Raw genomic sequence first — 112533 nt, forward strand, 5'->3', positions numbered from 1 at the left:
TCATGGGTGATGTTCTCGATGCGCCAGCTGGTGGCGCCGAGCGCAAAGACATCCCCGACGCGGGACTCGTAGACCATTTCCTCGTCGAGCTCGCCCACGCGTTTGGGCGCCTTGTCATCCTCGGACCCTGCGAGAAATACCCCGAATAGGCCCCGGTCCGGGATGGTTCCGCCCGAAATTACCGCAAGCCGTTGCGCACCGGGGCGGGCGGTGAGGGTACCGGCGTCGCGGTCCCAGATGAGCCTGGGCTTGAGCGTGGCGAACTCATCGGAGGGGTACTTGCCCGAGAGCATATCCAAGGTCGCCAGGTATACGCTGCGCGGAAGCTTCTGGTAGGGAGCCGCCCGGCGGACGGTATCGAACCAGGCCTCGACGCTCAGCTCGTCCATCGCCACCGCTGCCAGGGTTTGCTGGGCGAGCACATCCAGCGGGTTGGCGGGGATGACCATCTTCTCGATGGCGCCCGCTCGCATCCGCGTGACCACCAAGGCGGTGGAGAGCAGGTCCGCGCGGTGCTTCGGGAAGAAAATGCCTTTGGACACCGAACCGACCTGGTGCCCTGCGCGGCCTACCCGCTGCAGCCCGGAAGACACCGAATTGGGGGACTCCACCTGGATGACCAGGTCAACGAGTCCCATATCGATACCGAGTTCCAAGGAGCTGGTGGCGACGACCGCGCGCAGGCGGCCGAGCTTCAAATCCTCTTCGATTTGGGCGCGGGAATCCTTGGAGACCGAACCATGGTGCGCCCGGGCCAAAAGCGGTGCCTGCGGGTCGCTGGGCGCGCTGGATCCGGCTTGGGCCATCATCGCCGCCGGGCTGGAGCTTGCGGTATTCTCGGCGGCGAAGCCTTCGCGTTCGGCGTAGATTTCGTTCAGCCGCCCGGTGAGCCTTTCGGCCAGCCGACGCGAGTTGGCGAAGATGATCGTCGAGTGGTTTGCCAAGACCAGGTCCACCAGCTGGTTTTCCACATGCGGCCAGATGCTTGCGCCGGCCGTTGGCGAAGAACCGGGGCCCAAATCGTGGGCGCCCGCCGCCGAGGGCAGATCGGTCATATCCTCTACCGGGACCCGCACCGCCAGTTCCCATTTTTTGGTGGAAATGGGACGCACAATATTTGCCGGGGCCGAACCGGCCAGGAAGCGGGCTACCTCTTCGGCAGGTTCCACGGTGGCCGACAACCCAATGCGTTGGGCTGGGGTGGGCAGCAGGGCATCGAGACGTTCAAGGGACAACGCCAGATGGGTGCCGCGTTTGGAACTGGCGATGGCGTGGACCTCATCGATGATGATGGTGTGCACCGTGGCCAGGGTTTGCCTCGCCTGGCTGGTCAACATGAGGTACAGGGATTCGGGCGTGGTGATCAGGATATCCGGCGGGTTCTTCAGTAGCTGACGGCGCACATTGGGGGGAGTGTCTCCCGAGCGCACGCCCACCGAAACCGAGGGCTGGGAGATCCCAAGCTGATGGGCGGTGGCGCGGATTCCGGCTAGTGGGGAGCGCAGGTTTCGTTCGACGTCCACGCCCAGCGCCTTCAGCGGGGAAATGTAGAGCACCTTGGTGCCACTGCCCGAGCCTTGGGACTTCTCCGGCTCGAGACCCGGAAGGGCGGGCTTGGGAATCTCGGCCTGATGGAGCCGGTCCAGCGCCCAGAGGAAGGCTGCGAGGGTTTTGCCCGAACCGGTGGGAGCGATCACCAGCGTATGGTGCCCGCTGGAGATTGAATCCCAGGCGCCTTGCTGGGCCGCGGTTGGCTCGGTGAACACGTCAGTGAACCACTGGCGGGTCGCGGCACCGAACCGGGAAAGAATCTCACTCATATCTTCGATCTTAGGGGTGCGAACCGACCAAGCGAGGCCTTGCGGCATCCAAAGCCGAACTGAATTGCGCTGCTGCCAGGGGCGCTATTCGCTCTGTCTGCCCCATAGCGTGACGCACATGCTCAGCTTCGACAAATTAGGTTGCGTTTCTTCGCTGTTGGGAGAAGTAACAAAGCAGGACCGAAGAAACTTCGGTTCCACTTCAGGACGTGGCGCCACGTCCTGAATCAGTAGGGCAGGCATTTATCTCTCGTTTACCGATGATGCTAAGCAACTCAGCACCGTCTCTAGGCTCAACTTATCTCTGTGGTGTCCGGTTCGTTCTGAAAATTTCGACACCCCTACTTAAGTATGATTTACAAGTATTTCGGCATTGACTATGCTCAATATAGCAAATCGTCAGGAGTAAGCAGGTCTTCTGTTCGGTGAGCTTTCCCTTCGAGGGCACGGTACCCCTCGGTTTAGGCTACAGGCAACGCAGGAGAAAAATGCTGAAATTTTTTGGACTAACCAAGGATGACGCAGATGATGGAACATTGCCCATCTGGCAGGGTGCAAACAAGAAAAAACGGGTAATCTACTTTTCAGTTTCCCTAGTTCTGGCGATAGCTGTCTTTTTTGTAACGTCATGGTTGCTCGCAGACGTGCAACCAAAAGACTTCACCAAATATATCCCCGGCATGTTTGCAACGGGACTGCTCTTGTTTTCTACCGTGGTATCTGAACGCTCACTGCTGCGTGCTAAAGAAGGGCCCACGCGAAACGAAGACGAGCAGTAAATAGATAAGGCAACGTCCTTTTGTTTATATTTTGGAGAATGTGTGTCGATGTTTAAAAAGCGCGTTGTGATGCTTTGCTCGGGGGTTCTCGTAGGAACTCTTCTAGTAGCAGCACCAAGCAGTGCTCTTGCGGCTGAAAGCCCTACCGTACCTTCAGTGGCTGTCGGGCAGCCCAAGTCGGTGGCGCTCGATCTGACTTCAAACCGGTTCGAAGATTGCCCTACGACAAATATTGAGGCCCCGAAAGCTAGCAAGCTCGGCGATAATCTAGGTCCCGGAATCACGGAAGAATTTGATACGGCAACACTCGTGGTTATCAACAAGTCGCGGATCGCCGCGGGCGAACCGGCTTTCGGAGTAAATGTCAAAGCTATGCGTTATTTCGATTCTGGACGGATCGCAACCCTGAGCGCTAAAGGCACGATCATTGAGGAAGTCTCTCCTGCCTATTCCAATACTCAAAACCTTGTTTCTTCCACAATTGCCCAACCAGCCGGTTGGCTTCATCCTGAAGTCAAGCGAATAATCACCGCCTGTCTGGGTGTTGGCTCGCATGGTGCTGCAACTTTTGAGCTGTTCCTTCAAGAACTAGCTACTCCTAAAAACGCTGCAAAGTTCGTCATTCGTCGCCTTGGCGTGTTGGGAGCGATCAGCTGTGCCGGCGGCATTATTTGGGAATACCTATAAACGACTTAGGGTAAAAATATCTTCCCCACCACTGAACAAAAGCCTGGAACACCTATGCTCATGGTGCTCCGGGCTTTTGCCTTGACTGCCGTAAGTACAGCATTAGTCCTCAGGCAAACCGCCCTGGACAGCTCGCGAAAAGAGCTGTCGTGCCGCTGGAGCCGGTCCAGCGCCCAGAGGAAGGCTGCGAGGGTCTCGCCAGAACCGGGAAAGAATCTCACTCATATCTTCGATCCTAGGGGTGCGAACCGACTAAGCGAGGCCTTGCGGCACCCAAAGCCGAACTGAATTGCGCTGCTGCCAGGGGCGCTATTCGCTCTGCCGTCCTCTGCTGCCCGGCCCGGCGGTTGACCTGACCCCCAGTCGCAAAAGCGGCTTGCTATGCCAACTCGTTTTGGCCCTGGCCATCGAATGTGAGGCTCGCGTCGAGCCGCTTCGAGCGGTCGAATCCAATCGAATATTTGAACGTTAAAGAATGCGGTAGGGTGAGCTTTGGTCGGTTTTTCGCGTTGCCGACCACCGATTCCGGCCAAAAATCGGTGATTCTTGGCACAATCGAGTGCCCGGAATGAGAGCTGAATCGCTCCACCTTGTAGTGCCCATCACCCTTCTGACCCCATGTTTCGGCACTTTAACTGGCGTCCTGCCTCCAGCCCCGGCAGCAGGCAGGCAAATTGGCGGTTCGAATTAGTTCCCTAGAATTTTCTCTGGCCGAGAAATTGCTGCTGATCAAGCGCAAGGGCCGAACCGAGTGAAAGAGGCAGCTCCGTAAAGCCGAACTGACCGAACGTATCCGCGACCCCGCGGCCAAGCTGAGCGAAGGAACGAGATGACCTTGAATGAAGCCGGACCCTGGTCCGGGCGCGATGACGGTCCCGGGGTGCAGAACGCACGCTGGCACAACACCATCAAGCCGTGGCGGCCAGGCGCGGGAGCCGGTGCCACGCTGCTGGGTTTCGCCAGCGACGAGGGCGTGCGCCGCAACAAGGGCCGCACCGGGGCCAAGGCCGGCCCCGCGGCGCTGCGCGCGGCGTTGTCTTCCATCGCTCTTCAGGAGCCGGCCAACCTCTTCGACGCCGGTGACGTGATGGTTGAAGGCCAAGAGCTAGAAGCGGGCCAGGAAGAATTCGCGAACGCGCTAGCCGGCCTGCTGCGCGACGGCCAATTCACCGTGGGGCTGGGCGGCGGACACGAGATCACCTTCGCCTCTTATGCAGGCATCGCCAAAGCGCTGGGTACCGCCGGTCCGTGGAGCCTGGGCTGCCTGAATATCGACGCGCACTTCGATTTGCGCGTCGCGCAGGCGGCTACCTCGGGCACCGGGTTTGCGCAGATCGCCGCGGCCGAGGCGGCCGCGGGCCGTCCATTCCGCTACGCAGCGGTGGGCATTTCCGAGGCGTCCAACACCAAGCTGCTCTTCGACCGTGCGCAGGACCTCGGCGTGCAGGTGCTGCTCGACACCGAATGCCACCTGGGCAATCTCGATGCGGTGCGGGAATTTGTTGCCGGCTTCGCCGGCTCGGTGGATCACCTGTACCTGACCATCGATCTGGACGCCTTGCCCGCGTCGGTGGCGCCGGGGGTGAGCGCGCCGGCCGGCTACGGCATTGGCCTGGAGGTGGTGCGTGCCATCGTGCTGGCGGCAGCGGCCAGCGGCAAGCTGCTTCACGCAGACATCGCCGAATTGAATCCCGACTTCGACATCGACCAGCGCACCGCCCGCACCGGTGCCCGCCTGGTCCACGACCTCATCATGAGCAAAGGGTAAAAGCTATATGGATATACAACTTGACCTGGTGCAGACTTCGGCCCTGGCGATGATCTTGCTGGCCGGTGGCGAATGGGCCCGGCGCAGGATTGGCTTCCTGCAGCGCTTCTGCATCCCGGCCCCCGTGGTGGGCGGCTTCTTGTTCGCGCTGCTGGTGCTGGCGCTGCGTCAGACCGACGTCGCGCAGATCCAGCTCGATACCACGCTGCAGACTCCTGCCATGGTCGCGTTCTTCACGACCATCGGCCTGGCCGGTTCGCTGGCCACCATCAAAAGGGGCGGCAAGCTGCTGCTCATCTACTTGGTGGCCTGCTGGTCCCTGGCGATCATGCAGAACGTGATCGGGATGGGGATGGCCAAAGCCGTCGGTATCGAGCCGATGCTCGGCATCATGGCCGGGGCGGTAGGCCTCGAGGGCGGGCACGGCAACGCCGCGGCCTTCGGCCCGACCGCCGAGGCCATGGGTTTCGAGGGTGCGACCACGGTGGCGATTGCCTCGGCAACCTTCGGCCTGGTGGCCGGCAGCATGCTCGGCGGCATGACCGCTAACTTCCTGGTGGCTCGGCATAACGTGCAGATCCCCGAGAAGGCCGGGCTGCTGGGCAAGATGGCAGTTGCCGGGACCGTAGCCAAGAACATGGTGACCGGCGCCAATGCGGCCGGAGGCAAGGACGGCGCGGCTGCGGTAGCCACCGACCGGCGGACCGGGGACGCCAACGCCGAGGGCGAAGGACTCCAATACAACCGGCTGCTGACCGTCTTGGTGGTCATTGCCGCGCTCATGGTTGCCGGCACGGTGCTCGGCGGCTGGCTTTCGGAGATCACCGGCCTGACCCTGCCCGCGTACGTGGGGGCGATGATCGTTGCGGTGATCTTCCGCAACGTCAATGACAAGCTGGGCTGGTTCAAGATCAGCGACGAAGCGGTCGAGCTGATCGCAAAGTTCACCCTCGGTTTCTTCCTGACCCTGGCGATGATGAGCCTGAAGATGTGGGAGCTCGCCTCGCTGGCCGGCCCGCTGGTTCTCATCCTGGTGGTGCAGGTGCTGTTCATTCTGGCGTTCGCCGTATTGGTGGTCTTCCGGATGCTCGGCAAGGACTACGACGCGGCCACCATGGTCGCCGGCTTCATCGGCCACGGCATGGGCGCCGCACCCAACGCGCTGGCCAATATGGATGCCTTCAACTCCAAGTTCGGAGTCCGCTCCGAGCGGGCGTTCCTGATCGTCCCGCTGGCCGGCGCCGTGCTGATCGACATGGTGGCGCTGCCATGGATCGTGTGGTGCATGAACCTGGTCGGCTAGCCGAGCCAGGGGAGCCAACCCGCCGGCCACCGGCCGGCGGGTTGCTGTCTTTGCGCCTCGAAAAATCTATCTCTGTTGCCGGTTTCGTTCGGCCTTGCCGGATGGACTGCTGGCCACCTGGATTCTCAAGGCAACGGTTGGGGCTGCGCCAGCTTGGGGTGTTCCAACTCCAGGTCCTGTGCGCTAGCACCGGTCTACACGTGGTGGTATTTGCCTCCGGCGAGGATGTCCTGGGCGCGGTAGAGCTGTTCGGTGAGGATCAGCCGCACCAGCTGGTGGGGGAAGACCAGCTTGGACAGCGACCAGGCGAAGTTCGCGCGCTGGTGGACCGAGGCGTCCACCCCGTAGGCTCCGCCGATGATGATGACGACATTGCGCGAGGAATCGATCGGAGCGCGAAGGGTGTCCGCCAGCGTGGGGGAGTCCACGTTCTTGCCGCGTTCGTCCAGGAGCACCACAAAGTCATCCGCGGAGATCTTCGCCAAGATCCGTGCCGATTCCTCGGTGCGTGCCGCGTCGTTCTCGCGCGATGAATGGTTGAGCAGCTGCCAGGACAAATCGAAGGGCTTCTTCAGGCGTTTTGCGTAGCGGGAGATTCCCTCCTCCACCCAGGACTCGTGCTTCTTGCCAATGGCTAAAACCTTGATCGTCATGTGACTATTCTTCCGCATGAGCCGGCATCGCCGGTGCACCCGGCTGGCCACTACGATGGAAGTCATGAGATCTTCCTGGTACTTCCGTCAAGGTCAACGGCCCCGCGGCACGCAGATCCTGTGGATCATCTTTGGTCTCGTGGTTGCCATGTTCTACTTCACCCGCCGCGTGCTGGTCTCGCTGCATGTGGGCGGCTGGGCCAAAGACCTGGATGAGCCGGCATACCGCTGGGTCTTGGAGCATCAGGTCCCCGCGTGGCAATCCCTCGCCGACCTGCTGTACTTCTGGGGTTCCACCCCGGGAATGACGCTGATCATGCTGGTGCTGACCGGGTTGCTGTGCTGGTTCACGCGCAGCGTTTGGCCGTTGGCGGCGGTCGCATTCACGGCGCTGGTCTCGGTGTTGCTGACGGTGCTGCTGAAGGCGAATCTTCGGGTGCCGCGTCCGCAAGGGATCCCCGGCGGACCTGCGCCGCCCGAATCGTTCTCGTTTCCCAGCGGGCATACGCTGAACGCGATGGCGCTGATCGGCATCGCCAGTTACCTGGCCATCGTCTACGGACTGCGCCGCTACGCCTATCTGATCGCGACCCTGGCCGGACTGTTTATCCTCGCCATGGGTGCCTCGCGCATCTACCTTGGACATCATTGGGTCTCGGACGTGGTGGTGGGGCTGCTCATCGGGGCCGCCTGGGCCGCGGTGGTAGCGATCCTGCATTTCTACTTCGTGCCCCGGCGGCCGGTGGCTAGCCGCCCATCACGCGGATCGGCGAACCCTTAGCCCAGGCGCGGATGTTCTCCACCGAGTCACGGTAGAACATTTCGAACTGTTCGGCGGTCACGTAGCCGATATGCGGGGTGGCTATCAGCCCGCGCGTGCGGGTGAGCTGGTCAAGCACCGGCAACGGTTCCACGTCGAATACGTCCACGGCCGCCAGCCGCAGCAGCTGGTTTTCCAAGGCGGAGATCAGTGCCGGGGTTTGCACGATGCGGCTGCGCGAGGTGTTCACCAAGATCGCTTCGGGCTTCATCCAGGACAGCTGCTTGGCGGAGATGGCCCCGGTGCTGCGCGCGGAGAGCTTCAAGTGGACGGTGAGCACGTCGCTGGTGGCGAAGAGCTCGGCCTCGGAGACCAGCTCGACGCCCACTTCGGTGGCCCGGGCCTTGGTCAGGTTCTGGCTGTAGGCGATCACCCGCATGCCAAAGGCCAGGCCGACCTTGGCCACCCGCGAGCCGAGATTTCCCAAGCCATACACGCCCAGGGTTTTCCCGGCCAGCCCGATGCCGAAGGTCGACTGCCAGGGCGCGGATTCGGTGCGCGGCGAGTCGGTGGAGAACAGTTCCACGTCGAGCCGGCGGGCGGCGGCGAGAATCAGCGCCCAGGTGTGTTCCACGGCGTCGGTCGGAACGTACCCGGTATGGGTAACGAGCACATCGTGCGCCGCGGCAGCGTCCAGGTCGATCGATCCATTGCGCCGGCCGGTGGAAACCAGCAGCTTCAGGTTGGGCAGCCGCTGGAAGCTGGCTTCGCTGAAGGGTGTGCGCTCGCGCATCGCCACGATGGCATCAAAGGGTTCCAGCGCCGCGCAGACGGCGCTGTCCTCGTGGCCGAGGTGCTCGTTGAAGACGGTCAATTCGGCGTTCAGCTCGGCCGCGAGCTCGTCGAAATCCGCGAAGTCGCGAGCCGCGTTCTGGTAGTCGTCCAAGATAGCAATGCGCATGCCTTCATCATATGCGTGGGCGGGCTTTGGCGCCGCAGCTTTGAGCCAATGAGTCGGCTGCGCGGGACCGGCGGGGCAGGCGAAGGCACAAAGAAGGTGGCGCCCGCATTGGAGTATGCGGACGCCACCAGCAGCTGCTGCAGATTACTCGGTGACCTCGAAGGAGAGCTCCTCGGTGAAGGAGCGGCCGTGGACATCGGTAGCGGTGACCGTGGCGGTGTGTGCTCCCACCGTCAAATCCGTGGGCAGCTCAAGACGCCACAAGTGGTTAGTCTTCTCGGCCAGCCCGCCACCGTGGACGAACTGTTCGGCGATGGCCACCGGATCGGAGTATTCGGCGCCCACCAGTGGTCGTTCCCCCGCCATCTGCTGGGTGCGGGTGGCCAGCGAAGCTTCTTCGCCATCCAGGGTGACCTCCACGCTCGATCCGGTGCTGCCCATCCAGAAGTTCGTGGTCAGCCAGGTCTCTGCGGAGAGCTCGGCTTGGCTCACGGACAGCGGATTTGCAAGTGGGTCCACCGTGCCGCGTGGCTGGTCGACATTTTGTGCGTACCATTCGCGGTAGGCCGGGGTGTTCAGTCCCAGCGCCATCTGCTTGGTCTCGTCGCCGCCGGTGACGGTGAAGCGTTCGGTAATGGCATCATTCTTGATATCGAGGGTCAGCACGCCCGGCGGGGTGCCGTCACGCTGGATGGAAGTGGGGTAGCCGCTGTCGGTGACTCGGCCCGCGTACCACTGCCCGGAGACCGCAGGGACCGTCAGGTGGGTGAAGGGCAGTCCCTCCGCCCCAACCTCGTCACGCCATCCGTCCAACAGATCCCCGGCACGCAGGTTCTCGGACATGTGCGTGTGCCCGCCCAGCGACACGACTTCGCGGCCCTTAAGGATCTCGTAGATTTCCTTGACCTGCTTGGTGGTGTGCGAATCGCTGTAGAAGAATTCCAGGAGCGGGCTGTGCCCGGCCAGCACGATGGCCTTGTTCTTGGGAACTTTGGCGATATCCGCGCGCAGCCATTGAAGCTGCCGCTCGCCCAGGTCATAGGTGTAGTCGCTCTTCTTGGCGGGAACTTTCGTGGGGTACGCGATGGTGCTCAGCGCGACCACGTGCGTCTTGCCAGCGTCATAGGAGTAGTACTCCGGGCCGAACTGGGCGCGGTAGCTGTCGAATTCGTGCTCGCCGTCCAGGGCGTCAAAGTCCATGTCGTGGTTGCCTGGAAGGAAGCGCGCTGGCCCGTTGAGCATGGAGGTCAGCTCTCGGGTCTGCGCGAACAAGGACAGGTCATCTCCGACCAAGTCGCCAATGAACAGCGCCCCGCATCCGGTGTAATCGTTGCGCTCGGCCAGATCGGTGAAGACGCCGCTGCGGGCGAATTCAACTTCTTCCTGATCATAGGTCTGCACGTCCGCGCCGATGAGGCAGCTCTGCTCCGGGGATTGGGTGGCGGAGCTGCGCGTCAGTGGGAAGTTGACGGCTTGCGGCAGCGGGCCTGTGGGCTCGATTCCGCCGTATTTCAACTCCGGCGAACCTTCCGGAAGGTGGGTGTAGGAGAACTGGGCGACGTTGTGTTCATCAACCGGCACCTGGTAGCCGCGTGGTTGGGTGACGAACATGGTCATGTTCTCGAAGGACGGCAACTCGTAGCGTCCCTGGCCGTCTGTGGTGGTCACCTCTCGTCCATTGGAGACGGTGACCCCTGGCCTGCCCGGCTCGTTGGAGTCATGCTTGGAGTTTTGGTTGCTGTCCTCGAACACCACGCCATCGATGGTTTTCGGGGTTTCAGCCTGGTCTTGGGTGGAGGCGGGAATCGCTTCGACGGTGCCGCGGTAGGCGCTGGATTCCCAAGTGGCGCTGGATGTATTAGCCGGCTCCGGAATGGGGGACGAATTCGCTGCGGTAAGGGCAACTGAGGTTGCAACGACGACGAGAGCGCCTGCGGTGAGTCGTACGGGTGTGATGCGATTGGTTTTGCCGGGTCGAGCGAATGATTTCACGAACGTTCCTCCGGGGTGGTGGCAATCTGCCGGACCTTTGACCGGCCAGAGCCAACGCTGCCAGCCGGAGGTAAATAGCAACCCCTGCTGAGGTAATCTCGAATAATCGATCTCGTTAAAACTAACTCGGTGTCTTGGGCTTATTTAACGTCCCTATGCGTCGAATGCTAGGAGTCAGAAGTGGATTTAGCGCATATATTGCCGGCCGGGCGGCGCGGGCGGCGCCTGCTGTGGGAATTTGCGCTGGCCGGCGAAGAGCAGCTGCTGCCCGCATTTGATGAGCATCCGTTGCACTCGGGAATGTTCCATGCCGCTTATCAGGTGGAAGCATGCCGCGGTGATTCCGTGGTCATGTTCGGGCCGGGAGCCGAGGTGGGACGCGGGATCAAAGTCGGTGCGGAAGAGCTTGCCGAACTCTTGAATGGCACCGAGCTTGTTGCGGTGACCGACATGCTCCTGAAGGGGGCGCTGGAGCGCTCCGTCGATGCTGCCAGATACTGGCAGGAGCCGGATGGCGAAGACACGCTGTTGGCCTCGCCGGTGCTCGCGGAGCCGCTGCAACGAATTGCTGGACACATTGCGGACTCCGGCAAGGCGCAATGGTGGTGTGCGCCCGTTGATCTGCGCTCACAGTTTCACGTGGAATTTGATCAACTCGATCCCAGCGCTTCGGTGACACTCGCCGAACGCAGCGTGGCCGACGAGCTCGAACGCTGGAAGGAACGACTGATCCTGACCGAGGAGCGTTTCGCCGCCGAAAAGCCGACACCGGTCAGCGCAAACCTCAGTGGCGAATGGTGGTCCAAGCCCAGCATGAACCTTGTGGCCACCAGCGCAATCTTCGCCGACAAACAGCCGCTGGGCTTGAGCTGCGTCGAAGACGGTTTCGGCTGGGAGCAAGCGGTAACCCGAGCGGCGAGCGTGCCGCCCTCGGTGCGGATCCTGGAGATCTCTTCTGCCGCAGATTGGGTTCGGTTGTGCCGCAAATATGGCATCGAGGTCACCGCCGGCAAACGCAATGACTGGTATCGAACCACCGGCCGCGACGGCTCCTGGGTGATGCCCGACTGGTCGCTGGTCGCGCAGCATTATGACTGCGTGCATCTGAGCGTGGCCGGATATCTCGCCCTTGCCGGCGAATGCCTTGAAGTAGATGAAAATTTCGCCAGCACGATCGCCGGATGGGACCCGGATAAGACCTTTTGGCTCACCGATGAGATCAGATTCTATTCGGAACCCATGAATTGGAGCTGCCTGGATGCAAACAGCGAGGCGCGTCGTTGGGTTTGCACGACGGGACAAGAGGGTTCATGAGCAGGTCACGGGCGCAGCTGAACGGCCGGAAATCTGGTGCAATGGAAGCTATGACTGAAGCGAAATCCGAAAACCTGGCTGCTGCTACCGAGATCCTGCTGCAATTGCGCTGGTCGGATCAGGACGCATTGGGGCATGTGAACAATGCCCGCATCATCACGCTGATGGAAGAGGCACGCATCCGCTGGACACGCGAAGACGGCAAAACCGGCCGCTTCGAATTCGGCACGGTAGTCGCCTCGATCCAGGTCGACTACCTGCGCCCGCTCTATTACCAGCCGGAAATGCTGATCCGCATGGGGATTACCCGCATCGGGACCAAATCCTTCAGCGTGCGCGGGATCGGCTACCAGGATGGGCATCCGGTCTTCGACTCGACAACGGTGATGGTCCCCTTGGCCGCGGATGGCAAGTCCTCAAGGGCCCTGAGCGAATTCGAACGAAGCTGGCTTGAACGTTCAGTGATAGAAGCGCGCGCCTGAGTCATCGATAATTGCATAGACCGGCCTATTTGTCTCACGTGCTTTCTATGATGGGTAGAACGGCACCATCAATTCAGGCCGTTGGACAGCTGGAAGAAGTGAGTCGAAAACGTGGATTACTACGCCGTCCAAGGATTGCGCGAGAACCATCCCGGGTGGGCGCTGCTGCGCGCTGACCATGCGCCGCTGGTTGTCGCGTTCTTCGCCGCGGCTTTCATTGAACCGAATCGCCGCAACATTCCACGGCGGGAACTAATCGATGCTCTTGACGACGTGCTGTTTACGGTTCGTGAGGGACTGGGAGAAGGAAGTTTCCCACGCGCCGCAACGGAGTACCTTGATAACTGGGCCGCTCCGGAGAAAGCTTGGCTTCGAAAGTTCTATATTGCCGGTCAGGACGACCCGATCTTCGACCTGACGCCTACCACCGAGGACGCGGTGCGTTGGGTTCAGGCGCTGCAAGGCAGAGAATTCGTCGCCACGCAATCGAGGCTGACCGGGATATTTTCCCTGCTCAAGACCCTCGTTCGCGGTTCAGAAACCGACCCTGAGGTCCGTCTGGCACAACTACGCGCCGAGCGTCTGGCGATCGATGTGAAGATCGAAGCGGTCGCTGCCGGTGATATGCCGGTAATGTCTGCTCCGGAAGCCCTAGACCACTACCAGCAATTGCGTGCTCAAGCCCAGGATCTGCTCTCTGACTTCCGCGAAGTCGAACAAAACTTCCGTGACCTAGACCGCCAAGTGCGTGAACGAATTTCCACCTGGGAAGGCACCCAAGGCGAGTTGCTGGATGCGATCTTCACGAATCAAGAAGATATCTCCGGATCGTTGCAGGGACGAACCTTCCAGGGTTTTTGGGATTACCTGATGTCGCCAGCGCAACGTTCTGAATTGAACGAGCTACTGGAACAGGCAACACAAATCCCTGCACTGCAGCGGATCGAAGGATTGGGCGAGATCCTGCATCTTCAACGCGACTGGTTGCCTGCCGTAGAACAGACCCAAGGCACGGTGCGTCGGCTGTCTCAGCAGATGCGCCGGCTGCTAGATGACAAGGTGTTTTTGGAGAACAAACGCATCATGCAGCTGATCCGAAGCATCGAGTCGAATGCGTTGGTACTGCGCAACGAACCACCTAGCGGAACCATCGCCGAAATCCCTACCCAACAAATTGAGGTAGTCCTGCCCTTTGAGCGGCCCCTGTATAAGCCAGGGACTCAAGTAATAATCAATGACGAGGTAGAACTTTCCGAAGATAGCGAAGTCGATTCGAGCGCGCTTTTCGAGCAGTTTTATGTGGATCGCAGCGAACTTCAATCGAATATCGATGAGGCCTTGTCGCAGGACTCGCAAGCGAGTTTGGAAGAGATACTTCAGTTGCATCCCTTAGAAAAAGGATTGGCGGAGATCGTCACTTATTTCCAGATCGCGGCAGAGTCCAAATGGGCGAATATTGATGCGTCGCGGACCCAGACGCTGAGCTGGACGACAAATTCCGGTGCGCTGCGTGAAGCCACTGTGGAGCACATTACATTTGTGAGGGCTGACTAGAGATGACCGAAGCATTGCCATTCGATACCGACGCAGCAGTAACAGCAACCGCGGCCGCTCTGCCCACCGATTCGCTCTCCCTGGTGGTCACTCATCTGCTTAAAGGCGTGATCTACCGCGAATCAGATGAAAAGTTGTGGCAAGAGCTAGGGGAGAACATCAGCTCGGCGCGGGATTACGTGGCGGTGCTTGGCCTAGAGCTATTCCATGATGATATCGAAGGCTACGCATTCTTGCGTTCGAAAGCCGCAGAAGACTCCAAGCTGCCACGATTGGTAGCTCGCAGGCAATTGACCTTTCACGTCTCCTTGCTGCTCGCGCTGCTGCGGGTGAGGCTGGCCGAATTCGACCAGCAGACCGCCGAAACTCGTCTGGTTATGACGCGCGAACAGATCGCTGAGCTGGTCTCGGTATTTATGCCCGAAACCAGCAATGAGGTCAGGATGTTCGATCAACTGAACGCCAGCATCAAGAAGGTGGCCGAGATGGGCTTCCTGCGTAAGCTTCGCGGCAGCAATGACAGCTTTGAGGTTGCGCGGATCATAAAGGCATTCGTCGATGCTCAATGGCTCGGGGAACTCGATGCACGCCTAGCTGATTACCGCACCGCCTTGGAGGAGAAATAATGGCATCGAAAAACACCTCGGATTTGCAAGACTCGCTCTTCATCTCCCTACCCGATGTTGCCGCGGTGAAACCAGAGCCAACCAAGTCGACCGAGCCCTTGCCCAAGGCGAACGGCCCACGCGTTGAACAGACCGAGACCTTGGAATTCGAAGGACATGACCCCGGTTTTCGATTGCGCCGGCTGGAGATCCTGAATTGGGGAACCTTCGATGGGGCGGTGCGTCGCTTTATTCTGGACGGTGAAAACAGTTTGCTGACCGGAGACATCGGCTCGGGCAAATCAACCGTCGTAGACGCGATCACGACTCTGCTGTTACCGGCTCATCGGATTGATTTTAATAAGGCCGCCGGGGCCCAGAAAAAAGAACGCAGTCTCATGTCCTACGTGCGTGGCTTCCATAAGTCAGAACGCGGTGGAGGAGACGCTTCAAAACCTGTAGCTTTGCGTAAACCTGGCAGCTACACCGTGGTACTGGGCATCTTCGGCAACGCCGAGATGGACAAGACTGTTAGCCTGGCGCTCACCTTATGGGCCACGCAAGAAGCCGGGCAACCTAACCGTTTCTATTCCCTTTCCGAGTCGGAGCAGTCAATCACCGGGAACTTCGCCGACTTCGATGGTGACCCGCTGAAACTCAAACGACGGTTGCGCGGCGACGGCGTGACGGTCTTTGACACCTTCGACAGTTATGAATCGGCGTTTAAGCGACAGTTCGGCATTTCTGGTTCCCAAGCCATGGAACTGTTCCACCGCACGGTGTCAATGAAGCAGGTTGAGAACATCACCAGCTTCGTGCGCACAAATATGCTCGACGACGATGACGTGGCTGGTCGGTTGAAGAACCTGATCCTGCATTTTGATGATCTGAAGAAGGCCCACGATGCGGTGCGCCGGGCCAATGATCAGATCGACATGCTTGTTCCGATTCGGGAACATGCTCAACGGCACCGGCAATTATCCGCAAAAGAATCCACGTACCGCTCGGTGCGCGAGGAACTGACCCCGTGGTTCATGTCCAGACAGCTAGAACTAAGCCTGGAACACCAAGCGGAGCTGGAACGCACCGCGACCAGGCTTCGTCGGGATTCTGCTGCCAAGAAAGCCGGGGTTTTCAAAGCGCAGGAACAACTAGCTGTGATTCGCGAGGACATCAGAGTCCACGGCGGTGGCCGGCTGGCAACCATCGACAGCGAAATCCACGCGGCTACCGTTCGTCAAGAGTCCCAAAAGGCCAAAGCCGAATCCTATGCAAGCTCGGCTGCCCTGCTGGCGCTGCAGCCCGTCCGAGACCAGGTGGATTTCGATGCGAACGTGGCCGATTTGCCTGAAGTTACCGTGCGATTGGAGCGGGAGGCTGCGGTACTCAATGACGGCCACGGAAGGCTGCTGGCGTTAATTGCGGAAGCCAAAGCCGAAGAACAGTCGCTGCACGAGGAACTCGCGTCCCTGCAGGCGCGAACGAACCTGCTTCCGCGCGAACAGCTTGAAATCCGCCGGCGACTTTGTGAGGCGACTGGGCTGGAGGAGACGAATCTGCCGTATATCGGTGAACTCTTGCGTGTGCGTCCCGGCGAACAGCTCTGGGAAGGCGCCGCCGAGTTGGCGCTGCGCGGGTTTGCACTGTCATTGCTGGTGCCCCAGCAGCATTATGCTGCGGTATCCGTTTGGGTAGACCGCAACAACCTTCGCGGGCGATTGGTCTACCGCAAGGTCGATTCGCAACCGATGCAAGCTGTGGAGCAACGTGCCGGAACGTTGGCGTCCAAGATTGAAATCAAGGTAGGGACGCAGTTCCGCCCATACCTGGCGGCACAGCTGAACACACGTTTCGACCACCACTGTTGTGAATCCCTGGATGAATTTCGTCGCCATGCCAAAGCCGTCACACCCAACGGCCAGTTAAAAACCGGTGGAGGGAGACACGAAAAAGATGACCGCCCTGCGCGCCGGGATCGACGGAACTTCGTGCTCGGCTGGGATAACCACGAGAAAACCACCACGATCCGGCGGCTCGTGGATGAGGCGGTAGCCAAACGGCAGGGAGTCGAACAGCGGATTGCTGTGGTGTTGCGGGAGCTTGGAAAACTTGGAGCGGCGCAGCGCGCGGTTGGCACGGTGGAGGCGGTTAAAACTTTCGCCGAAATCGGCTGGCAGCTCACCGCCAGGGAAATCGACAGATTGGTGGCGGAGCACAGGCAGCTGTCTTCGGCCAATGACCAACTCGCATTGCTGGCCGAGAAAGAGTCCGAACTGGTGCTTGAGCTGAAAAAGCTGCAGGATCAGGCCGAACAGTTTGGCATTCGAATTGGTAAGAACGAGCAAGGTCGCGAGGATATCGCTGGGACCATCAGCTCATGCGCGAAATCCTTGGAGCTGCGTCCGGTAACCACCGGTGAACAGGTACTGGCCGAGCTCGGGCGGCTTACGGGTGAGGCGTTGGGCGAGGCGGAACTGAGCTACAAGAACGTCCCGGGAATCGAAAGCTCGGTGAATAAACAGCTCACCGGACGCATTGACAACCTGAACAAGCAGGTCATTAGGGCCGGGGAAAGAACCCTGAACTTGATGGGTGCTTTTCGGGCCAAGTACAAGGAAGAGTGCACCGAATTCGACGAGGCGCTGGAGGCTGCGGACGAGTTCATCGCGCTGCTTGAACGACTGCAGAAAGATGACTTGCCACGTTTCGCGAGCAAGTTCAAGGAAGCGCTGAACCAGAATACGATCAACGAGATTGTCGCGTTCAACGCCTTCCTCGATGCTCGGAAGACAGACATTACCGGCCGTATCGATCAGATTAATGAATCGTTGGCGCAGATCGAGTACGACCCGGCCCGGCACATTCAGCTCGAGCATCACCAGAGTTCGGACCAGGAGATTCGCGAATTCGTTGTCGACTTGCGGGCTTGCTCCGAAGGAGCATTGGGGGAAAGCGAGCAATACTCTGAGCTGAAATTCGCCCAGGTTTCCAAGCTGGTGGAGCGTTTCCGTGGACGTGACGGGCTTACCAGCCTAGATCAGCGCTGGACCGAGAAGGTCACCGATGTTCGCAACTGGTTTACCTTCAGTGCCTCCGAAAGGTGGAGCGAGACCAACGAAGAATTTGAGCATTTCACTGATTCGGGTGGAAAGTCAGGAGGTCAGAAAGAGAAACTGGCCTACACCATCCTTGCAGCGGCGCTGGCTTTCCAATTCGGACTGGGCGGACGAAAGAGCGGGGGAACCGAAACCAAACGGAACTTCCGATTTGTCGTAATCGACGAGGCCTTCGGTAGAGGCTCGGACGCTTCGGCGCACTATGGCCTTCAGCTGTTCAAACGGCTGAAGTTGCAGTTGCTGATCGTCACCCCGTTGCAGAAGATTCACGTGATCGAGCCGTTCGTGGCGCATGTCGGATTCGTGGACAATCCTTCGGGACAGGCTTCGCAGCTGCGGAACATGACTATCGCAGAGTACCGGGCCGAGAAGGAACGCCGTGGCAACTAAGGAATCCGGGTGGACCACAGTTTCTAGCTTGCGGGCGGCGTCACTGAAAACCTGGGAGCGCGGACAGCTGCTGTGCGAGCTGCTGGAGCCAACGGGAGTTTATCCGCGCCGCAGGCCTTTGAAATCGCCAAATGCCGGGGAGTTGAGGCAGCGATTTGGCGAGGCGAAGAATTGGGTGAGCGAACTTCACCGGGCAGCTTCCCACTACCGCATCGAGTCCAAGAGCATCGGACACCAAAGCATTGGTGCCAACGATGTACCTCAGGCGGCTTGGTTCGATACCGTGCACCAGGAGATCGCATTCCTGGGTAAGGGGCGGGAAGCTGCGGCATTCACGCATTTAGCCTCGGCACTGTTGGGGAATGAACCGCAACTACGGCCCTGGGTGCTTGCGCGTCCCTTCCGGCTCGCGGCGTTGGGCTCCGAGTCACTAGCCGTGGCAAAGGTGGCCCGATGGCTGGTGGAGAACCGCGAACCGGGAATCTACCTGCGACAACTTGCACTTGCCGGAGTGCACACAAAGTTTATAGAAAAGCATCTGCGCGAGATCGACGAGATGGAGGCGGTGCTCAGCGGCACGGTAACTCCCCGCAGTTCCACAATAAAGTCCTTCAAATTGCGTCACGGGTTCAAGCTGGAACCGGACACCCTGCGTATTCGGGGGTTGGCCGAAACATTGGGCGCACCGGGCGGCGCCGAAGACCTTGAAATGACGGTCCAAGCCTTTGCCTCGATGTCACTTGCGGTGCGTACGGTTCTCGTGACCGAAAACCGGACCAATTTCCTGGCCATGCCGCTGATGCCGGAGAGTCTGGTCGTTTTCGGCGCAGGCTACGGGCTGGATGGACTGGCCGCAGCCGACTGGGTGAATGCCTGTGAGCTTGTGTATTGGGGAGACTTGGACACCCACGGTTTCGCAATTCTGAATCAATTGCGCTCGCACCACGGCCACGTTCGCAGTGTGATGATGGACCGGGAAACGCTGGAAGCGCACCGCGAATTCTGGGGCACCGAAGGCAAACCGTCCAAGGCGCGGCTGGATCATCTCACTGCGGCAGAGGCCTCGCTCCTGGCAAGCCTCCGCTCGGATGCCGACAGCACGCAGTTGAGGTTGGAGCAGGAACAGATTAATTGGGGATATGCGGTGGAGAAAATTGCCAGCGCCTGCGGCTGGGACCTGCCCTGCGTGATCGAATAGCAGCCGCGGCTACCGCACCCTTGCGGGAACGTTGCAAATGAGGCTTGGCACCAACGGAATGAACGTTGATGCCAAGCCGTTCACTATCGACTACTCGTTCGCGTATTCGTCCAGCACCTTCTTGCCGATTTTGAACGCGACGTTCGCTGCAGGCACCGAGCAGTAGATTGCGCACTGCAGGAAGACTTCCTTGATTTCTTCGGCGGTCATGCCGTTGCGCAGGGCGGCATGCACATGCATTTCCAGCTCTTCCCAGTAGCCGCCGGCGATCATGGCGGTCAGGGTGATGGCGCTGCGCGTGGTGCGCGGCAGTCCGTCACGCGTCCAGATGGTGCCCCAGGCGTAGCGGGTGATCATTTCCTGGAATTCGTCGGTGAACTCGTTCGAGTTATTGGTGGAGCGATCTACGTGTTCGCTTCCGAGTACCTCGCGGCGCACCACCATGCCCGCATCATAGGAATCTCCGGGCTGACGCTGGGAATCTGACATGTCTCTGGCAACCTTTCTTAGTTGGCGGTGAAGAAATCAACCAGCAGGGCCGCGGTTTCTTCAGGCGCTTCGGCCGGTGCCAGATGCGCGGCGGAATCAATGACCGCTGCGGTTCCCTGCGGAGCGTTTTCGGCAATGAATTCTGCATCCGCCGGCGGGCAGACCTGGTCCTGGGCGCCGTTGATGGCGAGGATCGGGTCGGTCGTTGCCGCAAGGCGTTCGCGCACGTCGAATCCTGCCAGCGCGCCACAGACATGGGCGTAGGCGAAACGATCTGCGTCCTGCAGATTGTGCAGGAGGTCGGTGGAGATGACCGGTTGTTTTTCGATGAACCCCGGGGCGAACCAGCGCTGCGCGGAACCGGCAATCATGGTGGGGGTGCCTGCCTTCGCAACGAGCTCTGCTCGTTCGGTCCAGCCCTCAGGGGTTCCGATCTTAGCCGCGGCGCAGATGGAAGAGAGCCCGTCGAAGGTACCCGGGTAGTCAACCGCCAGTTGCAAGGCCGTTGCTCCGCCAACCGAAACGCCGGCGTAGTACAGCTTGCTGTCTTCGGAGATGACCGAATCGGCGCGCAGCGCATCGATCATGGTGATCACCCCGGTGGCCAGCTCGCCCAGGGAGAACTCTTCGGTGGATGGCTTGCTCGCGCCGTGGCCGGGAAGGTCCCAGGCAACGATCTGGAAGTGATCCATCAGTGCGGGAACCGCAGGTCCCCACAGGTGCAGGGAGGAAGTACCCAGCGAGGGACCAACAACCAGCGTTGGCAGGTTCTTGTCGGTGTGCAGCAGAGACGGGGTTAAGTGTGGGACTGCCATAATTCCTTTCGTGCCGAGTAATCGGCGAGAACGGTTGTAGTGAAACGATCCGCGGCACCGAGGTAGCCCGCCGGATCCAGTAATTCGGAAAGTTCTTCATCGGTTAGATCGTGTGAGGAGATCTCTAATCTCAACAGCTCACGCAGGCTGATCTGATCGGTCAGCGATCGCAGGACCAAGGCCTGAATGGCTGGTTTGCCGCCGCTGACAAGCGGGGCGAGGACCATGGCGAGGCGTTCGGAGAGAATCGCATCGCCGCCCAGCTTCAGGTTGCGCTCCATCGCGGGTGCGTTGACCGTGAGCCCGGTGGCGAGCGCGGCGGCATGGTGAGCCGCACCGGAGGCCAGCCGCAACAGTTCGCGCAGGGCGCTCCATTCGGAGTGCCAGCCGCCATCGGGGCGTTCATCCACCGCGCTGCCGGCGGCGGCAAACAGGGTGGCGGCGAGCCCCGGGGCGCTGATCGCGGCATTGCGCAGCAAGACCGAACGCACCGGATTCTGCTTTTGCGGCATCGCCGAGGAACCGCCCTTGCCAGCTTCGCGCGGTTCGGACAGCTCACCGATTTCCGGGCGGGATGCGGTGAGCACATCCGCGCCAAAACTTCCCAGTGCCGCGATGCAGGCGGCCAAGGCCGAGCCTGCCTGCACGATGGGCAGGCGGTTGGTATGCCATGGTGTCCCCGCATCGGCAAGTCCCAGGACCTCGGCCAGCTTGGTGCTCAGCTCTGCGGAGCCGGTGTTCAGCTCCGGGCGGTCACCGAGGAACTGCTCCAGCGAGGCGAGGGTGCCCACGGCGCCACCCCATTGAAGGGATAGCTGGCTTTCGGTGTGGGACAGCTGCTGCTCAGCGCTGAGCACTGCGGACAACCAGCTGGCCGCCTTCCAGCCGAAGGTGGTTGGCAGCGCGTGCTGCGTCAGCGAGCGTGCAATGCACAGCGTCCCGCGGTGCTCTTCGGCCAGCGCGGCCAGGCCGCGCGCGGTACTGCGCAGGTCGGCGAGGGTGGAGCGCAGGGTGCGCGAGAGGACGAGCATCAGCGCGGAATCGATAATGTCCTGGCTGGTGGCTCCCCGGTGCAGCGCGGTGCCAGCGCTCTTCGGCGCGTTGTCCTCGGTGAGCCGTTCGCGCATCATGCCCAGCAGCGGGATGAGCGCATTGGCGCCATCCGGGGTCTTCGCGGCAAGCAGCTTCAGGTCATAGCGGGCCACCCGGGCGGCATTGGCTACGGCGTGCGCGTCTTCGGGGGTGCACAGGCCTGCATCTGCCTGAACCCTGGCCCAGCCGGCCTCCACATCGAGCATCGCCTGGACAAAGGCCACGTCGCTGGCGGTGGCTGCCGCCGGAGTTCCGGCCCATGCGGGGGAGAGCACCCCGTAATCCACGGTGTCCATAGGGTCCCTCAATTCATTATCCATGTGGTTCAAATGTTAGTGCCCGGCAACGGGCAAATCCCCGTCGGCGCACCTGCACCGAATTTCTACGGTTGCAGGTGCGCTCCAACGGGGCCGTGCGGCGGGGCTTAACTCCCGCGTGGGTAGGAGAGGAACACCGTTTCCAGATCTCCTTGCAGGCGAATATCAAAGCGTAACGAACCATCTTCTTCGCGGGTTGCGATCAGCGTTCGGCGCTGTTCGTCATCCAACGCGGCGAGCAACGGATCGCTGGCCAGCGCCGCGGTGTCCTCGGGCAGGTAGATGCGGGTGAACAACCGGTTCAGCAGGCCGCGGGCGAAAACGGTGAGCATGATGAACGGCGCCTTGCCCTCCTCGGTGGCACCCGGGTTCAGCGTGGTGAAGGTGTAGTGCCCGACGTTGTCCACCGCCGTGCGGCCCCACCCGGTGAAGGTGTAGCCGTCACGGACCAGCGAGCCGTCCTTGGAGACCACGTTGCCGTGCTCGTCGGCCTGCCAGATTTCCAGCAGAGCGTCCGGGATCACCTCGCCCTTGCCGTCGGTGATGACCCCATGCAAGCGGACGGAGTTCGGGTTGGCCTGGTTGACCAGCTCGTTGTCCTTGTCGAAGGGCATCGCGTAGCCGTAGAACGGGCCGATGGTCTGTCCCGGGGTGGGGGCCAGCTTCAGCGCCGGGGCCTGGGTGTTTGCTGCCTGAGGCATTTAGTTCTCTCCCTCTTCATCTTCCATCCAGGTCCGGTTGGACCCGGTGAGCACGATGTCCCAGTTGTAGCCGGTGGCCCATTCGTGGCTGGTGATCGAGTGGTCGTAGCTGGCGACCAGGCGGTCGCGGGCCTCGGCGTCGGTGATCGCCTGGTAGATCGGGTCAAGCGAGAAGAGCGGGTCGCCCGGGAAGTACATCTGGGTGATCATGCGCTGGGTGAAATCGGTGCCGAAGAGCGAGAAGTGGATGTGCGCCGGACGCCAGGCGTTGTGGTGGTTCTTCCACGGGTAGGGTGCCGGCTTGATGGTGGTGAAGGAGTACTCGCCGTTGGGGCCGGTGATGGCGCGGCCCACGCCGGTAAAGTTCGGGTCGATCGGAGCCGGGTGCTGGTCGCGCTTGTGGATGTAGCGTCCGGCGGCGTTGGCTTGCCAGATTTCCACGAGCTGCCCGGCGACCGGGCGGCCGTCGCCGTCGAGCACGCGCCCGGCGACCACGATGCGCTCGCCGATCGGCTCGCCGTTGTGCTGGATGGTCAGATCCGATTCCAGGGCGTGCACGTCGCGCTCGCCGAAGGCGGGGGAGTGCAGCTCGATGGTTTCGGGATCCACGTGGTGCAGGTTCTTCGTGGGGTGGCGTAGCAGCGAGGAGCGGTAGGGCGCGAAGTCGATGCGCGGCTGCGTCTCGGCTTTCTTGCCCTCGACCACCGACTGGCGGTAGGCCGCGTGGATGTCGGTGATTTCCTGGCTGATGGATTCTTGCGAGAGCGTCGTGGCTGCGGGGTCCAGCACGTGCGAATCGTTGAACGTCTCGTTAGCTGTGGTTTCGGTGCTCACTGCGTGCTCCTTTCGAAGGGGGCGTACGGGTGTGGTGGAGAAAAGGCTGGGGTGAAGGCTAGGCGTGCGGCCAGCCGGTATAGGACTCGGCCAGGTACTGCATGCCATAGCGTGAGGAGGTCACGGTATCCAGCTCGCCGAGGGCGCGCCGGGCCATGAACGGATCGGCACCAACGGGGGTGTGCAGCATCGAGGTCATCCAGTAGGAGAAATTCTGTGCCTTCCAGACCCGCTTGAGGGCCAGCTCCGAATAGCCGCCCAGCAGCTTGTCGCTGCCGCTGGAGAAGTAGGAATCCAGCGCTTCGAAGAGCACCTTCACATCGGCAAAGGCGAGGTTCAGGCCCTTGGCCCCGGTGGGCGGAACGGTGTGCCCGGCATCGCCGATCAGGAACATCCGGCCGTGAGAGAGCGGCTCGCGCACAAAGGAGCGGAAGCCGAGCACGGTCTTATCGAAGATTTCCCCGGTCTGCAACTGGAAGTTGTCCGGGCCAGCAACGCGGCGCTGCAGTTCGGACCAGATCCGGTCATCGCTCCAGGCGTTCACGTCTTCATTCGGGTCGCATTGGAAATACATGCGCTGCACGGTGTCGCTGCGCTGGGAGATCAGCGCGAAGCCGTGCGGGGAGTTCGCGTAGATCAATTCCGGTGAGGACTTTGGCGCCTTGGCGAGGATGCCGAACCAGGCGAAGGGGTAGGCGACCTTAAAATCCTTGCGCAGAGTTTCCGGCATCTGGCGGCGTGCGAAGGACCGTGACCCGTCGGCCCCGACGAGCACCTCGGCGTGCACCTCGAAGAGGCTGCCCTCCGCGTCGGTGAAGCGGAACTTCGGGGTGGAGGTCTCCATGTCCAGGATCTCGGTGACCTCGCAGGAATAGCGCACATCCCCGGCATCGCGCTGGCGGGCCGCGGCGAGATCCACGAAGACCTCGTTCTGCGCGTAGAGGGTGACCGTCGCGTCGACCAGATCGCGGAAGTCCAGCGGGTGCGATTCGCCGTTGAAACGCAGGTCGATGCCGGCGTGTTCATCGCCTTCGGTGAGCACGCGGCCCTCAACACCGGAGTCGGTGAGCATCTTGACCGCCTGGGCTTCGAGGATGCCGGCGCGGTGGGTGTTGCGGATCGTCTCGTGGTCGCGCATTTCCACGACGAGGTTGTCGATGCCCGACTTCGAAAGTAGGTGCGAGAGCATCAGGCCTGCGGGGCCGCCGCCGATAATGCCGACCTTGGTCTTGATGATCCGTGGACTCTGAACCATGGGAACCTGCCTATCTGTGCGGGACCATCCGCATCGAATTTCGGCGGCGTTGCCGGAATTCCTGCGCGCGGTCGAGGAGGTGGAACTTCCTCAAGGATGCGGTGGAGTCCATCGGGCCGGCACTCGATGTCTCATTGAACGAGAAAACTTGCTCTTTGGTTACGCCTGCTCATTTCGAGATTGCCACGAACGGCTTTGCGCCTCGGTCGGACTGTCGGGCCGCCAATAGCGCGCAACGCCGAGCTGGCTTAGGGTGGGGTCGTAGAAACCCGGGTTGGCGGTGCGTGTATTCGCCAACTTCGGTCCGCGAATTATTCTGTCCCCGGCCCCAAGGCGCGGGAAATGCCACGGGCCGCGGTCCGCAGCGCCATGACGGCCGAAGGCAGCAGATCGGAACCCCGCGGAACCACCACGGACAGCACGGCCAGCGCGTGGCCATGGCTATCGAGGATCGGTGCGGCGGCGCCGGTGGACTCCGGGTCGATGAACCCGTCGAAGGTCGCGAACCCATTGCGCCGGATCTCCGCCAGCTCGTGGCGCAGCTTCGGGTGCCGGGAGAGCATGGCCTCTGCATGGCGTTCGAGATAGCCCTCCAGTACGCTCGCGGGGGAGTAGGCCAGCAATGCCATGCCCATGGAGGTCAGATGCACCGGCATCCGCCCGGCCACATTGGCCTGGTTGACCACGGAGCCGGGTCGGGAGAGCCGCTCGATAACCAATACGTCATCCTCGTGCAGCACCGCCAATTGAGTATTCTGGCCCACCAGCTGGTTGATGTCCTCCATGAAGGGCAGGGCCGCTTGGCGCAGGGTCAGCGTGGAAGCGCTGCGGTTGGCCAGCTCCCAGAGCCGCAGTCCCAGGCGCACCTGGCCATCAGGCTCGCGGGCCAGCAGGCCGTGGGCGATCATGCTTTCCAGCAACCGGTAGGTGGTTGCCCTGGGCACGTCCGCCCGGCGGGCCAGCGCATTGACCGTCAGCGTTGGATTTTGCGTGTCAAAGGAATCCAGGATCCGCACCAAGCGGTCCAACATTGAATCCCCGCTGGGCGAATTGGCCATGGCTCTACTCTATTCCAGCAGAATCGCTGAACCCGATTGCTTGGTGTTCCAGCTCGTTGATCAAGCATTCTCCCTGAATTTCCGGTGAACTAACTGTTCACTATTCATTCATCGATTTTAATCATTTAGGGGGATAGATTCTTTTCATTGAGAGAATCGACAGCGATAGCAGGGGAATGATGGGTCAGAAAAATGCACAGACCGTAGTGGCGCTCGCGATGGTCGGGGCACTAGCTCTGAGTGGTTGCGATAGTGCATCAAGCGATACCGAAGCCCAATCCTCGGCTGAATTGTCGAAGCAGCCAACTTCTGAGTCATCGACTATCCCAGCTGATCACCTGGAATCGCCCCCTGCGCAGCCGGCGAAGCCAGTAAAGCCTGCTGCGCTTGCTGAGAATACCGACAAGGGGTTGGGGGCGGCAGCCAACTACTGGGTTGAGTTGCGGAACTACGCTGTTGCAACTGGAGACACCGAGCCCTTCAGGGAATTCTCTGCTCAGGATTGCATTCTTTGCGAGAAGCTAGCTGTCCAGATCGATGATGCCTATGCTTCGGGTGGTCGCATCGAAGGCGGTGAATTCTCTGTTGTAGAAGTTTCAGGTGTTACGGACCAATTCGGCGAAGAAGACGGGGCCGAGCAAGTCTCCATGGCGATTCTCAAATTGGAGCGAGCCGCCGGCGAAGTGATTGACTCTGATGGCAAAACAACAAAAAGGATTGAACCAGTCTCATGCGATGAAGTCGATTCGAACTGGGACGAGGTTGCCTACGATCAAGACGGAGAATTCATCGGATCCATCTGCAGTTTGGTTGCTTCGAATCCGGAATTCGTCGATTCAACTGGCTGGCAGCCGTTGGATGTGATGGTCAACGCGCAGTGAAAGTCTTGGATCCCACGGAGCCCTAATCGCCTCGCTCGATTAGGGCATTTTTGCCACGTACCGGCAGTTTTGCAAAGTGAAGAAGCCTTGAAGCTACGCTCGCCAACTGCTAAAGTTCATACTACGAACAGAAGTTCACAATGTGAACAATACGCAGCGATGGAGCAGTGGATACATGCAGCAGGCCTACCTATACGACGCAATCCGTACCCCGTTCGGCAAAATCGGCGGAGCCCTTTCCTCCCACCGTCCGGACGACCTCGCGGCGCACGTAGTGCGCGAGCTGGTAGCCCGTGCTCCCAAGCTGGATGTTGCAGACATCGACGAGTCGATCTTCGGCAATGCCAACGGCGCCGGCGAGGAAAACCGCAACGTGGCCCGCATGGCCACCCTGCTCGCCGGGCTGCCAACCTCGCTGCCGGGCACCACGATGAACCGCCTGTGCGGCTCCTCGCTGGATGCCTCCATCGCGGCCTCCCGCCAGATCGCTACCGGCGACGCGGACCTGGTACTGCTCGGCGGAGTCGAATCGATGAGCCGCGCCCCATGGGTGCTGCCGAAGACCGAGCGCCCCTTCCCGATGAGCAATCTCGAGCTGGCGAACACTACCCTGGGCTGGCGCCTGGTCAACCCGGCCATGCCGGGACAATGGACCGTCTCGCTGGGCGAGGCCACCGAGCAGCTGCGCGAAAAGCACAGCATCACCCGCGAGGATCAGGACGAATTCTCCGCACTTTCGCACCAGCAGGCGGCAGCGGCCTGGGACGCGGGCAAGTACGACAATCTGGTCGTTTCGGTGCCGCCGGCGAACAAGCGCGGCACCGAGTTCACCCGGGATGAAACCATCCGCGCGGATTCCACCGCCGAAACCCTGGCCAAGCTGCGCACCGTCTTCCGCACCGGCGAGAACGCCACGGTCACCGCCGGCAACGCCTCGCCGATGAACGACGGCGCCTCGGCTGCCTTCATCGGCTCGGCGCGTGGCGGCGAGCTGCTCGGCGCCGCCCCGCTGGCCCGCATCGTGTCCAACGGCGCCTCCGCGCTGGATCCGCAGTTCTTCGGCTTCGCACCGGTCGAGGCCGCGAACAAGGCCCTGTCCAAGGCCGGGCTGAAATGGTCGGATATCGCCGCCGTCGAGCTGAACGAAGCCTTCGCGGCGCAGTCCCTTGCCTGCATCCGCGCCTGGGATATCGACCCGGCCATCGTCAATGCCTGGGGCGGCGCCATCTCCATCGGCCACCCATTGGGCGCCTCGGGCCTGCGCATCCTGGGCACCGTGGCCCGCCGCCTGGCGGAATCCGGTGAGCGCTACGGCGTGGCAGCGATTTGCATCGGTGTCGGCCAGGGCCTGGCGGTAGTCGTCGAGAACGAAAACGCAACCAAGTAGTTCCGCTGCTTGGGTCTGGAAACTTCGAGAAAGGCAGAATTATGGCACCACGTATTGCCACCTCGGCGGCCGACGCCGTCGCCGAAATTAAGGACGGCTCAACCGTCCTGATCGGCGGCTTCGGCAACGCCGGCCAGCCGATGGAACTGATCGACGCGCTAATGGAGTGCGGCGCCAAGGAGCTGACCGTGGTCAACAACAACGCGGGCCAGGCCGATGCCGGGCTCGCGCTGCTGATCAAGGAACGCCGAGTCAAGAAGATCATCTGTTCCTTCCCGCGCCAGTCCGACTCCTGGCACTTCGACGAGGCCTACCGGGCCGGCGAGATCGAGCTCGAACTCGTTCCGCAGGGCAACCTGGCCGAGCGCATCCGCGCCGCAGGCGCCGGGATCGGCGGCTTCTTCACCCCGACCGGCTACGGCACGCTGCTGGCCGAAGGCAAGGAAACCCGCGTCATCGACGGCAAGGGCTATGTCCTGGAAACCCCGATCAACGCGGATTTCGCATTGATCAAGGCGCTGAAGGCCGACACGCTGGGCAACCTGGTGTACCGCAAGACCGCCCGGAACTTCGGCCCAATCATGGCCACCGCGGCCAAGCAGGCAATCGTGCAGGTGGACGAGGTTGTCCAAGCTGGCAGCCTTGACCCGGAGAACGTCATCACCCCGGGCATCTACGTGGATACCGTCGTGGCACTTGGAGGAACTAAGTAATGAGCAACTACTCCAGCACCGAAGAAAAACTGAGCCGGGACGAAATGGCCCAGCGCGTCGCCGCAGACATTCCTGCCGGTGCCTACGTCAACCTCGGCATCGGCCAGCCGACCAACGTATCCAACTTCCTGACCGGTGAACAGGGAGTTACCCTGCACACCGAAAACGGAATGCTGGGCATGGGGCCGGTGGCCACCGGAGAGGACGTCGACGAGGACCTGATCAACGCCGGCAAGATCCCGGTGACCGAACTTCCCGGGGCCTCCTTCTTCCACCATGCCGATTCCTTCGCCATGATGCGCGGCGGGCACCTGGATGTCTGCGTACTCGGAGCTTTCCAGGTATCCGGTGCCGGAGACCTGGCCAATTGGCACACCGGGGCAGAAGGCGCGATTCCTGCCGTCGGCGGAGCCATGGATCTGGCCATCGGCGCGAAGCAGACCTGGGTGATGATGAGCCTGTTCACCAAGACCGGTGAATCAAAACTTGTCGAAGCGCTGTCCTACCCGGTGACCGGATTGGGCTGCGTCTCGCGGATCTACACCGAGGTGGCGATCTTCGAACTGCGCGATTCAAAGGTCTTCGTGCGCTCCAGCCATGGACTCAGCTTCGAGGAACTGCAGGCCAAGGTGCCGGTAGAACTAACCAAGGCCTAGAACACAGTAGATTAGTGGGGGTGCTTCCGAATGATTTCGGGGCACCCCCAATTTTCATAACCCGCGCGCCGCACGGTAAGGCGCGTGCAAGGAGCACGGTGAGCGAGCAGGCAGCAAATAGTACGTCGGTCCAGTCCTTAGCGCGGGGTCTCCAGGTGATCAGCAGCTTCGACGCTGAGCATCCGTCGATGACCCTCTCCGAGGTCGCGGTGCGCACTTCGCTATCGCGCGCCACCGCACGCCGCTTTCTGCTGACCCTGCAAGATCTGGGCTACGTCCGTTCTGACGGCAAGCATTTCGAACTGACCTCCAAGGTTTTGCAGCTTGGCTACGCCTACCTTTCCAGTGCCACGTTGCCGCAGCTGATCGAGCCGGTATTGGAAGAGCTCTCCGCAACGGTCCATGAGTCGGCTTCGGCCTCGGTATTGGACGGAACCGAAATCGTCTACATTGCCCGCGTGCATACCCGCTCGATCATGCGAGTCGGGATCTCGGTGGGCACTCGGTTCCCCGCGGTGAATACCTCGATGGGCCGGGTCCTCCTGGCCTACCAGCCCGAAACGGTGCGCGAATCAGTGCTGGCTGCCGGGGTTCATGCGACCACCGGGCTGGGCATCGGCAGCGCGGATCAGTTGCGCGTGGAGCTGGAGCGGATCCGCGCGCAGGGGTTCGCCGTGGTGGACCAGGAGCTGGAAATCGGGTTGCGCTCGGTGGCGGTCCCGGTTTTCACTTCGGAGGCAAGCGTGGCGGCCGCGATGAATGTGTCGATGAGCGTGCACCCCAAATCGGCGTTGAGCGCCGAACAGGCGGCGGAAGCCGTCCTTCCCGAATTGCTGAGGGCCGCCGAGCAGGTGCGCGAAGCCCTGGCCGCGAGCCGCTGAGCAGCTACAGCTCGCGCGCATCGCGCCGGATCGGGTGGTGCTCGGGAACCTGTACCAGCACGATGCGGGTCCCGTCGGGATCCTGGATCCAGCCTTCGATGAGCCCCCATGGCTCTGTGAGCGCTTCGCGGAGGATGGGCACTCCCTGGCCAGCCAGCCGCTCCAGCTGGGCCTCCACATCGCGGACCTGGATCCACAACACCAGGGAGGAGGCGGTCGCCGGGTCGCGTTGGCCGGAGACCTCCAGCAGTCCGTTGCCGAGGAAAAACACCTCGCCGCGGTGCTCGGGCGGGCCGAATTCGCGGGACACCGCCAACTGCAGCACGTCGCGGTAGAAGCTCTGGGTTTCGGCCAGGTTCACGGGCCGCAGCAGCACTCGGCTTGAAAGGATTTCCATGGGCACCAATCTATCCGGCGGCCGCTGTGCAGCCTAGCGCCGCGGAGGCGCAGATCTCCGGTGGAGAATATGGAGGCTGACAAAATATTTGTTGTAACTTCAACTAAAACCTGTAATGTTGTCATAGCGGAGTCCGTTGCCGCGACTAAGCGGCCACGGAAACCCAGCCATCGCCGGGCCCGGCCCGGACGTAAATCACGAGGAGTTGATCCGCCATGACCGACCTACTGAGCGACATCCGTTCGGCAGACTGGAACCGCACCGCCGAACCCGGCGCGGTAATCCTGTTCTTGCACGGCTTCGGCTCCAACGAAAACGATCTGAGCTCGCTGGCGGAGCCGCTCGGGTTCAAGCTGCCTTGGGCATCGCTTCGCGCTCCGCTGGAACTCGGCAACGGCGGCGCCGCTTGGTTCCAGATCACCACCCCGGGAGTGCCCGACGCGGCTCCCGTCGAGGCGGCCACCGCAGCCATCTGGGCTTGGATCGATGAAAACGTCGATGCCGGCACGAAGGTCATCCCGATCGGGTTCTCGCAGGGCGGTCTGATGGCCAGCCAGCTGCTGCGCACCCGTCCGGAGCGCGTAGTTGCCACCACGATCCTCGGCGGATTTGTGCTCGGCGGCGAACAGCCGGCCGATGCCCGGCTCGCCGCTCAGCGTCCGGCAGTGTTCTGGGGCCGCGGCACCGAGGACCGGGTGATCGCCCCGGTGGCGATCGCGCGCACCACCGACTTCCTGCCCCAGCACTCGTCGCTGACCGAGCGCACCTACCCGGGCCTGGCCCACGGGATCAACATCGAGGAACTGGACGACGTGCGCAGCCACGTCACCGAGGCGCTGGCCGCCTTGCCAGCCGCCAAGGGCTGAGCCCGCCGGCGCCTTTCACGATCGGGACCTTCGATTTCGGTGAACCGGCCAGCGGCGCCCAAAGCCAGTTGCCGGAGCGCTACGGCGAATACTCTGAAGAGAAGCTGGATCTGCTGCTGCGGATAGGTGCGGAAGAACCCGGACATCTGGATCGTGAATCCTTTTAAGCTATGAGGCATCCCTTTTTTCTGGCCCGGAGTAGGGCTTGGTGGGCTGTCGCCGGGGCAAGCGCTGAGCTGAATCGGGCCGCTGGCCACGGATGTTCTGCCGGCGGTGCGCGCAGCGCCGAAGCAGTAGCCTTGGCGGGCACGGGTAATCTTGGTTCATGGCCACGGTAGAACGAACGTTGATTGAAATCCGCGAGGCAATCGCGAAACTGCATCGCGCCGCGGCACACGACCAGGATCCGCAGCGCGCCCATGCGGCGCACTGGCTCGATGGACTCTTTGAAAACGTTGAATCCCGTGCGCAATTGCGCGAGGCGGCCAGGCAGGCCCTGGAGCTCTATCGTGGCGGAATGGGATCTTTCCAAGACGTGGGTACCGCGGTCATGGCCGAGGCCGTGGACGGACTGCGCCGTGCGCTTAGCGCAGCCCGCTCGTGGTTGCTGCGGGACTAATCGCGGCTCGTTGAGCCCGCCGGAAGAATGAGGCAAATTTACCGGCAGCGCATTGGCGCGACGGCCGAACGCCGCGGCAAACCCCGACAACTCGAAACCGCCTAGGGTCCGGTCCGTTCGGGTCTCCTGTCGGTGGGTGAAGTGCGAATCGGATTGCCAGTTCCGCGCATTTGATGACTGCGCCGCAACGTTGAACGCTCAACACAGAAAATGCAGTCCCAAGGGAAAGCCCGTGGGACTGCATTGGCAGGGTGTGAAAGAGCTTAGGCGGTTACGGCCAAAGCATCGATTTCCACGAGCATAACCTCGTGCGGCAGGTCGACAAACACCGTGGTGCGGCTCGGAAGCTGGCCGCTTGGGACGTTCTCCTTGATGAACTCGCCGTACACCTCGTTCATGGCGGCAAAGTCATCGCGCGTGGTCAGGTAAACACGGAACATGATGACATCCTCTACTGAGGAACCGCCAGCTTCCAAGATGGCCTTGACGTTTTCCAAGGTACGCCGAGTCTGTCCCTTGACATCGCCGGCGGCGATGTATTCGTTGCTCACCGGATCCATTGGGCCTTGGCCGGATACCTGAAACATGCCACCTTTCTTGATTCCTTGGCTGAAGGTATGCGCCGGGGCAGGGGCGTTGTCAGTCCGGACGATTTCCTTATTCATAAGGTTTTCCTTTCGGTTGGGATGAAGCCGAGGTCGGCGGAAATCGCCTCGGCAACGGATTTGATCTCTGGCACTAGGGCCAGCAGCTCTTCCTGGCTCAGCAATACCACCGGTACCGAGCATGAGACGGCGGCCACGACATGGCTGCTAGCGTCCCGGATTGGCACGGCGACGCAGTGCACAAATTCTTCATGCTCTCGGTTGTCGAAAGCGAAGCCCTGTCGTTCGACGGTATCCAAGGCCGTCAGAAAATCTTCGGCGTTGCTTAACGTGTGCTTTGTGTAGCGGTGGTAATTCAGCGACTCGGCAATGTGCTGACGTCGTTCTACGGGCAGCTCCGAGAGCAGCACCTTGGCCACCGCGGTGGCATGCAGCGACGCGGTCAAGCCGATGCGGGAATACATGCGTACCGAGTGCCGGGACTCCAGCTTGTCGATGTACACCACCTCGGGGCCTTCGAAAGCGGCCAGGTGGATGGTCTGTCCCGTTAGCCGGTTTAGTGCGGTCAGATGCGGATGGGCTACCTGAACGATATTTCGCTGTTCCAGGGCGAGTGAGGATAGTTCAAAGAGCTTGGACCCCAATTGGTACTTGCCTTGGTCGTTGCGCACCACGAAGCGGCATTCTTCCAAGGTGTGCAACTGGCGCATGATTGTAGTCTTGTGCACTTGGCTATCGGCCGCGATGTCGTCCAAGCTTTGCGGTTCAGTGGCGATAAGGTTCAGTAGCCCTAGCGCGCGCTTGAGTGTGGCGCTCACGATATTCCTTTACGGTAGATCTGTTCACCGAAAACACTAATGCCTTCAGCTGAAAGGACTGTACCGCTCCACTGGGATTCCTGAAGCTGCAGCAGGTGCGAAATCACCTCTGCCGGGGGGAGATCGCCGCGGTCAGCGCGCACCGTGAGGGTGCAGGCTGCCGCAAGGTGGCCGCGGCGCAAGGCCCGGTGTGTGGTGAGTCCAGCCAGCAGGCCGGAGAGGAAGCCGGCCGCAAAGGAATCTCCTGCCCCGACGGGCTCGATTACATCAACTTGTAAGGAAGGCACTTCAAAGCGTCCTTCCGGGGTCAGCGCGATAGCGCTGGTGGATTCATTTTTCAGTACCAGGATCGAAGGATCTGGTAGCAGCTGGCGAATGCGTTGTTCATCGCTGGTGCCGAAGGCCAGTTCGGCTTCGTCCAGCCCCACCATGACGACATCGGCCTTATTGGCCAACTTCTGCAGCAGCGAGGCATCGCGGCCCTGCCACAGCTGAGACCTCCAATTGACATCGAAGCAGATCCGGGCTTGGCGTGGTGCGGAGCAGAGCTCGAGCATCATCTCAGCACAGGAGTCCGAGAGCGCTGCGGTAATTCCGGAGAGGTGGATCAACTTCACGGCGCGCAGTGCAGTCGCCCGGCACGGGTGGCGGAGGAAGGCGCGATCCATGGCGCTCGCTGCCGAACCGGCGCGGTAGTACAGGACCTTGGCGGGGGATCGATCGTGTGCCGGAGCCTTGACATAGAGCCCCGTGGGACGACGATCGTCAGACTCAACGAGGGAAGTGTCCACGCCCCCGGCGTTTAGTTCTTCGGTGATTCGCGACCCGAAATCATCGGCCCCCACCCGTGATACCCAGGAAACATCTACACCCATGGCTGCCAAGCCGAGCGCCACGTTGGATTCGGCCCCGCCCATGGCCAAAGCCATCTCGTGGGCGTGATGCAAGGCTGAGCCGTTGGCCGGAGTCACCATCGCCATGGTTTCTCCGAGGCAAATCACATCGCTCATGCGCTACTTCCTTATGGGTTGAGGGTTTATCGGTGATCGACGCCGGGTGGTGAGTCAAGTCTCGATAAAGCATTGACGGGATCACGGGATCAATGCTAAACATATCCAGGCAACATTTGCAATCATGATTGCGATATACGCAATGAAGGGGTTTTAGTAATGGTTTCATCCAGCAACGAGCAGATCGACGTCCAGCACGTCGCTGAGCTGTCCGCGGAAACCCTCGATTGGCGGCATCAGGCGATCCCGGCGGCTTTCCACGGCCGTACCGTCGACGAATTCCTGGCTGCGGAGCCACATCTGGGCAACCTGCAGACCCCGGTGCTGACCCTCGACGAGGCGGCCATGGCGCATAACCTCCAGTTGCTGGCCAGCTGGTGCAAACGGCACTCGGTGCTGTTGGCACCCCATGGCAAAACCACCATGGCCCCGGCACTGTGGAAACGCCAGCTCGAGTTGGGCGCCTGGGGCTTGACCTTGGCCAATGCCCACCAATTGCGCACCGCCCGGGCCTTCGGCGTGCAGCGGATCATGATCGCAAATTCAGTCACCGATCCACAGGCCATCGCGTATCTAGCGGCCGAAACCGCCAAGGGCGCGCAGATCATTTCCTGGGTCGACTCGGTGCGGACGGTCCGGCTGCTGGAGCGTGAATTGGCCACAACGCCGCAGATTGTCCTTCCAGTAATCGTCGAGCTCGGCGCCCTGAATGGACGCACCGGCGCACGTGCCAACACCGAAGCGCTGGAGATCGCACGATCCGTTGCCGCCTCGCCGCAATTGGCGTTGGCTGGCGTAGGCGGCTACGAAGGCTCACTGGCGCATACCACCGACGAAGTAGCACTCGGTGCCGTGCGTGGTTACCTGCGCCGAGTCGGAGAATTGCACCGATCCGCGCTGGATGAAAAGCTCTACGGCACGGACGAGGTGATCATCACCGCCGGCGGCAGTGCCTATTTCGACGAGGTTGCCTCCGAATTGTCCGAACTGAGCCAAGAAGCTACCGATCAGGTCCCCGCGGTGCAGGTGGTGCTGCGATCGGGTGCCTATGTGATTCACGACGACGGCTTCTACCGGATGATCTCCCCATTGGGGCGACAGGATCCAGAAGCTCCCGAAGCCCTGCGTTCGGCCATGCATGCCTGGGTCCGAGTGGTGTCCCAACCTGAGCCGGGCCTGGCCATCCTGGACGCCGGTAAGCGTGACCTTCCCTTTGACGAGGGATTGCCCGTGCCACAGGCAGTCGGCACCGGGTTAGGCAGAGAGATGACAGCACTGGAATCGGCGGCAATCACTGCGGTCAACGACCAGCATGCTTTCCTCAGCTTTGACCCGTCGCTGAAGATCAACCCCGGGGATGTAGTCCGTCTGGGACTCTCCCACCCGTGTACGGCACTGGATAAATGGACCCTGCTGCCGGTGCTCGATACGGCTGCCAACAGCAACCCGCGCATCGTTGATGCCGTGCGCACCTTTTTCTAAGGAACACCAATGAGCGAACCGACACTTTTCAGCAATGCCACGATCGTGGACGGCACCGGGGCACCGCGCTACCGTGCCGACGTCCTGATCTCCGAAGGCATCATCAAACGCATTGCCTCGGCCGGCGCCCTGGCGGCTTCCGCGGAAATACGCCAAGTAGACGCCGAATCGCTGGTGCTTAGCCCCGGATTTATCGACATGCACGCGCACTCGGACCTCTACCTGTTGACCGCCCCGGAGCATCTGCCCAAGATTACCCAGGGAGTGACCACCGAGGTGCTTGGCCAAGACGGGATCTCCTATGCGCCGGTCAATGACGAGATCCTTCCGCAGATCCGCGAAAAGATTGCCGGATGGAACGGTAACCCGCAGGATTTCGATTTCTCCTGGCGCAGCGTAGCCCAATACCTCGATCGGCTGGATGCCGAAGACGCGCAAGGCCAGCGCATCGCCACCAACGCCGCCTATCTGATCCCCCAGGGCACCGTGCGCGCGTTGGTTATGGGATTCGGGGACCAGCGCGCCGACGGCGCTCAGATCACCGCCATGCGACAGGTCATTGCCGAAGGCATGGAGCAGGGGGCGGTGGGTCTTTCCAGCGGCCTGACCTATACACCGGGCATGTATGCGAGCACCGCCGAGCTCGGAGAACTGTGCGCCGAGGTAGCCGCACACGGCGGATTCTACGCCCCGCACCACCGCTCCTACGGAAAGGGTGCGCTGGATGCCTATGCGGAGATGATCGAGCTTTCGCGATCCTCCGGATGCGCACTTCACTTGGCACACGCCACGATGAATTTCGCAGAAAATAAGGGTAAGGCGCCAGCCTTGCTCGAACTCATCGACCAGGCCTTGTCCGAAGGGGCAGATATCAGCCTCGACACCTATCCTTATCTGCCAGGCTCCACCACGCTCTCCGCAGTTCTGCCCAGCTGGTCCTCGGCCGGATCCGTGGATGACACCCTAGCGCGTCTAGCAGATCCGCAAGACCGGGCCCGCATCCGCCAGGCCTTGGAAGTCACCGGATCAGATGGCTGCCACGGAGTCGTGGCCGAGTGGGAGACCCTGGAAATTTCATCGGTGCAGAACCCAGCGCTTGCCGACTATGTGGGGCGAACTATCCAGGACATCGCCGCCACAGAACGCCGCGAACCCTTCGAGGTCTTTTGCACGATCCTCACCGAGGATCGGCTGGGGGCAGGCATCCTGCAGCATGTGGGCCACGAGGAGAACGTGCGAGCCATTATGACCCACCGCGTGCACACCGGCGGATCGGACGGGTTGCTGCACGGCGCCAAGCCGCATCCGCGGGCCTGGGGCACCTTCCCGCAATACCTAGGACGGTACTCCCGCGAACTCGGGGTGATGTCGCTGGAGGAAACCGTGCACCACCTCACCGGGCGGCCAGCGCAGCGGCTGAAGCTGGTAAAACGTGGCGAGATCCGCGAAGGCTACGCGGCGGACTTGGTGCTTTTTGACCCGCAGACCGTTGCTGCTGGATCGACTTTTGACAATCCTAAGCAACCCGCCATTGGCATCCAGGCCGTCTATGTCAACGGTGTGGCCGCACTACGCGACGGCCGGCCCACCGGAGCACGGGCCGGACGCGCCCTGCGTCGCACTACAGAAGGAACGCAAGCGTTATGACAACTACTTTGAACCAGCTGCTAGCAGCAGACAAGACCCTTGCAGTGGTGCGCGCGGAGCGCATCTCGGACGCTGCGGAACTAGCGGGGGCACTGGCTCGCGGAGGAATCCGCACCATGGAATTGACGTTCACCACCCCGAATGTACTGGAGCACATCCGCCGTGTGGCAGATACCGCACAGGAGCACGGGGTCATGATTGGCGTGGGAACGGTGCTCAGCGCCGCACAGGCAGAGGCCGCGTTGGATGCCGGGGCCCAGTTCCTGGTCACCCCGGGGCTACGCACCGAGGTCGCCGCGGTAGCTCGAGAACGCCAAGTGCCCTTCAGCCTTGGAGCGCTCACTCCCACCGAAGTTGCCCAGGCTGTTGATCTAGGTAGCGAAATCGTGAAGATTTTCCCAGCTCGTCATGTGGGGCCGGGATATCTCAAGGATCTGCTGGGTCCCTTCCCAGAGTTGAAATTGCTGCCATCTGGCGGCATCAACGAGCAGAATGCGGCGGATTTCTTAGCCGCCGGGGCGCTAGCGGTATGCTGCGGAACCTCCGTCGTGCATCCAACGTTAGTAGCCGAAGGCGCATGGGAGCAGATCACCCAACGCGCACAAAAATTTACCTCTTCACTCGGATAATTAATAGCTTAGAAACGAGGTGGCACCGTGGCCACATTCCTTGAATGGCTCAGACACGATACACTCGGCCTGCTGTTGCTGGCCGCTGCTGGCATCGCCCTGCTGCTAACCCTGATCATCAAGTCCAAAATTGAACCTTTTATTGCCCTGGTGGCTACCGGTGTGCTCGTCGCCCTTGTCGGCGGAGTCTCCCTGACAGATCTAGTCGGAACCCCGGTCAAAGCCTCAGACGCCTTGATCGAAAAGGGCTTCGCCGGCATTCTGGGCCACATCACCCTGATTATCGGTCTGGGTACCGTGTTGGGCGCCATCCTTGAACACTCTGGCGGCGCGCAAGTTCTGCTGGACAGGCTGATCAAGGTTTTCGGCGAGAAGGGGACGCCTGTGGCCATGGGCGTTACCGGTTTCCTATTGGGTATTCCGGTATTTTTCGACATCGGTATTTTCGTCTTGGCGCCATTGGTCTACGTTGCCGCGGTTCGCGGGGGACGTTCGCTCGCGCTGTACGCCTTGCCGCTTCTGGCAGGCTTGTCCGTGACGCATGCCTTCCTGCCGCCGCATCCGGGTCCGGTGGCAGCCGCCGGGTTCTTTGGCGTCTCCCTAGGCTGGATCATTGTTATGGGGCTGGCTTGTGGTATCCCGGCATGGTTTGCTTCAGGCATCATGTGGGGACGCTGGATCGGTGCTCGCGTGCATGTTGAGGTGCCAGGTGAGCACGTGCGCAATACCAAGGAAGGATCTCAGCTGCAGGCACCTGGAATTGGCAGTGTTTCCTTAGCCATTGGCCTGCCGATGGTGCTAATCCTGTGCGCAACCTTCGGCAATGTTCTACTGCCGGAAGGGTGGCTGAAAGACCTGCTGATCTTCACCGGAAATCCAGCTATCGCACTGACAATCGCGGTGTTGCTAGCCATGTGGATTCTTGGTACCCGGCGGGGGATGACCCGTGCGGAACTTTCAAAGGTCACCGGCGAGTCGCTGCGCCCGGTAGGCATGATCCTGCTCGTGGTGGGTGCTGGCGCGTTCTTCGGTGCGGTATTGGCCGCCACTGGCGTGGGGCAAGCCGTAGCCGGTTCGCTGTCACAAGCAGGCCTACCGCTGATATTGTCGGCCTACGTAATTTCCTGCGGTATGCGCATCGCGCAGGGTTCTGCCACCGTGGCTATCGTGACAACGAGCGGCATCCTTGCCCCGACTATGGCATCCGGTGATTTCAGCCAACCCCAGCTGGCGCTGATCGTCATTGCGATTTCTTCCGGTTCCATCATTGCCAGCCATGTCAACGACGGTGGCTTCTGGATTATTGCCAAGTACTTCAACATGTCGGTCAAGGACACTTTGAAAACCTGGACGGTGCTGGAGACAGTTCTGTCGGTGGTTGGTTTCGCCGTGGCCGCGACACTATTTGCGATCGTGTCTTAGCTAGGGAAGCGGACTTTGATTTGCCCCGGAGCCATGAGGGTTCCGGGGCAAATTTTATGTGTAGCTTCAAACCATGAATTACGACGGGGTGACGTCGACGTACCAGTGTTCTACCAACTCCGGCGCATGATCACCGGTTGGACCAGTGGATGCCTCCGGAACTTCGAAGAGCCCTTCGCCGGAGGCCCGTCCAAGAATCAAATTTCCGCAACCGTGCTAGGCATCGGGTGCTGAGCCGAACCTAAGATGTGGCCAATTCGCCTAAGGCAACTGCACTGCTGCAGCAGCTAGGCGATCCGGTTGAAACGCGGCCCGCGATAGCCCTCGCGCTCTACCACTTCCTCGAACATTGACAGCGGTCGGGCCCAAAAGCTGTAGTCATCGTAGAGCTTGCGATAGAACACCAGCGATTCCTCGGTTTCACTGTGCCTGCCCACGGCCAGCACCTCGTAGCGCTGCCCCTTAAAATGTTCGTAAATGCCGGCTTCAACGCTCAACGGGTGGCCTTTCCTGCCAGTAGGTGCAAATTAGCGCGGACCATGTTCGCGAGCACCGCTGCGCTGGTCCAAGAGGTGATTCAAAATAGGGTCCAGCACGGCCAGACCATCGGCCACGCCACCGGTGGATCCGGGCAGGGTCAGCACAAAACTGTTCCCGGCGAACCCGGCGACGCCACGGGTCATGATCGCCATCGGGGTCATCGCTTCGCCGCGCCGGCGGATGGCCTCGATGATCCCGGGTAGCTGCACATCCAGCAGCGGGGCAACCATCTCCGGTGACTGATCATCCGGGGAAACTCCGGTTCCTCCGGTGACCACCACCACGCGGGCTCCGGCGGCAAGCTGCTCTTCCACGGCAACGCGCACCGGCAGCCCATCGGCGGCCACCAGCGGCTGGGCGGCAGCAAAGCCGCGTTCGACGAGCCACCGGGCAATGACCGGGCCCGTCTTGTCCGTGGCGGTTCCGGCCGCGCAGCTGGTCGAGGCAACAATGACCGCGGCTCGGTCACCGGGGACTTTACCGCTCATTGTCACGAGTCCAGTCCCCGCTCTTTCCGCCGGACTTGGACAGCACCTTGATGCCGGTGACTTCGGCGTGCTTGTCTACCGCCTTGGTCATGTCATACAGGGTCAAGGCCGCGACGCTGGCAGCGGTTAGTGCTTCCATTTCCACCCCGGTGACCCCCTTGGTGGTGACCTGTGCGGTGATGCGCACGGTGTCTGCCTCGGCCGCAAAGTCCACCGATACCTTGGAGATCGGCAACGGGTGGCACAGCGGCACCAGTTCCCAGGTGCGCTTTGCCGCCATGATGCCTGCCACGCGGGCGGTGCCCAGCGCCTCGCCTTTGGGCAGGTTGCCGCTCATCAGCTGCTCGATGACATCGGGGCGGGTAACGAACAGCGCCTCGGCCGTGGCCACCCGCTTGGTGACGGTCTTGTCGCTGACATCCACCATGTGGGACGTGCCATCGGCGCGCAGGTGGGTGAGGCGTTGGTTCTCAGACATTAAAGCTCCAGGTTTCAATTTCTGCGCCGGCGGGCAAATGGGTAAGCCCCACCGGTAGATGGACTAGCGCATCGGCTCGGGCAAGATCATGGATCAGGTGCGAGCCCGGAGCGAGCACGGTGACCTGCCCATCTGCCAGCATCGCGCGGCGCACCTGATGTTTGGACTCGGGGGAGCTGACCTCATGGGCAAGCACTCCGCGCGTTGCCCGCGGCTGTGGAAGCGCTGCGAAGGCGCGCAGCAACGGGGCGAGGAAGAGCTCGGCGGAAAGCAGCGCGCTGACCGGGTTCCCGGGGAAGCAGAGTACCGGGGTACGCGAACCATCTGGGTTTTCCAAGCTCGCATGTCCCTGAGGCCCACCGGGTTGCATCGCCACATGGTGGAAGTCGCCGCCCAGGGGTTCGAGCACCTGGCGAACTACTTCGAATGCCCCGGCACTGATCCCGCCAACGGTGAGCAGCAAGTCAGCCTGCGCGGCATGCTTCAAGAGATGTTCTGAGAAAGCCTGCGGATCATCGGGCAAACGTGCCACCGAGACCTCGGCACCGTAGCCCCGCAAGAGGGCGGCGAGCATCGGGCTATTGGCATCCGGGATGCGAGCCGCCGCGACCTCGGAACCGGGGGCGGCCAGCTCGTCGCCGGTGGTGCACAGCAGCACCTGTGGTCGAGCTTGCACCGAAACTCGATGCACGCCGCTGGCCGCCAGCGCGCCTATCAAGGTGGGGGTCAGCAACTCGCCGGACTCGGCCACGACCGCGCCGCCGGCCAGTTGTTCGCCGGCCTCGCGGATGAAACGCCCCGCGCCGCTCGGCCGTGTAAAGGTGGCCGTGCCGCTCGGCGTGCCGGCTCCTGCCCGAACCAGCACAGGGAAAGCTGCTGAAACCGTCTCCTCGATGGGAACCACGGTGTCTGCCCCATAGGGGATGGGAGCGCCGGTCATCACCGGGATGACGGTACCGGGTTCAAGCTTCAAACGCGGGTCGCCGGCCGCGGCGGTGAAACCGAGCGGGAAGGTCAGCGGGGATTGACTACTGGCCGCGGCGAGCTGCTGCGAGTGAAGGGCGTAGCCGTCCATCTGCGAATTGGTAAAGGCGGGGATCGGCAGGGTGGCGGTCATTTGCGCGGCGGTGACCCGACCGGCGAGCGCAGGGTGGCCGACGCTCAAGAGTTCCGGCGCTTCGCCGCGAAGGCGCTGCAGCATTGGCGCCAGCAGATCGCGCACATGGACGCGGTGGGATTCGAGAGTGCAACTCATGAAGGGTGGTTACCCGCCGGCGAAGGGTGGAAGCACATCAACGGTCAGCGGTTTGCCGTCTGTTTCATCCCCGGCGGTGCGCAGCGCACCGGTATCGCGGCGGACCGTGCCGTTGACCAAGAAACTTCCGGCGTTGAGCACTTTTGCCATCTCTTGGCCGTACTTTTCCTGGAGTCCGGCGCGTAATTCCGCGAGCGTTGTCACGGTTGGCCAATGCTCCTCTTCGGTGCCGGCGGCCTGGGCGGCGGCGGCGAAGTAACGGATCAGGATCGAGGTCATATCTCCATGCTATCTTGTGCGTAGCGGGCAGGTAAGTCGATAAACGCGTAGGATCCCAGTATGAATCAAAGCGTATCTCCGGGTGGTGCCACGCCTCCTGCCGCGGTGCAGGTGGGCGCGGAACTCAACGACGAACAGCGCGCTCGTGCCCAACGGCAGCTCTCATTGCCCGGCTTCGGTATTGAATCCCAGTGCAGGCTCGCCCACGCGCGGGTTTTGGTCATCGGCGCCGGTGGACTCGGGTGCGCGAGCGTGCCGTATCTGGTCGGGGCCGGGGTGGGGACCATCGGGCTGGTTGATGATGATGTGGTCGAACTTTCGAATCTGCATCGGCAGGTTGCGCACACCACGGCGAACCTCGGCGTGGCCAAGACCTCGTCTTTGGCGCAGGCGGCCAGGGCGCTGGACCCGAGCATTACGGTTGTTGAACACAACCTGCGGTTGACCGCCGAGAACGCCTTGGAGATCTTTGCCGGCTATGACCTGGTAGTTGATGGGAGCGATAATTTCCCCACCCGCTATCTGGTTAATGATGCGGCTCAGCTCAGCGGGATTCCGTTGATCTGGGGATCCATCCTCGCCCATCATGGGCAAGTCAGCGTGGCTTGGCATGAGTACGGCCCGGGCTACCGGGATCTGTTCCCGAGTCCGCCGGAACCGGGCACCGTGGTGAACTGTGCCGTCGGCGGGGTGCTGCCGGGGCTCTGCGGAACGGTTGGTTCCTTGTTGGCCACCGAAACCTTGAAGGTGATCACCGGACTAGGCGATCTGCTCATTGGCCGGGTGCTGATCTATGACGCGCTCGCCGGCCGCACCAGGGAAATCGCCTACGGCCGTGACCCGCAAGGAAATCCGGTGAGCGAATTGATCGACTACGAACTGTTCTGTGCCGGAGCGGAACCGCAACCCGAGGCGATCTCGGCCTCCGAGCTCGCGGGAATGATGCGTTCCGGTGATGCCCCGCGCTTGCTTGATGTGCGGACCTTGGCAGAACGCGAACAGCTGCGCATCGCCGGATCCCAGTTTGTGCCGTTGGATGAGCTTGAAGCGGCTTCCCAAGCGGAGCAGGCATTGCTCCTGCCCGGTAGCGGCGAGCTGATTGTCTATTGCGCCCGTGACCCCCGATCCATCCGTGCCGCACAGCTATTAGCCAAGCGCGGGGTGCCGGTGCGCTACCTTTCAGGTGGTATTCACGAGTTCGCCCCGCTTGCCCCGGAATTCACCGCGACGGATGCCGCGAAGGCATCAACAGACAGCTTGAAGGAGAACTCATGACCGAGTTGAACAATTCACTAGCCCGCATCAGCACTGAGGCCATCGATGAGTCCGCGGTTCGAGCGGCGGTGGACGGTCCGGACGCCGGAGCGGTGGTGATGTTCCATGGCATCGTACGCAACCATGACGGCGGCGAAAAGGTCCTGGGACTGGACTACTCAAGCCACCCGCAGGCCGAAGAGTTTCTGGCCAAGATCCTGGCCGAAGAGCAGGAACGCTCCGGGGTGCGTATGGCGGCGGTGCACCGCGTGGGGGAACTGAAAATTGGCGACGCCGCCTTGGTCGCGGCGTCCGCCGCCGCGCACCGTGGTGAGGCCTTCGCCGCCATCGAGGCTTTGGTTGAGCGCATCAAGCACGAGGTGCCGATCTGGAAGCGTCAGCATTTCGAAGCGGGAACCAGTCAATGGGTGGGTCTCTAAGCACGGAGACATCAGCCACCCGTTTCAGTCTTCTCGGCGCGGCTGAGGTGGCAGCAAAGCTAGATCTGCAGCCAAATTCGAGGGATATTCTCTTAGACCGGTGGTTTTCTGGCTTGGCGCACAGCGACAACAACCCACAAGGAAGCAAGCGCCAGCATCGCACCGCCTGGCCAAACCGTGCCGGTCGCCAACTGCCAAACACCCACGAGCAGGAAAAGCGCCGCGAGCACCGAGGCAGTTGTGGGTGAAACCGTGGATTTCTTCATGTCGCCAATTTCCGCTAAGTCCTAGATCCAGAGAGCTTCGAAAACGCCTGATTTTGCCACTCCCAGCAAACCGCCAGCGGCAGCAGCCAGTCACATGATATCTCTAGCTGCGGCGCATTTCCGTGTCCGGGTCAGCCACCGCCGCGGGTGTCGGCGCGGCCCGGCAATACGGGGTTTCCGCCATCGAGCCAGAGCCTGAAAACATATGCGCCAGCTCGCCGCACAGTGATAACCGTTCGAGAGTTGTAATTTGTACGGCACCGCCGGCGAGATGGCCGCACCTCGGCTTAGCGCCACGCGGCCGCAGGCCGTGCCGGCATCCTCGGACGAGCAACTGTGATGGATCGTGAAGTCGGCGCGGAAATAACTCGTGACGCGCGCGACATCGGCGGTAGCATGGCAAAGTACCGTTTTTGAAGGAGCCGAGCATGCAACTACGCCCAACGCTGGCGTTAGCCGGACTTCTTGTTCTGGCATTAAGCTCATGCGCAGCTAATGGCGGGATGGAAAACGCCGCACAGCCGCAGACCCAAATCAACATTTCGGCAGCAACCTCATTGCATGAGCCCTTCGAACAGTTGGCTCAGGAATTCCGGGAGCAGCACCCCGAAATTCTGCTCTCCGACATTAGCTACGACGGCTCCTCAACGCTTGCGACGCAGATCCTCGCCGGAGCGCCAACAGATGTTTTTGCCTCCGCAGATGAACCCAACATGGACGCGGTCCAAGAAGCCGGCTTGGCGACCACCGCGAGCATCTTCGCTACCAACACGCTGGTGATTGCCGTTCCCCATGGGAACCCGGGCAATATCAATGAGCTGGCGGACCTGGCAAAAGGCACCACGGTGCTCTGCGCTCCCGAAGTGCCTTGTGGCTCCGCGGCCAAGAAATTGCTAGATCTTGCCGGCGTGCAGGTTGAAGCTGCAAGCCTGGAACAGAACGTAGGCACCGTACTGGTCAAGGTTGCCACCGGGGAAGCTGACGCGGGGCTGGTATACCGCACGGAAATTGCCAATGAGCCGACCGTGGAAAGCATTATTCCTCCCGACGCTCACAAGGTCGTCAACTCGTATCCCATCTCGGTAGTCGACAATGCCAGCGATGACGAACAGGAAGTTGCCAAGCGCGAGGCTGCCGAAGTGTTCGTGGACTATGTCCTGAGCGAGCATGGTCAACAGGTGATGAGCGAATACGGCTTCGGAAGCCCGTCGACCTCCGCACAGCTGAAGACCGAGCAGAAATGACCGCCCAAGTAGATGTCGGCACCCGGGCGCCGAGCCTGGTATTGCTGCCCGCCGTATTGGCTGTGGCCTTGCTCGTATTGCCCCTGATGGCATTGCTGACGCAGGCCTCCTGGAGCACCTTGTGGGCGGATGTGACCAGCCCCCAGGCCTTGCAGGCCCTTGGCCTGTCGCTGCGCACCGGGCTGCTGGCTACGGTGCTGTGCACGCTGCTCGGAGTGCCACTGGCACTGCTCATTGCCCGCAGCTCCCCGCACGTTGCGCAGGTTCTCCGTGCATTGGTGGCGGTGCCCCTAGTGCTCCCGCCTATGGTCGGCGGAGTCGCGCTGCTGTTGCTCTTCGGCCGGACTAGCGGCATTGGACAGCTGCTGGAACAGCTCTGGGGGTTCACTCTCCCGTTTTCCACCGCCGCGGTGGTGATGGCGCAAATGTTTGTCGGACTGCCTTTTCTGGTGCTCACCGTCGAAGGGACCCTGCGTACCAGCGGCGCAGCCTATGAGCAGACCGCGGCCACGCTTGGTGCCGGACGCTGGATGGTGCTGACCCGAATTAGCCTGCCCTTGGCCGCACCGGGGTTGCTCGCCGGGATGATCCTCTGCTTCGCCAGGGCTCTGGGCGAGTTTGGGGCTACCGCGCTTTTCGCAGGCAATGCGCCGGGACGCACCCAGACCATGCCACTGGCAATCTATACGGCTTTTAATGGGGCAGGCGCCGGACGAGAATCAGCTGTGGCGCTTTCGTTGTTGTTGCTCGCGGCCGCGGTACTGGTCCTGGTTTGCCTGCGGGCGTGGCGTCCGGGGGCGTTGAAATGACCACCGGGCTTCAGGCAGCAATCCGTGTGACGCGACCAAGCTTCGAAATCGACGTGCAACTGGATCTTGAACCCCGGAAGATCCTCGCGTTGATGGGCCCCAACGGAGCTGGCAAGTCCACGATTGTGCATGCAATAGCTGGAATTCAGCACCTTACAGCCGGGCAGATTTCCCTGAACGGTACGGTGCTCTCCGGTCCCGGTGTGCACCTGCCGCCACACCGCCGAGCGATCGGACTGCTCGGGCAGCAGCCCAGGCTCTTCCCGCATTTTGACGCCGCGGAGAATATCGCCTTCGCTGCCCGCGCGGCTGGCCTAAGCAAACGCGCCGCCCAGCAGGTGGCGCACGACTGGCTTGAACGCTTGGGGCTCATGGCATTCGCGACGCAACGACCCGCCGCGCTTTCCGGTGGACAGCAGCAGCGTGTCGCGCTGGCTCGTGCCTTGGCCGCAGGACCGAAATTGCTGCTGGTTGATGAGCCGTTCTCCGCACTTGATGTCCAAGCGGCGGTGGAGATGCGCGAGCTGGTCCGTGAAGAACTCTCCCGTACCGGAACCACTGCGGTTGTCGTCTCGCATTCGGGGGCGGATGCGCTGGCCCTGGCAGAGCGATTATTGGTAATCGAACGCGGCGTGGTCGTTCAACAGGGGCATACGCGGCAAGTGCTTGCGGAACCCGCTACGGAGTTTGTGCGGGCCGTGGCCAATAGCGTTCCGGCGGGCTACGAGAGCGAACCGGAGAAGAGATGTTCCCCTTAGCCATGAAGCCAATGATTGCTTCGTCTGGCACCTTTCGAATATTTCTTGTTTCCGGGACTCAACAACTTTTGAAGGCAATGAAGGATGAGGAGCGATGGGGATAAGCCCTGCAGAACATCTGGCGTGGATTCTTGACCGAGTCACTCCGGTAGCCACCAGCACGGTTGGCCTAGCCGAGGCGCGCGGAACGGTGCTTGCCGAGGATGTGTTCGCCGCTCACCCGCTGCCGCTGTGGGAGAACTCGGCCATGGACGGCTACGCGGTGCGCAGCTGCGATACGTCGAACGCTAGCGAGCAGCAGCCGATAGCGTTGAGCGTTGTGGGCGAAGTAGCCGCGGGAAGTTCCTGGGATGCGCCGCTGGAGCCGGGCCAGGCGGTGCGCATTATGACCGGTGCTCCCATCCCCACCCGCGCCGACGCGGTAGTGCGCGTCGAATCGACCATTGGCGATCAAGGCGAGAGCACCTGGGCCGATGACCTCGTGCGCGTATTCAAACCGGTTCAGCCCGGCCAAGAGATCCGCGCCCGGGGAGAAGACCTGGCCCGAGGCGCATTGGTGGCCCGCGCCGGAGACCAGCTGACCGCGGTGCGCCTATCGGCATTGGCCGCGGCCGGAATAGCCAAGGTGCTGGTTCGGCGAGCGCCGCGTGTTGCGGTGCTGGTCACCGGTGCCGAACTGCGGCCCCTCGGTGCTCAGCTGACTCGCGGTCAGATCCCGGAATCAAACTCCTTGCTCATTGGCGGGCTGCTGGCCGAGGCGGGCATCATCGAGGTCAGCGTGCAGCATTGCCCCGATGAGGTAGCCGAGGTGAGCGAAAGGCTGGCCGAACTGGGTTCGAGCTACGACGTCATCGTGAGCACCGGCGGGGTGGGCCCGGGCACACGGGACGTGATGCGGTTGGCGCTGGCAGATGAGGCAGAAGTTCGTGCCGTGAGGTTGGATGCCCGTCCCGGACAGCCGCAATGCACCGGGCGTTTGGCCGCCGGTGCGTTTGTCTTCGCGCTGCCGGGCAATCCGGTCAGCGCGGCGGTCGGCTTTGAACTGTTCGTAATCCCGGCGCTGCGTGCCATGCAGGGCCACGAGACATCCGAGCGTCCGAGATTGACCGCTACCGCCGGGATTGGATGGCGTGGATTCACCGGGAAGCTGCAAGTGCTCCCGGTTGAATTTGAATACGGGCAGTCTTTGCGCTGCTATCCGGTGGTGCACTCCAAGCGGGTGTCGCATTCCGTCGGTGGTTTCGGCGCTGCCCAAGGGTACGCCTTGGTCGAACCTGAACGCGGGGACATCGCCGAAGGCGACAGCGTGCAAGTAATACGGATGCTTCCATGATGGCCGCCGACGCTTTGATTCTTGCCGGTGGCCGTGGGTCCCGGCTCGGTGGCCTGGATAAGGCCGAACTGCTCCTTGGCGGGCAGCGGCTGGTGGATCGCGTGGTGCGCGCTTGCCGGGAAGCGGTCAATGGCCAGGTGATCGTTGTGGGTCCCGAATCCGCTGGAACCCAAGCGGACGTGGTGCTGCGCGAAGAACCGGCATTCGCCGGACCGTTAGCCGCAGTTGCGGTGGGGCTTCGCGCGGTGACGGCTGACTGGGTAGTGGTTCTGTCTTGCGACCTGGAATATCCGGCCGCGGTCTGCGAGGCGCTTTCCGCGGCCATCGATGCTTCTGGGACGGATGGCGTGGTGCTGGTAGACGACAACGAGCGGACCCAGTGGCTTGCGGGTTGCTACCGCACCGAGCCGTTGCGCGAAGCCTGCGAGGCGCTGGGCGATGGCGTCGTCAATGCACCGGTCAGGCGGGCCTTCAACAACCTTCGGCTGAGCAGGGCCAATATTTCGGTGGAGAAATCGGCGGATATTGATACCCCCGAAGCCCTGGAAGAAGCCCGCCTGCGGCAAAAGGATTCAAGTAAATCGACGAAGCCAACTAAGTCTTAGCGAGCAAAGGAAAATAATCATGGCACAGCATCTCCCACCCGAGGCACTCATTCCGTGGCTGGAGGCCGCGGCCGAGGAACTCGGCTTGGACGCCAACGAGGTATCTATAGGCACGCTGCTCGACGTGGCCAAACACGTTGCCCACGACGTCGCAAGGCCAGCGGCCCCATTGAGCACTTTTCTCTTGGGCTTGGCTCTTGGCCGCGCGGAACCGGGCACCGAGCTGTCGGCGCTCGCCGAGAAGCTCAACGCACGGGCCGCGCGCTGGGCGGCCGAGCAGGAATAATCCCGCGTTGCTGGAGTTCCATCGCGTGCCTCAGCTCAACGCGTTGTAGCCACCCAATGGCAAGGTAGGCATCACCGGCTTCAGCGGACTAAGCATTGCCGTGTACCGCCTCCGGGCGCACAATCGGGAGATGACTAAATATCTGATCTCGTTTCCGAGCCGGGCCATGGTGGTTGCGGACGAAGAGTTGCCGCGTGTCGCCGCCGATGCCCGTGCGGTGATTTCCGAGGCCAAAGCGGCAGGCGTCTATGTCTTCGGTGGTGGCATCGAGGAACGCGTCGATCCGGTACTGGTATCGGCAGATGGTTCGGTGAGTGACGAAATCTATTCGGGCTCGGAGCTCAAAGGCGGATTTACCGTGCTGGAGGTGCCCACCCGCGCGGAAGCGCTGGGTTGGGCTCGAAAGATCGCGGTGGCCTGCCGGTGTGCGCAAGAGCTGCGCGAATTCGCCTATGACTCGGCGAGCTAGCCCCGCACCACTGTAGACTCGTGACTTATGGCAATCGGCGCGACAATACAAACTTTCGAAGTCCAACTGGCTGATGTGGATCGCGGTGTTTACGAAGATCTCTCATTGCGTGTGGCACAGCAAGCCTCGGAGACCGACGCCTATCTGGTGACCCGGGTTCTCGCCTACTGCCTCGAAGCGGAGGAAGGCATTGCATTTTCTGCCGGAGGGGTATCCACAGGGGAGGAACCGGCGGTGCTGGTCAAGGACCTCACCGGAAGCATCTTGGCCTGGATTGAGGTAGGCGCCCCGGATGCCCAGCGCCTTCACCAAGGCAGCAAACGCGCGGAGCGTGCCGCCATGTACACGCACCGCGAACCGGCGAAGCTATTGGCCTCGTGGAAGGGCAAGACCATCTACCAAGCCGATGAAATTGTTGTCCGTTCCTTTGACCCGGGCTTCATCGATTTGGCGGCCAAGGCCCTCACCAGACGCAACACCATGTCGGTTTCGGTGACCGAGGGGCAGATCTATCTCGAACTCAACGGCAGCAATTTTGAGACGCAAATTCACGAGCATCACATCGAGTAGCGACCGCAGAAGGTAAAGCACGCCTCCAGCGTAAATATCATTCTTGACCGAATGAATTGGCCTGCAAAGGCATCCGGCATGGCAATCGAACTCCAGCCCAATCCAAAGACCGATTGCCTCCGTTTTATAGAATATTAGCCCGCGGATTCAAGAGGAAGAGGCTATGGCCGTGCGACCTCGATCGCTATATCGCGGGCCCCTCATCTTCCATATCTTTGACTCTGGTTTTCCTTTTTTACGCCCCGGACCCCGTGGCGAGGTTTGCCGACCATGAGTCCAGCAGTGAGCGCAGTTGCTCCGGCTGCACATCGCTGACCTTCGCCTCGCTCATCGCAAGCCCGAAGGCAGCCCAAGGCAAGTTGGCGTTCTCGGTGCGCACCATGGCGCTGTGTTCATCGAGCGGCCGGATCTCGAACCACCGGCCGATGCGCGGTGCCAGCTCCTCGGCGCTGGCATGCACTCGCGCGCTGATCTGTTGCTGTCCGGATCCGCGCAGCCCTTCGCGGACAAACTGGGCTGCATCGCCGCCGGGAATCTCCCGCGGCGCAAAGCGCAGTGCCCGCGCCACGGCGTTCTCGGCTCGATCCACCCGAAAGCTGCGCCAATCCGCGCGATCCAGGTCATAGGCCACCAGATAGTAGCGGTTGCCCACATTGACCAGTTTGGCCGGTTCCACCCGCCTTGAACTGGCGATTCCCTTAGCGTCGCGGTAGTCGAAGGCCACCCGTTCGCGGTCGCGGCATCCCTGGGCGAACACCACCAGCACCTGGGGGTCCACCGGTTCTGGAACAGAGTGCTGCGAGTTCAGTGGGACGGTGCTGGCAGCCAATGCCTGGGCCCGCTGCCGTAACCTGGCCGGCAGCACCGGGACGACCTTGGACAGGGCGCGCAATGCGGCTTCGGCTACCGCGGAAGAACCGCCATGCACGGTAGATTGCAGGCCAATGACTAGCGCCACGGCTTCCTCATCGTCGAGTACCAACGGGGGCAGGGCAGCGCCGGAAGCCAGCTGGTAGCCGCCACCCACCCCGCGGTCAGCCTGCACCGGGTAGCCGAGGTCGCGCAGCCGGTCGATATCCCGGCGCACGGTGCGCAAACTGACTTCCAGTCGCTCGGCCAACTCGTCGCCGGACCAGTAGCGGTGGGTCTGCAACAAGGAGATTAAACGCAAGAATCTGGTGCTGGTACTCATGTAACCAGTCTGCCTTGATTTAGGACAAAAACTGACACTTATTGCTTTTACGCTTGTAGATATCAGCTGGAAATACCGGCTGAAGCCGATGCCAGGAGGCAACAATGAGCACCATGGCCACCACCGAAACCACCCTGAGCGGGGAACGCGCCGACCTATTCCAGGCGTTGGCCAACGCCCGGCACTTCCTGCGCTTCACCGTCCGCGGACTCAGTGATTCACAGGCTGCACAGCGCACCACGGACAGCGAACTGACCCCGGGCGGCCTAATCAAACATGTGACCGCAGTGGAAAAGCAGTGGCAGGAATTCATCGTCAAGGGCCGGGCCGCCATGGCCTGGGACGGGGCAGACTTCAGCAAGATGCCACCCGAAGCAATGGAAGCTTTCCAGAACGAATTCCGCATGTCGCCCGATGAGAGCTTGGATGAGCTGCTGGAAAACTATGCGCGGGTCGCAGCCCGCACCGATGACCTGCTGGCAGAGGTAGACATGGACACCGTCCACGAATTGCCCCAGGCGCCATGGTTTGTCGATACCCATTGGACGGTGCGCCGCACATTGCTGCACATCATCGCAGAAACCACCCAACATGCCGGGCATGCCGACATCATCCGCGAATCCTTGGACGGACAAAAAACAATGGGCTAACCGCCGAAGCCGTTTGCGTCCCGACATTGGCGGCAAAGAAGGATGGGTTCATCGGGTTGATCTGCGAACGTGCATTGCAAGCAACCTTAGAGAGTTCCGCATTACCCAGCCTCGAATGTTGCCTTGCCAGCCTTCGCGAACTAGCTACTGGCAAAGAAAAACCCCGAGAATTCAATGATTCTCGGGGTTTTCGCTGGCGGTGACGGTGGGATTTGAACCCACGGTACGGGGTTACCGTACACAACATTTCGAGTGTTGCACCTTCGGCCGCTCGGACACGTCACCAGACCTGATAACTCTATAACGAACCTTTCGAGAACACCAAAACGAACGAGGCGAAAAGCGCGGTTAGTGGCTCGAAACACATATGCGTGCTTGGTCAGCCGCGTTTGGATCGGAAGAACTCGCGCAGCAGGTCCGCGCACTCTTTTTCCTTGACCCGTGGGTATACCTCGACCCAGTGGTTCAATCGGGGTTCGCGGACGATGTCGAAGACCGAGCCGCAGGCTCCGGCCTTCTCATCCCATGCGCCAAACACCAGCCGGGGGATGCGCGAAAGCACGATGGCTCCGGCGCACATGGCGCAGGGCTCGAGCGTGACGACCAGCGTGCAGTCTTCTAATCGCCATCCGTCGGCGTTGCCGTCTGCCTGTAGTTTTTTGACTGCGTTGCGGATGGCCACGACTTCGGCGTGAGCCGTCGGGTCAAAGTTTGCTTCGCGCTCGTTGCGTCCGGTAGCCAGCGGCTTGCCTTCGGGGGAGATGATGACCGCCCCGATCGGGACATCATCGGTGTCCAATGCGGCTCGGGCCTCTGCGAGGGCGAGGTCCATCCAAGTCTCGTGTTCGTGCGCCATAGTGCCTTTACCTTACGTGTTTTAGCGTCGTCGGCGCATGCGCTTGGGGACTAGCTCTCCTCAAAACACCGATAGGCCCTGGCCGTGGGGACCGCAATCCCGCTGATTCCTGTTTAGTTGGGCACATCAAGGAGTTTTTCCGCCGGAATTTCGCGCTTTTATCTCGTTTGCTTCATTGGTGGGCTGATAGATTTCTACTTATGCGCGTACAGGTAGTCGACCACCCATTGGTGGCACATAAGGTTTCAGTTCTTCGAGACAAAGATACTCCGTCCCCGATCTTCCGCCAGCTGACCGACGAACTGGTCACCCTGCTGGCCTACGAAGCAACCCGCGAGGTGCGCACCGAAGAAGTCGAGGTAGTCACCCCGGTAGCCACCACCACCGGAATCACCTTCGCCAAGCCAACCCCTTTGGTGGTGCCGATCCTGCGTGCGGGCCTGGGCATGCTTGAAGGCATGACCCGACTGGTGCCCACCGCCGAGGTCGGCTTCCTGGGCATGGCTCGCAACGAAGAGACCCTGGACATCATCACCTACGCCGACCGCGTGCCGAACGACCTGTCCGGTCGCCAGGTTTTCGTGCTGGATCCGATGCTGGCCACCGGCGGCACCCTGGCCGAGGCGATCAAGTTCATCTTCGAGCGCGGCGCCGAATCGGTGACCTGCATCTGCCTGATCGCGGCCCCGGAAGGCGTGGAGCGCTTGAAGGAAATTCATGGTGCCGACGAGCGCGTTCACATCGTGCTAGCCGCGATGGACGAACGACTGGACGAGAAGTCCTACATCATCCCCGGGCTCGGAGATGCCGGCGACCGTCTGTACGGCGTCACCCCACCGATCGTCTAGGCGCTCGTCGCTTAGCCTGCGGTTTCGCCGCTGGCGGGCTTTTCGCCCGCCAGCGGCAAGCGCACCTCGAAGAGCGTATGGCCGGGCTCTGAAGTCACCGAAATGGTGCCCCGGTGTGCTTCGACAATGCTCTTGGCAATGGGCAGCCCGAGTCCGGTAGTACCGTCCATTCCGGAGCGGGCCTTGTCGGCGCGGGTGAATCTTTCGAAGACCTTGGGCAGGAACTCCTCGGAGATCCCCTCTCCGGTGTCCTGCACCTGCAGCACCGCCTCGCCGCTTTCGAGATCTTGCCCCACGCTGACGGTTACGGAGTTGCCGGCCGAGGTGTGCTTGCGTGCATTGGCCAGCAAGTTGGTAATCACTCGGCGCAGGGAGGACGAATCGGCATTGACTGTGGTCCCCGGTGCCTGGCAGGCGAATTCCCAGAGATGGTCATCCGCGGTGGCCTTGAAATCTTCGGTGATATCTGAAGTTAATGCACATAGATCCAGCGGCTTCATGGTGAACGAGGTCTCCTCGTCCAGCCGGGCCAAGAGCAGCAGATTTTCCACCAGTGAACCCATGCGATTGCTTTGCTGCAGTACTCGATCCACCGAGCGCCTGCCATCGGGGGAGAAATGCTCGGTTGCCGACAGCAATTCGGTGTAGCCGCGAATTGCCGATAGTGGAGTGCGCAACTCATGCGAAGCATCCGCCACGAATTGACGCATCTGGTCCTGAGATTTTTCACGTGCGGTCAGCGCGGTAGATACGTTGTCTAGCATGGCGTTCAGGGCGCGTCCCACATTGCCAACTTCGGTGCCTGGAACGGCATCCTCGGAAGCGACTCGCTGGGTCAGCTCGACCTTGCCCGATTCAAGTTCTTCGGCGGCTACCGAGGAAGCCACCGCCGCGACGCGTTTGAGCGGGGCGAAGGAACGGCTAATGAGCCAGGTTCCCACCAGACCGGTGCCGATCACCAGGCTGATCGCGATGAACAGCGTCAGCCACGCCATTTCGAGCAGCGTTTGATCCGTGGAATCCAGCGGCAAGCCAACAATCAGCACGCCTCCGGAGCCAGGATCTGGAACCGCCGAGAGCAGATAGTCGCCCACGGACAACGAGCGGCGTACGGGTTCTGCATTGACCTCGATGGTCACCAGGTGGATGGCGTCATCCTGGGAGAGCATGACTCGTTCGCCATGCTGGTCAAGCACGTCTCCGGAGAAAACATAGCGATCCACGAAGCGCGCGGTGAGGGTGCCCGCGGCCTGTCCGGGCGCATAGAGGCGTTGATCCGGACGGGCTAGACCCACCGAGTAGCTACTGGCTCGTTCCACCGAGGCCTTGAGCTGTTCGTCCAGCTGGTCCATGAGCGTCTGGCGCATGCCGGCATTGTAGAGCAGCCCGAGCAAGACGCAGACTGCGGTCAGCGAGCCCAGGAGGATCATCAGCAGTTTGCGCTGCAGCGCGAGTGGTGAACTTGGCCTGAGGCCGGTGGGAAATGAACTCATGCAGCGGGCTTGAGGACGTAGCCCACACCACGCACCGTGTGGATCATTGATTCGGCGTCGACATCGATCTTTTTGCGCAGGTAAGAGATGTAGAGCTCCACAATATTTGCTTGGCCGTCGAAGTCGTAATGCCAGACGTTATCGAGGATTTGCGACTTGGAGACCACCCGGCGGGCGTTGTTCATCAGGTAGCTGAGCAGATCAAACTCTGTTGCGGTCAACGAGATCGAGCGTCCGGCGCGGGAGACGTCGTGTGAATCCAGATTCAGCACCAGATCGCCAACTACGAGTTCTGCGGAGTCCGCGGTAGAGGCACCGGAGCGTTCAACTAGACGGTGCAGGCGAATGAGTACTTCTTCAAGGCTGAACGGTTTCGCCACGTAATCATCGGCGCCGGCGCCCAAACCTTCGATCCGGTCCTCGACCGCATCCTTCGCGGTGAGAAATAGTACGGGGACTTCTGGCAGATAACTGCGAACCTTGCGCAGTACCTCGGGGCCGTCAAAGCCTGGGAGCATCCAGTCCAGAACCAGAACATCCGGGGAGAGCGAGCGCGCGGTGGCTACGGCTTCCGGTCCGTCGTGGGCCATCGTTGCTTCCCAGCCAAGCATGCGAGTACCCATGGCCACCAGTTCCGCCAATGATGGTTCATCATCGACGACTAGGACCTTGATGGGTGTGCCATCTGGATGGGTCAGCCGGGGTAATTGCGCGGGAGAAAAACGTGAATCGCTCATGTTAACCAGCTTCTCCTATTGTCATTGGGCTACTTTATGATTCAGCTGTGCAACAGCTATGTCTGTATGTCGAGTTTATGCGGGAATATTCCGTTCGGGTAGCGGTTAATTTGGTCAAATGCCGCAATGCACGAATGTTTGACCTATGGACTACCCATGAACCTGAATGAATATTCATGACTGTGAATGGTATGGTCATTCTGCATATTTTGGCGGTTGACATTGATCATTCCGATTAGTTAAGCGCTTAGATACCCGATAATTGCCCAAAGTGTCCTCCATCACTTTTGGACAGATCTGTCTCACATGCTGAACAGTGGTGACCTTTGTTACTTGCAAGTTTCGAATGTTACGGGGAATACTTGGTGTGTGAGTACGGCGCAGATCAACAACAGCAATCAGGGTAGAGGCCCTGAGGGTACGCTTGCGTGCTGTTGTCGAATGCTCGGCGTCGGTGAAATTGGATCGATCGGCTGAAGTAATAAGCGATTGAGTCCAAGTGCACCGACGGGAAACCCAACTGCTGTTCGTGAAAGAAGGTCGCGGGCGGCGCAAGCAAAACCCGAAGCATTAACGCCAAATCACTTGGCCTTCGCACGAAAAGGAAGTCATCATGTCGGCTGGATCCGGATACGTACACGTTTCAATTCGCAACGCTCAGAATCGAGCGGCGGCGGCACAGCGCGCCGCTGCTGGTAGCGGAAGCTATGCTCCGGCCGGCTATCGCCCGCTGCGTGCGGTCAACAACGTTCATGAAACGCGTGAACCGATGACTCAAACTATCGCCACACCAGTGCAGTCCTCTGGCACGCCTAGCGCGGACACCAGCGCTCGTGGTTTCGTGCTGTATGTCGGTTTGGATGAAGCTGCTGCCCAGGCTCAGGGAACCTCGCTGGGAAAGCTGGCAACCCAGGTTCGCGCATTCCTGGCGACCTTGTCACCGCAGGCGCAGACCCATGCCGCAGTAGCGCTGGCGCCAACCAGCGCGCAAGGCGAGCCAATTGACGTCGTGCGCCAGGCGCTGGGCGATCCCACCCTGTCACGCCGCCCGCGTGCCGAAGCGCGTCCAAGTGCGCCACGCCCATCCGGCGTGCTGATCGATCTGTCCCGCCGGGAGGTTTACCTCGATGGTGAAACGCTGAACCTGACCTTCAAGGAATTCGAACTGCTGAATTTCTTGGTGGAGAACGGCACCCGCACCGTGGGCCGTGAAGAATTGCTGGAGAACCTGTGGCGCAATGCCGAGGAGATCCCGAATGAGCGAACCATCGACGTGCACATCCGCCGCTTGCGCTCGAAGCTGGGTCGCCTGGCTAACACCGTGCGCACCGTGCGTGGACAGGGCTACCGCTTCTACGAGCACCCAGAGGTAGTCGTCTGGGCCGCTCCGGAGTACTCAATCTAAGTAGAACGTTTTTTCGCTGAGGCGAGCAAACCACCCTGGTTTGTTCGCCTCAGTTTTTTAAGTTCCGCGCGTCTAAGCTTGGACTATGAATACTATGCAGCGCCGTCGGCTGATTCTCATGCGCCATGGAAAGTCTGACTACCCGCTGGGAGTGAGCGATCATGACCGCCCGCTGGCCGCTCGCGGCAACCGCGAAGCCCCGGCCGCCGGTGCCTGGCTGGTGGAGAATGATCTGATACCGGATTACATCATCTGCTCCGACGCGTTGCGCGCTAGGGCAACCTGCGCCTGGGTGCTCTCGGAGCTCGGCGAAAAAGGTCCAACTCCGTACGTCGACTCGCGCGTATACGGCGCAGGGGCCACCGCCTTATGCTCAATTATCAACGAGGTCCCTGATACTGTCTCCACCTTGCTGGTCATCGGGCACCAGCCGACGCTCCAGGACCTCGCGCTGCGTCTGGCCTCGGCGCAATCCGATGAGGAAGCAGTCTACGAACTGGCGATGAACTATCCGACGTTGGGCACCACGGTGCTGGAAACAGACCATTCCTACTCTCATTTGGATGCGCGTGATGCGCGGGTCACACATTTCATTGCCCCGCGGCCTGAATGAGAAGATTCTCATGAGGAATTTTTAAAGACCCTTGTCAGTCTCGTAATACGAGCTGTGTTGGCTTTATGAGGCGTTCATGAGAACGCCCTCATCATTTTCTTCCCAAGGCCTCAGGATTGATTCATCTTCGGTTCATCTTCGCTCGCTTGACTGATATTCATCGAGCCAAACGGCCGACTGAAGATGACGGTTTTCCGCTCCACGGGAACCGAAGTGAGAAAGGCCGAAGCCATGGGCATCATTGCAGAGATCATCCCGAACGAGAGCACCGAAACCTACACCATCAAAGAAGCTCGGATTGCGATCGATGCCCTCCGAGCCAGCACCATCAAGGCGGCCTACACCACGCGCTTTGTCGCAGCCGAACTCTCCCGCAATCCACAGGACTTTCAGATTGTCTCCAGCTCGGGCATGGCTCCGCGCTCGGGTGATGTGGTGATCGCCAAGGTTTCCGTGCTGGGCAAGCACAAGGGCCTGCAGTCGCCGCACGCGCGCCGCCAAAAACTCTTTGTCGGCCAGGAAATAATGGTGGCCTACGGCCACCGCTACGCACCGGACCAGTTCCTTTCCCACGTACCGACGGATCTTGGGCCATGCGAGCTGGTTGCCGGTGGCGGGCTAGCCTCACGCGTGGAGCAACAGCACGCCTCGATTGACAAGGCCACCGAGATTGAGCCGGTCGGTCTACTGACGCGTGGCGGCAAGGTCGTCACGCTCAGCGATTTCGCTCCGCTGAGCGTCCAGAACCCCTCGGTTAACGTCACCTCCCGCATCGCGGGTAAGCGTCCACCGGTGATCGCGGTGCTCGGAACATCGATGAACTCCGGAAAATCCACCACCCTCGGTTGCCTGGTCAACGGGTTGAGCAACGCTGGACTGCGGGTCGCCGCAGGCAAAGCGACCGGAACAGGCGCGGGGAACGACCCGAACCTGTTCACCGACGCCGGCGCTTTCAGCGTCTGCGACTTCACCGACTTCGGCTACCCCACCACCTACCGGTTGGACTATGAAACCGTTCGCGAACTGCTGGTCTCGATGATCAATGAGCAGAGTGCCTCCGGCGCCGATGCGGTCATCATCGAGATCGCCGACGGCTTGTTCCAGGGCGAGACCTCACGACTGCTCCGGGACCCGGTATTCAAGGAACACGTAGACCGTGTGCTGTTCAGCGCCCAGGATGCGCTCGGCGCGAATGCGGGAGAAAAAATTCTCCTGGACGCAGGGCTCGACCTCGCCGCGGTTTCCGGGGTGCTCACCGCTTCCCCGCTGGCGGCCTCGGAAGCGCGAGCCCACATGGACACCGAAATTATCGACACCTATGACCTGTGCGACCCACAGGTGGCCAGCGCCCTGCTGCCGACCCGCTAGGAGGCCCAATGACCGGCTCGCAGCCAGTAGACCCACCCGCCAAGGAACCTTCGCTCCCGGCGTTGCTGGCGCCGGGGCGACGCGGGCTGTTGGCTGCCCTGCTGGCGCTGGCACTGGGTGTCGGGGTGCTGTCCATCGCCATCGCTTGGCAGGTAGGCCAGCTAGCTTCGGCCTTCAGCCTCGGGGCACTGTCCTGGGTCATCGTCCTGTCCCTGGCATTTTTCTGTGCGAAGTTTATCGAACGAGTGCTGGCCGAAAGGCTTGGCCAGCACTATGTGGCTCAGCTGCGCGGATCATTGATATCGCATGCCCTCAAGGCTCGCCGGGGACCCTCGGTGGGGATCACCGTGGCGCGTTCAAGCAATGACCTGTCCTCCATCCGCAATTGGGTCACCCAGGGAATTGTGCCGTTGATCGCGGGCATCCCGCTGATCGTTTTCGCCGCGCTCGGCTTGGGAGCCCTGCACCCACTGCTGGCCGCGGCGCTGGTACTTCCGGTCCTGCTGGAAGTTGGGTTGCTCGCGTTCTTGGCCCGAGGGGCCTTGCGCACCGCACGAGTGCTGCGCAGGCACCGGGGGAATCTTGCGGCACGGATCGCCGACACGGTCACCGCGGCCACCACCATCGCCGCGGGCGGAGGCGTGCGCCGCGAGGTCGAGCGAGTCGACCGAAGCTCGCAGAAAGTCGTTCAGGCCGCCGTGGATCGCGCAAAGTATGCCGGCGCCTTGCGGGCCGGATCGCTGACGGTGCCGTTGTTGGGCACCGCGCTGGTGGTGGCTGCCGGCTCCTGGGCGGGCCTTGGCGCGGGGACCTTGGCCAGCGCCTTGACGTTGATGGGGATCTGCGCAGGGACCATGGGCGAATGGGGGCGCATCGTTGAGTACCGGCAAAACTATCGAGCCGGCCGACGGATTATTGCTCCGCTGCTGCACGCAGAGAAATCCTGGAGCATCGCGGAGCAGAAAATGATCTCCACCCGAGAGGTGAAGGACCTGAACCGCAAAGAAATCACCGTGCGGATCCGTCCCACGGCACCGGGCTTGGAGAACTGGCCGGTGCTTCGAGCGCACGCAGGGCAACGGATCCAGGTGGTGGGGCCCGGGGCAGAATCCGGAGCACTGCTCGAATCTTTGGCCACCGGCAGGATCACCGCCCACGGCGATTCGCTCGGCGGGTTGTGGATCGCCGAGGGACGCAGCGAGGACCTTCCGGCTACCGAACGACGTAAGCTGATAGGCGCAGCGTTGAGTTCCATGGTTCCCGAACGCGGCACCATCATCCGTGCGCTGACCTACCGGCATCCGGGGTCTTCGGTGAAACGCGCGCTGCGCGTGGCCGCCGACTGCGGGCTAGAGCTCGGCCCGCTCCCCGCCGCGGAGCGCACCATGTTGCGTCGTGGGGGAGAACCTCTGGACTCCGCACAGCGCGCCTGCCTGATCATGGCACGCGCCCTGCTGAGACAGCCGCCGGTATTGATCCTCGACCCGGTGCTCAACCGCCTGCCGAGCGCCGCCCGCGAAGCGGTGATTCGAAAACTCAACGAATATCCCGGAGTGGTGATTTTCCAAGGAGAAATTCCGGGGCTCGAAGCAACCGGCACGTGGCAGGCACCGCTGCGCGTCGGAGCCCATGCCGAGAACCCGGCCCCGCTGGAAGACGCGGAGTAGCCAAGCCGAGGATGCTCGCCTAGGACGCCACATGCTGGTGGGTGGCAAGCAAACCGTCAACGCTGTACAGCACCGCGTTGAGGGTGGCTTCGCGATCGGCCACGTTGTCCGAAACGGTGCGCATACGTGCGGAGAACAAGGCCGCGCCGAAGATCGCCGTCGCGGCTGGCTGCTTTTCCTCGGGAGCCAGGATGACCAGGCGATCCAAGACTTCAATGAGGGTCGAGGTGACCCGTGAATACACCGGGGTAATCTGGTCGCCCCAGTCGCTTTCGGGGCGCAGCTGTTCGCTGATCCAGATTTGCGCGAATGACGGGTATTTCTCGACGAATTCAACGGCGATAGTGGCCATTGCCCGCAAAGCCTCGCGGGGGTCGGGCTTTGCCGCGGCCTGATCCAGCTCGGCGACCAGCATATCGGCACCGAATTCCAGAACCTGGCCGATCATCTCGTCCTTGGAACCAAAGTTGTAATACACGGTCCCCTTGGAGACCCCTGCCATTTGCGCGATCTCGTCCACCGACACGGCGTTGGGGCCACGGGCGCCGAGCAGCTGCATCGAGGCCGCGAATAGGCGCTTCTTGGAGGCGGTGGCCCGCACGCGGGGCCGCCCGCTAGGTGGTGTGGTCATACCGTCAGCTCCGGTTGTAGCGTCTTCAACGTCCAGGTCTTGTGCTTGCGCACCGCTAGGAAGCTCAACAGCAGACCCAGCAGCGTGTAACCGATGACCGGGAGGATGGTGGCGCCGAGCATTCCCAAGTCTGCACCATACATCACATGTCGCAACGCCACCACGACATTGCTCATCGGCAGAACCTGGTGCAATACCTGCAATGGTGCCGGCAACGTTTCCCAAGGGAACGTGCCGCCAGCGGTCACCAGTTGCAGGACCATCAGCAATAGCACCACAAACTTACCTGCAGCACCCAGCAAGGCGCAGATTCCCTGGATCAATGCGCTGAAGCACAGCGCGGCGAGAAGGAACAAGCCCAAGGTCAACCATGGGTGTGCGGGTTCCAACCCGACGGCGAACACCACCACCGCGTAGAGCGCGGTGCACTGGATGAGCGAAATGAAAGCAAAGGGAAGCCATGCGCCCAACGCGATCTTCCAGCTGCTGCCGTTGGAAGCCAACGCACGGTTATTGACCGGGCGCATCACCTGGGTGAGGATGAACGTGCCAATCCAGGTAGCGAGGGTCATGAAGAACGGTGCGAGCCCCGCACCATAGGCGCTGGCCTCGGATTGCGCATGGGAGTTCACCCGCAGCGGGTCACCGATGACGTCGGCTAATTGCGCCGAGGTTGGCGAGTCGGGGTTTGGCACCTGGCCCACACCGCTGTCCAGGCCCTCGGATAGATCGCCCGAGCCGTCTTGCAATTCGCTTGCGCCATCGCCGAGCTCGCTGACTCCTTGGTCCAGCGTGATAAGTGAATCGTGCAAGGTGGTGGTTCCGGCGGCCAGGTCCTTGGCCCCGGCATCGAGCTTGGTGCTGCCTTGGGCCGCGTCTTCGGTACCTGCTAGTGCGGATTTCTGGCCTTCTGCCAGGGTGGAGCTTCCCGAAGCGAGCTTTGCGGCACCGTCGGAGAGTTTGCTGCCTCCATTCGCGGCGGATGAGATGCCATCGGCAAGAGCGGGAACGGCATCGTTGAGCTTGCCGGTGCCTTGGGCCAGGGTGTGCAGTCCGGAAGCCAGTTGCTTATTGCCGTCGGCAACCTGTTCGGAGCCATCGGCGAGTTTATCCAGGTCGTTTTGCGCCGCGGTGAGTTTCACGTTGACGTCTTTGACCTTGGAGTTCAACTGCTGGGTGACCGTGGAATTCTCCACGGTGGATTGCAGCTGAGCGCCGATCTGGTCGGCCTGCGACTGGGTGAGCGTCCCGGATTCGACCTGCCGCGCAAGGAACGCGTTGGTGTTTTGCTGCACCTGGTCCAGCCGGGATTCGGCATCCGCCTGCAGATCCCGGATGACCGCAATTGCCTCGTCGGCCGTGGCGCTGAGCTCGGCGTTTCCATTGGCTACCTGACGCGATCCGGCGGCTAGTTGATCTGCCGAGGCAGCGGCCTGCTGGGCTCCGTCGTTGAGCTTGGAAACCGAGCTGGGCAGGGGGGCCGTCTTTGACTCCAGGGTGTCTAGCCCGCTGCTGAGCGTTTTCGCTCCGGAATTGAGTTCGGCGCTGCCACTGGCCAAATCATCTGTGCCAGCTACGAGCTTGCCTTGCCCGTCAACGAGTTTCTTGAGGCCGCCGGATAGCTGGCCGGTGCCGTCTTGCAGGGTTTGTGCGCCAGCGTCAAGTTCGGCGCTGCCGGTCACGAGCTGCGTGGTGCCGTCTTGGAGGGTGAGGACCCCATCCGAAAGAGAAATCGTGCCGTCGTAGAGTTTCTTCGCGCCATCGGCCGCCTCGTCCATCGAATCGTGGATGTCGACAAAGCCGGCAATCATCCCTTCGGCGGTTTCGGTGCCGACTTCTTTGGAAACCGAATCACGCACTTCATTGGCCAGGGTCTTTGCGAAATTGCCAGCCATGAAATTATTGGCGTCATTGGTGGTTAGCTCCAGATTCGCCGCATTCGCGCTTTTCAGCTCCGCCGGGGAAGTCAACGAGGCGGAAAAGTCTTTCGGAATGGTCATCGCGAATGCGTAGTCACCGTGCGCAACTCCGTCCAAGGCGGCTTCTTGCGAGTCGACTACCTCCCAGCCGAAGGTGGAGTCTTCGAGCAGGGAATCAACAACTTCGTCGCCGACATTTGTGGCTTCACCCTCGCGTTCGGCGCCTTCATCGAGGTTCACCAGAGCTGTTTTGACGCCATCCAGATTCGACTGCGGATCCCAATTGCCATAGAGGTAGAGGGCTCCGTAGAGCAGCGGTACGCAGGTGACCGCGATCAGTGCCAGCTTTGGCAAGGTTCCACGGGTCATGCGCTTGAGCTCGGAGAGAGCTAGGCCCAGAGTCGTCATGAGTTAGTCCTTAGTCGTGGGTGGTTCAAGTGGAAGCTCGGCTTCCTGGGAAGGCAGAGCTACTCGCGCTTCGGCGGCCACGGTTTCCCCCTCCGGGGCTTGGCCTTGCTCGGCCGGAGCTTCGTCGGAAGAGGGTTCGTTCGAAGTATCTTCCGCCGGGTCTGCCGCCGGCAGTTCCGCCATCTCGGTGTTGGGTTCAGGGTGCTGCGCGAGCGGCGCCCGGCTAGTTTCCGTGTTTTCAGCCTCCGACCCGGTAGCGGAATCGTGCACCGGTAGTGCTGAATCCAGCTGTGGAACTTCGTCGGTAAATGAAGCGTTTTCTGGCATGTCTTGGGTTTGCCCGATGAAGGCCACCGGCCCATCCCAGCAATCTGGAATGCGTGAGACCACGGCAATAACCGCGAGGTTCCGGCGAGTTCGGGTAAACCGCTCGAGGGTTTCCAACCAGCTGGTTTCTTCGATGCCATGGCGGTCGGGGGAGTCGAAGACCAGGGCATCAACGTCATGGTTCTCTAATGCCAAGCGCGTGAGCAAGTTGATGCGAGTCAGCGCATCGACCGCGTCGATCCAGCTGCTGGCGATGTCTTCGAAACCATGCCGAGCCAACCATTTCTTGCTCCGGGCGCGGCGCCAAAGGGGTGCAGGCACCAAGGAGAGGTCTTCGCTGACGACATCGCGAACCTTCAGATGGGCCTCTGGTTCATTGATCTGGGGTGCGTCGAGTAGCGCGCTGTGTGAGCGTATTTCCTTGAGTCGTGAAGCGCCATCCCAACTCAACTCACCTGCGCTGGGCTTCATGCGGCCGGAGAGCATCAACGCGGTGGCGGTGCGCGCGCTCTGCGAGTCTGCGACGACGAGCAGCAGCGAACCGCGGTTGGCTGTCAGCGAGGTGGCATCGACAAGTTGGCTGTGGCGCCCTTGGAAGCTCATTGAATTAGCAATTAACACACTTCCACACTAATTGAACTGACCGGTCAGTTCAATTAGTGTGCTAGTTTCTTTGCTCACCTCTGGACGTGACGTGGCTCATGGACTTGGATAGTTCATGGACCAACAACCGGTCGCTGTTTATAGATTCACCAAGAGTTCATAACTGGCTGATTGAATCGTTTGCGGGTCGACCGCGCGCTACCGCGCTGCGGTACTTACAACGAATTAGGACTATCCATGAAGAAGCGCGCTACAACAGCGTTCGCGGCTACCTGTTTGGGTGCCGCGCTGGTGACCGGAACGATGGCTCCAGCCTCCGCCGTCGAGCCCGAAGTCGAGCTGACGTCCATCGAAGAAATCCAGGGCACCGAAGATGCTACCGGCATGGCTGGCCAGCAGGTCAGCGTCCGAGGAGTAGTAACCGGCGCCTACCCCGAAGGCGGCATTCGCGGTTTCTATGTGCAAACTGCAGGCTCGGGAAGCGAAATTTCCCCGGCCGGAAGCTCTGCAATCTTCGTATATTCTCCCGGTGGCGTGGGCAAGGTAGCCGTAGGTGATCACGTTCAGGTCTCCGGCGAGGTCAGCGAATACTACGGCATGACCCAAATCAGTGCCTCGGACCAAGCGGTCGAGGTGCTGGTCGAACCAGCCGAAGCCATCAAGCCTTTGGCCATCGACATCCCGGCAGCCGATGCCGAGCGCGAGCGTTTCGAGGGGATGCTGATCGACCCGCAGGGGCAATGGACCGTGGCCGATAACTACCGGCTGAACCAGTACGGTGAAGTAACCCTTGCCGAGGGAACCAGCTCAATTATCGAGGGCGAGCGCACCTTGCGCCAGGCCACCGACGTCTTCGCTCCTGGAAGCGACGAAGCCCAGGCGCTGGAGGCCGAGAACCAGGCCCGTGAGCTGGTCTTGGATGACGGGGCCACATTGAATTTCCTGGGGGCGAAGGCGAACAAGCTCGTCGAGCTGCCGTATATCTCCGCGGATCAGCATGTCACCGTGGGCAAGCAGGTGAGCTTCACCGGCCCGGTAATCATGGATTACCGCTATGATTTGTGGCGCCTGCAGCCGCAGGGGCAAATTGTCGGTGCCGAGGACCCGGATATCCCGGTGAGTTTTGAACAGGTCACGCAGGATGCCCCGGCAGCCGTCGGCGGCAACGTGAGCGTGGGCAGCTTCAACGTGCTGAACTACTTCACCACCACCGGCGAACAGCTTGATGGGTGCAATTACTATACCGATCGCGAAGGAAACCCGATTTCGGTACGAAGCGGCTGCGATGCTCGCGGTGCGGCCAGCGCTGAAAGCCTCGAGCGCCAGCAGTCCAAGATCGTCACGGCGCTGAACAAATTTGATGCCGACGTGGTCGTGCTGGAGGAAATCGAGAACTCCGCCCGCTTCGCTCAGGACCGCGACGCGGCGCTGAAGATCCTGGTAGCTGCCTTGAATGAGGCGGCAGGGCAGGAGCGTTGGAGCTTCGCGCCAAGCCCCGAAGAACTGCCAGCCGATGAAGACGTCATTCGAACCGCAATGATCTATCAGCGCGACGCGGTCAAGCTGATCGACGAGTCGGTGGTCTTGGACGATGCGGCCTTCGACAACGCGCGTGATCCACTGGCCCAGGCATTCCAGCGCGTGGGCGGCAATTCGAAGACTCGCTTCCTCGTGGTCGCCAACCACTTCAAGTCCAAGGGGTCCGATCCAAAAGACGGTTCGGCCAATGCCGACCAGGGCGACGGCGCCGGAGCATGGAACGCAGCGCGCGTGGAGCAGGCTCACGCGGTAGTGCGTTTCGCCGAAGGGCTGAAGGATTCGCGCAACACCGACAAGGTGCTGCTGGCCGGCGACTTCAACTCCTACTCGGCCGAGGATCCCATCAAGGTGATGACCGATGCCGGCTACGTTAATCTGGGTGCCGAAGCGAGCACTCAAAGCTACCTCTTCGGCGGTCGCACCGGTTCGCTTGACCATGTTCTGGGTTCGGCCGAAATTGCCGACAAGGTCACCGGAGAAACGATTTGGAACATCAATGCCACCGAATCGGTCGCCTTTGAGTACAGTCGCTACAACAACAACGTCGCCCAGCTGTTCTCGCCTGACCAGTTCCGCTCCTCGGATCATGATCCGGTGCTCGTGGGGCTGCAGCTGAACAAGAAGTAGGCCTTGAAAATCCGGCGGGCCCCCTTGGCTCGCCGGATTCTCTTTGCACTGATTTCTTTTCGCGACAGCGTGCCGCCATGTTCTGCAAATCCTAATTTGACCTGTGGGCTTTGCTAGGGCCGATGGCACCATGGAACGTCCGGGGTGACGGGCTCTGGCGGTGGAATGCAAATTCGTTCTTGACATCGCCTCGCAATCGGGCAGAATAATGGAAGATGATTTGTGAGAGCGCTCACACGGGTTCGATTCAAGCGCTTTTATACTTCATGGCACGGATGGAAACTCGCAAGAGTTGGACACTTGTTTTATTTTGAGAGCGCTCTCATATTGAATGTGCACGAGTCTCTCGAAACCCGCACTCACACCTGGAGACCCCATGAAAACCTCGCGCAAATCGAAGCTCGCGCAGTCGGCAGCCCTGCTCGGCACCATTGCCCTGCTGGCCACCGGATGCGGCGGAGCAGATAACGCGGCCGACGCCGAACCTGCCTCGGTGGATAATCCGGTCACCCTGACCGTGACCACTTTCGGCACCATGGGCCTGGAAGCCCTGTACGAGAAATACGAAAAGGAAAATCCTGGCGTCAGCATCGAGGCGACGAATATCGATACCGGTGGAAACGCCCTGGTTGATTGGAAGACTAAACAAGCCTCGGGTGCGGGCCTGCCCGACCTCCAGGCCGTTGAAGAAGGCTGGCTCGGGCAGGTAATGGCCGTTTCTGATTCCTTCACCGACCTGCGCGACTACGGCATAGAAGATCTCAAGTCACAGTGGGTCGATTGGAAGGTCGAACAGGCCACCGACGCCGAAGGGCGGATCATCGGATACGGCACGGATATCGGTCCAGAAGGACTCTGCTACAACACCAAGCTGCTAGAACAGGCAGATATGCCGGCAGAGCGCACCGAATTCGCGGAACTCATCGGTGGTGAGGATGCCAGCTGGGAGGACTACTTCGCAGCCGGCAAAAAATATGAGGAAAAAACCGGCAAAGCCTGGTTCGACCAGTCCGGGTTCGTCTGGAATGCCATGGTCAACCAACTCGATGAGGGTTATTACAAGTCAGGTGGTTCGCTGAATATCCAGGGCAACGCAGAATTGAACGAACGCTGGAAGCAACTGGCAGGGGCCACCGAAGCAGGGCTCTCGTCGGGGCAGACCCAGTGGGACTGGGGTAAAGGCCAGGCTTTCCTGGACGGCTCCTTCGCCACTATGCCCTGCCCAGGCTGGATGTTAGGAGTAGTCAAGGGACAGGTTGAAGGTGCTGGTGGAGATGCATCTTCTGGTTGGGACTTTGCAGATGTCTTCCCTGGCGGTCCGGCAAACTGGGGCGGAACCTTCTTGACCATTCCCGCCACCTCGAAGAATCCAGCCGAAGCGGCCAAACTCGCCACCTGGCTGACCGATGCGCAGTCGCAGGCAGCCGCCTTTGAAACTGCCGGGACATTCCCCAGCAACCTCGAGGCTCAGGGTTCCGAACAGGTCACCGGAAGCAACGAGCTGACTAAGTTCTTCAACGATGCTCCCATCGGCCAGCTCCTGGCAAACCGGGCCGAGGGCGTGAAGGCACAGTTCAAGGGGGCAGATGATTCGGTCATCCAGGAGCAGGTCTTTGGCCCGGCAACTATCGCGTTGGATGGCGGCAAGGACGGCCAAGCCGCGTGGGATGAGGCCATGTCGACGCTGACGAACTTGGACATCAAGTAATCACCACCTGTAGGCCGGCCGGCAATGCGGCCGGCCTATGCGGAAAGAGAATCCGATAAATGAGCATCTTGACCAACAACGCTTCGGGCACCCCAGGTGCCGCGGCGCCGACGGGGGAGCAGCCCCCAGGCAAAAGGCACCGCAGGGCTGATCCGGCAGCCGGGAAGAAAACGCGCCGGCGTCAGCGTTGGGGACGGCTGGACTTCAAATACTCCCCGTATCTATACGTTTCACCTTTTTTCATTCTCTTCGCCCTGGTGGGGCTCTTTCCGCTGGTCTACACCTTCGTGGTGTCAATCAATGACTGGGACCTACTCGGGGGAGCCGGTGACTGGGTAGGGCTGGAGAACTACGCCGCAGAACTTAGCTCACCACTGTTCTGGAATTCGCTGTTCAACACGTTCAGCATCTTCCTGCTCTCGGCGATTCCCCAACTGCTCGTGGCCACCTTCATCGCAGCCATGCTGGACCAGAATATTCGTGCCAAGACGTTCTGGCGAATGAGTGTGCTGATTCCCTATGTGGTAACTCCGGTGGCCGTGACGCTGATCTTCTCCTCGGCCTTCGACGAGAAATATGGACTCATCAACAACCTGCTCCAAGTGATCAACATCGATCCGGTGGCGTGGAAGAGCGAGGTACTTCCCTCGCACTTGGCCATCGCCACCATGGTGAACTGGCGCTGGACCGGTTACAACGCGCTGATCCTGCTGGCAGCCATGCAAGCGGTGCCGCGCGAACTGCACGAGTCCGCCGCGCTGGACGGAGCGGGGTCGATGCGCCGGTTCTTCTCCATCACGCTGCCGAGCATTCGCCCCACGATGATCTTCGTGATCATCACCGCGACCATCGGTGGCCTGCAGATCTTCACCGAACCGAAACTATTCAACGCCAGCAGCTCGGTGCCCGGCGGTCCCGAGCGCGAATACCAAACCACGGTGCTCTATCTCTGGGATCTGGCGTTCAACCGCGGCGACTTCGGTCGCGCATCTGCGGTCGCCTGGATGCTGTTCTTGATCATTATCGTGATCGGCCTGATCAACTTCGTGCTTTCGGGCGCCATTGCCTCTTCGAGCGAAGGGGGTAGCCGCAAGCGGCGCCGAGCGCAACGGCTGGCGCACCGAAACGGCGTGCGGCAAGCAAAAGCCAAGGTCGCCTCGAAGGGCGAAAGGTTAACAGACGCAGCAGCGAGCCCGAAGGACGGGGATTCCCATGACTAGCACCTCCTTGGACCGAACTGTGGAAGCCGGGAAACCTGCAGCCAAACGCAAAAACTTCTCCATGGATCGCCGCCCAGGCTTTCTCACTTACGGGTTGCTGATCGCGTTCTTCCTCGGAAGCACCTACCCGCTGTGGTATTCGATGGTGATCGGTTCGAATACCGGGGCGGTATTCGCCTCGACGTACCCACCACTGCTTCCCGGAGGCTCGTTCTGGACTAATGCCGCCGAAGTTTTCCACACCATCGATTTCTGGGGCGCACTGGGAAACAGCATTCTCGTCTCCTCGGTCATCACGATCTCGGTGGTGGCATTCTCGACACTGGCGGGATATGCGTTCGCAAAGTTGCGCTTCCGCGGACGCCAGGGGCTGCTGGTCTTCGTGATTGCCACCCTGGCGGTGCCGACCCAGCTGGGGATCATCCCGTTGTTCATGGTGATGAAGGAATTTGGCTGGACCGGATCGCTCGGTGCAGTCATGGTGCCCACCTTGGTCACCGCGTTCGGAGTGTTTTTCATGCGCCAGTATTTGGTGGATGTCGTGCCAGATGAGTTGATCGAGGCAGCCCGAATCGACGGTGCCAGCATGATCGGTACCTTTTGGCATGTAGGAGTACCCGCGGCCCGTCCGGCGATGGCCATCTTGGCGCTCTTTACCTTCATGACCGCATGGACCGACTATCTGTGGCCAATGCTGGTCGCACCCCAAAATCCCACCTTGCAGGTGGCATTGAGCCAACTGCAATCCGCACGCTATGTGGACTACACGATCGTGATGTCCGGTGCGCTGATGGCAACCATCCCGCTGCTGCTGCTTTTTATAGTGGCGGGTAAACAACTTGTATCCGGAATTATGGCAGGAGCTGTAAAGGGCTAATGACAACCCACTTATCAGAGAATTTCGCTTGGCCCAGAGAATTCCTCTGGGGCTCGGCCACCGCGGCGGCGCAAATCGAAGGCGCCAGCCACGCCTACGGTAAAGAAGACTCCGTCTGGGATGCGTTCGCTCGCAAGCAGGGGGTGATCGCCGGCGGCGACAACCTGGAGACTGCGGTGGACCACTACCACCGGTACCGAGAGGATGTCGGGTTAATGCGTGAGCTCGGTCTGGATTCCTACCGCTTCTCCACCAGCTGGGCGCGGGTGGTTCCCGGCGGGCGTAGCGTCAACCCCGAGGGCCTGGATTTTTATTCGAGGCTAGTCGACGAGCTGTTGGAGCAGGGAATTCTGCCCTGGCTGACGCTGTACCACTGGGATCTGCCGCAGGCCCTCGAAGAGCAGGGCGGCTGGGCCAACCGTGACACGGCCTATAAATTCGCTGAGTATGCCGAGCTGGTTTACGCAAAGCTCGGTGACCGAGTCAAGCACTGGACGACCTTTAACGAACCGTTGTGTTCTTCGCTCATCGGTTACGCAGCCGGGGAACACGCACCGGGACGCCAAGATCCCGCGGCGGCTTTGTCGGCCGTGCACCACCAGCACCTCGGACATGGCCTGGCGGCAAAGCGTTTGCGTGAACTCGGCGCCCAAGAGCTTGGCATCACGCTGAATCTGACCAACGCGGTGCCAAACGATCCAACGGACCCGGTGGATCTGGAAGCGGCCCGTCGTATCGATGCGCTGTGGAACCGGATGTTCTTGGATCCCTTGCTGCGCGGTTCCTATCCCGAGGACCTGCTCGTAGACGTGGATGGCTTGGGGCTGGCCGAGGTCATTATGCCAGGGGACCTCGAGATCATTCATCAGCCCATCGACTTTCTCGGGGTGAACCATTATCACGATGACAACGTGTCGGGGCATCCGCTTGGCGAAGGCGAGCCAGAGGCGGTTGTACCAACTGATGCGCCGAAGTCCTCGCCTTTTGTAGGAAGCGAATATGTCAGCTTCCCGAGCCGAGACCTGCCGCGTACTGCGATGGGTTGGGAAGTTAATCCGCAGGGCCTGCGGATACTGCTGAACCGGTTGCAGACCGAATACAAGGATCTTCCGGCCTTGTACATCACCGAGAACGGAGCCTCCTATGCCGACGAACTGTCAGCGGACGGAACCGTGGCCGATGTCGAACGTCGTGAATACGTTTTTAGCCACCTGGATGCTGTTGCCGGTGCCATCCAAGACGGAGTGGACGTGCGGGGCTACTTCCTCTGGTCCTTGCTCGATAATTTCGAATGGGCCTGGGGCTATCAGAAGCGATTCGGCATCATTTACGTCGACTATGAAACCCAGGAACGCATTATTAAGGACAGCGGCAGGGCCTACGCGGGACTAATTGCCGCCAACCGTACAATGGCATAGCACTGGTGCGTGGCGCTTAGCCAAGCGCCACGCACCACACGCTAGTCACAAGGACCCGCCCAGCTACCGCAAAGAAGTAACGATGCCCGAACCACGCAAACAACAGCCGACGCTGGAACAGGTTGCCGAACGTGCAGGAGTCTCCAGAGCCACGGTGTCTCGCGTGGTCAACGGGTCGGACAAGGTCAAGGCCGATGCGGCGCGGGCAGTGGAAAAGGCCATCGCGGAACTGAACTACGTCCCGAATCGAGCGGCCCGTTCCCTCGCACAGGGTCGTACCAATTCCATCGCGTTAGTCATCCCCGAAAGCACCGCGAAGTTCTTCGCAGACCCATACTTCGCTGCGGTGATTCAGGGGGCTGCGATGTACCTGAGCACCACCGAATTCACGCTGTCCCTGTTGATCGCCACCGAGTCTGACCCCGCGAAAACCAGCCGCTACCTACGGGGCGGAAACGTTGATGGGGCGTTGATCCTTTCGCACCACGCGGATGACAGCTCATACAGCGAACTGGCCGGAGCGTTGCCGTTGGTCTTCGGCGGCCGCCCCATGAGCAACGAAGACGGCGACGTGTTCGTCGTTGACGTAGATAACGCGGCCGCGGCACGGGAAGCAACTGAAGCCATGCTCAAAGCGGGTCGCAAATACCCGGCGGCGATCTCGGGACCGCAGAACATGGGTGCGGCCCTCGACCGCCAATTGGGTTTCGAACAGGCGGTGCACGCCGCCGGTCTTGGCGTTGCCGCGGTTGCGGTGGGCGATTTCACCCCGGGCAGCGGAGAAACCGCCATGCGCGATTTGCTGGCCAGCGGCATAAAAATCGACTCGTTGTTTGCCGCCAGCGCGCAAATGGCCTTTGGCGCGATGAAGGTGATCGCTGAGGCGGGGCTTTCCGTGCCCAGAGACATCGCCATCACCACCATCGATGATGATTCATTTGCGCGCAATGCCTCGCCTGCGTTGACTACCGTGGCGCAGAATGCGGAAGAGCAAGGAGCCAAAATGGCGGAGGTTGTGGTGCAGCGCATTAATGGTGAAATGGTGCCCGAACGAATCATCATGCCAACAAAGCTGATTTTGCGCGGGTCCCACGGCGGCTAAATAAGTGCTTGGAGTTAAGCAAACAGTTAACCAAAAAATTCCCACTCCGGAGAGTGGGAATTTCAATTTGTGCGCCCAGAGGGATTCGAACCCCCGGCCTCCTGTTCCGTAGACAGGCGCTCTATCCAGCTGAGCTATGGGCGCATATTTAGTTGTTTTTCGCCTTGACGACTCCAATGACTTTACACCAGATTATCCGAAGGGCAAAAGCCGGAGAGGCCAAAGTGTGGCGTTTCACATCGGCCGTGGTGAATGTCGCCTGGGTCCGTCAAAACTGCCTTGGGTATGCAACCAGTGGAGCGTGCTTGAGTGCTGAAATGACACAATAGCTGGTGTGAATACTTGGACTGCATGGACTGGTGAAATTAAACCGTTACCTGGCGGGCGCCTCGGTCGTTTTGTCCCGCTGGCGCTTGCGCTGTTCATGTACGCGGGTGATGTGTGGCTGGGGACAGCCGGCTACCTCGCAGAACTTGGCGTGTTGTACCTGGCTTTTCCGTACCTGCCCCTGGCGGCTTTGTCGCTTGGGGTCCTGCCAAGCATTGCCGCATGGTTTGTGGGGTTGCTGCTTATCGCGGCGGTCGGTATGCCCGGGGTCTTATTGGCCAGCATGGTTTTTCCCTCGGTATTTGTCATTGTGCTCTCCTGCTATTTGCTGCCGTGGCGGGCGGCACTCGCTTTTCCCTCCGCAGCCATGGGCATGTTGTTCCTGCTGTATCTACTCTTGCCGGAGGTGGAGCTCCTGGCGGTCATGTTGCTGTGCGGTTTCGGCGTCATGTCGGCCGTGGCCGGGTTGAGCCTGAATGTCTATCGCCGGAAGAATGAAACGAGCGCCAAACGAATCAGGGATCTGGAAGTCGAGCAGGCGAGAATTCGCTCCGAGGAACGAACGCAGCTCGCTCATGAGCTGCACGACATTGTTGCCCACGATGTCACGATCATGGCTATGCAAGCCCGTCGGGCCGAGTTCGTCAACGACCCGAAGAAGACTGCGGAAATCCTCGCTGGAATTGGCAATGCCGCGCAGCAAACCCTGCAGGATCTTCGCAGCCTTGTCGTCTTGCTGAAAACGGAAGCCAACGAAAATGAATTTCAGAGTCCCTCGGGGCTGGAAGCAGAAGAAGGCCAACAGATCTTGGAGTCCGATGAACTTTCCGGGGAGACCACTACCGCGGTAGGGCTGGTACATGATTTGGACAAGGTCATGCAAGCGCTCAAACGGGCCGGATTCGACGTGGCCTTCGCGCTAGAAGGCGAAGTAGCGCGTATTCCGGCGAGTTTGCGCCAAGCCCTTCGGCGAACCATCCGGGAACTGGGAACCAATATCCTCAAGCACGCGAATCCTGACGGAGCAGTGGAACTCCAGCTCCGTATCCGGCCAGACCGCGTATTGCTCAGCTCGACAAATGATATTGGACAGGGCACTCCCATCATGTCGTCGCAGACAGGTTTGGAAGCGATGCGCGCACGCTGCGAGGTATTTGGCGGCACCGTGGAGACCAGCGATTCCACCGGCCGCTGGTCGATCGGCGTAACTATCCCGCTTGAAGGCTTGCCCGCTACCGGATAACGACGGCAACCATGCAAAAATAGTGACCAGATGCGCTATCACCGTACGCGCATGAGAACCAAGTGCGTGGACTACCGCCAAGCGAGGAGTTATCAGTGACAACAGTGCTGCTTGTGGATGACGAGGCCTTGACCCGGGAAATTTTGCGAGATTATCTCTCCTCAGACCCCACCATTGAAATCGTCGGCGAAGCATCCAATGGGAAATCCGCCGTAGTCCAGGCGGCCTCGTTGCAGCCCGAGGTCATCTTGATGGATATGCAAATGCCGGTCATGGACGGCGTTGCGGCAACAGCCCAGATCCACCAGAGCAACCCTGAGATCGCGATTCTCGGTTTGAGCACTTTCGCCACCGACCGATATGTGGTGGACCTGCTGCGTGCTGGTGCCTCGGGCTACATCGTCAAGGATGCTAAGCCCCAGGAAATCACCGATGCGATTAATAAAGTGGCAGCCGGTGAGTCCATTCTGTCGCCGCAAGTGGCTCGACATGTGGTCAGCGGGCTGGCGAACTCAATCCCAGCCGAAGTCGAAGCCGATGCAGAACTGATCGATGCCCTGACCGACAAGGAACTGGAAGTCATCAAGCTTCTCGGGCGGGGCATGAGCAACAAGGAGATGGCCACGGAACTTTTTGTCACCGAGTCAACTATCAAAGCTCGCTTCGTGAAGGTTATGGAGAAATTTGGTGTGCGGGACCGCGTGCAGATTCTAGTCAAGGCCGTGGAACATGGGCTTCTGGACATGAAGCCGGGGTCACGCGCACGCTAGGCGCAACTCCGGTAGCTTAGGATTTGCCGAGCACCGCACGCGGGGAGCGCAACAAGCCTTCCAATGCCAATTCGAGGTCGGCGTTTGCGACTTCATTCACCTGCGACTCGGGATTCAGAATCAAGTCGCCACCCCAACCCATGACCTCGTACTGGGCCAGCGCCCGAACCAACTCCACTGGTGAGCACCAGGCACGATTCAGATTGGCGATCGCGAACTGCTTGATTAGCAGCTCCTCATCCCGGGTCACCCGCAGGCCAAGATCTGCGACCGCGTCCAGCGTTGATTCCAAGGAGCCCAGCGAGTGGTTCTCCTGAGCAATGACCTGCCACATGATCGCAGGCTGGCGGTCCTTCAGGACGCGCATTATTTTTATCAATGCAGCGTGCCCGGCCTGTTTCGTGGCCTTGGGCAAAAGCGCGACTGGACCTCCGGACAAGGTGGCAAGGGCCAAAAAAGTGGCCGCCGAACCGAGAGCCGCGGAGGGATCGGCACCTGTAACCGTGATTTGTTCATAACCTTGGGTAGTCGTTCGCTCCAGGCGGTCCGAAAGCCCCGGGTTGTCTTTGCTTTCGAGGTGCCCGAAAAGTTCTGCACCGGGTGCTGCTAAGTTTTCTAGCTGCGCTTGCGGCCCAACCAGCGCCAGGGCGGGAGCGCCGGCCAAATCCGGGTCGATTTGCTGGGCATGCTCGGCGAAGGTTTGGAGCCACCGCTCCGCACCGCGCAAGGGAAGTGCTGCCGTCACATTGACTGCTCCAGCGCTGACCGCCCAGTCGTGCCAAATTGTTCCGGAATTCGAGGCGCAGACTCTGCCGGCTACCGCGCGCAGGGTTTGCTCCGCTTCGGAGGAACGCCGCTGATCGGTGCGCCAAGCCAAACTGACTAGGGTGAAGTGCGTTCGGTCATCTGGTATGGATCGGACGGGAGGGAATGCGCTGTTCACGGCTGGGACTCCTATGCGGGTTCAAGGGTCAAATGGTGGTGCTGCTGTGCAGCGAGACGTTTAGCCGAGGTTTGGAGCGCAGCGCGCAGGCCGGGCACATCGCCTAAGCCGTCGCGTAGTTTTTGCACTAAACCGGCCGCGAAACCGGGGGCATCTCGCAGCAAGATATCGCGGGCCACGGCGCGGGCGAACCGTTGGTCGTCATGCACAAGTTTTTCGGCGGTAAATAGTGCTCGCTGGCCGGCACGCAGCAATAGGTCATCATCGCAAAACCTCAGGGCAGCGAGGCGTTCGACAGGTTCGATTCCCGAGTTTGTGTCATCAACCAACACAAAGAGATCGTTGTGGACACGGTCGCCTGGGCCAAACATGCCCGCGCTGGCATCCAATCCTGAAGGCAGGGACAGCATTGCTGCGGCCAGCAGGTCTCCCAAAATTTCGGAATACACTCGTGGTGCCGGCGCACTGCGGGTGGCTACGAGCAGACGGGGGCGCTGCAGTCCTGGAACGGTTACGGTGCGCCGGCTGGCCGTGCGGAAAATGGACTCCTGCGCGGGCGGCACCGCCGGGGCCTCGGGGGTTTCAGTGGGCAGTGCATCTTGCAGACTCTGCAACATGTCCGCCGGTTCTTTGGGCCCGAAGGCGACCATTACCGCGTTGGAGGTGCGGTAATGGCGTGCGTGCAGCTCGCGCAACCGCCCTCCGGTCGCGCGCCCGAGGAGGTCGGCGTCTCCCGAACCGTCATGGGAATTTGCATGATCTTGCCAGCAGTGCGCCGAAAGATGCGGCCAAGGCAGAACGCCGCCGGGCGCCGAGGCGAGGCGGCTAGCGCGCTCAGTGGCCACGGCAGTGACCTGTGTGGTGATCTGTTCTTCTCTGAGCCTTGGGTAAAAGACCTGGTCCGCGATCCGCCGAGCCATGTCGTCAATCTGGTTTACCGGAGCAGTTTCATAGAATTCGGTGTAGTCCATATGCGTATGACCGCCGAGGACCCCGCCGGCGTGGAGCACCTGCAGTTCACGGTCCGCTCCGGTGATCGTGGAACTGTCCTGATAAATTAGGTGTTCCAGCAGGTGCATCATTCCCTCTTCGCCTTCCCGCTCATGACGCATTCCAGCGGCGACGCCCAGTACTACCGAGGCATTGCGCGTTTGGGGAGCATGAACGGCCGCTATGCGTGCCCCCGATTTCAGCGAGCGGAATTGTATGTGCCGTGTGCTGGCATCGATACGGGTGAGCAAGGCCTTCTCCTAAAGTTTCGCGTACTGGGTAGACAGATGGTTGACGGCCAAGTCCAAGAGCAGTTGGGCTTCGCGCAACGAGGCATGTCCGTAGTGGTGCCAGTCGTAAGCATGCTGGGTCAGCCGGTAGGCGCAGGCCAAACTAAAGCCGGATTCGCCAATGGCCTCGGGGTAGGTATCCAGCAGTCCCAAGCGCAGCGGGTCGAGGTTTGTGCGCAATGCGGGGTAGAAGGCATAGAGCTCGGCAATTTCACCAAGAACCCATCCGAAGTCATAGGCGGGAGCCGCAAGTCCAGTGTCCTCTCCGGTCAACAGCGATCCACTACGGCCATTTGCGGTGAGCACCCAATGAGCCATGCCGGGGGAGCCATGCGCCAACGCCGAATCCTGAGTGCCCAGCATTCGCTGCGACCACCGCTTCAGTTGGCCTAGGGCCATGGGGCCCAACGTGTGCAACGCAGGCAACCATTTTCCACTCAGCCAGCCTTCGGCCCGTTGCAACGTGCGCGGTTCGCGAAGCGTTGTTTGACCGGTTATGGGGGTAGCGTGCAGATTATTGAGCGCCTCACCCCACAGCAGACCTATGCGGTGCATGTCCTTGGGGGAGCGTTGCTGGAGTTGTTCAGCAACGGTTGTGCCGGCAGTGGTAGCGTAGCTGCGAAATGTGGCGGTTCCCTCTCCCCACACAATGTGTTGCCGCTGATTCTCCGCAGAAGGGTTTTGCGTCTGGGAGAAATCGAGTGGTGCCTGGGCACCCAATCGTCGAGTCCACACGGCTTTGCCCTGCCCCAAATGCAGCTCCGTGACGAGCAGGCCCGTCGTGAGCCGGCGCCTTGGCGTGCTGCGCGGTTGCACTTCGGTTGTAGTCATTGCCGCTCAACCCCCGTAACAAGATCAACGAGTAAACGACGTTCCGACTCGAGGCGGCGCAATACTGCTGGAAAGGCGGGTGGAACCCAGGCGTCGGAAATAGCGCTGGATTCGCTCGGGCCGGGGACAGGATTGATCACGAGGAAGTTCTTCGGTTTGCGCAACTTCTCCAGAATATCCCTGACCAGTTGGTTTTCCATTGCACGTGGAGGAAGCGACGGCGCTATGCACACCCTTGCATGGGTGCTCAGCGCCGCAAGCAGTGAGGGGGAATCGCTGATGCCGTGGGCAAGCCGCGAAGTGTAGTCCAACGTGGCCGGGTAGATCAGGATCAGATCCGCCCACTCGGCCAAATCGATATGGGCCGCGATAATTTCATCGTCCCAATGGTCGGATTGGATCCGGGCCCGTAGCCGAGTCTCAAGGCTGTGACGGGTGATGAAACGGCTGGCAGAATCGCGCATGACGATCCTGAACTGTGTTTCGGGGGCAGCTTCTAGGGCCCATTCAAGCCAAAACGGCATCATTTGAGTGGCAGCGGATCCGGTAAGGACCAGCACGACTTTTCGGTAGCCGAATCCTTCGAGCGTGAGATCCAGCTTGGAGGCGTCGGCCTTACTTTCTGCGGTGGTCATGGTGTTCCTTTTTGAGGGACTTGATGGGTCCGGTTGGGCGACGGCCCGAATAACGGCTCTGGGGCCGTCGCCTGACCGGGGTAGGACGGGGACTAGCAGCCCATCGTGAGCGTTGCGCCAATGAGCACGCCAGCGCAGAACGGGCTGGTGGCGGGTGCTTCGGTGGCGGCGTCGGCGCCGAGTTCACCGGCGGTGGCGAAGGTGTTGTGCGCCTGGGCGAGGTCGGTGAGGTTGGCTTGTGGTGCGAGTGCGTTGTTGTCCATGTCGTGCTCCTTTTTGGGTGTGATGGGTTGGTGGGTGTGGGGGGGGGCTTAGCAGCCGGCGCCGAGGGTGGCGCCGATGATGATGCCGACGCAAAGCGGGCTGGTGGCGGGTGCTTCGGTGGCGGCGTCGGCGCCGAGTTCACCGGCGGTGGTGAAGGTGTTGTGCGCCTGGGCGAGGTCGGTGAGGTTGGCTTGTGGTGCGAGTGCGTTGTTGTCCATGTTTTGCTCCTTTTTGGTTGTGATGGGTTGCTGGGTGTGGGGGCTTAGCAGCCGGCGCCGAGGGTGGCGCCGATGATGATGCCGACGCAAAGCGGGCTGGTGGCGGGTGCTTCGGTGGCGGCGTCGGCGCCGAGTTCACCGGCGGTGGTGAAGGTGTTGTGCGCCTGGGCGAGGTCGGTGAGGTTGGCTTGTGGTGCGAGTGCGTTGTTGTCCATGTTTTGCTCCTTGAGATAATTGCCGTTGAAGGCTGATTGTGTTGTTCCTCGGATGAGGTGTGAACGCGTTTCCAGAGGCTGCGGGGGCGCCTCGACGGTACGCAAATTTTTGGGGGTGCTTCACCGAGGCGCTGAATTCGCTGGCTCGTGAATGCGGAAAGTATGAGAAGCTCAGAGATTGGTTGCCGGATTACGAGGATCGATCCTGGCTCTGGTCGCCTCAAATGCCCAGGCATCCTGCAGTCGCATCTCGTTCTTGGCCGCGGTCAGCAGTGCATCGGTGAGTACCCGGGAGCGGTGCTGTCCGAAGCTCAGCCCTCGGTGGGAAGGCCGTGGATCCGCCGATTCTCCCGCTTGCGAGAATCTTGGAGACAGCCGCTGGGTAAAGATCGAGTGCTCCGTGTGCGGGGCTGAGATCCGAGCCGTTGCGGCGGTGAGACGGTCGGCGATCTCCTGCACAGCGGTGTCTGGCACGTAGAGCACCATCGCGTCGCTGCGCGGATAGGCGAGGGAAGAGGAAAGCGCTTTAGCCTGATAGCCGCCGGCTGACTTTGCTAAGACATCTAGGACGATAGGCCAGAGTTCCAAGGCTTGAGCCGCCGAATCGCAGGTGACATAGATTCGTGCAGTGACCTGCTCCGCATCGATTCCGCTTGCTCCGAGCGCCAAGACGTATCCGGGAGTGGTCCGGGTGCGCCAGCTGGGCGTGCGCACGGCCGCTTCGGATGAGGGATCCAACCGAGACACATCGTGGTGTGGGACAAGTACCTTGACGCCGCCGAGGGTGACTACGTGGTGCTTGAGACCTTGGACATCGACCGTTTGCCTTGCGGGCGATCCGGATTGCTGCCAGATGCTTCGGTGGGGGATATCCGCGATTAATTCGTCCGCGAGATCCTGGTACCCGGTCGTTGGCATATTCTCGATGAGCGGATTTCTGATGTGCAGGTGAGTGTAGGTGGCCGCGCTAAGCTGCGATCTGAGCTCACTTCGACTTCCTGCGCTCAATGAGGTGCTCCCGATACGCGCCGTATTCGCCGCCAAGTCCACCCTGACGTGATCGGCCAATCCTTCAAGTATTCGCTCAAAGCTCGCCCAGCGGGTGAGGGTCGGTGGCATCAGTGTTCACTCCTTCCGAATCCAAGGGCTTGGTAATAGCTGCCAGGACTAAGCAACGCCTTTCGTCCGACGCCGGCTGCGGCTCGTTCGATGCCAGGTAGCCGGGAGACCATTGCAGCTCGGGCAATTGAACGATCGATGAGATGCCAACCCAGATGCGCGGTGGCGCGCACGGGGAGCTGCTCGTCATAGCCGGTAGCGATGCGGGTGTAGCTGCGCCAGAGTTCCTGGATCTGCGGGACCACCATGCCCATGCGTTGCGCCATGACCGCTGTGGCCAGCTCTTCGTCGAAATGTTCCGGGGGCGCCCCGGCATTGCCCCGGCTGGTGACCGTGTCGAGAACCGCGCGGTAGATCCATTCTCCGGCCAGCATGCCGAGATCCCGGGCGGGATCTCCTAGTCCGAATTCCTCCCAGTCGAGCAGGAGTAGCTCGTTCTCCTCAAGATGAAACTGGTCGAGCCGCAGGTCCGCGTGGATTGGGCTGGTTTGATGCTGCAGTTCCCAGTCACGCAGTTCAACGGCTGCATTGATGAGTAGATTATCGGACTGCAACTGCGCCCACAGCGCGATTTCGGCGAGGGTAAAATTCTGGTACTGGGCCTGCGGAACGCCGAGGTGCAGCATTTCAATCGGGGGACTGGAAATGGTGGTGGGCTCCAGACCTGTCGGGGCAGCGGTATGCAAACGTCCAAGGATTTCACCGGCCCGTGACGCGAAATCTGCCGGCACCCGTTCCTCAACCACCATGCTGGCCAGGCTTTCACCGGGGCAGTAGTCAAAGATGAGAAGGCGTTCAATTTCATTCGAGGCGATCAGGCGTGCGCTTGCCGGCGCATGGTGCGGATGCGTGTGGGTGAAGCGTGCGAATTTCAAGGAGCGATTGAACGCTCGCGGCGTCGAAGATTTTTCGGAGAAACGTTTGGCAAAGACCTTGCTGCCATCGGCTAGCGTCAGGACCCAGGTTCCGTTGCGCCCGGCAAAAGCTGCCGGAGAAATACTCCGGACCGAGGCCCGCCCTAGCTGTTCCAATAGCGCATCAGCCAAAAGTGAAGCCTGATGAGCCTCGGGGTTCAAAGATCGAGGATAAAGCGTGGTCGTGCTCATGATGATCTGCTTCCTTCCTGTTCGTACCGGCGACGCCGATACGAACAGGGAATCTCGAAGAGCTGACGGGGTCGCTAGCGGAGGAAATTGGTGACGACGTAGGCAATGGCGACGCCGAGGGCGAGCAAGGCGAGATTACGCAGTTGCTTTCGAATATTCGAGGGCCTCTTAGCGAGGTTCTGGTTATTGTCGTTGTCAGTCATGGGGTGTCCTTTCGTCATTGACTGCGTGAAGCGGGAGAATCTAGGCGGCATCGTCGGAGCTGAGCGCATCGCGTAGCGAGACTCGCGAACCGGTACGCAGCGCGTTGTTCCGGTAGAGCTTGGTGGCCATCCAGAAAAGCACTGGAATAGACAGCACCGCGATTGCGGCGGAGGTCGCCATCTGCCAGGCATCTACTCCATCGAGTCCGACGCGCATCGGCATGAGGTACGAGGAGAACAGCGGTACGAACGACAGGGCGTGCAACCAGCCGTTCTCAAGATTATTGGGCAGGACATAGAGCGCTAGTACCAGCAGCACCATCTGCAAGACCGAAAGCGGCATAACCGCAGAAGCTAAGTCTTCTTGGCGGGCCACGGTGGCCGCCAGCGCCGTGTTCAATAGCGCAAAGATGGCATATCCAAGCAAGAACCAGATCAGGAACCACACCAGGATAGGTCCAGCTTCCACGTCGAGTAGCGAGAAGCCTCCCACCACTGAGAACCCGAGCACCCCTGCGCCACCGATGACCAGTAATTGCGTGAGAGTTACCAGGCCGATGCCGATGAGCTTGCCGAGCAGCAACGGCGTGATACCGATTTTGGTCAGCAGGATTTCGACGACTCTCGAAGATTTTTCCTCCACGACCCCGGTGGTCAGGCTTTGAGCCGAATAAACCAGAGAGGTAAGGAGCGCACAGATCATGGCCGTGGCAAAGAGCATTCGAGGATTAAGCGTGAAGGCCTGAAATTGCTCCATGGAGTTCACGAGGAACCAACCGCCGATGCCTGCTGCTGCGGCGACTCCCAGGGCAAGTAATCCGGTGGTAATCAAGATGGTTCGATTGGCCGTCCGGGTGAGGATTTCGCGCCGAATTACCAATCCAGTTTCGCGGAACGTTCCGCTCAGGCCCGGCATGGTGTTAAGGCTTAGCGGCTGGGTGGTCATGAGATTCCTCCTGCATTCTGGGCGAGTTGTGCGTTGATGGTCAGTTCGCCACGTCCGGCGGAAATGAAGTCCTGGGACAGCAAGTCGTCCAAGGATCGCTGAATTGCTTCGATGCTGCGCAAGGAACCATGACGTTGCGCCGCCGCCAGTAGCGCCGGCGGCAGGTCCAGATCGGTTCCGGACATGGACACGAACACCGTGCTGTGGTCATCGGCGGGCAACGTGACTGTGAGCCCTCGGATCATGGCGATCTCTGCTGCGAAGCCCTCGGCATTCGCCGAGAACCTCAGCTGCCATCTGCTCTGGCCGTCGTTTTGCAATTCGGCGACACTGCCGCTGGCCTTCACTCGCCCTTGGTCGAGGACGCAAACCTTGTCGCAAAGACGTTCTACCAGGTCAAGCTGGTGGGATGAGAAGAGCACCCCCACACCGCGGGCAGCCTGTTCGCGAAGCAGCGAACCCATCGTGGCCACCGCGGTTGGGTCCAAACCAGAGAACGGTTCATCGAGGACCAGAAGCGCAGGATTGCCGACGAGCGAGACAGCCAACTGGACACGTTGCTGATTGCCCAGCGACAGGTCCTGGATTAAGGTTTTTTCCCGCCCGGTCAAGCCCAGGGAGCCGATAAGATCGTCGGCAACCGCTCTGGCCTGTTTTCCCATATGGCCTTCCAGCAGGGCAAAATGGATAATTTGCTCGCGGACTGGCATTTGCGGGTAGAGTCCGCGTTCTTCTGGCATGTAGCCGATGGCTCGACGATCTGCCGTGGTGATTGGTGATCCATCCCAGGTGATTTCTCCCCGGTCGGCGTTCAGCAATCCGAGGATTAGCCGCATCGTGGTGGTCTTGCCGGCGCCGTTACCGCCAATGAACCCGACGATCTCGCCGCGTTGAACCGAAAGGTCCATATCGTGCAGAACCGTGCGGTTGCCGAAGCTGCGGACGATGCCGGTGAGCTGCAGTCCGTTCATGAGGTGCTCCTCGTGTTGGTTTCGTTATCGATACCGACTCTATGGAGCGAAGAACGAGCTGACCCTGTACTTGAGTACAGTTCTGCATTGTTCTAAAGGCCAATATTCCTTCCTGAGCGGGAACTGATCAGCACTCCTGGCAGATTATTTGAGCGTATACTCGCAGACTATCGATTCGCTTCCCGCAGTTCGAAGTGTGGGTATTCGGCCTGCCGCCATTTAATCCAGCTGAATCATATAGAGCGGAATTATTGGTCTTTTGTATATGTGCCGCATGCGCGGGGCGGTGAAAAGTTGTTGGTGGCACAAAGCTGCCGGGCACGTCATCATCTAGATCGCGAAAACTGGAGAAACTCATGGTCAAGTTGCTTACCGCTGGAACCGTTGCACTCAACACCACACTTATTTCCTTGGCCGACTCGGCATTCAGCGGAGCATTGCTATGCCAGTACTTCGGATTCTCCTGCTAGCTCAGGTTGCGAATTCCACGCTGAGTAAAGGTATAAACGTTGCTCATGACTCAGTGGGCCATGGGATTCAGCAGCTGCCGATAGCCCCATGACGCGTTTTCGCGCAAATGCAGAATAAGGTGCTACAAGCCGCGCTGAGTCCATTCGCTCCTGCTCGCTGACCCTTGCGGCGCCGATACGGGACGCAGACAGCGGGATCCGGCATTAAGGACTTGCAGAAGGTTAAACGAAAAAGTCTCGGGACATCAAATCAACGATGTCCCGAGACTTTTACTTTTTGGTGCGCCCAGAGGGATTCGAACCCCCGGCCTCCTGTTCCGTAGACAGGCGCTCTATCCAGCTGAGCTATGGGCGCATATTTAGTTTGCTTGATTCACTCTCGCGAACCTCGAATAACTATACAGATGAAATTCGATCGGTACAAATCGCAGGTGGACGGTATCTATCGAAAGTGAACAGAAGGTTATGTGAAGAATCCAAAAGGGTACCGGTCTACGTGACCTTGGTCACATAAATGGGTTGATGTTCATCGATAAACCCCCGAAATTTCGGGAAATTTATCTTCCCAAGTCTAACATCAGCCCAATGCTGAGGATTGGGTCACACAATGTGCCAGCTGGAGTACCCCTAGCCTTGATTTATTGACAAATTCAGCCCAATGGAGGGAATGGATAATGAGCACGAGCTCCGATCAGAACGTAATCGACGCAGCGCCAACCACGCACGCAAAGTTGGCAGCTTGGGTTGAGGAAGTTGCCGCGCTGACGAAGCCCGAACGTGTTTATTGGGTCGACGGCTCCGCTGCGGAGAATGACCGCCTGACCGCTGAACTGGTTGAGGCCGGCACTCTGGTTAAGCTGACCGACCCGAACTTCCCGAATTCCTACGCAGGATTCTCGGATCCGAAGGACGTCGCCCGTGTTGAGGAGCGCACCTTCATCTGCTCGGAGAAGGAAGAAGACGCCGGCTTCACCAATAACTGGGAAGACCCAGCGAAGATGAAGTCGATGCTCAACGGACTGTTCGACGGATCGATGCGCGGACGCACCATGTACGTCATTCCTTTCGTCATGGGCCCGCTGAACGCCGACGAGCCTGCATACGGTGTAGAGCTGACCGACTCCGCCTACGTGGTCGCTTCGATGCGCGTCATGGCCAAGATCGGTAGCGAAGTGCTGCGCAAGATGGAAGCCGAAGAAGCCTTCTTTGTTCCTGCGTTGCACTCGGTCGGCGCACCGCTTAAGCCAGGGCAGGAAGATGTCGTCTGGCCATGCAACGAAGACAAGTGGATCGTGCACTTCCCCGAAGAGCGCGCCATCATGTCTTACGGCTCGGGCTACGGCGGAAACGCCCTGCTGGGCAAGAAGTGCTACTCGCTGCGCATTGCCTCGGCAATGGCCCGCGACGAGGGTTGGCTCGCCGAGCACATGCTGATCCTGAAGCTGACCAGCCCACAGGGCAGGTCCTACAACATTGCAGCGGCCTTCCCCTCGGCCTGCGGCAAGACGAACCTCGCCCTGCTGGAACCAACCATTGAAGGCTGGAAAGCCGAGACGCTGGGCGATGACATCAACTGGATGCGCATCGGCAAGGACGGCGAGCTGCGCGGGGTGAACCCGGAATACGGCCTGTTCGGTGTGGCGCCGGGCACCGGGTGGTCCACCAACCCGAACGCCATGCGTGCCATCACCAAGGGCAACTCCATCTTCACCAACGTAGCGCTGACCGACGAAGGCGGCGTCTGGTGGGAGGGCATGACCGACGAGGCTCCGGCGCACCTGACCGACTGGTTGGGCAATGACTGGACGCCAGAGTCGGGCACCAACGCGGCGCACCCGAACTCCCGTTTCTGCACCCCGATCGACCAGGTCGATATGCTGTCCGAGGATTACTACTCGCCAAACGGCGTGAAGATCGACGCGATCCTCTTCGGCGGACGTCGCAAGACGACCATCCCGCTGGTGACCGAGGCACGCAGCTGGACCAACGGCATCTTCATGGGTTCAACCCTGTCCTCGGAGACCACCGCCGCCGCTTCCGGCGCAACCGGTGTGATCCGCCGCGACCCGATGGCCATGCTGCCATTCATTGGCTACAACGCAGGGGACTACCTGAACCACTGGGACAAGATCTCCGAGAAGCTCAACCCGGAGCAGATGCCGAAGATCTTCTTGGTCAACTGGTTCCGCCGCACCGCCGACGGCGGCTTCGCATGGCCTGGTTTCGGAGATAACTCGCGCGTGCTCAAGTGGGCCATCGAGCGTATCGAAGGCACCGCGGACGCCAAGGAGACCATCATCGGCAACGTGCCAACCGGCGACTCCCTGGACCTGACGGGTCTGAAGGATTTCACCCCAGCCGACGTGGAGGCCGCCGTGGCGGTCAACAAGGACGAATGGGCCACCGAGGTCGAGGGAATCGAAGAATGGTACGAGAACTTCGGTGACGCGCTGCCAGCATCGCTGCGTGCCGAGCTCGACGGTTTGAAAGCCCGCCTCAGCGCCTAGCTTTCGGTGGCAGAAGATCCCGTGGGATCCGCAGAACTGCGGATTCCGCGGGATCTTCGTTTAACCACGCGGAGTTGATTGCCCGCCCATCGCTAGGGGTGCTCCATGGCGCCGGGGTGGAAACGATCCGCGGTGTAGAGGAGCGCGCCAAACGCGATCAGCGAACTGGCCACCGCGGTGAGCGCAAAGGCCAACGCGGAATCCGCCCCGGACAGACCGACCAGCGGGGTGGCTAACGCGCCGATGAGGAATTGCGCCGACCCCAAGAGTGCGGAGCCCGAGCCCGAAACATCGCGCACCTCGGCCAACGCCAATCCGGTGGTATTGCCCATGGTGAAGCCGATCGAGGAGACCAGCACGAAGATCACCGCCGCCAGGCCCAGACTGCGTATCTGGAGCATCGCCAGCAGGAGGATCACCAGGCTTGCGCCCAGCAGAATCGTCAGCGCGACCGATATGGTGCGGCGTAGCGGGACCCGGCCCACCAGCCGTGCAGAGACCAAGCCCGAAAGGATCAGGCCCGCCGCGTTGAGGCCGAAGCATAGGGCGTAGCCCCGCGCGCTGAGACCCAGCACCTCTTGATAGAGGAAGGGCGAGGCCGAGACATAGGCCATCATCGCGCCGAAAGCGAAGCCGAACTGGACCAGGTAGCCGACAAATCGCCGGCGGGAGAGCGCCAGCTTCAGCGGGGCAAGGAAATTTCCGCCCGAACGTGCCGCGGGGGCGAGGGTTTCTCGGTAGATGGCCAGGGATCCGGTGACCATGAGCAGCGCGGCGGCGCTGAGCACCCACAGCACCAGGCGGAAGCCGCCTAGCTCACCGAGGTAGGCTCCCAAGAGCGGCGCCACCGCCGGAGCTATTGCCCCGAAAGTCATCAAAATGCTGAAGGTTCGTGCGGTCTGGACGCCCTTGGTCGTGTCGGCCACGATCGCCTTGGAAATCACCACGCCCGCCGCTCCGCCGATGCCTTGCAAACCGCGGGCGATGCTCAACGCCTCCAAGGATGGCGCCAGCGCGGCGGCCACCGAGGCCAGCACGAATAATGCGGTGCCCCAGCGCAACGGCCTGGCGCGGCCTAGCCGGTCCGAGAGCGCTCCCCACAGGAGCTGTCCAAGGCCCATCCCCAGCAGGAAGAAGGTCAGGGTCAGCTGGATCGCCGAAGCGGAAGTGGAGAACTCCTGCGTCATCGCCGGGAAGGAAGGCAGATACATGTCCGTGGCCAGCGGGCCGGTGGTGCCCAGCAGGATCAGCAGGGCAAAAAGCGGTGGGGTCAAGCGTGAGCGCTCGAAGGCAGAAGGCATAAGCCCATTCTAGAAGCGGAAACCGCCCTAGCTACGCTTGTTCCCTAGCGAGGTCCGTCGCGGGTACCTGCTCCAGCGGACCGGGCGGTTTGGCGGCAAACCAGGTCACCCCGGCACCGGCCAGCGCCACGCAAAGGATGCCGAGCAGGGACAACCAACCCAGCTGCTCACCGAGCACCAGCCAACCGATCAGCGTGCCCATGGCCGGGTCGATGGCGAACAGCGTACCCACCACGCGGGCCGAGGATATGCGAGCCGCCAGGGTGTCCACCAGATAGGGGATGGCCACCCCGATCGCGCCGCTCAGGGCCAGTAGTCCCCATTGCGCTCCGGTCACCTCGGCAACCTTCGGGATGCCGAAGGGCAAGGAGACCAGCGCGGCGATCGACACGGACAGCGCCAGCGAGCTGACGGAGGAGTCGCCTGCCTTGCCTACCTTCTCGGCCAGCAGGGTATACAACGCGAAGCAGAGTCCCGCCCCGATGCCGAAGGCGAAGCCGAGCAGATCGAAATGGCCGCCGGGCCCGGCAATGAGAATCACCCCGCCCAGGGCGAGCAATGCCCAGGCGGCTTCGCGGATACGGCGGGAGAACACCAGCGCCACCACCGCAGGGCCCAGAAAATCCAGGGTGACGGCAACGCCTAGGGGCAAATATTCGATCGCCTTATAAAGCAACAAGTTCATCGCCGCCATGACGATTCCGTAGCAGGCAATCGCCGACCACGCGCTCGCGCTGTGCCCGCGCACGGTCGGACGCAAGAAGACCAGCAGCACCACGGCCGCAAGGACTAGCCGCAAGGAACTGACGGCGGGTGAGCCGAGTGCCTCGAACATGCTTGCCGAGATTGCCGAGGAGCTCTGCACTCCGATCGAACCCAGCACCACGAAAAGCGCCGCGCGGCCACCCGAATGTGGCGGGGCGGCCGGTTTGCTTTGAGCTTGGGAGTTCATAGGGGGACAACCTTTTTCGAGTCGGGGCCTCTCTGATTGAAGTGCAGGCAGGTCAGTTGGCCAAGAATACGGCGTGGAATTGTCACAATCCGGGTTCAGTTTCCATCTACCGACGGGTAAGTGGGTGCAAAATCAACTAAATATGAAAAGATGAATCCATGGTTTTGGCACGATTGATTCTAGGGTTGCTTTGTTTGGCGCCGATGACTGGTTACGAGCTCAAGAAGCACTTTGACTCCTCTATTAATCACTTCTGGAACGCCGACAAGGCACAGATCTACCGCACGTTGGCGCAGCTGGTGGATCAAGGCTGGGCCACGGTGACCACCGTGGCCCAGTCGAATTATCCCGACCGCCAGGAGCACCACATCACCGATGCGGGGCGCGAGGCCCTGGTCGGGTGGCTCTCCAACGGCGCGGCCCACGGTGCCGAACGAGATCCGTTCATGGGCCAGGTCTTTTTCGCTGCCGAGCTGCCGCGCGAGGACATCGACCAGCTGCTGGTCGAACGCCGGGCCAAGACGCAGGCGATCCTGGATGACTACCTCTCGCAGCGCGAGGGCATCGATATGCGAGCTGCCGCGGACCGTCGTAGCTTCCTGATGGCCGCCACCTTGGACCATGCAATCCGACAGCAGGCCGCCGAGCTGGAGTGGCTCGACGCAGTATTGGAGCATCTGCCATGACGCTAGGCAAAGATCAGGGGCCCACGGCGAAGAAATTCACCCGCGAGGCTACCGATTACCCCGAGCTGCATCCGGCTCGCCGGCAGGCGGGGCCGCATAAGCACGAACAGACGCTGGTGTTCCTGCATGGCGGAAACGTCGGCAACTGGAGCTGGGATCCGCAGGTCCTGGCCTTTGGCGACTATAACGTCTTGACCTTGCACCTGCCGGCCTTCGGCGCGCGCAGCGAAGAAACCTGGCAGGGACTGGATTCCGCCGCAGACGATGTGGCGGCGCTGATCGCCGACGAAGTATCCGAAGGCGGAGTGCATCTAGTCGGGATGTCGCTCGGCGGTGTCATTGCCTTGCATGTGGCGGCCCGGCATCCGGAACTGATCGATTCGCTGTTGCTGACCGGCACTCCGGTCACCGGAGTGCCGGCCGCGGCACGTGCGGTGAACCGGATGCAGCTCAAGCTCATCGGCAGCGAATGGTACTGGCGGTTCCAAGCCGGCGCCTACGGCATGGTGGATGACGAAAGGGAGCTGTTCACCGAACACGGGGTGATGCTGAAGCCGGAGAATCTGCGCGCCATCATGGACGATCTGGATCCCGGAGGAGTGCCGGAAAGGCTCTCTGCCTACACCGGCCCGGTGCTCGCGCTGGCTGGGGGCAAAGAACCCAAACTCGTGCAGAAGTCTTTCGCGGCGCTCCGCGAGGAGCTTGGGCAGGCGGTGACCCGGGTGGTCCCGGGAATGCACCACCAATGGAATATTGAGAACCCCTTGCTGTTCAACTCCGTGGTGCGGCGTTGGATTACCGACTCGACGATCCACCCGATCCTCGTAGATCCGCTAACCGCCAAGCCATCGAAACAGCCCAAGGCTTCCAAGCAGGCAAAGCCCGAGCGCGCGGCAACTGTTGAAGCGCCCGCAGAAAAGCCGGAGCGAGCCTCAGCGCCGCAGTCCGCGGTCCCGGACGAGAAACCGAAAGCTAAAAAGCCCGAGAAGAAGTGAATGGCTTCGGCTGACAGCTAAGCGCGGTGCAGCTGCCCCCATTGATGTAGCTGCACCGCGCTTAGCCGGTCTATATTCAGGCTGCTAGCCAAACATCCGGTCCGAAGACCTCGTAGTGGATGTGCTGGGCTGGGACGCCGGCGGCCAGCGCCTGGCCGCGGACCGCGTGCATGAACGGCAGTGGCCCGCACAGGTAGAGGTGGCTGCCGGCGGCAACCTGATCGCTCAGGTCCATGAAGCCCGCGGTGGCCTCGATGCGTTCCGGAAGTTCTCCGCGTTCGAACCAGGTGCGCAGCTTCGCCTGTGGCAGCTGGGACAGCGAATCGAGCATCTGCTCGCGCAGCGGCCAGGAGGCGTAGTCCCGGTCCGCATGCAGCACGGTGATTTCACGGGTCGAGCCGTGCGCCGCCAGGGTGCTCAGGGCCGCGGCGCTCGGAGTGCAGCCGATGCCAGCGGTGGCGATGACCAGCGGTGCGCCAGAAACGTCGATGATGAGGTCTCCATAGGGATTTGAAAGTTCGACTTCGTCCCCGACCTGCAGCGCGCCATGCAGGACCGGGCTGAACTCGCCAGCCACATCAAGTTTCACGGTGAACGTGCGCCGTGCGGTGTTCTCGATATCCGCGCTGAGCGTGTACTGGCGAACCTGGCGCAGGCCATCGGCCATCGGCATGCGCACCGAAATGAATTGTCCGGGCTTGGCTAGGGTAGCCGCGGTGTCATCGCCCGGCTCGAAGCTGAAGGTCAGCGAGCCGTTGGCAGCTTCGGTACGTTCGATGAGCCTCCACGGGCTGTAGACGACGTCGTTTGCCTGCTGAGCGTACAAGCCCTTTTCGATCTTGATCAGCGCGTGGGCCATCAGCCAGTACACCTCGCTCCAGGCCTCCGCGATTTCCTGGGTCAGCGCGTCGCCAAGGTCCTCGGCGATGGCGGCGAACAGGTGCTCATGCACGATGGGGTACTGCTCCTCGACGACACCGAGCGAGCTGTGCTTGTGCGCAATGCGGGCCAGCATGGTTTCGGGCAGCGTCGCTGGCGAATTCAACAGGTGGGCGGCGAAGACCGCGATGGAGCCGGCGAGAGCCTGCTGCTGCGTTCCGTTCTTCTGGTTCGACCGGGAGAAGATTCCGTCGAGCAGCTGCGGGTGAGCGGCAAAGAGCCGCTCATAGAATTTTGGGGTGATGCTGGAGATGCGCTGACCAATAATCGGCAGCGTGGCTTCGATGATTGGGCGGGACTGGTTTGAAAGCATCTGGTCTCCTTGAAGGCGGGAATAACTTGTATTTGAAATACAAGATTATGCTTTTAGTTCTACTCCTTGTAGAAGATGATTGCAAATCGATCAGGAACTTAGCGGAAGCCCAGGGCTTGGCTACGCGCCATGACGAACAGTGGGGAAGGGGAGGAGACCAATTGCCGGCGAGTTTTCGCAAATCTCTTTGACCGTCAACGGGTCTAGGGAAGCATAAAAGGCTTCTCTGGCCGCCCGCAATGCCAAGCGCAGCCGGCAACCGCCAGCCAGGGGGCAATCGTCCGTTGCGTCATGAGATGTGCAGTCCACGACATCTTCACGCCAATCCAGCCGGCGCAAGAGCGCGCCCACGGAGAACGCTAAACCTTGCTCGGTCATCTGCGCGCCACCATGACGCCCACGGGTGACCTCGATGAGGCCCAGGGTGCGCAATTCCAGTACGGCCTTGGCCACGTGGTTATAGGGAACCCCGACCAGGTCGGAAACTTCACGGCTGGTCAGTTGGCCTACGCCCGGTGCGCCTAGAACCATTACGGTTCGTAGGCACACGTCGGCGAAGGCGCTGAGTTTCATGAACTCAAGTCTACTGCTGGGTGTTGGCCCACACCGACTCGGCGGATTCCGCGGCAGGATCTTCGAAGGTCCACTCGCCGCCTGGTTCGGACGGCATGGCGTATGGCTGGACAATCGCCAGCGCCGCGCCGACCTTGTGCTCGGCCACCACATGGATGGCGTCGCGGTCATCTGCTTCGAGCAGCACGTCCGAGGCGATCGCAATCGCATCGAAGTGGGTTCCCTGCTGGTTGAGCACCTCAACCAGATCCGCGGCCATGGCCTCGGTGTCGATGTCCGCATCCGGGTCTTCGGGGTTGTCCGTTGGTGGAACCGCGATCAGACGCAGCTCTGGCTCGCCATCGGCTTCCGTGGGTTCCAAGGCGATAGCGAAAGGCAGGAAGACGCCCTGCTCCTCAAGCTGCTCGCGGGCCACACCCAGTGCGGTGCCCAAAACCTTGTTCAGTGCGTCCTTGACGGACTCGTCTAGTTCTTCGAGATTCATGGCTTTGACCCCTTTACTTGGTGGTGTTTGCTTCGCGCACGATTGCTAAAACCGTATCGCGAATCGGTTCGATATGCTGCGCCGTGGCGCCTTCACCGTTGAAACGCAGGAACGGTTCGGTATTCGAAGGACGCAAATTGATCCACCAGCTGCCGTCCTGTGCGCTGAAGGTTGTGCCATCCAGCGTGCTGACGTCCACCGGCTGGCCGGCAAAATGCGCTACCACCCGAGCGATGGCACCAGCCTTGTCCGCGACCTCCGAATTGATTTCCCCGGTGGCAACATAAGGCTCGTATTCCCGGCCCAACTCGGAAAGCGGCAACTGCTGCTCACCCAAGGCCGCCAACACGTGCATGGCAGCGAGCATGCCGGTATCGGCATTGTAGAAATCACGGAAATAATAGTGAGCCGAGTGCTCACCGCCGAACACCGCCCCCTGGACCGCCATCTCGGCCTTGATGAACGAATGACCCACACGGGTCTCCACCGGAACACCACCGAACTTCTGCACAAACTCGGGCACCGCCTTGGAAGTGATCAGATTGTGGATGACCACCGGTTGCTGCTCGCCCTCGGCCTGCACCCGCGCGATCTCCCGGACCGCCACCAAGGCGGTAATCGCCGAAGGAGACAACGGCAGGCCGCGCTCGTCGATCACGAAGCAACGATCCGCATCCCCGTCGAAGGCCAGCCCCAGGTCCGCGCCGTGCTCCAGCACCGCCGCCTGCAGATCCTTGAGGTTTTCCGGTTCCAGCGGGTTAGCCGGATGGTTCGGGAAGGTCCCATCGAGGTCGAAATACAGTGGCACGATCTCCAGCGGCAGGCCGGGAAGGACCTGATCTCCGAGAACCGCGGGCGTGGTCAAACCGCCCATGCCATTGCCGGCATCAACCACCAGCTTCAGCGGGCGGATCGCGGAAAGGTCCACCAGGTCGCGCAGGTAGCCTGCGTAGTCGGCCAGCACGTCGCGTTCGCTGACGGTGCCCTGGGCGCCGTCACCGGAAACCGGCAGGCCCTCATCCAGGTACTGCTGAGCCAAGTCACGAATGTCGAAAAGCCCGGTGTCCGAAGAAATCGGCCGTGCCCCGGCCTTGGACATCTTGATCCCGTTGTACTGGGCGGGGTTATGGCTGGCGGTGAACACCACGCCGGCGGCCCTGTGCTTGCCGGAGGCAAAATAAAGTTCATCGGTGGAGATCAGGCCGAGCATCACCACATTGGCGCCGCGGTAGGTGGCGCCCCGGGCGAAAGCCTGGGCAAAAGTCGTGCTTGACGGGCGCATGTCGCCGCCAACGAGGACATCCTTCCCGGCCAGGGACAACACGTCGACAAAAGCGGCGCCGATAGCTTCGACGGCTTCGGCATCCAGGCTTTCACCGACTACGCCTCGCACGTCATAGGCTTTGAAACTCTGGTTCAGGTCAATTTCTTCACTCACAGCATTCAGACTACCGGTTTGGCGGTGCCAGGCGGTGGCGAATGGCCAGTTAGTACATGGGAAATGGCTTACACTTCCACGCGGTTGTACCCAATGCGCGCCGAGGAGAACAAAAACGTGGGCCGATACTGAAATACTGTGGATATGGAAGCCACACAGCACAATGATCTGAAGACTCTCGCGCTGCAGAAACTGCGTGCCCTCGTACAGCATCCCGAGGCACAGTTTCACGACGGACAGTACGAAGCGATTAGCGCGCTGGTCGAAGAACGCCGCAGAGCGCTGGTGGTGCAACGCACCGGCTGGGGTAAATCTGCGGTGTACTTCATTTCCTCGTTGTTGTTGCGTGAACAGGGCTTCGGCCCCACCCTGATCGTCTCCCCGCTGCTGGCCCTGATGCGGGATCAGGTGGCCGCGGCAGAGCGTGCCGGAGTGCGGGCCGCGGCAATCAACTCCGCCAATGTACTCGAATGGCGCGAGATTCTGTCCAAGCTGGAACGCGACGAGATCGATGTGCTGCTGGTTTCGCCCGAGCGCCTGAACAATCCCTCGTTCCGGGAACAGCAGCTGCCGATGCTGATGAGCCGCCTGGGGCTGTTGGTGATTGACGAAGCCCACTGCATTTCCGACTGGGGACACGATTTCCGCCCCGACTACCGGCGCATTCGTGACCTGATCAACCGTCTCCCGCAGGGCCTGCCGGTGCTTGCCACCACCGCAACCGCGAACTCCCGCGTGGTGCAGGACGTGGCCGAACAGCTCTCCGGCGGAACCCAAGAAGTCTTCACCTTGCGCGGCACGCTCGCCCGCGACTCGCTTCGCTTAGGGGTGCTCCGCCTGCCCTCGCCCCGAATGCAGCTAGCCTGGCTGCTCAGCCACATCGACGACTTCCACGGCTCGGGAATCATCTACACCTTAACCGTCTCTGCCGCCGAAGACATCGCCCGGCTGCTGCGCGATGCCGGGCATCCGGTTGCCGCCTACACCGGACGCACCGACATAGAAGAACGCGAAAAACTCGAACGCGCGCTGAAAGCCAATGAAGTCAAGGCGCTCATCGCCACCAGTGCCTTGGGCATGGGCTTCGACAAACCAGATCTGGGCTTTGTCATCCACGTGGGGGCGCCAAGCTCACCGGTTGCCTATTACCAGCAGGTCGGTCGCGCCGGTCGTGGCAGCATCAATGCCGATGTCTTGCTGCTGCCGGGCTCGGATGACGCAGAAATCTGGGACTATTTCGCTACCAGCTCCATGCCCGACCAGAACCGGGCGAACCAGGTCCTGGAGGCCTTGGCCCAAACCGACGGGGCGATGAGCGTGCCAGCTCTGGAAAGCGCAGTGAACCTGCGGCGCTCCCCGCTGGAGCTGCTGCTCAAGGTCCTCGCCGTAGATGGTGCCGTCGAACGCGTGGCCGGCGGATGGATGCGCACCGACATGCCTTGGGCCTACGACGCAGAGCGCTATAAGCGAGTGGCGCAAAGCCGGGTGCATGAACAGACCCTGATGATTGATTATGAGAACACCCGGGGTTGCCGAATGGAGTTCCTCACCAAGGCGCTTGACGACCCGGAATCAGCCCCTTGCGGACGCTGCGATAACTGCGCTGGCACCTGGTTCGATGACCACATCCCGGATGCGTCCAAAGACAACGCCCAAGCCGCCCTGGTGCGTGCCGGCGTCCAGATAGAACCACGCAAGCTCTACCCCTCGGGTCTGCAGCGACTGGGGCATTCGCTGAAGGGCAAAATCCCGGTGGATGAGCAATTGGCCACCGGCCGCTCGCTGGCACGACTGACCGACCTAGGCTGGGGTAACCGGTTGCGTCAGCTCTTCGCTGACCCGGTGGACAAGCCAATTGACCCCGCCATGCTCGAGGCCTGCACCAAGGTGCTGGCCGAGTGGAACTGGGAACAGCGTCCGGTCGCCGTACTGGCGATGCCCTCGACCAAGCGTCCACAGTTGATCGGTTCGTTGGCTCAGGGGCTGGCGCAGATCGGCCGGCTACGTTATCTGGGGCAGCTGGAATACCGCGGGACGCCGCCACAGGGCGGACCGGGCGGTAACTCGGCCTTCCGTCTGGCAGCCGTGGCAGACGCCTTCGAAATTCCTGCACAGATCGATCAACTGCTGTCCACCGCACCGGGGCCGGTGATGCTGGTTGACGATCTCGCCGACTCCCGCTGGTCCTTGGCGATGGCGGGCCGTGCATTGCGGATCGCCGGAGCACCGGGTGTTTTGCCTTTCACTCTGGGCATAGCAGGGTAATTGCACAGTTAAACGAAGTAGTCTGGATGTATGGAGATCGTCATCTGGCTCGTTGTTGCTATTGCTGTTATTACCCTCGGTTACGTGTGGCTTCAATCTGTCCGGAAGAAAAATACTACTCAGATTTCGCAAGCTATCAGTCGGGAAGCAGCGAAGGATGCAAACGCGAAGCTCGATGACAGCTCACGCAACGCCATCTATCGGAACCTTGCTAAGGGCGACGTCATGGGGGCCGTGCAGAATTATCGTGCGGTAACCGGTGACACGGTAAAGAACTGCGTGATCGCAGTGCGTAGCCTCGACGCTTATCCGCAGACCGCGCCGGTTAAGGAACTGCCGGTTGATGAAGCCGAAATTCAGGCGCTTCGGGACAAGCTGGAAGCTCAGATCGCCGATTCCGAAGAGGACTCGGGCGTGGCGACGTCTCCGGCCGTTGCCCCGGAAGCCGATGAGGATAAGTCTGACGATCTGTGGGTAGTTCCCGAAGAGTGGAGCAATCAGTTCGGCTCCGAGCAAGAACATAGCGCCACGCATTTTAAGATGGCCTTCGAAGTTGAGGGAGAGGCGCACGAGTTCTCCAGCGAAGAACTGCCACCCAACGAATACGATCAGCTGTTCTCGATGCTGCGGGACGAGAACTTTTCTGGTGCCGCCGAAATCCTGCACGGACACACGGGACTCCCCGTCGAAGACCTTGAACGCATGATCTCTACTTCGCCAATTGCCGGGCAAAGCTCGCATGGGAACGTGGCAGATTTTCGATTCGAAGGCCAAGGCCCAGATGGACCGGTGCACTTCGACGCGGCCGATCTGCCCGAAGCAGAACGCGAAGCGTTATTTGACGCCATCGCGCACACCGACCTTGAACGAATGTCCGAGATCATTGTGCGCCACACGAAATTGCCTGATGACGTCGTGCAAAACATGCTTCGCACCTTCGTGAAGCGCAAGGACTAGATTCGTCGCCAATTTCGTTGCTTCGTGCTCAACGGATGGCTATCGTGAGGAGATACCAGCCAGTTCGACCGCTCACGAAAGGAACCTGACCGTGGATCCAAGCGACAAGGATGCGGACGAGAACTTACCTCCGATCGGCGATGACCAGCAGCAGAACGAGCAGCTAAATGAAGAAGCCGCAGCCAAGCTGCGCGAGGCAGAAGAACGGATCAAGGAAGCCGCGCACGATGTAGAGCGCGACCTGAAATGATCATCGAAAGCCCCTGAACTTTCGGCTCAACCGCCGTGTTCGGGGGTCTCTGCGTTAACGTGCCAATACCGGGCGGACATCCGGAAGCAGTAATTCTGCAAAGACCTAGAAGAAAAGTAAAACCCCCTAGTCACCTAGGGGGTTTTGGCGGACACGGGGAGATTCGAACTCCCGGTCGAGTTTAACCCCGACACTTCATTAGCAGTGAAGCCCATTCGGCCGCTCTGGCACGTATCCATCCGCTGTTTCCAGCAGAATCTAGCCTACCCGAACATGGTCGAGTGTTCCAAAACGAGAGTGTTAACGTACCTGTCGCCACAGGAATTCGTAGCTCGTAGCCAACATTCTGGCGGTCGATTCGTTGTCCGTGGAACCGGCATGCCCACCGTCTTCCGGTTCGTGGTAGCGAACGTTGGCGATGCCCTTGTCGATCATTCTCGCCGCCATCTTACGGGCTTGAGAGGGGCCAACTCGGTCATCGGTGGTAGTCGTCCAAATCAGCGATGCCGGGTAATCATCGGTCGGGTGCGGTTGATCATCCAAGCGATGCAGTGGGGAGAACGTGCGCAAGAACACCCAGTCCTGTGGAACGTCGGGATCTCCGTACTCGGCAATCCACGAGTGCCCCGCCGCCAGCTGGGTATACCGTTGCATATCCAGCAATGGCACACCGCAAGAGATCGCGCCGAACAGCTGCGGGTAGCCGGCAATCATATTGCCCATCAACAGGCCACCGTTGGACCGTCCGGTCGCCGCCAGCCGGGCGCGACGGGTCACACCGCGGGCGACCAGGTCTTCGGCTATGGCTGCGAAGTCTTCATAGGCACGATGGCGGTTTTCGCGTAATGCCGCACGATGCCAGCTGGGGCCGTATTCGCCGCCGCCACGAATGTTGGTCATGACGTATACCGGCAGGCGCCCATTGCCGGAGCGTCTACTCAACCATCCGGCTCCCATAGCCGGGGCATAACCCGGAGTCATGCTGTGCTGGAAACCGCCATAGCCGTCCATCAACACAGAATTTTCGCCGTCGAGTTTCAACCGCGCATCGGCGACTTGGAAGTAGGGCACACGAGTCCCATCGTTGGAGCGCGCAAAATGCTGCGTCACGCTGAACCCGGCAGCGTCAAAACGCTCGGGAGATCGCTTTACGACTTCTGGCTCCGCTCCGATCGACCCACGAAATAAGGTTGTCGGGGTGGTGAAGCCGGTGACCGTCATCCAATAATCATCGGCGGTCGCGGCATCCTCATCGTCCACCGCTCCCACCGAAACGCTGAGCATCGGGTCGGCGAGCGGCAGGGATGTTTCGGCAAAGTTCTCGCGCAGGTCGAATACCCGAATCTGCGCGGCCACATCGTGTAGCAACGAGACCAGCAGGTAGTTGGCGGTGAAGTCCATGCCTTGCAGGGAAGTCTTCGCATCCGGTTGGAAGATGACCTTCTGGATGCGGCCGTCGTTCAGGAAATCGGTGAGATTGCCGATTGCCAGGGACCCTGCAGGAATGAGCTCTGCATGATGTTCCCAGTCGGTTTGCGGGGCGAACAACACCCATTGGCGGTGCAGGCTGACCTGCACATCGGTCGGGACCTCAATATTATGGTGGGTCCCGTCGAGGATGACGCCGGTGCGTGAGTTGTAGAAGTCGATGGCATCGGTAGTCACGATGCGTTCAAAGCCCGGAGCCGAATCGAAATAGCAGAAGGCCGCTACATGTTCTTGGGCAACTTCAAAAACGACCTCGGCATCTTCCAGAGCTGTACCGCGGGTGAGCTTTCGTGCGGTGCGTGCATAAGTTGAACGTGTCGTATCGGACTCGTTGGTAGCCGAAGCGACCAGCAACGTATTTTCATCGATCCAGCTTGCCGAGGTCTTTGCAACGGCGAGGTCGAAACCGTCATCGATGAAGCGCAGGGTTTCCAAATCGAATTCACGCACACGCACCTGATCTCCACCGTCGGGGCTTAACCGGATGAGTGCCCTGCGGTGTGGCTGTCCTTCTGCCGGCCGCAAAAACGCGGACCCGGCGAAGTGCCATGGTTCACCCTGCTGCAGGGCATAGCCGTCCATGTCCAACAGAATTTCCCACTGGGGATTCTCGGTGCGATATGAATCCCACGTGGTACGGCGCCAGAGGCCCAGGCGGTGCTCGGCATCCCGCCAGAAGTTGTAGTAGTAGTCTCCGCGCTTGGTGACCATCGGGATGCGGTCCTGAGCATCCAGCACCCGGCGAATAGCGTCGACCCTTTGCGAAAAGTCGGCATCGTGAAGTTCGGCTTCGGTGCGTTGAGTTTGCGCGCGGACCCATTCCAACGCGGCATCATCGTGGGTGGCTTCTAGCCAGGCATAAGGATCGGTCGTTTCCAGGGATTCAGACGGCGTTGAAGGCATAGCCACAGTCTATGCATTCAAGGTAGATCATGGGCCAGCGACGCTCTTTTGAATTTGGGCCGCAGCTTTTGCCGGGAGGCTGGGGCGCTTGATGGCGTGACAAGTTGCTTCTAGGCAATAATCTTGGAAGGTGAGCAACTTCTGGGAAGAACCCCAACCACAGTACAACGTCGCTATAGTTGGCGCTGGCCCGCGCGGTACCAGTGTCATCGAACGCCTAGCTAAGCTGGCCGTCAAGGTGCCCAAGCTGGCTACCTTGGTACGCGTAACGGTGTTCGACCCGTACCGCCCGGGGTCCGGGCATGTATGGAATCCAAAACAGTCGCTACACTTCCTGATGAACACCCCTGCCTCATTTCCAACGGTAGCTCCCGAAAGGGTCGCAGCTGAACCGGGGCTTAGCTTCCGGCAGTTTGTGGAGGCCAATGGGGATGGCCTCCGGCTCGAAGAGCGTCAAGCCGCTGCGCTGCGCGCCACGCAACCTGGCACCTACCCGCCACGAGCAATTTACGGTCGTTACCTAGAACACGTTTATGACTCGTGCGCCCGCGTGCTCGATGAGCATCCGAATTTCGTTTTGAACTACATCCGCGCTGAAGTGTTGGCGGTTCGCCCGCAGGAGGCTGGCTACCGACTGGATTACCGGTCCTTTGCCCAAGGAGATCCTGGCGCCGGGCACTTAGAGTTCGACAGCGTCGTTCTGGCATTGGGGCATCAGGATGCTGAATTGAACCCGTGGCAAAAACAGCTGCAACGGGCAGCCGAACAAGATGGTGCCACATATCTGCCGCCAAACATTCCGGCGGATGTCGACTACTCGAACTTCAAATCAGGCGAGTCGGCACTGCTGCGCGGAATGGGGCTAAATTTCTTCGACGGCATGGCCGAATTGACTAGCGGCCGCGGAGGAATTTTCAAGGAAGTGAGCCAAGAACCGGGACACCGATTCGAATACATCGCCTCGGGGAAGGAGCCCAAGCTGATCGCGGCTTCACGTCGGGGCACCCCCTATTGGGGGAAACCGGTCGTAGAAGAATTTATTCCAGCGGAAATCACCCTGCGTTTCCTGCACGCCGAAGAGCTGATCGGAAAGGTCGCCGAAGCTCGTCATTCGAATCCGGACGCCGCCTTAAGCTTTTCCCGCCATATCTGGCCCCAGCTGCACCGCGACATACTGTGGGTCTACTACTCAAAATGCGTCGCCACCGAGGCGGCCGGACCGACCGCGGACGCCAGCCGGTTGCTAGCCGGGTTGGAACGGATCCTCGAAGCTGAACACCACGAAGGCAATCAGGTGTGGCTCAGCGAACTGCGCGACTACATTGATCAGTTCCCGCACCTGAAATGGTTGGACATTCCGGCTTTGGCGCGACCTTTTGACCAGGTTGGCTTCGGTTCCCATGAGCAGTACCAGCAGGCGGTGCGCGACTATCTCGTTGGCAATGCGCAGCACAGTTCCGCCGGGCTGCGCGACCCGCTGTCCTGTGCCATCATGACGATGAACGCCGGGCGCATGGTTATTAAGGACCTGGTAACCAAGGGGATCTTGGACGAGCAGTCCCGAATTGAAGAAGTGCAGGCCCACTTTGAGCCGCTGGTCGAAGGCCTGTCCTCGGGGCCACCCCTGGAACGGATCGAACAGCTCCTGGCGCTGTCCCGCGCAGGGCTGGTGAGCTTTATCGGGCCAGAACCCGAGTTCGGATTCGACGATGTACGCGGAAAGTTCACTGTTTCCTCGCCGTGGGTAGATACCGAGATCTATGGCGCGAAGGTCTTGTGCGAAGCGATGATGCCCAGCAACAGGGTACTGCAGAACAACACCCCACTAATCACCCAACTGCTAGCCGACAAGGTGGCCCGCGCGCATACCTGGCGCAACGCCGAAGGCGAACAGATGACGGGATCCGGATTCGACGTGGTGGGCGAGCCCTACCGGCTGATCAACGCAGAAGGTCTGGCCCATCGCGGAATATTCGTGCTCGGCTTGCAGCTTTCCTCGGCACAGTGGGGGACTGCAATTGCGGCCCAGGCCGGAGACCCGACGCACCCGGCCGCGCAAACCTTGCACGATGCGGAGCAGGTGGTCATCGAGATTGCCCGCATGGCGGGAGTCAATCTGGAAGAACTGTTGGCGGGCAGTTCAAAATAAGAAGTCTGGGGCAGCAGATCAATTGATCTACTGCCCCAGACTGTAACGCGGATGGTAAGAGATTTGAACTCTTGGTACGGGGTTACCGCACACTGGTTTTCAAGACCAGCTCCTTAGGCCGCTCGGACAACCATCCAACCCGAAAAACTATACGCTATGAGGAAGCCAAGAAGGGAATCGACATACATGAATGACACGATGCAGGCCTATATCTACACCGGCGCAGGGGGACCAGAAGTGCTTGAAGCACAGGCTCGCCCAATCCCGGAAACGGCAGATCATGAAGTACTAATTGAGATTGCCGCCTTCGGCCTGAACCGGGCAGATGTCCAGCAGCGCAAGGGTGTTTACCCCCCACCTGCCGGTGCCAGCGACATCCCAGGGCTGGAAGTTTCCGGAACCATCGCCAAGGTCGGCAAGCAGGTCACCGAGTGGAACGTTGGTGACCGCGTGGCAGCTTTGCTTGCCGGAGGCGGCTACGCCCAGTACGTCAATGTCGAATCCTCCCACGTGCTGGCCGTCCCTGCCCAGATGGATCTAGTCGAAGCCGCGGGGCTCCCCGAGGTGGCCGCAACCGTGGTCTCGAATATTTTCCTTGAGGGAGCGCTCAAGGATGGAGAAACGATTCTGGTCCATGGCGGTTCCGGCGGAATCGGATCTATGGCAATCCAGCTGGCGAAGGCCGCCGGCGCGACAGTGATTGTCACTGCTTCGTCAGACGAGAAGATTGCGTACTGCAAATCGCTGGGCGCTGATGCGGGGATCAACTATCGCGAAGAAGATGTGCTGGAACGGGTTCGTGAATTGACCGCGGCCAAAGGTGTTGACCTGATTCTCGATGTGGTTGGTGCGAAATATCTGGCGATGAACGTGAAGGCGCTCGCCGTGGGCGGCCGCATGGTCGTCATTGGCTTGCAGGGCGGCGCCAAGGCGGAACTGGATTTGCGCATTCTGATGTCTAAGCGTGCCAGGGTTATCGGCACCACGTTGCGTGCTCGTCCGGCGAACGAAAAGACCATAATCGTCAAGGAAACTTCAGACCGTATTGCACCGTTGCTGGCAGAAGGGAAACTCAGTCTGAACGTCACCAGAACTTATTCTTTCGAAGCTCTCGTCTCGGCGCATGAACATTTTGATTCCGGGACGCATCTGGGAAAAATCGTCGTGCGGGCTTGATTTATCCATACCTCCGTCGCGTAAAGTGACCCGTGGTATTACCACGTGACTCGTTCCACAGGAACTAGTCATCCACATCACTTGAAAGATTCCGAGGAGGCTACTCCCAGTGAGTACCCAAGAAGCCCTGCCGCCGGCGGGCGTGGACCCAGAGATTGTCGAACGCGAAGATAAGCGGTGGACTCCGTTGCGCATCGCCGTCTGGGTTGTCATTGCATTGATCGGCGGCGTGGCCTGGTCCATGCTCGCATTCTCCCGCGGTGAAACCATCAACGCGATCTGGTTCGTTTTCGCCGCGGTGGCGACGTACCTGATCGCTTACCGGTTCTATGCGAAGTTCATTGAGCGCAAGATCGCCAAGCCGGATGATTTCCGGGCCACTCCCGGCGAGTATATGAATAACGGCCGAGACTTTGTGCCAACCGATCGACGGGTGCTTTTTGGGCACCACTTCGCGGCAATCGCTGGAGCCGGGCCGCTAGTTGGGCCGATCCTCGCAGCGCAGATGGGCTACCTACCGGGAACCATCTGGATCATCCTCGGTGTAGTTCTGGCCGGTGCGGTGCAGGACTACCTGGTCTTGTTCTTCTCGATGCGCCGTGGTGGGCGTTCGCTGGGCCAGATGGCCCGTGAAGAGTTGGGTCTGATTGGTGGCACCGCGGCGTTGATTGCGACTCTTGCCATCATGATCATCATTGTTGCCATCTTGGCGCTGGTGGTTGTCAACGCGCTGGGGGAATCTGCATGGGGCATCTATTCGGTGGGGCTGACGATCCCGATCGCATTGTTTATGGGGATTTATCTGCGCTTTATCCGCCCGGGCAAGGTACTGGAAATTTCGGTCATCGGCTTCGCGCTATTGATGTTCGCGATCATCTCGGGCCGTTGGATTGCTGAATCGGCGTGGGGTGCTGAGTTCTTCCACATGGAACGCACCACCATTGCATGGGCGATCATTGTTTACGGTGTCATCGCTGCGGTACTTCCGGTCTGGCTGCTGCTTGCGCCGCGCGACTACCTGTCGACCTTCATGAAGATCGGTGTGATCGGTCTGCTGGCCGTGGCCATCGTCGTAGTCCGACCGGAGATCAGTACCCCGGCCTTCTCCGAGTACGCCTCACGTTCAGACGGCCCGGTCGTCTCCGGCTCGCTGTTCCCGTTCTTGTTTGTCACCATCGCTTGTGGTGCGCTCTCCGGCTTCCATGCGCTCATCGCCTCGGGAACCACCCCGAAGCTGGTCGAGAAGGAACGCCAGACCCGCTTCCTGGGCTACGGCGGCATGCTCATGGAGTCCATGGTGGCCATCATGGCATTGGTTGCGGCGATCTCCATTGATCGCGGCATTTACTTCGCGATGAACTCCTCCGCCGCCGCGACCGGTGGCACCGTGGAGACCGCGGTGGCGTTTGTGAACTCCTTGGGACTGGCCGGCGTGGACCTAGTTCCAAGCCAGCTGACCGAACTGGCGGCCAACGTGGGCGAACCGTCGGTGGTTTCGCGAACCGGTGGCGCTCCAACGCTAGCGGTCGGCATTGCGGTGATCATGAATCAGTGGTTCGGTGGCGTCGCCATGATGGGCTTCTGGTACCACTTCGCGATCATGTTCGAAGCGCTGTTCATTCTGACCGCGGTAGATGCCGGGACACGCGTGGCTCGCTTCATGCTGCAGGACGCTATCGGTAACTTCGTTCCAAAGTTCAAGGACACTTCGTGGCGCCCCGGAGCCTGGATATGTACGCTACTCATGGTGGCCGGATGGGGTTACATTCTCATTCTCGGAGTCACCGACCCGCTTGGCGGCATCAATACGTTCTTCCCGCTGTTCGGTATCTCCAACCAGTTGCTTGCCGCTATAGCTTTGGCGGTGGTCATGACGATTGTGGCCAAGCGAGGCAACTTCAAGCACCTGTGGGTCATTGTGCTCCCGCTGGCGTTCGCCGTCGTGGTCACCTTCGTCGCCTCGTGGCAGAAGATTTTCTCCACGAACACCAAGGTTGGCTACTTCGCAAACCACAACGCGTTCAAGGAAGCCTTGGCCAACGGTGAGACTTCCTTCGGATCGGCAAACGGCGTTGAAGCCATGGAAGCCGTCGTGCGCAATACCGGTGTGCAGGGCTGGCTTTCGGTAATCTTCTTGGTGCTATCGGTCATCGTGATCGCCGCGGCGGTAGTCGAAACGGTCAAGGCGAAGTCCCTTGGCGGCGGAAAAGACACCGAGGACCCATACACGAAATCGAAAATCTTCGCTGCGCAAGGCCTGATCTCCTCGCCCGCAGAAAAGGCACTTGAAGCTCAGTGGAAGAATGTTCCAGATAGCCAAAGAGTGAGCCGTGGTGGACACTAAAATGGAAAAACTTCGCGAAAAGCTCGGCCAAGCTAGGCGTTTCATGGAAGGCATACTCGGTGCAGATAAGTACCGGCACTACCTGGAGCACTTGGCTAACACCCATCCCGAAGCCGAACCGATGACGGAACGCGATTTTTGGCGCGAATACACCAACTGGCAAGAACGCAACCCGCAAGGCCGCTGCTGCTAATTGGAGGGTAGAGCGAAGGAGTCTTGGAACTCGATTTCGAGTTCCAAGGCTCCTTTTCACGTCAAGCGAAGCCACGAAGCTGGGGAGTTTTGAGCAGCGACCGGTAGTCTGGTACTAGTCATTTCGTAGCGACCTAGCAAAAAAGAGTGTGATGGGGTTTTTCTCGCGTCTGCGCGAACAACGCGCAACAAACCGTGACCTTGGGCAAGGCGTATGGCGTCGCGCCCATGACAGGTTCGTGCGCTCTTTGGACCGCGTTTTCCAGGTCTTAGAAGGAATCGAAGACAACGACCTGTACAACGAGGTAGTTACGCAAGCCAATGAGCTGGCAGATCTGCTCCCGCAGGTGCGTCAGCTGTGCATCGATGCCCAGCGGGTGACGCCAAGCGATGACGAGCACATTCCGCAATCCACCTCCAAGGTGCACCGAGCGCTGACCAAGTCAGCCAACGACTTAGCCGCTACGGCTCAGGCAATTGCGATGATGCGCATGCAGGCCAAAGGTGGAGCAGAAAACAATATGCAACCGGTCGAACACCGTGCACAGATCGTCAAAGACGACATTTCGCACGCAGCCAAAATGCTGGCTGACGTGAGCTGAACCGTTGAAACATGGTGCCTTTCACCTCAAGTTCCGCTCCGATGCACTAAATTAGTTGCATGATCCAAACTATTCCACAATCTAATTTCCACGATGGCAACTGCATCGACCAGATCGGTTACGGCGTCTGGAAGATATCCGATGCCGACGCTGAGATCGCAGTTGGCAAGGCGCTGAAAGCCGGATACCGCCATATCGATACAGCCCGTATCTACGGCAACGAAGAAGGCGTGGGGCGCGCAATCGCCACCAGCGGCATTCCGCGTGGCGAAATCTTCGTGACCACCAAAGTCTGGAATTCCGACCAGGGCTACGACAAGACATTGGCGGCGTCCGAAGCCTCCCTCGAACGTTTGGGAACGAGCCACGTCGATCTTTACCTGATTCACTGGTTGCAGCCTCAGCGCGGCACCTATGTGGACACGTGGAAAGCCTTGATTCAGCTACAGAAAGACGGAAAGGCCACGTCTATCGGCGTCTGCAACTTCACCATTGAGGCCATGGACGAGCTCTATGAGCACACCGGTGTGCGTCCGGTGATCAACCAAGTCGAAACTCACCCGTACTTCCCACAGGCCGAGTTGCGCGCTTACGAAGCTAAGCATGGCATCGCCCACGAATCATGGTCTCCGCTTGGCCACGGCGGCGAGCTCTTGACCGACCCGGTCCTTTTAGGGATCGCCCAAAAGCATGAGGCCAGTGCGGCGCAGGTAGTCATCGCCTGGCATTTGGCTTTGGGCAACGTGGTGATTCCAAAGTCAGTCACCGATTCGCGAATCATCGAGAACCTCGAGGCAGTCGAGTTGAAGCTTGATGACGAGGACCTTGCTGCGATCAACGGGTTGGACCGTGGTCCCGAGGGGCGCATCGCGGCAGATCCGGCTACCTCAGACTTCGAATAAATCCGAATCTGCAGAGCATTGAATTTTGGACCCTGGTTTCGGTAGGAACCAGGGTCCTTGACTGCTTGAAACCCAGAGCGGTTGTCGAGATCCGCACTAGGCTGAGATCGGTGCATAATATCCCTCTTGCGACGGAACGCCGTCAGGCTTTCGGTGCAAGGCTGATCCTCACTGCGTTGAGTGCCGAAGCTTTAACTTCCAGCGGGTGCGGTTCCCCGGTATACATGATCGGCCCAGGATGGCCTGCGGTGCCCGGGCAAGCCGGTAATGCGCGGGGTACCGTCGCCCTTGACTGAAGTCCCAATCGTGTTCGTTCGCTCGGCGCTATTTTGGGGCATCTGACGAACTGCGGTCAGGACTCCTTGTAGCCGATAGCTGAAGCTCTGCGCATCGAACCGTGCGCAGGCTTATCTCGTATTTGGTGAACCCTGCTCATGTTCACATCGGATGTCCGCGTCTAGCTCCTTCCTGAAAGATGGCGGGGCTGCGAATTAGGAACCCATGAGTGTGCCCGTATCACGGAGCTTGTTGACCGCTGTCTGGCTTAGATTCGTACTGTCAGCAATCAGGCTTACCGCAACCCCGTTGCCAAGTGCTTCAAGGATCGAGTTTTCGAACTCTGCGATGCTCTGCTGTGCGTCTGCCAATTCGGATTCGTCTAGTTCGGCGTTTCCTTGGGACGCACGCCGCATACGTGCCTGCGCCGCCAGCATTGACCGCGTAGCGGCTTGAATCCGCGTCCAGTCATATCCCGCTGCCGGGGGCGGCGCATCGTTGCCGAAAACGAACATCCAGTCGTCCATTGAATATTCCCAACCGGGGAAAACCTGAGTTCCCCGCTCTTTGGAATGGATCCTACCTTCGTGAATAAACGGTGTCGATGCGTGACCTGTCAGCCGAGGTGAGAAGAGGCGAAGTTGAATCTAAAGAGGCCGGCCTTGGCTCTTTGGCGAACCTTTACTTGTGTAGGCAGATTCGTTGCCAGCGATTCTTCGAAGTCTTTTTTAGGGTAAAAGATGCATGATTGATTATCATTGTAGTAATCAGAATGAATAAAATTAAGGATGACTTCTTGCCTATGAAAAAACCGGGATATGACACCCTGATCTATTTTTGGTTGAGCATCGCGCTGAGTTTCTTAGGATTCTTCCTGCTGTTCTTCGGGGCTCAGCTGGCATTTCGAGACGGGGATCCTAATCCCTTGGCGCTTTCACCATTCGAGCTCGCCTCGACCGGCTGCTTCGCATTGGCCTTCATATTTGGGCTCGTCGTCATTCATAAAATCATCGCCATGTTGATGTTTTTGGTGCATAAGAAGCAGTGATGAGCGAGGCTCGGTGTCCCAAGACAGCGAAAAACCCCGGAAGCACACGGTAGTACCGGTGTCCGGGGTTTTTCTTCACACGAGCCCCCTGGCGGATTTGAACCGCCGACCTGCTCTTTACGAGGGAGCTGCTCTACCCCTGAGCTAAGGAGGCCGATACCTGAAAACAGGCACCTCGCTACTTTATCTGAGTACTCGAGAGATCGTCAAAACGAGCTGTTTCTGTGAAGCCTTAGATCAGCACACGGTGCCATCTTCGGGCGCCTTGCCATCGATCAAGTAAGCATCAACCGCCTCGGTGATGCAGTCATTCGAACGACCATATGCGGTGTGGCCATGCCCTTCAAAAGTCAGCAACGTTGCGCTGGACAATTGCGAGGCCAGCGACTGCGACCATTCGTAAGGCGTCGCGGGATCTCCGGTTGTCCCGACCACCAGGATCTCGCCGGAGCCCTTCGCCTGCAGCTCCGCAGGTGCCCCAGTCGCGTCATGCTCCCACTCGTTGCAGGTGATTGCGCCGTAGGAGAGATATTTCCCTAGGGTGGGGGCTACGCGCATTAACTCTTCGGCTTCGGTCTGCATCGTGGCTGGGTCTGCATCCATTGGCCGGTCCAGGCAATTGATAGCCACGAACGCGTCGGACGAATTCGATGTGTAGGTGCCATCTTGGCTTCGGTCGCTGGCGAGGTCTGCAAAGAGCAAGACCTGATCTACATCGCCTTCCATAGCTTCACGCATGGCAGTGGTCAGTATCGGCCAGCTCGAATTGTCATAAAGCGGAACGATGAATCCGTTGATGAAATCGATAATCGGTACGGTTCGGCCGTCGCTGGACACGAGCGGTTCATTTTCGATTTGAGCAAAGAACAGTTGCAGTTGCACTTTGGCTTCTTCAAGAGTCCCGTCAAATGGGCATGCTTCACTGTTCAAACAGCTTTCGAGCCAGGCATCGATCTCTCGCTCAAATCCCACGGCCTGCGCCCTGTTCACCTCAGCGGATGAAACTGAGGGATCCATGGCGCCATCTAGGACGAACCCGCCAACCCGCTGCGGAAAGAGCTCCGCGTAGGTGGCGCCGAGGAACGTGCCGTAAGAGAAACCAAGATAATCGAGTTTTTCGTCTCCAAGGGCTGCCCGGATGATGTCCAGATCCTTGGCCGCCGAAACGGTGTCCACATGACCGAGCAAATCCCCGGTGTTCTGCGCGCACTCCTTGGAGTATTCCTTAGATTGCTTGATGATTTCTTCTCGGTCTTCTGGAACCCAGGCGCGTAGGTTCTGTTGCCGGCTCAGGTCGGTTTGCTCATCTGTCTGACATTTCACCGGGGAGCTCTTGCCTACGCCACGTGGGTCGAAACCGATCGTATTGAACTCACGCTGCAGATCATTGCTGAAAATATGGGGCACAGTTTCGGTGACCATGCCGAGGCCTGACCCGCCCGGACCGCCGGGATTTACCAGAAGGTTTCGTTTCGCACCTTCCGAAGCACGTCGATTCAGCGCAAGATCAATGCCCTCTTGCTCGGGGTTTTCATAGTCCAGGGGCACCTGGATAGTCGCGCACTCCACTGTGCTGCCGCATGGTTCCCACATCACGTCTTGATCGTAGTATTCGGCCAGTTCGCCCTGGGCTTCAGGAGCCGCAGTAGGCGGGGATTTGGTGGCCGAAGGGGCAGCGTCCGTATCGCTCGGCCCGGAGCCAGCGCAGGAAACCAAGGCGAGGGACAACGCCGCGCCCAGTGACGCGAACCGGAGCAGGGAAATACGTGCAGTCACTTTTGCGTCTCCTGTTGAAGTTGGGGTATCGGTCGTGGCAGCTGCTGATCTAGCGACGGCCTGGCTTTGGAAGTAGCCGGGCCATGAGCGCCTCAAGGGCGATCAGTTGATTAACGTTGGCGGCCAGGCGCTGACGCGTTTCGTTGATTGCATCAAGCTGGGCGAGTGTCTTCTCGCTGGGTTGCGCCGCTGCGTAGGCTTCTAGCTTCGAGCGGAGATGTTCGTTGATGAGTTCTAT

At 60.6% G+C, this 112533-nt stretch carries 109 protein-coding genes and 6 tRNA genes (2 of these 115 running past the window's edge); 59 read left to right on the forward strand and 56 right to left on the reverse strand.

The features are described from left to right. Positions 1-1820: the 5' portion of an ATP-dependent helicase gene (locus tag CQ015_RS11225; protein ID WP_105650145.1), read on the reverse strand. Its footprint begins 2845 nt before the window's first position; 1820 of the gene's 4665 nt are visible here — the first part of the coding sequence; it begins with the start codon at positions 1818-1820; its stop codon lies off the left edge, out of view. Between the two features lie 488 nt (positions 1821-2308). On the opposite strand from CQ015_RS11225, the gene CQ015_RS11230 reads away from it, so the two are divergent. From CQ015_RS11230 to CQ015_RS11250, 4 genes are all read left to right on the forward strand, one after another. After that, entirely contained in the window at positions 2309-2599 is a 291-nt protein-coding gene (locus tag CQ015_RS11230) for a hypothetical protein (RefSeq protein ID WP_105650146.1), read from the forward strand. A 48-nt stretch (positions 2600-2647) separates the two neighbouring features. Next, on the forward strand, positions 2648-3286 hold the full coding sequence (locus tag CQ015_RS11235) for a hypothetical protein (protein WP_146114050.1): 639 nt from the start codon (positions 2648-2650) through the stop codon (positions 3284-3286). Positions 3287-4115: 829 nt separating this feature from the next. After that, the gene (gene hutG, locus CQ015_RS11245; protein ID WP_105650149.1) at positions 4116-5054 is read left to right on the forward strand and encodes a formimidoylglutamase; all 939 of its coding nucleotides are present in this window, start codon (positions 4116-4118) and stop codon (positions 5052-5054) included. A 7-nt stretch (positions 5055-5061) separates the two neighbouring features. After that, positions 5062-6357, forward strand: a complete 1296-nt coding sequence (locus CQ015_RS11250; protein ID WP_105553457.1) for a sodium/glutamate symporter — start codon at positions 5062-5064, stop codon at positions 6355-6357. 194 nt (positions 6358-6551) lie between these two features. Here the strand turns inward: CQ015_RS11250 and CQ015_RS11255 are convergent, their stop codons facing one another. Beyond that, positions 6552-7010 (reverse strand): 23S rRNA (pseudouridine(1915)-N(3))-methyltransferase RlmH, encoded by a 459-nt coding sequence (locus CQ015_RS11255; RefSeq protein ID WP_105553456.1) that lies wholly within the window; start codon positions 7008-7010, stop codon positions 6552-6554. 64 nt (positions 7011-7074) lie between these two features. Here CQ015_RS11255 and CQ015_RS11260 point away from each other — a divergent pair, with 64 nt between their 5' ends. Then, the gene (locus tag CQ015_RS11260; RefSeq protein WP_181150406.1) at positions 7075-7791 is read left to right on the forward strand and encodes a phosphatase PAP2 family protein; all 717 of its coding nucleotides are present in this window, start codon (positions 7075-7077) and stop codon (positions 7789-7791) included. Here CQ015_RS11260 and CQ015_RS11265 read toward each other — a convergent pair. Then, a complete protein-coding gene (locus CQ015_RS11265; RefSeq protein WP_105650151.1) occupies positions 7757-8731 on the reverse strand; it encodes a D-2-hydroxyacid dehydrogenase family protein in 975 nt (324 codons plus the stop codon). The genes CQ015_RS11260 and CQ015_RS11265 overlap by 35 nt on opposite strands. 144 nt (positions 8732-8875) lie before the next feature. Then, on the reverse strand, positions 8876-10723 hold the full coding sequence (locus CQ015_RS11270) for a calcineurin-like phosphoesterase family protein (RefSeq protein WP_105650152.1): 1848 nt from the start codon (positions 10721-10723) through the stop codon (positions 8876-8878). A gap of 180 nt (positions 10724-10903) precedes the next feature. Here CQ015_RS11270 and CQ015_RS11275 point away from each other — a divergent pair, with 180 nt between their 5' ends. The 6 genes from CQ015_RS11275 to CQ015_RS11300 all read left to right on the forward strand — a co-directional run bounded on the left by CQ015_RS11275 (position 10904) and on the right by CQ015_RS11300 (position 19382). Then, a complete protein-coding gene (locus CQ015_RS11275) occupies positions 10904-12037 on the forward strand; it encodes a hypothetical protein (RefSeq protein WP_105650153.1) in 1134 nt (377 codons plus the stop codon). Between the two features lie 50 nt (positions 12038-12087). Beyond that, entirely contained in the window at positions 12088-12519 is a 432-nt protein-coding gene (locus CQ015_RS11280) for a thioesterase family protein (protein ID WP_105569713.1), read from the forward strand. Between the two features lie 111 nt (positions 12520-12630). Continuing rightward, entirely contained in the window at positions 12631-14073 is a 1443-nt protein-coding gene (locus CQ015_RS11285; RefSeq protein ID WP_105569712.1) for a DUF3375 domain-containing protein, read from the forward strand. 2 nt (positions 14074-14075) lie between these two features. Next, positions 14076-14699, forward strand: a complete 624-nt coding sequence (locus tag CQ015_RS11290; protein ID WP_105569711.1) for a DUF4194 domain-containing protein — start codon at positions 14076-14078, stop codon at positions 14697-14699. Next, the gene (locus tag CQ015_RS11295; RefSeq protein WP_105650154.1) at positions 14699-18184 is read left to right on the forward strand and encodes an ATP-binding protein; all 3486 of its coding nucleotides are present in this window, start codon (positions 14699-14701) and stop codon (positions 18182-18184) included. The genes CQ015_RS11290 and CQ015_RS11295 overlap by 1 nt, the downstream gene beginning before the upstream one ends. Next, the gene (locus CQ015_RS11300) at positions 18174-19382 is read left to right on the forward strand and encodes a Wadjet anti-phage system protein JetD domain-containing protein (protein ID WP_105569709.1); all 1209 of its coding nucleotides are present in this window, start codon (positions 18174-18176) and stop codon (positions 19380-19382) included. Before CQ015_RS11295 ends, CQ015_RS11300 begins: the two co-directional genes overlap by 11 nt. A 90-nt stretch (positions 19383-19472) precedes the next feature. On the opposite strand, the gene pcaC is transcribed toward CQ015_RS11300, so the two are convergent. The 7 genes from pcaC to CQ015_RS11335 all read right to left on the reverse strand — a co-directional run bounded on the left by pcaC (position 19473) and on the right by CQ015_RS11335 (position 25943). Further along, a complete protein-coding gene (pcaC, locus tag CQ015_RS11305; RefSeq protein WP_105569708.1) occupies positions 19473-19871 on the reverse strand; it encodes a 4-carboxymuconolactone decarboxylase in 399 nt (132 codons plus the stop codon). A 17-nt stretch (positions 19872-19888) separates the two neighbouring features. Further along, positions 19889-20686 carry an alpha/beta fold hydrolase gene (locus CQ015_RS11310; protein WP_105569707.1) on the reverse strand — a complete coding sequence of 266 codons (798 nt, stop codon included), beginning with the start codon at positions 20684-20686 and terminating at the stop codon, positions 19889-19891. After that, entirely contained in the window at positions 20668-22098 is a 1431-nt protein-coding gene (locus CQ015_RS11315) for a lyase family protein (protein ID WP_258133987.1), read from the reverse strand. Before CQ015_RS11315 ends, CQ015_RS11310 begins: the two co-directional genes overlap by 19 nt. Positions 22099-22202: 104 nt before the next feature. Then, entirely contained in the window at positions 22203-22796 is a 594-nt protein-coding gene (gene pcaG / locus CQ015_RS11320; protein ID WP_105650155.1) for a protocatechuate 3,4-dioxygenase subunit alpha, read from the reverse strand. Beyond that, positions 22797-23630 (reverse strand): protocatechuate 3,4-dioxygenase subunit beta, encoded by an 834-nt coding sequence (gene pcaH, locus CQ015_RS11325; RefSeq protein ID WP_105650156.1) that lies wholly within the window; start codon positions 23628-23630, stop codon positions 22797-22799. 58 nt (positions 23631-23688) lie between these two features. After that, positions 23689-24885: a 4-hydroxybenzoate 3-monooxygenase gene (locus CQ015_RS11330; RefSeq protein WP_105650157.1), complete on the reverse strand. Its 1197-nt coding sequence runs from the start codon at positions 24883-24885 to the stop codon at positions 23689-23691. 311 nt (positions 24886-25196) lie between these two features. Further along, positions 25197-25943, reverse strand: coding sequence for an IclR family transcriptional regulator (locus CQ015_RS11335; protein ID WP_105553441.1), 747 nt, complete (start codon positions 25941-25943; stop codon positions 25197-25199). 176 nt (positions 25944-26119) lie between these two features. Between CQ015_RS11335 and CQ015_RS11340 the strand changes: the two genes are divergently transcribed. The 5 genes from CQ015_RS11340 (at position 26120) to CQ015_RS11360 (ending at position 30461) form a co-directional block, all read left to right on the forward strand. Next, positions 26120-26824: a DUF6318 family protein gene (locus tag CQ015_RS11340; RefSeq protein WP_105553440.1), complete on the forward strand. Its 705-nt coding sequence runs from the start codon at positions 26120-26122 to the stop codon at positions 26822-26824. Between the two features lie 175 nt (positions 26825-26999). After that, positions 27000-28211, forward strand: a complete 1212-nt coding sequence (locus CQ015_RS11345) for a thiolase family protein (protein ID WP_105553439.1) — start codon at positions 27000-27002, stop codon at positions 28209-28211. Between the two features lie 41 nt (positions 28212-28252). Continuing rightward, positions 28253-28924, forward strand: a complete 672-nt coding sequence (locus CQ015_RS11350) for a 3-oxoacid CoA-transferase subunit A (RefSeq protein WP_105553438.1) — start codon at positions 28253-28255, stop codon at positions 28922-28924. Beyond that, positions 28924-29580 (forward strand): 3-oxoacid CoA-transferase subunit B, encoded by a 657-nt coding sequence (locus CQ015_RS11355; protein WP_105650159.1) that lies wholly within the window; start codon positions 28924-28926, stop codon positions 29578-29580. Before CQ015_RS11350 ends, CQ015_RS11355 begins: the two co-directional genes overlap by 1 nt. A gap of 98 nt (positions 29581-29678) precedes the next feature. Then, positions 29679-30461 carry an IclR family transcriptional regulator C-terminal domain-containing protein gene (locus CQ015_RS11360; RefSeq protein ID WP_181148430.1) on the forward strand — a complete coding sequence of 261 codons (783 nt, stop codon included), beginning with the start codon at positions 29679-29681 and terminating at the stop codon, positions 30459-30461. 4 nt (positions 30462-30465) lie between these two features. Here CQ015_RS11360 and CQ015_RS11365 read toward each other — a convergent pair whose 3' ends face one another. Further along, positions 30466-30858, reverse strand: a complete 393-nt coding sequence (locus CQ015_RS11365) for a VOC family protein (RefSeq protein WP_105569697.1) — start codon at positions 30856-30858, stop codon at positions 30466-30468. Positions 30859-31073: 215 nt separating this feature from the next. Here CQ015_RS11365 and CQ015_RS11370 point away from each other — a divergent pair, with 215 nt between their 5' ends. Together CQ015_RS11370 and CQ015_RS11375 are read left to right on the forward strand one after the other, a co-directional pair. After that, positions 31074-31724: an alpha/beta hydrolase gene (locus CQ015_RS11370; RefSeq protein WP_105569696.1), complete on the forward strand. Its 651-nt coding sequence runs from the start codon at positions 31074-31076 to the stop codon at positions 31722-31724. Positions 31725-32049: 325 nt separating this feature from the next. Continuing rightward, entirely contained in the window at positions 32050-32343 is a 294-nt protein-coding gene (locus tag CQ015_RS11375; protein WP_105650160.1) for a DUF6966 domain-containing protein, read from the forward strand. Positions 32344-32606: 263 nt separating this feature from the next. Here the strand turns inward: CQ015_RS11375 and CQ015_RS11380 are convergent, their stop codons facing one another. The 3 genes from CQ015_RS11380 to CQ015_RS11390 are packed head-to-tail and all read right to left on the reverse strand — an operon-like array spanning position 32607 to position 34776. Continuing rightward, complete coding sequence (locus CQ015_RS11380; RefSeq protein WP_105553433.1) at positions 32607-33008, reverse strand: RidA family protein; 402 nt, start codon at positions 33006-33008, stop codon at positions 32607-32609. Next, positions 33005-33766, reverse strand: a complete 762-nt coding sequence (locus tag CQ015_RS11385; RefSeq protein WP_105569694.1) for an IclR family transcriptional regulator — start codon at positions 33764-33766, stop codon at positions 33005-33007. The genes CQ015_RS11380 and CQ015_RS11385 overlap by 4 nt, the downstream gene beginning before the upstream one ends. Then, entirely contained in the window at positions 33763-34776 is a 1014-nt protein-coding gene (locus CQ015_RS11390; protein ID WP_105650161.1) for a sugar kinase, read from the reverse strand. The genes CQ015_RS11385 and CQ015_RS11390 overlap by 4 nt, the downstream gene beginning before the upstream one ends. Before the next feature lie 159 nt (positions 34777-34935). On the opposite strand from CQ015_RS11390, the gene CQ015_RS11395 reads away from it, so the two are divergent. The 4 genes from CQ015_RS11395 to CQ015_RS11410 are packed head-to-tail and all read left to right on the forward strand — an operon-like array spanning position 34936 to position 39956. Further along, entirely contained in the window at positions 34936-36258 is a 1323-nt protein-coding gene (locus CQ015_RS11395) for an alanine racemase (protein WP_105553430.1), read from the forward strand. A gap of 9 nt (positions 36259-36267) precedes the next feature. Then, positions 36268-37905: an amidohydrolase family protein gene (locus tag CQ015_RS11400; RefSeq protein ID WP_105553429.1), complete on the forward strand. Its 1638-nt coding sequence runs from the start codon at positions 36268-36270 to the stop codon at positions 37903-37905. After that, positions 37902-38534, forward strand: a complete 633-nt coding sequence (locus CQ015_RS11405) for a bifunctional 4-hydroxy-2-oxoglutarate aldolase/2-dehydro-3-deoxy-phosphogluconate aldolase (protein ID WP_105553428.1) — start codon at positions 37902-37904, stop codon at positions 38532-38534. The genes CQ015_RS11400 and CQ015_RS11405 overlap by 4 nt, the downstream gene beginning before the upstream one ends. A 27-nt stretch (positions 38535-38561) precedes the next feature. After that, positions 38562-39956 carry a GntP family permease gene (locus CQ015_RS11410; protein ID WP_105553427.1) on the forward strand — a complete coding sequence of 465 codons (1395 nt, stop codon included), beginning with the start codon at positions 38562-38564 and terminating at the stop codon, positions 39954-39956. Between the two features lie 287 nt (positions 39957-40243). Here the strand turns inward: CQ015_RS11410 and CQ015_RS11415 are convergent, their stop codons facing one another. The 5 genes from CQ015_RS11415 to CQ015_RS11435 are packed head-to-tail and all read right to left on the reverse strand — an operon-like array spanning position 40244 to position 42996. Next, on the reverse strand, positions 40244-40453 hold the full coding sequence (locus tag CQ015_RS11415) for a DUF1653 domain-containing protein (RefSeq protein WP_105569690.1): 210 nt from the start codon (positions 40451-40453) through the stop codon (positions 40244-40246). A gap of 30 nt (positions 40454-40483) precedes the next feature. Continuing rightward, positions 40484-40984 (reverse strand): molybdopterin-binding protein, encoded by a 501-nt coding sequence (locus CQ015_RS11420; RefSeq protein ID WP_105650162.1) that lies wholly within the window; start codon positions 40982-40984, stop codon positions 40484-40486. Beyond that, a complete protein-coding gene (gene moaC / locus CQ015_RS11425; RefSeq protein WP_105650163.1) occupies positions 40974-41462 on the reverse strand; it encodes a cyclic pyranopterin monophosphate synthase MoaC in 489 nt (162 codons plus the stop codon). Before moaC ends, CQ015_RS11420 begins: the two co-directional genes overlap by 11 nt. Then, positions 41455-42717, reverse strand: coding sequence for a gephyrin-like molybdotransferase Glp (gene glp, locus CQ015_RS11430; RefSeq protein WP_105650164.1), 1263 nt, complete (start codon positions 42715-42717; stop codon positions 41455-41457). Before glp (CQ015_RS11430) ends, moaC begins: the two co-directional genes overlap by 8 nt. Positions 42718-42726: 9 nt before the next feature. Further along, positions 42727-42996 carry a MoaD/ThiS family protein gene (locus CQ015_RS11435; protein WP_096285432.1) on the reverse strand — a complete coding sequence of 90 codons (270 nt, stop codon included), beginning with the start codon at positions 42994-42996 and terminating at the stop codon, positions 42727-42729. Between the two features lie 60 nt (positions 42997-43056). Between CQ015_RS11435 and CQ015_RS11440 the strand changes: the two genes are divergently transcribed. Next, positions 43057-44271 carry a ThiF family adenylyltransferase gene (locus CQ015_RS11440; RefSeq protein ID WP_105650165.1) on the forward strand — a complete coding sequence of 405 codons (1215 nt, stop codon included), beginning with the start codon at positions 43057-43059 and terminating at the stop codon, positions 44269-44271. After that, positions 44268-44690, forward strand: coding sequence for a molybdenum cofactor biosynthesis protein MoaE (locus CQ015_RS11445; protein ID WP_105553421.1), 423 nt, complete (start codon positions 44268-44270; stop codon positions 44688-44690). Before CQ015_RS11440 ends, CQ015_RS11445 begins: the two co-directional genes overlap by 4 nt. Positions 44691-44782: 92 nt before the next feature. Here CQ015_RS11445 and CQ015_RS18985 read toward each other — a convergent pair whose 3' ends face one another. Further along, positions 44783-44956 carry a hypothetical protein gene (locus tag CQ015_RS18985; RefSeq protein WP_181148428.1) on the reverse strand — a complete coding sequence of 58 codons (174 nt, stop codon included), beginning with the start codon at positions 44954-44956 and terminating at the stop codon, positions 44783-44785. 428 nt (positions 44957-45384) lie between these two features. Between CQ015_RS18985 and modA the strand changes: the two genes are divergently transcribed. From modA to CQ015_RS11485, 8 genes are all read left to right on the forward strand, one after another. Then, the gene (gene modA / locus CQ015_RS11450) at positions 45385-46200 is read left to right on the forward strand and encodes a molybdate ABC transporter substrate-binding protein (protein WP_105553420.1); all 816 of its coding nucleotides are present in this window, start codon (positions 45385-45387) and stop codon (positions 46198-46200) included. Further along, complete coding sequence (locus tag CQ015_RS11455; protein ID WP_105553419.1) at positions 46197-47009, forward strand: ABC transporter permease; 813 nt, start codon at positions 46197-46199, stop codon at positions 47007-47009. The genes modA and CQ015_RS11455 overlap by 4 nt, the downstream gene beginning before the upstream one ends. Next, the gene (locus CQ015_RS11460; protein ID WP_105553418.1) at positions 47006-47767 is read left to right on the forward strand and encodes a sulfate/molybdate ABC transporter ATP-binding protein; all 762 of its coding nucleotides are present in this window, start codon (positions 47006-47008) and stop codon (positions 47765-47767) included. Before CQ015_RS11455 ends, CQ015_RS11460 begins: the two co-directional genes overlap by 4 nt. Positions 47768-47861: 94 nt before the next feature. Further along, on the forward strand, positions 47862-49100 hold the full coding sequence (glp, locus tag CQ015_RS11465) for a gephyrin-like molybdotransferase Glp (RefSeq protein ID WP_105553417.1): 1239 nt from the start codon (positions 47862-47864) through the stop codon (positions 49098-49100). Continuing rightward, entirely contained in the window at positions 49097-49705 is a 609-nt protein-coding gene (locus CQ015_RS11470) for a molybdenum cofactor guanylyltransferase (RefSeq protein WP_105553416.1), read from the forward strand. Before glp (CQ015_RS11465) ends, CQ015_RS11470 begins: the two co-directional genes overlap by 4 nt. A 19-nt stretch (positions 49706-49724) precedes the next feature. Further along, on the forward strand, positions 49725-49991 hold the full coding sequence (locus tag CQ015_RS11475) for a DUF6457 domain-containing protein (protein WP_105553415.1): 267 nt from the start codon (positions 49725-49727) through the stop codon (positions 49989-49991). Positions 49992-50121: 130 nt separating this feature from the next. Continuing rightward, positions 50122-50460 (forward strand): YciI family protein, encoded by a 339-nt coding sequence (locus tag CQ015_RS11480; protein WP_105553414.1) that lies wholly within the window; start codon positions 50122-50124, stop codon positions 50458-50460. 27 nt (positions 50461-50487) lie between these two features. Then, entirely contained in the window at positions 50488-51030 is a 543-nt protein-coding gene (locus tag CQ015_RS11485) for a YaeQ family protein (protein ID WP_105650166.1), read from the forward strand. 235 nt (positions 51031-51265) lie between these two features. On the opposite strand, the gene CQ015_RS11490 is transcribed toward CQ015_RS11485, so the two are convergent. Beyond that, positions 51266-52222 carry a YafY family protein gene (locus tag CQ015_RS11490; RefSeq protein ID WP_105553413.1) on the reverse strand — a complete coding sequence of 319 codons (957 nt, stop codon included), beginning with the start codon at positions 52220-52222 and terminating at the stop codon, positions 51266-51268. A gap of 104 nt (positions 52223-52326) precedes the next feature. Here CQ015_RS11490 and CQ015_RS11495 point away from each other — a divergent pair, with 104 nt between their 5' ends. After that, complete coding sequence (locus CQ015_RS11495; protein WP_219844305.1) at positions 52327-52872, forward strand: DinB family protein; 546 nt, start codon at positions 52327-52329, stop codon at positions 52870-52872. Between the two features lie 194 nt (positions 52873-53066). Here the strand turns inward: CQ015_RS11495 and CQ015_RS11500 are convergent. Further along, positions 53067-53157: transfer RNA gene (locus tag CQ015_RS11500), tRNA-Ser, on the reverse strand. A gap of 94 nt (positions 53158-53251) precedes the next feature. Next, positions 53252-53728 carry a tRNA adenosine(34) deaminase TadA gene (gene tadA, locus CQ015_RS11505; RefSeq protein WP_105650167.1) on the reverse strand — a complete coding sequence of 159 codons (477 nt, stop codon included), beginning with the start codon at positions 53726-53728 and terminating at the stop codon, positions 53252-53254. A 200-nt stretch (positions 53729-53928) separates the two neighbouring features. Here tadA and upp point away from each other — a divergent pair, with 200 nt between their 5' ends. Next, the gene (gene upp / locus CQ015_RS11510; protein ID WP_096285410.1) at positions 53929-54576 is read left to right on the forward strand and encodes a uracil phosphoribosyltransferase; all 648 of its coding nucleotides are present in this window, start codon (positions 53929-53931) and stop codon (positions 54574-54576) included. 11 nt (positions 54577-54587) lie between these two features. Here the strand turns inward: upp and CQ015_RS11515 are convergent, their stop codons facing one another. Together CQ015_RS11515 and CQ015_RS11520 are read right to left on the reverse strand one after the other, a co-directional pair. Beyond that, positions 54588-56069, reverse strand: coding sequence for a cell wall metabolism sensor histidine kinase WalK (locus CQ015_RS11515; protein WP_105553411.1), 1482 nt, complete (start codon positions 56067-56069; stop codon positions 54588-54590). Continuing rightward, positions 56066-56806 carry a response regulator transcription factor gene (locus CQ015_RS11520; RefSeq protein ID WP_096285408.1) on the reverse strand — a complete coding sequence of 247 codons (741 nt, stop codon included), beginning with the start codon at positions 56804-56806 and terminating at the stop codon, positions 56066-56068. Before CQ015_RS11520 ends, CQ015_RS11515 begins: the two co-directional genes overlap by 4 nt. A 613-nt stretch (positions 56807-57419) precedes the next feature. Between CQ015_RS11520 and CQ015_RS11525 the strand changes: the two genes are divergently transcribed. The 4 genes from CQ015_RS11525 to CQ015_RS11540 all read left to right on the forward strand — a co-directional run bounded on the left by CQ015_RS11525 (position 57420) and on the right by CQ015_RS11540 (position 61859). Then, positions 57420-58211, forward strand: coding sequence for a winged helix-turn-helix domain-containing protein (locus CQ015_RS11525; RefSeq protein WP_105553410.1), 792 nt, complete (start codon positions 57420-57422; stop codon positions 58209-58211). An 85-nt stretch (positions 58212-58296) separates the two neighbouring features. Then, a complete protein-coding gene (locus CQ015_RS11530) occupies positions 58297-58824 on the forward strand; it encodes a histidine phosphatase family protein (RefSeq protein ID WP_105553409.1) in 528 nt (175 codons plus the stop codon). Between the two features lie 213 nt (positions 58825-59037). Continuing rightward, positions 59038-60192: a DUF1611 domain-containing protein gene (locus CQ015_RS11535; RefSeq protein ID WP_258138333.1), complete on the forward strand. Its 1155-nt coding sequence runs from the start codon at positions 59038-59040 to the stop codon at positions 60190-60192. 8 nt (positions 60193-60200) lie between these two features. Further along, positions 60201-61859 carry an ABC transporter ATP-binding protein/permease gene (locus tag CQ015_RS11540; RefSeq protein ID WP_105553408.1) on the forward strand — a complete coding sequence of 553 codons (1659 nt, stop codon included), beginning with the start codon at positions 60201-60203 and terminating at the stop codon, positions 61857-61859. Between the two features lie 19 nt (positions 61860-61878). Here the strand turns inward: CQ015_RS11540 and CQ015_RS11545 are convergent, their stop codons facing one another. From CQ015_RS11545 to CQ015_RS11555, 3 genes are read right to left on the reverse strand one after another with little or no spacing between them, the layout of a single operon-like run. Further along, complete coding sequence (locus tag CQ015_RS11545; RefSeq protein WP_105553407.1) at positions 61879-62490, reverse strand: TetR/AcrR family transcriptional regulator; 612 nt, start codon at positions 62488-62490, stop codon at positions 61879-61881. Next, entirely contained in the window at positions 62487-64817 is a 2331-nt protein-coding gene (locus tag CQ015_RS11550) for a YhgE/Pip domain-containing protein (protein WP_105650169.1), read from the reverse strand. Before CQ015_RS11550 ends, CQ015_RS11545 begins: the two co-directional genes overlap by 4 nt. A gap of 3 nt (positions 64818-64820) precedes the next feature. After that, positions 64821-65765, reverse strand: a complete 945-nt coding sequence (locus CQ015_RS11555; RefSeq protein ID WP_146114051.1) for an ABC transporter ATP-binding protein — start codon at positions 65763-65765, stop codon at positions 64821-64823. A 219-nt stretch (positions 65766-65984) separates the two neighbouring features. On the opposite strand from CQ015_RS11555, the gene CQ015_RS11560 reads away from it, so the two are divergent. From CQ015_RS11560 to CQ015_RS11585, 6 genes are all read left to right on the forward strand, one after another. Continuing rightward, the gene (locus CQ015_RS11560) at positions 65985-67913 is read left to right on the forward strand and encodes an ExeM/NucH family extracellular endonuclease (protein ID WP_105650171.1); all 1929 of its coding nucleotides are present in this window, start codon (positions 65985-65987) and stop codon (positions 67911-67913) included. 376 nt (positions 67914-68289) lie between these two features. Beyond that, positions 68290-69621 carry an ABC transporter substrate-binding protein gene (locus tag CQ015_RS11565; protein WP_105650172.1) on the forward strand — a complete coding sequence of 444 codons (1332 nt, stop codon included), beginning with the start codon at positions 68290-68292 and terminating at the stop codon, positions 69619-69621. A 59-nt stretch (positions 69622-69680) separates the two neighbouring features. Further along, positions 69681-70841, forward strand: a complete 1161-nt coding sequence (locus tag CQ015_RS11570; RefSeq protein ID WP_105650173.1) for a carbohydrate ABC transporter permease — start codon at positions 69681-69683, stop codon at positions 70839-70841. Further along, positions 70834-71718: a carbohydrate ABC transporter permease gene (locus tag CQ015_RS11575; RefSeq protein WP_105553401.1), complete on the forward strand. Its 885-nt coding sequence runs from the start codon at positions 70834-70836 to the stop codon at positions 71716-71718. The genes CQ015_RS11570 and CQ015_RS11575 overlap by 8 nt, the downstream gene beginning before the upstream one ends. Further along, positions 71718-73136 carry a GH1 family beta-glucosidase gene (locus CQ015_RS11580; RefSeq protein WP_105650174.1) on the forward strand — a complete coding sequence of 473 codons (1419 nt, stop codon included), beginning with the start codon at positions 71718-71720 and terminating at the stop codon, positions 73134-73136. Before CQ015_RS11575 ends, CQ015_RS11580 begins: the two co-directional genes overlap by 1 nt. An 82-nt stretch (positions 73137-73218) precedes the next feature. After that, positions 73219-74238: a LacI family DNA-binding transcriptional regulator gene (locus CQ015_RS11585; RefSeq protein ID WP_105553399.1), complete on the forward strand. Its 1020-nt coding sequence runs from the start codon at positions 73219-73221 to the stop codon at positions 74236-74238. Between the two features lie 70 nt (positions 74239-74308). On the opposite strand, the gene CQ015_RS11590 is transcribed toward CQ015_RS11585, so the two are convergent. After that, positions 74309-74382: transfer RNA gene (locus CQ015_RS11590), tRNA-Arg, on the reverse strand. 190 nt (positions 74383-74572) lie between these two features. Here CQ015_RS11590 and CQ015_RS11595 point away from each other — a divergent pair. Both CQ015_RS11595 and CQ015_RS11600 read left to right on the forward strand, forming a co-directional pair. After that, on the forward strand, positions 74573-75808 hold the full coding sequence (locus CQ015_RS11595; protein ID WP_255248401.1) for a sensor histidine kinase: 1236 nt from the start codon (positions 74573-74575) through the stop codon (positions 75806-75808). A 95-nt stretch (positions 75809-75903) separates the two neighbouring features. Beyond that, positions 75904-76578 (forward strand): response regulator transcription factor, encoded by a 675-nt coding sequence (locus CQ015_RS11600; protein WP_096285386.1) that lies wholly within the window; start codon positions 75904-75906, stop codon positions 76576-76578. Positions 76579-76594: 16 nt separating this feature from the next. Here the strand turns inward: CQ015_RS11600 and CQ015_RS11605 are convergent, their stop codons facing one another. The 13 genes from CQ015_RS11605 to CQ015_RS11645 form a co-directional block, all read right to left on the reverse strand. After that, on the reverse strand, positions 76595-77455 hold the full coding sequence (locus CQ015_RS11605) for a hypothetical protein (protein ID WP_105650175.1): 861 nt from the start codon (positions 77453-77455) through the stop codon (positions 76595-76597). Positions 77456-77532: 77 nt separating this feature from the next. Continuing rightward, complete coding sequence (locus tag CQ015_RS11610; protein WP_105650176.1) at positions 77533-78762, reverse strand: pitrilysin family protein; 1230 nt, start codon at positions 78760-78762, stop codon at positions 77533-77535. Between the two features lie 9 nt (positions 78763-78771). Then, positions 78772-79632, reverse strand: a complete 861-nt coding sequence (locus tag CQ015_RS18745; RefSeq protein WP_146112459.1) for a hypothetical protein — start codon at positions 79630-79632, stop codon at positions 78772-78774. After that, entirely contained in the window at positions 79629-80267 is a 639-nt protein-coding gene (locus CQ015_RS11620) for a flavoprotein (RefSeq protein WP_096285377.1), read from the reverse strand. Before CQ015_RS11620 ends, CQ015_RS18745 begins: the two co-directional genes overlap by 4 nt. A gap of 92 nt (positions 80268-80359) precedes the next feature. Continuing rightward, on the reverse strand, positions 80360-80530 hold the full coding sequence (locus tag CQ015_RS18990; protein ID WP_181150407.1) for a hypothetical protein: 171 nt from the start codon (positions 80528-80530) through the stop codon (positions 80360-80362). A 48-nt stretch (positions 80531-80578) separates the two neighbouring features. Further along, positions 80579-80749, reverse strand: a complete 171-nt coding sequence (locus tag CQ015_RS18995; protein WP_181148426.1) for an LxmA leader domain family RiPP — start codon at positions 80747-80749, stop codon at positions 80579-80581. Positions 80750-80793: 44 nt separating this feature from the next. Then, positions 80794-80964 (reverse strand): LxmA leader domain family RiPP, encoded by a 171-nt coding sequence (locus CQ015_RS19000; RefSeq protein WP_181148426.1) that lies wholly within the window; start codon positions 80962-80964, stop codon positions 80794-80796. A 171-nt stretch (positions 80965-81135) separates the two neighbouring features. After that, complete coding sequence (locus tag CQ015_RS11625) at positions 81136-82083, reverse strand: T3SS effector HopA1 family protein (RefSeq protein ID WP_176484141.1); 948 nt, start codon at positions 82081-82083, stop codon at positions 81136-81138. Continuing rightward, positions 82083-83189 (reverse strand): class V lanthionine synthetase subunit LxmK, encoded by a 1107-nt coding sequence (lxmK, locus tag CQ015_RS11630; RefSeq protein WP_258138339.1) that lies wholly within the window; start codon positions 83187-83189, stop codon positions 82083-82085. The genes CQ015_RS11625 and lxmK overlap by 1 nt, the downstream gene beginning before the upstream one ends. Before the next feature lie 74 nt (positions 83190-83263). Beyond that, entirely contained in the window at positions 83264-83392 is a 129-nt protein-coding gene (locus tag CQ015_RS19380; protein WP_255248399.1) for a hypothetical protein, read from the reverse strand. Positions 83393-83432: 40 nt separating this feature from the next. After that, positions 83433-84338: an ABC transporter permease gene (locus CQ015_RS11635; RefSeq protein ID WP_096285373.1), complete on the reverse strand. Its 906-nt coding sequence runs from the start codon at positions 84336-84338 to the stop codon at positions 83433-83435. Next, a complete protein-coding gene (locus CQ015_RS11640; protein ID WP_105553393.1) occupies positions 84335-85309 on the reverse strand; it encodes an ABC transporter ATP-binding protein in 975 nt (324 codons plus the stop codon). Before CQ015_RS11640 ends, CQ015_RS11635 begins: the two co-directional genes overlap by 4 nt. Positions 85310-86057: 748 nt before the next feature. After that, positions 86058-86134: transfer RNA gene (locus CQ015_RS11645), tRNA-Arg, on the reverse strand. Positions 86135-86453: 319 nt separating this feature from the next. On the opposite strand from CQ015_RS11645, the gene CQ015_RS11650 reads away from it, so the two are divergent. After that, complete coding sequence (locus CQ015_RS11650; RefSeq protein WP_105553392.1) at positions 86454-88286, forward strand: phosphoenolpyruvate carboxykinase (GTP); 1833 nt, start codon at positions 86454-86456, stop codon at positions 88284-88286. 92 nt (positions 88287-88378) lie between these two features. Here the strand turns inward: CQ015_RS11650 and CQ015_RS11655 are convergent, their stop codons facing one another. After that, on the reverse strand, positions 88379-89587 hold the full coding sequence (locus CQ015_RS11655) for a multidrug effflux MFS transporter (RefSeq protein WP_105553391.1): 1209 nt from the start codon (positions 89585-89587) through the stop codon (positions 88379-88381). 31 nt (positions 89588-89618) lie between these two features. Further along, positions 89619-90539 carry a DMT family transporter gene (locus CQ015_RS11660; RefSeq protein ID WP_105553390.1) on the reverse strand — a complete coding sequence of 307 codons (921 nt, stop codon included), beginning with the start codon at positions 90537-90539 and terminating at the stop codon, positions 89619-89621. Positions 90540-90697: 158 nt separating this feature from the next. Here CQ015_RS11660 and CQ015_RS11665 point away from each other — a divergent pair, with 158 nt between their 5' ends. Next, positions 90698-91225, forward strand: a complete 528-nt coding sequence (locus CQ015_RS11665; RefSeq protein ID WP_096285361.1) for a PadR family transcriptional regulator — start codon at positions 90698-90700, stop codon at positions 91223-91225. Then, entirely contained in the window at positions 91222-92220 is a 999-nt protein-coding gene (locus tag CQ015_RS11670) for an alpha/beta fold hydrolase (RefSeq protein WP_096285359.1), read from the forward strand. The genes CQ015_RS11665 and CQ015_RS11670 overlap by 4 nt, the downstream gene beginning before the upstream one ends. 76 nt (positions 92221-92296) lie before the next feature. Here CQ015_RS11670 and CQ015_RS11675 read toward each other — a convergent pair whose 3' ends face one another. From CQ015_RS11675 to CQ015_RS11690, 4 genes are all read right to left on the reverse strand, one after another. Continuing rightward, positions 92297-93472 (reverse strand): globin domain-containing protein, encoded by a 1176-nt coding sequence (locus CQ015_RS11675; protein ID WP_105553389.1) that lies wholly within the window; start codon positions 93470-93472, stop codon positions 92297-92299. A gap of 120 nt (positions 93473-93592) precedes the next feature. After that, positions 93593-94045: an Rrf2 family transcriptional regulator gene (locus CQ015_RS11680; RefSeq protein ID WP_105553388.1), complete on the reverse strand. Its 453-nt coding sequence runs from the start codon at positions 94043-94045 to the stop codon at positions 93593-93595. Positions 94046-94055: 10 nt separating this feature from the next. Next, positions 94056-94529 carry a hypothetical protein gene (locus tag CQ015_RS11685; protein ID WP_096285353.1) on the reverse strand — a complete coding sequence of 158 codons (474 nt, stop codon included), beginning with the start codon at positions 94527-94529 and terminating at the stop codon, positions 94056-94058. Between the two features lie 13 nt (positions 94530-94542). Beyond that, a complete protein-coding gene (locus tag CQ015_RS11690; RefSeq protein WP_105650178.1) occupies positions 94543-95967 on the reverse strand; it encodes a phosphomannomutase/phosphoglucomutase in 1425 nt (474 codons plus the stop codon). Between the two features lie 144 nt (positions 95968-96111). Here CQ015_RS11690 and CQ015_RS11695 point away from each other — a divergent pair, with 144 nt between their 5' ends. From CQ015_RS11695 to CQ015_RS19005, 3 genes are all read left to right on the forward strand, one after another. After that, the gene (locus tag CQ015_RS11695) at positions 96112-98232 is read left to right on the forward strand and encodes an ATP-dependent DNA helicase RecQ (protein ID WP_105650179.1); all 2121 of its coding nucleotides are present in this window, start codon (positions 96112-96114) and stop codon (positions 98230-98232) included. 30 nt (positions 98233-98262) lie between these two features. Beyond that, positions 98263-99189 carry a hypothetical protein gene (locus CQ015_RS11700; protein ID WP_105553386.1) on the forward strand — a complete coding sequence of 309 codons (927 nt, stop codon included), beginning with the start codon at positions 98263-98265 and terminating at the stop codon, positions 99187-99189. A 91-nt stretch (positions 99190-99280) separates the two neighbouring features. After that, positions 99281-99439 carry a hypothetical protein gene (locus CQ015_RS19005; RefSeq protein WP_181148424.1) on the forward strand — a complete coding sequence of 53 codons (159 nt, stop codon included), beginning with the start codon at positions 99281-99283 and terminating at the stop codon, positions 99437-99439. Between the two features lie 145 nt (positions 99440-99584). Here the strand turns inward: CQ015_RS19005 and CQ015_RS11705 are convergent. After that, positions 99585-99676, reverse strand: a tRNA-Ser gene (locus tag CQ015_RS11705). Positions 99677-99739: 63 nt separating this feature from the next. Continuing rightward, a complete protein-coding gene (locus tag CQ015_RS11710) occupies positions 99740-101830 on the reverse strand; it encodes a prolyl oligopeptidase family protein (protein ID WP_105569675.1) in 2091 nt (696 codons plus the stop codon). Positions 101831-101960: 130 nt separating this feature from the next. Between CQ015_RS11710 and CQ015_RS11715 the strand changes: the two genes are divergently transcribed. Next, positions 101961-103979, forward strand: a complete 2019-nt coding sequence (locus tag CQ015_RS11715) for an FAD/NAD(P)-binding domain-containing protein (protein ID WP_105569674.1) — start codon at positions 101961-101963, stop codon at positions 103977-103979. A gap of 48 nt (positions 103980-104027) precedes the next feature. Here the strand turns inward: CQ015_RS11715 and CQ015_RS11720 are convergent. Continuing rightward, positions 104028-104115 (reverse strand) — tRNA-Ser (locus CQ015_RS11720). Positions 104116-104177: 62 nt separating this feature from the next. Between CQ015_RS11720 and CQ015_RS11725 the strand changes: the two genes are divergently transcribed. The 5 genes from CQ015_RS11725 to CQ015_RS11745 all read left to right on the forward strand — a co-directional run bounded on the left by CQ015_RS11725 (position 104178) and on the right by CQ015_RS11745 (position 109195). Beyond that, the gene (locus tag CQ015_RS11725) at positions 104178-105155 is read left to right on the forward strand and encodes an NAD(P)H-quinone oxidoreductase (RefSeq protein ID WP_105553662.1); all 978 of its coding nucleotides are present in this window, start codon (positions 104178-104180) and stop codon (positions 105153-105155) included. 109 nt (positions 105156-105264) lie between these two features. Next, positions 105265-107499, forward strand: coding sequence for a carbon starvation CstA family protein (locus CQ015_RS11730; protein ID WP_308727248.1), 2235 nt, complete (start codon positions 105265-105267; stop codon positions 107497-107499). Next, the gene (locus tag CQ015_RS11735; RefSeq protein ID WP_308727247.1) at positions 107486-107692 is read left to right on the forward strand and encodes a YbdD/YjiX family protein; all 207 of its coding nucleotides are present in this window, start codon (positions 107486-107488) and stop codon (positions 107690-107692) included. The genes CQ015_RS11730 and CQ015_RS11735 overlap by 14 nt, the downstream gene beginning before the upstream one ends. Positions 107693-107843: 151 nt before the next feature. Beyond that, complete coding sequence (locus tag CQ015_RS11740) at positions 107844-108293, forward strand: hypothetical protein (RefSeq protein ID WP_105650180.1); 450 nt, start codon at positions 107844-107846, stop codon at positions 108291-108293. A 59-nt stretch (positions 108294-108352) separates the two neighbouring features. Next, positions 108353-109195, forward strand: coding sequence for an aldo/keto reductase (locus tag CQ015_RS11745; protein ID WP_105553380.1), 843 nt, complete (start codon positions 108353-108355; stop codon positions 109193-109195). 491 nt (positions 109196-109686) lie between these two features. Here the strand turns inward: CQ015_RS11745 and CQ015_RS11750 are convergent, their stop codons facing one another. Continuing rightward, a complete protein-coding gene (locus CQ015_RS11750) occupies positions 109687-109998 on the reverse strand; it encodes a hypothetical protein (protein ID WP_105553379.1) in 312 nt (103 codons plus the stop codon). A gap of 245 nt (positions 109999-110243) precedes the next feature. On the opposite strand from CQ015_RS11750, the gene CQ015_RS11755 reads away from it, so the two are divergent. Beyond that, positions 110244-110519, forward strand: a complete 276-nt coding sequence (locus CQ015_RS11755; RefSeq protein ID WP_146112458.1) for a hypothetical protein — start codon at positions 110244-110246, stop codon at positions 110517-110519. Between the two features lie 82 nt (positions 110520-110601). On the opposite strand, the gene CQ015_RS11760 is transcribed toward CQ015_RS11755, so the two are convergent. The 3 genes from CQ015_RS11760 to CQ015_RS11770 form a co-directional block, all read right to left on the reverse strand. Then, positions 110602-110673, reverse strand: a tRNA-Thr gene (locus CQ015_RS11760). 83 nt (positions 110674-110756) lie between these two features. After that, entirely contained in the window at positions 110757-112295 is a 1539-nt protein-coding gene (locus tag CQ015_RS11765) for an alpha/beta hydrolase (protein WP_258133981.1), read from the reverse strand. 49 nt (positions 112296-112344) lie between these two features. Further along, positions 112345-112533: the 3' end of a DNA polymerase III subunit delta' gene (locus CQ015_RS11770; protein WP_105553377.1), read on the reverse strand. It continues 966 nt past the right edge of the window; only the last 189 of its 1155 coding nucleotides appear in the window; its start codon lies beyond the right edge, outside the window — the gene reads right to left on this strand; its stop codon occupies positions 112345-112347.

Origin of the sequence: Arthrobacter sp. MYb221 (assembly GCF_002979835.1) — a bacterium.
In the GTDB taxonomy this organism is placed as follows: Bacteria; Actinomycetota; Actinomycetes; order Actinomycetales; family Micrococcaceae; genus Glutamicibacter.

What these genes read in the sequence shown, in the direction of transcription:
- CQ015_RS11230 (WP_105650146.1), top strand. Translation starts at nt 2,309, where the DNA reads ATGCTGAAATTTTTTGGACTAACCAAGGATGACGCAGATGATGGAACA.
- CQ015_RS11235 (WP_146114050.1), top strand. Translation starts at nt 2,648, where the DNA reads ATGTTTAAAAAGCGCGTTGTGATGCTTTGCTCGGGGGTTCTCGTAGGA.
- hutG (WP_105650149.1), top strand. Translation starts at nt 4,116, where the DNA reads ATGACCTTGAATGAAGCCGGACCCTGGTCCGGGCGCGATGACGGTCCC.
- CQ015_RS11250 (WP_105553457.1), top strand. Translation starts at nt 5,062, where the DNA reads ATGGATATACAACTTGACCTGGTGCAGACTTCGGCCCTGGCGATGATC.
- CQ015_RS11255 (WP_105553456.1), bottom strand. Translation starts at nt 7,010, where the DNA reads ATGACGATCAAGGTTTTAGCCATTGGCAAGAAGCACGAGTCCTGGGTG.
- CQ015_RS11260 (WP_181150406.1), top strand. Translation starts at nt 7,075, where the DNA reads ATGAGATCTTCCTGGTACTTCCGTCAAGGTCAACGGCCCCGCGGCACG.
- CQ015_RS11265 (WP_105650151.1), bottom strand. Translation starts at nt 8,731, where the DNA reads ATGCGCATTGCTATCTTGGACGACTACCAGAACGCGGCTCGCGACTTC.
- CQ015_RS11280 (WP_105569713.1), top strand. Translation starts at nt 12,088, where the DNA reads ATGACTGAAGCGAAATCCGAAAACCTGGCTGCTGCTACCGAGATCCTG.
- CQ015_RS11290 (WP_105569711.1), top strand. Translation starts at nt 14,076, where the DNA reads ATGACCGAAGCATTGCCATTCGATACCGACGCAGCAGTAACAGCAACC.
- CQ015_RS11295 (WP_105650154.1), top strand. Translation starts at nt 14,699, where the DNA reads ATGGCATCGAAAAACACCTCGGATTTGCAAGACTCGCTCTTCATCTCC.
- pcaC (WP_105569708.1), bottom strand. Translation starts at nt 19,871, where the DNA reads ATGTCAGATTCCCAGCGTCAGCCCGGAGATTCCTATGATGCGGGCATG.
- CQ015_RS11310 (WP_105569707.1), bottom strand. Translation starts at nt 20,686, where the DNA reads ATGGCAGTCCCACACTTAACCCCGTCTCTGCTGCACACCGACAAGAAC.
- CQ015_RS11315 (WP_258133987.1), bottom strand. Translation starts at nt 22,098, where the DNA reads ATGGATAATGAATTGAGGGACCCTATGGACACCGTGGATTACGGGGTG.
- pcaG (WP_105650155.1), bottom strand. Translation starts at nt 22,796, where the DNA reads ATGCCTCAGGCAGCAAACACCCAGGCCCCGGCGCTGAAGCTGGCCCCC.
- CQ015_RS11330 (WP_105650157.1), bottom strand. Translation starts at nt 24,885, where the DNA reads ATGGTTCAGAGTCCACGGATCATCAAGACCAAGGTCGGCATTATCGGC.
- CQ015_RS11335 (WP_105553441.1), bottom strand. Translation starts at nt 25,943, where the DNA reads ATGGCCAATTCGCCCAGCGGGGATTCAATGTTGGACCGCTTGGTGCGG.
- CQ015_RS11340 (WP_105553440.1), top strand. Translation starts at nt 26,120, where the DNA reads ATGATGGGTCAGAAAAATGCACAGACCGTAGTGGCGCTCGCGATGGTC.
- CQ015_RS11345 (WP_105553439.1), top strand. Translation starts at nt 27,000, where the DNA reads ATGCAGCAGGCCTACCTATACGACGCAATCCGTACCCCGTTCGGCAAA.
- CQ015_RS11350 (WP_105553438.1), top strand. Translation starts at nt 28,253, where the DNA reads ATGGCACCACGTATTGCCACCTCGGCGGCCGACGCCGTCGCCGAAATT.
- CQ015_RS11355 (WP_105650159.1), top strand. Translation starts at nt 28,924, where the DNA reads ATGAGCAACTACTCCAGCACCGAAGAAAAACTGAGCCGGGACGAAATG.
- CQ015_RS11365 (WP_105569697.1), bottom strand. Translation starts at nt 30,858, where the DNA reads ATGGAAATCCTTTCAAGCCGAGTGCTGCTGCGGCCCGTGAACCTGGCC.
- CQ015_RS11370 (WP_105569696.1), top strand. Translation starts at nt 31,074, where the DNA reads ATGACCGACCTACTGAGCGACATCCGTTCGGCAGACTGGAACCGCACC.
- CQ015_RS11375 (WP_105650160.1), top strand. Translation starts at nt 32,050, where the DNA reads ATGGCCACGGTAGAACGAACGTTGATTGAAATCCGCGAGGCAATCGCG.
- CQ015_RS11380 (WP_105553433.1), bottom strand. Translation starts at nt 33,008, where the DNA reads ATGAATAAGGAAATCGTCCGGACTGACAACGCCCCTGCCCCGGCGCAT.
- CQ015_RS11390 (WP_105650161.1), bottom strand. Translation starts at nt 34,776, where the DNA reads ATGAGCGATGTGATTTGCCTCGGAGAAACCATGGCGATGGTGACTCCG.
- CQ015_RS11395 (WP_105553430.1), top strand. Translation starts at nt 34,936, where the DNA reads ATGGTTTCATCCAGCAACGAGCAGATCGACGTCCAGCACGTCGCTGAG.
- CQ015_RS11400 (WP_105553429.1), top strand. Translation starts at nt 36,268, where the DNA reads ATGAGCGAACCGACACTTTTCAGCAATGCCACGATCGTGGACGGCACC.
- CQ015_RS11405 (WP_105553428.1), top strand. Translation starts at nt 37,902, where the DNA reads ATGACAACTACTTTGAACCAGCTGCTAGCAGCAGACAAGACCCTTGCA.
- CQ015_RS11420 (WP_105650162.1), bottom strand. Translation starts at nt 40,984, where the DNA reads ATGAGCGGTAAAGTCCCCGGTGACCGAGCCGCGGTCATTGTTGCCTCG.
- moaC (WP_105650163.1), bottom strand. Translation starts at nt 41,462, where the DNA reads ATGTCTGAGAACCAACGCCTCACCCACCTGCGCGCCGATGGCACGTCC.
- glp (WP_105650164.1), bottom strand. Translation starts at nt 42,717, where the DNA reads ATGAGTTGCACTCTCGAATCCCACCGCGTCCATGTGCGCGATCTGCTG.
- CQ015_RS11435 (WP_096285432.1), bottom strand. Translation starts at nt 42,996, where the DNA reads ATGACCTCGATCCTGATCCGTTACTTCGCCGCCGCCGCCCAGGCCGCC.
- CQ015_RS11440 (WP_105650165.1), top strand. Translation starts at nt 43,057, where the DNA reads ATGAATCAAAGCGTATCTCCGGGTGGTGCCACGCCTCCTGCCGCGGTG.
- CQ015_RS11445 (WP_105553421.1), top strand. Translation starts at nt 44,268, where the DNA reads ATGACCGAGTTGAACAATTCACTAGCCCGCATCAGCACTGAGGCCATC.
- CQ015_RS18985 (WP_181148428.1), bottom strand. Translation starts at nt 44,956, where the DNA reads ATGAAGAAATCCACGGTTTCACCCACAACTGCCTCGGTGCTCGCGGCG.
- modA (WP_105553420.1), top strand. Translation starts at nt 45,385, where the DNA reads ATGCAACTACGCCCAACGCTGGCGTTAGCCGGACTTCTTGTTCTGGCA.
- CQ015_RS11455 (WP_105553419.1), top strand. Translation starts at nt 46,197, where the DNA reads ATGACCGCCCAAGTAGATGTCGGCACCCGGGCGCCGAGCCTGGTATTG.
- CQ015_RS11460 (WP_105553418.1), top strand. Translation starts at nt 47,006, where the DNA reads ATGACCACCGGGCTTCAGGCAGCAATCCGTGTGACGCGACCAAGCTTC.
- glp (WP_105553417.1), top strand. Translation starts at nt 47,862, where the DNA reads ATGGGGATAAGCCCTGCAGAACATCTGGCGTGGATTCTTGACCGAGTC.
- CQ015_RS11470 (WP_105553416.1), top strand. Translation starts at nt 49,097, where the DNA reads ATGATGGCCGCCGACGCTTTGATTCTTGCCGGTGGCCGTGGGTCCCGG.
- CQ015_RS11475 (WP_105553415.1), top strand. Translation starts at nt 49,725, where the DNA reads ATGGCACAGCATCTCCCACCCGAGGCACTCATTCCGTGGCTGGAGGCC.
- CQ015_RS11480 (WP_105553414.1), top strand. Translation starts at nt 50,122, where the DNA reads ATGACTAAATATCTGATCTCGTTTCCGAGCCGGGCCATGGTGGTTGCG.
- CQ015_RS11485 (WP_105650166.1), top strand. Translation starts at nt 50,488, where the DNA reads ATGGCAATCGGCGCGACAATACAAACTTTCGAAGTCCAACTGGCTGAT.
- CQ015_RS11490 (WP_105553413.1), bottom strand. Translation starts at nt 52,222, where the DNA reads ATGAGTACCAGCACCAGATTCTTGCGTTTAATCTCCTTGTTGCAGACC.
- CQ015_RS11495 (WP_219844305.1), top strand. Translation starts at nt 52,327, where the DNA reads ATGAGCACCATGGCCACCACCGAAACCACCCTGAGCGGGGAACGCGCC.
- tadA (WP_105650167.1), bottom strand. Translation starts at nt 53,728, where the DNA reads ATGGCGCACGAACACGAGACTTGGATGGACCTCGCCCTCGCAGAGGCC.
- upp (WP_096285410.1), top strand. Translation starts at nt 53,929, where the DNA reads ATGCGCGTACAGGTAGTCGACCACCCATTGGTGGCACATAAGGTTTCA.
- CQ015_RS11515 (WP_105553411.1), bottom strand. Translation starts at nt 56,069, where the DNA reads ATGAGTTCATTTCCCACCGGCCTCAGGCCAAGTTCACCACTCGCGCTG.
- CQ015_RS11520 (WP_096285408.1), bottom strand. Translation starts at nt 56,806, where the DNA reads ATGAGCGATTCACGTTTTTCTCCCGCGCAATTACCCCGGCTGACCCAT.
- CQ015_RS11525 (WP_105553410.1), top strand. Translation starts at nt 57,420, where the DNA reads ATGTCGGCTGGATCCGGATACGTACACGTTTCAATTCGCAACGCTCAG.
- CQ015_RS11530 (WP_105553409.1), top strand. Translation starts at nt 58,297, where the DNA reads ATGAATACTATGCAGCGCCGTCGGCTGATTCTCATGCGCCATGGAAAG.
- CQ015_RS11540 (WP_105553408.1), top strand. Translation starts at nt 60,201, where the DNA reads ATGACCGGCTCGCAGCCAGTAGACCCACCCGCCAAGGAACCTTCGCTC.
- CQ015_RS11545 (WP_105553407.1), bottom strand. Translation starts at nt 62,490, where the DNA reads ATGACCACACCACCTAGCGGGCGGCCCCGCGTGCGGGCCACCGCCTCC.
- CQ015_RS11550 (WP_105650169.1), bottom strand. Translation starts at nt 64,817, where the DNA reads ATGACGACTCTGGGCCTAGCTCTCTCCGAGCTCAAGCGCATGACCCGT.
- CQ015_RS11560 (WP_105650171.1), top strand. Translation starts at nt 65,985, where the DNA reads ATGAAGAAGCGCGCTACAACAGCGTTCGCGGCTACCTGTTTGGGTGCC.
- CQ015_RS11565 (WP_105650172.1), top strand. Translation starts at nt 68,290, where the DNA reads ATGAAAACCTCGCGCAAATCGAAGCTCGCGCAGTCGGCAGCCCTGCTC.
- CQ015_RS11570 (WP_105650173.1), top strand. Translation starts at nt 69,681, where the DNA reads ATGAGCATCTTGACCAACAACGCTTCGGGCACCCCAGGTGCCGCGGCG.
- CQ015_RS11575 (WP_105553401.1), top strand. Translation starts at nt 70,834, where the DNA reads ATGACTAGCACCTCCTTGGACCGAACTGTGGAAGCCGGGAAACCTGCA.
- CQ015_RS11580 (WP_105650174.1), top strand. Translation starts at nt 71,718, where the DNA reads ATGACAACCCACTTATCAGAGAATTTCGCTTGGCCCAGAGAATTCCTC.
- CQ015_RS11585 (WP_105553399.1), top strand. Translation starts at nt 73,219, where the DNA reads ATGCCCGAACCACGCAAACAACAGCCGACGCTGGAACAGGTTGCCGAA.
- CQ015_RS18745 (WP_146112459.1), bottom strand. Translation starts at nt 79,632, where the DNA reads ATGACTACAACCGAAGTGCAACCGCGCAGCACGCCAAGGCGCCGGCTC.
- CQ015_RS11620 (WP_096285377.1), bottom strand. Translation starts at nt 80,267, where the DNA reads ATGACCACCGCAGAAAGTAAGGCCGACGCCTCCAAGCTGGATCTCACG.
- CQ015_RS18990 (WP_181150407.1), bottom strand. Translation starts at nt 80,530, where the DNA reads ATGGACAACAACGCACTCGCACCACAAGCCAACCTCACCGACCTCGCC.
- CQ015_RS18995 (WP_181148426.1), bottom strand. Translation starts at nt 80,749, where the DNA reads ATGGACAACAACGCACTCGCACCACAAGCCAACCTCACCGACCTCGCC.
- CQ015_RS19000 (WP_181148426.1), bottom strand. Translation starts at nt 80,964, where the DNA reads ATGGACAACAACGCACTCGCACCACAAGCCAACCTCACCGACCTCGCC.
- CQ015_RS11625 (WP_176484141.1), bottom strand. Translation starts at nt 82,083, where the DNA reads ATGCCACCGACCCTCACCCGCTGGGCGAGCTTTGAGCGAATACTTGAA.
- lxmK (WP_258138339.1), bottom strand. Translation starts at nt 83,189, where the DNA reads ATGAGCACGACCACGCTTTATCCTCGATCTTTGAACCCCGAGGCTCAT.
- CQ015_RS19380 (WP_255248399.1), bottom strand. Translation starts at nt 83,392, where the DNA reads ATGACTGACAACGACAATAACCAGAACCTCGCTAAGAGGCCCTCGAAT.
- CQ015_RS11635 (WP_096285373.1), bottom strand. Translation starts at nt 84,338, where the DNA reads ATGACCACCCAGCCGCTAAGCCTTAACACCATGCCGGGCCTGAGCGGA.
- CQ015_RS11640 (WP_105553393.1), bottom strand. Translation starts at nt 85,309, where the DNA reads ATGAACGGACTGCAGCTCACCGGCATCGTCCGCAGCTTCGGCAACCGC.
- CQ015_RS11650 (WP_105553392.1), top strand. Translation starts at nt 86,454, where the DNA reads ATGAGCACGAGCTCCGATCAGAACGTAATCGACGCAGCGCCAACCACG.
- CQ015_RS11655 (WP_105553391.1), bottom strand. Translation starts at nt 89,587, where the DNA reads ATGCCTTCTGCCTTCGAGCGCTCACGCTTGACCCCACCGCTTTTTGCC.
- CQ015_RS11660 (WP_105553390.1), bottom strand. Translation starts at nt 90,539, where the DNA reads ATGAACTCCCAAGCTCAAAGCAAACCGGCCGCCCCGCCACATTCGGGT.
- CQ015_RS11665 (WP_096285361.1), top strand. Translation starts at nt 90,698, where the DNA reads ATGGTTTTGGCACGATTGATTCTAGGGTTGCTTTGTTTGGCGCCGATG.
- CQ015_RS11670 (WP_096285359.1), top strand. Translation starts at nt 91,222, where the DNA reads ATGACGCTAGGCAAAGATCAGGGGCCCACGGCGAAGAAATTCACCCGC.
- CQ015_RS11675 (WP_105553389.1), bottom strand. Translation starts at nt 93,472, where the DNA reads ATGCTTTCAAACCAGTCCCGCCCAATCATCGAAGCCACGCTGCCGATT.
- CQ015_RS11680 (WP_105553388.1), bottom strand. Translation starts at nt 94,045, where the DNA reads ATGAAACTCAGCGCCTTCGCCGACGTGTGCCTACGAACCGTAATGGTT.
- CQ015_RS11685 (WP_096285353.1), bottom strand. Translation starts at nt 94,529, where the DNA reads ATGAATCTCGAAGAACTAGACGAGTCCGTCAAGGACGCACTGAACAAG.
- CQ015_RS11695 (WP_105650179.1), top strand. Translation starts at nt 96,112, where the DNA reads ATGGAAGCCACACAGCACAATGATCTGAAGACTCTCGCGCTGCAGAAA.
- CQ015_RS11700 (WP_105553386.1), top strand. Translation starts at nt 98,263, where the DNA reads ATGGAGATCGTCATCTGGCTCGTTGTTGCTATTGCTGTTATTACCCTC.
- CQ015_RS11710 (WP_105569675.1), bottom strand. Translation starts at nt 101,830, where the DNA reads ATGCCTTCAACGCCGTCTGAATCCCTGGAAACGACCGATCCTTATGCC.
- CQ015_RS11725 (WP_105553662.1), top strand. Translation starts at nt 104,178, where the DNA reads ATGCAGGCCTATATCTACACCGGCGCAGGGGGACCAGAAGTGCTTGAA.
- CQ015_RS11740 (WP_105650180.1), top strand. Translation starts at nt 107,844, where the DNA reads ATGGGGTTTTTCTCGCGTCTGCGCGAACAACGCGCAACAAACCGTGAC.
- CQ015_RS11745 (WP_105553380.1), top strand. Translation starts at nt 108,353, where the DNA reads ATGATCCAAACTATTCCACAATCTAATTTCCACGATGGCAACTGCATC.
- CQ015_RS11750 (WP_105553379.1), bottom strand. Translation starts at nt 109,998, where the DNA reads ATGGACGACTGGATGTTCGTTTTCGGCAACGATGCGCCGCCCCCGGCA.
- CQ015_RS11755 (WP_146112458.1), top strand. Translation starts at nt 110,244, where the DNA reads ATGAATAAAATTAAGGATGACTTCTTGCCTATGAAAAAACCGGGATAT.